The organism is Caballeronia sp. INML2 (assembly GCF_023631365.1).
In the GTDB taxonomy this organism is placed as follows: Bacteria; Pseudomonadota; Gammaproteobacteria; order Burkholderiales; family Burkholderiaceae; genus Caballeronia; species Caballeronia turbans.
The window spans coordinates 1-96,463 of record NZ_JALQDH010000038.1; the positions used below are offsets into that span (position 1 = coordinate 1).

Sequence of the window (96,463 nt, forward strand, 5' to 3'; positions counted from 1 at the left end):
GTGCTCGAAGGCGAAGTGAAGATGGAAAAGAACTACACGCTCGAACAACATGAAATCGATGACGGCTTCGTGCTGACGTGCCAATGTCATCCGGTGAGCGAGCGGGTGGTCGTGAGTTTCGACGAGCGCTAGATCCAGCCGGACGCCATTCGATTCGCGTAAACTAGGACCGTTCACCCAAGCGGTCCCTTCGTCCTTCCGGCATCCCGACACCGATGAACATGATTCACGTCACGAATGGCGATTGCGCGGCCCAAGCCCTCACGGAAGCCTTGCGGCGCGCCGAACGCGCGGAGCGCGTCATCGCGCTGCGCGACGATCTCGCCGTCGGTCCGATCAGGGACATCGACGAATCGCCGCTCACGCGCGCGACGTTCTGGCGTCAGGTTCTGAACAGCGGCATCGACTTCGAGGGCGAACTCGAAGCACAGCAGGCACTATTCGGCCGCCTTGCGCGCGGCGATGAACAGGTCGTCGTGTGGCATGGCCAGAGCGCGGCCGATCAGCTCACCTTGCGACGGGTCGCCTATCACCTGCGCAACGCGCCGCAACGTCTGAACGAAGCAAAGCTCACTCACGATGATCTGACGATTGCGACCGACGCGAGCGATCCCGAACGCGTAGGCCGCGCCGACCGCGCGACGGCCGTCGGGATGTTTTCGCCGAAGCAACTGCTCGCGAAGCTGCCGAGCGCCGCGCCGATTTCCGTGCTGCGCATCAGCCGGCTCGCGCTCGAATGGCAGGAAGCGAAACATGCCAACGCCGACACGCGCCGCCTGCGCGACAACATGCTGATTTCGGGAACGTGGATCGACATCGACGAAGCCTTGCTCGACCTCGCCGGTCCCGAATGGAAACCGGCGCGCGAGATCGCCGGCGCGGCCATGGGACAGCGCTTCGATTTCATGCTCTCCGATTCCGTCGCATTCTGGCGCTGCCGCGAACTCGTCACGGCGGGACGGCTCAAAATCCGCGGCACGCCGTCCGAGATGAGTCAGGCCGAACTGCGCCGCTGAACCTATACCTAAAAGAACGCACCTTTCGAACACATGGCCCGTACCAAAGCGCCCGATCACGAGACGCAACGCGAACAGATCCTCGAACTCGCCGCCGCGAAATTTGCCCAGACGAGCTATCCCAGCACCTCGATGGCCGATCTCGCCGCCGCGAGCGGCACGTCGAAGGCCCGCCTCTATCACTATTACGTGAGCAAGGAAGCGATCCTCTTCGATCTGCTCGACCGCTACACCAAGCGCCTGATGCTGATCATCGCGGAAGTGGAAGGCGCCAGTCAGCGGCGCGGACTGAGTGAGCGCGAGGCTTTCGCCGATCTCGTACGCGCGTTTCTCGCCGAATACGAGACGTCGCACAGCCGGCACGTCGCGCTTCTGAACGATGTGAAGTACCTGGAACAGGCGCAGCGCGAAATCGTCCTCGACCGGCAGCGCGACATCGTGGCGGCCTTCGCGCGACAGCTTGCGCGGGCTTATCCGAAACGCGCGACGAAGGACGACCAGACCGCGCTGACCATGATGGTGTTCGGCATGATCAACTGGACGTTCACGTGGCTCAAACCCGGCGGCAAGCTCGGCTACCGCGAGTTCGCGGAACAGGTGGTCGATATGATCGAAAACGGGCTCAACGGCGACTAATCTTATGTTGCAACACAGCAAGCCCTCCGGTCGGCGAATTGTCGCTTCTGCGCAATATACTCAAGTGATTGATTTTTCACGATTTAGTTCCTTTTCAGTATGTGTTTAGAAGGTGTGGTCTAGGAAGTTTTAAGGGTTTTCCCGTATGCGTTTCTCCGGAATCGGCTAAAATTCGTTTTGCTTTGCAGCATGCTGCATCACGAATGACGGAGAAACGACCATGGAACTGACCATCAACCGCACTGCCGAGCAAATCGTCGCGCACGATCAGCCGCTCAAAGACGCGCGCATGCCGGTTCTCGTCCGGGAGTTGTCCTCGGCAGATCGCGAGCGTCTCCTCACTCACTTTCTCGCTCTCGATGAAGACGACCGTCTCCTGCGCTTCGGCCAGCTCGTGCCGGATCACGTCATCGAGAACTATGTCCGCAATATCAACTTCACGAACGACACGGTGTTCGGCGTGTTCGGTGGCGCGCTCGAATTGATCGGCGTTGGCCATCTGGCGTACCTGCCCGCCGAGGGCGACAAGCGTACAGCCGAGTTCGGCGTGTCGGTGCTCGAAAGCGCACGCGGCCGTGGCATCGGTTCGAAGCTTTTCGAGCGTGCCGCCATGCGCAGCCGCAACACGCACGTGTCGGTGCTCTATATGCACTGCCTGTCGCGTAATTCGACCATGATGCACATCGCGAAAAAGTCGGGCATGAAGATCGAATACGCTTACGGGGAAGCGGATGCTTATCTCTCGCTCGCGCCGGCGGACCAAACCAGCATCGTGGCCGAAATGCTTCAGGAGCAGGCCGCCGTGTTCGACTACGCGATCAAGCGCCAGGCGCATCGCGCGTCGCAGGTTTTCCAGGCGTTCATTCCGGCAAAAGACGCCGCGTAATCAGCTTCGAGAACAGCGCGGGGATGCGCTGCGCGCGGGACCAACAAGGGCGGCACTGACCGCCCTTCGTCTTTTAACGCAGCGGCAGAACCGTCGTTTCCTTGATGCGCTCCAGCGAGAAGCTCGAGCGCACATCGATGACGGACGGATGGTGCAGCAACTCATCCTGCACGAAGCGCGAAAAGTCATCCATGTCGCGCACTTGCACGCGCAATAGAAAGTCCATCTCGCCGGTCATCGCGTCGCAGGCGACGACCTCCGGCCATGAACGCACCGCTTCGCGAAAGAGATCGCCGTGTGTCGGCGCTTTCGGCGTGCCCGCGGCGGCCTGCGTGCCGCCGCGCTTTTCCAGGCGCACGTTGATGTACGCGAGCAGGCCAAGCCCGAGTTTCTTCGCGTCGAGCAAGGCGACATAACCGCGAATCACGCCGATTTCCTCCAGCCGCCGAATGCGCCGCAAACATGGGCTCGGCGACAAATTCACGCGATCCGCGATTTCCTGATTCGACAGCCGTCCATTTTCCTGAAGAATGGCCAGAATTCGGCGGTCAATCGTATCCAATTCAAGCTCAGCCATTTCGTAGCTCCTCGCCGCTGTAAATTGGCAGCATCGTGCGCAATCTTATGAATCGCCGGTTTGTTTCGCAAGTTTTTGCCAGTGCCGCCTGACTAAACTGTCTCCACGTCGCGCACATCGCGCCGCATCTAAGATCAGGAGACATGCATGACCGCAACGACCTGGGAGAATCCCGTCGGCACCGACGGCTTCGAGTTCATCGAATACACCGCACCGGACCCGGTCGCGCTCGGCAAGCTGTTCGAGCAGATGGGCTTCACTGCGATCGCGAAGCATCGTCACAAGGACGTGACGCTCTATCGCCAGGGTGAAATCAACTTCATCGTCAACGCCGAGCCCGATTCGTTCGCGCAGCGCTTCGCGCGCCTGCACGGTCCGTCGATCTGCGCGATCGCGTTCCGCGTCGCCGATGCCGCCAAGGCGTACAAGCGCGCGCTCGACCTCGGCGCATGGGGCTTCGACAATAAAACCGGCCCGATGGAGCTGAACATTCCGGCGATCAAAGGCATCGGCGATTCGCTGATCTACTTCGTCGACCGCTGGCGCGGCAAGAACGGCGCGCAGCCGGGCAGCATCGGCGATATCAGCATTTACGACGTCGATTTCGAGCCGATTCCGGGCGCGGAGCAGAATCCGGTGGGCCACGGACTGACCTATATCGATCACCTGACGCACAACGTGCACCGCGGCCGCATGGTCGAGTGGGCGGAGTTCTACGAGCGGCTCTTCAACTTCCGCGAAGTCCGCTATTTCGATATCGAAGGCAAGGTGACGGCGGTGAAATCGAAGGCGATGACGTCACCGTGCGGCAAGATCCGCATTCCAATCAATGAGGAAGGCTCGGAGAACGCGGGACAAATTCAGGAATATCTCGACGCGTATCGCGGTGAAGGCATTCAGCACATCGCGCTCGGCACCGCTGACATCTACAGCACCGTCGACGGCCTGCGCGGCGCGAGCATCGCGCTGCTCGACACCATCGACACATATTACGAGCTCGTCGATCGCCGGGTGCCGGGTCACGTCGAATCGGTCGCGGAGCTGAAGAAGCGCAAGATTCTGATCGACGGCACCAAGGACGAAATCCTGCTGCAGATTTTCACGGAAAACCAGATCGGGCCGATCTTTTTCGAGATCATCCAGCGCAAGGGCAATCAGGGCTTCGGCGAAGGCAACTTCAAGGCGCTCTTTGAATCGATCGAACTGGATCAGATGCGCCGCGGCGTGCTGAAGGACACGACCGCAGGTTGAACGCACCGCAACGCGGGCATTAAAAAGGGACATGGACCGCGAAGGTCCATGTCCCTTTGTTCATTCAGGCGGCCCGCCCCAGTCAACACGGACCGCGAAGAGCGGGTCAGCCCGCCGTCTCGTCGTCGCTGCTTTCCGATTCACGGCGCTTTTGAGCACCGGCCTGAACCGACTGAACGCGCATTTGCGCGACCTGTGCAACCGACGACGCCCCGAACGGCGAGGCACTATTCGCGCGTGCGCCGCCAATCGGCGCGCTGATGGCGAAAAAGGCCGCCGAAACCATCAAGACATTCTGGATGTGGCGTTGTTTCATCGTTATCTCCTTCTAACTGCATGTGTACGGCTCGCTTTCGGATGCCAAAATGTGCACAGAAAATTGCACGGGAACTCCGGAAGCGACCTTTTAGACAGCGATGAGCGGCAGGGTTCCGCCGATCGGTCGAATTTACAAGCTGTAACAAAACGCTCCCGATGGCGGTCAAATCGTCAAGGATCTGACGCAAAGCCTCGGTAAGTGAGGAATTTTTAACGGGTTTGTACCAGTGCCTGAAAGATCACCGCACCGGCAAACTTGAAGTCCCGGCCTACGCATTCACAAGATGTCACGGCCCGAAACATGCTTTGGTGATCCCAAACCTCGGGTGGAGGAAGACACATAATGAACGCCCCGCTAGATGCAGAACAAAGAGCTTCGCTAGAAGCCGCATTGAAGTCCGTCACGCTAGACGACAAATACACGCTCGAACGCGGCCGCGCCTACATGAGCGGCATCCAGGCCCTGGTGCGCCTGCCGATGCTGCAACAAGAGCGCGACAAGGCCGCCGGTCTCAACACCGCCGGATTCATCTCCGGTTACCGCGGTTCTCCCCTCGGCGGTCTGGACCAGTCGCTCTGGAAGGCGAAGAAGCATCTCGCCGGCCATCAAATCGTGTTTCAGCCGGGCGTGAACGAAGATCTCGCCGCCACCGCCGTGTGGGGCTCGCAGCAAGTGAACCTGTACCCGAGCGCCAAATACGACGGCGTCTTCTCGATGTGGTACGGCAAAGGCCCGGGCGTCGACCGTTCCGGCGATGTCTTCAAGCACGGAAATTCCGCCGGATCGGCGAAGCACGGCGGCGTTCTCGTGCTCGCCGGCGACGATCACGCCGCGAAATCATCGACGCTCGCGCATCAGTCGGAGCACATTTTCAAGGCGTGCGGCCTGCCGGTGCTGTTTCCGTCGAACGTGCAGGAATATCTCGACTTCGGTCTGCACGGCTGGGCGATGTCCCGCTACTCCGGCCTCTGGGTCGCGATGAAATGCGTGACGGATGTCGTGGAGTCGTCGGCATCGGTGGATATCGATCCGCATCGCACGAAGATCGTGCTCCCGACCGATTTCGCGATGCCCGATGGCGGCCTGAACATCCGCTGGCCGGATCCGCCGCTCGTGCAGGAAGCGCGTCTGCTCGACTACAAGTGGTACGCCGCGCTCGCCTACGTGCGCGCGAACAAGCTGGACCGCGTGGAAATCGATTCGCCGCATGCGCGCTTTGGCATCATGACCGGCGGCAAAGCCTATCTCGATGTCCGTCAGGCGCTGACCGATCTCGGCCTCGATGACGCGACGTGCGCGCAAATCGGCATCCGTCTCTACAAGGTCGGCTGCGTATGGCCGCTCGAAGCGCAAGGCGCGCAGGAATTCGCGCGCGGGCTGGAAGAGATTCTGGTCGTCGAGGAAAAGCGCCAGATTCTCGAATACGCGATCAAGGAAGAACTCTATAACTGGCCGGATGCGCAACGTCCGCGCGTGTACGGCAAGTTCGATGAAAAAGACGGCGCAGGCGGCGAATGGTCCGTGCCGATGGGCAACTGGCTCTTGCCCGCGCACTACGAGCTGTCGCCCGCGATCATTGCGAAGGCCATCGCGACGCGCCTCGAAAAATTCGATTTGCCCGCCGACGTGCGCGCGCGCATCGCGACGCGCATCGCCGTGATCGAAGCGAAGGAAAGGTCGCTCGCGCGGCCGCGCGTCGAGGCGGAGCGCAAACCGTGGTTCTGCTCGGGCTGCCCGCACAATACCTCGACGAACGTGCCGGAAGGCTCGCGCGCGATGGCGGGCATCGGCTGCCACTACATGACGGTCTGGATGGACCGCAACACGAGCACCTTCAGCCAGATGGGCGGCGAAGGCGTCGCGTGGGTCGGCCAGTCGCCGTTCTCGAACGACAAGCACGTTTTCGCCAATCTCGGCGACGGCACGTATTTCCATTCGGGCCTGCTCGCGATCCGCGCGGCGATCGCCGCGAAGGTGAACATCACCTACAAGATTCTCTATAACGATGCCGTCGCGATGACCGGCGGCCAGCCCGTAGACGGGGTGCTGACCGTTCCGCAGATCACGCATCAGCTCGCGGCGGAGGGCGCGGCGAAGATCGTCATCGTCACGGATGAGCCGGAAAAGTACACGGCGAGCGTCGGGCTGGCGCCGGGCATCGACGTGCATCATCGCGACAAGCTGGACGATATTCAGCGGCAACTGCGCGAGGTGGCGGGCACGTCGATCCTGATCTACGACCAGACCTGCGCGACCGAGAAGCGCCGCCGCCGCAAGCGCGGCGCGTTCCCCGATCCGGCGAAGCGCGTCGTCATCAACGAAGCGGTGTGCGAAGGCTGCGGCGATTGCTCGGTGAAGTCGAACTGCCTGTCGGTCGAGCCGCTCGATACCGAGTACGGCACGAAGCGCCAGATCAATCAGTCGACGTGCAACAAGGACTACTCGTGTCTGAACGGCTTCTGCCCGAGTTTCGTGACGGTGGAAGGCGGTCAGTTGAAAAAGCCGAAGGCGACGAGCGTCGCGAGCGATGCGATGTCGCCCGTGCCGACGCCCGAGCTTCCGGAGATCGCGCGGCCGTATGGCGTGCTGGTCACGGGCGTCGGCGGGACGGGCGTCGTGACGATCGGCGCGCTGCTCGGCATGGCGGCGCATCTGGAGCAGAAGGGCGTCACCGTGCTCGACGTCACCGGCCTCGCGCAGAAAGGCGGCGCCGTGATGAGCCATGTGCAGATCGCCAACCGTCCGACCGATATCCACGCGACGCGTATCGCGATGGGCGAGGCGGATCTCGTCATCGGTTGCGATGCGATCGTCACCGCCAGCAACGAATGCGGCTCGCGGATGCAGCCCGATCACACGCGTGTCGTCGTGAACAGCGCGCAGACGCCAACCGCCGAGTTCATCAAGAACCCGAACTGGAGTTTTCCGGGCGCGAGCGCGGAGGCGGATATTCGCGCGGCGGCGGGCCAGCATGTCGCGCTCGTCGATGCGAGCCGCTTCGCCGTCGCGCTGATGGGCGATGCGATCTATACGAATCCGTTCGTGCTCGGGTTCGCCTGGCAGAAGGGTTGGGTGCCGTTGCGGCATGAGTCGCTGGCGCGCGCCATCGAGCTGAATGCGGTGCAGATCGAGAAGAATCTCGCGGCATTCGAATGGGGCCGTCGCGCGGCGCACGATCTCGAAGCCGTGCGCCGTCTGGCCGATGCGCAGCACGGCGTACAGGAAGCGCCGGGCAAGGTCATCGCGCTGCATACGCCGAAGGCGCTCGACGCGCTCATCGACAAGCGTCTCGACTATCTCGCGAAGTATCAGAACACGGCTTACGCAGCGCGGTACGGACGGCTGGTTGCCGAAGTGCGCGCGAAGGAAGCGGCGCTGGGTTCGGGCGACGGGCAGTATCCGCTGACCGAGGCCGTCGCGAAGAACCTGCACAAGCTGATGGCGTACAAGGACGAATACGAAGTCGCGCGTCTTTATGCCGATCCGGTGTTCCTCGACAAGGTGAAGAACAGCTTCGAAGGCGACTGGAAGATCAAGATGCATCTCGCGCCGCCGAGTTTTTCGAAGAAGGACGCGCACGGGCATCTGGTGAAGAAGCAGTACGGTCCGTGGATGATGTCGGCGATGCGCGTGCTCGCCAAGCTGAAGTTCCTGCGCGGTACGGCGCTCGATCCGTTCGGACGCACGGAAGAACGGAAGATGGAACGGGCGTTGATCGGCGAGTACGAGGCTCTGGTGCGCGAGTTGATCGGCGGACTGACGGCGCAGAACCTGCAACTCGCCGTCGAACTCGCGAATCTTCCCGATTCCATGCGCGGTTATGGGCACATCAAGGACAACAACGTGAAGGCCGCGAAGATCAAATGGAATGCGTTGCTTGCGCGCTGGCGGAATAACGAAGGCGGGGAAAAGCGGCAGGTGGCCTGATTCTGGTTGGGTCACGCTCGAAGGCGGTTCGCGAGGTCGACCATCGAGCGAACCGCGTCAATAAAAAAACGGCGATCCGGTCACCCGGATCGCCGTTCCTCTTCCCAACGCGATGTCGCGTTACTTCGCTACGCGCGCATTCGCGCTCGCCACCGCCGTCATATTGATGATCCGGCGCACGGTCGCCGCCGGCGTCAGGATATGCACCGGCTTCGAAGCGCCGAGCAGGAACGGCCCGACGGTCACGCCCTCGCCGCTCACCATCTTGAGCAGGTTGTAGGTGATGTTCGCCGCTTCGACGTTCGGCATGATCAGCAGATTCGCCTCACCATGCAGCGTGGTCCCCGGGAACGAAGCCTTGCGCACAGCTTCGGAAAGCGCCGCATCGCCGTGCATTTCGCCGTCGATTTCGAGTTCCGGCGCACGCTCGGCGATCAGCTTGCGCGCGTCCGCCATCCGCTTGCTCGACGCGCTCTGCACGCTGCCGAAGTTCGAATTCGACACCAGCGCGACCTTCGGCTGAATCCCGAACCGTTCGATTTCGCGCGCCGCCAGAATCGTCATGTCGGCGAGCTGCTCGGGCGTCGGCATTTCGTTGACGTACGTGTCGCTGATGAACAGATTGCGCCCTTGCAGCATCAGCAGATTCATCGCCGCGAAGTTGTTCGCACCTTCCGCCTTGCCGAGCACCTGATCGATGAACTTCAGGTGATCCTGATACGTGTCGATGAGACCGCAGATCATCCCGTCCGCGTCGCCGGTGTGAACCAGGATCGCGCCGATCAGCGTGTTGAACTTGCGCAGCGCGGCCTTCGCGCTTTCGGGCGTCACGCCCTGACGCGCGGCGATCTCGTGATACGCCTGCCAGCTCTTCTGATAACGCGGATCGTCTTCCGGATTCACGATCTCGAAATCGACGCCCGGCTTCAGCTTCGAGCCCATCTTCTGCAAACGCATTTCGACGACAGCCGGCCGCCCGATGATGATCGGCTTCGCAATCTTCTCCAGCAGCACGAACTGCGCGGCGCGCAGCACCCGCTCGTCCTCGCCTTCCGCGAACGCGATGCGCGCCGGCGCAGCCTTCGCCGCCGCGAATACCGGACGCATCACCATGCCCGTGCGATACACCGTCGCGCCGAGCGTCTCGCGATACGCGTCCATGTCGTTGATCGGGCGAGTCGCGACGCCGGAATCCATCGCGGCTTGCGCCACGGCCGGCGCGATCTTGATGATCAGGCGCGGATCGAAGGGCTTCGGAATCAGATATTCCGGGCCGAATTCCAGCGAATGGCCTTCGTAGGCCTTCGCGACTTCATCGCCCTGATCGGTTTCTTCCGCGAGTTCGGCGATCGCGCGCACGCACGCGAGCTTCATCTCTTCGGTGATCGTCGTCGCGCCGACGTCCAGCGCGCCGCGGAAGATGAACGGGAAGCACAGCACGTTGTTGACCTGATTCGGATAGTCCGAACGGCCTGTCGCGACGATACAGTCCGGACGCACCCGCTTCGCTTCTTCCGGACGAATTTCCGGCTCGGGATTCGCCAGCGCGAGAATCAGCGGCTTGCCGGCCATCGTCTCGACCATTTCCGCCTTCAGCACGCCCGCGCTCGAGCAGCCGAGGAAGACGTCGCAACCGTGCATCGCATCGGCGAGCGTGCGCGCGTCGGTCGTCGCCTGATAGCGCTCCTTCGATGCATCCAGATTGCCGCGGCCTTCGTAAATTACGCCCTTCGAATCGACCACGAGCGTGTTCGACTTCTTCAGGCCGAGGTGGACGAGCAGGTCAAGACACGCGATCGCCGCCGCGCCCGCGCCGGAGCACACGAGCTTCACTTCGTCCAGCTTCTTGCCGACCACCTTCAGGCCATTGAGAATCGCCGCCGATGCGATGATCGCGGTACCGTGCTGATCGTCATGGAAAACGGGAATCTTCATGCGCTCGCGCAGCTTCTTCTCGATGTAGAAGCATTCGGGCGCCTTGATGTCCTCGAGATTGATGCCGCCCAGCGTGGGCTCGAGCATCGCGATCGCATCGACGAGCTTGTCCGGATCGGTTTCCGCCAACTCGATATCGAATACGTCGATGCCCGCGAACTTCTTGAAGAGACACCCCTTGCCTTCCATCACCGGCTTGGCCGCGAGCGGGCCGATGTTGCCGAGACCCAAAACGGCCGTGCCGTTCGTCACGACGCCGACGAGGTTCGCACGCGACGTGTACTTCTGCGCGTCGAGCGGCTCATCGTAGATCGCCATGCACGCGGCCGCGACGCCCGGCGAATACGCGAGCGACAGGTCGAGCTGGTTGGAAAGCGGCTTGGTCGGTGTAACCGAAATCTTGCCGGGGCGAGGATTCTGGTGATATGCGAGGGCACTTTGCTTCAGTTGTTCGTCCATGATTTGACCTGAGACGTTTGAGAATTATTTGAACAGGGTTCACACCGCCGTCGACCGTGTTGCAATGAATGCGGGAATGTGAATCGATGGACCAAGATTCATGTGCTCGGGGCGTCGGATAGACGCAACGTGCCGCTCGTCGGGATCGAACGAGCAGACGGAGCCTTTGGTTTTTTTTGGGACATTCAGTGTACACCGCGCACTTGAAATGACGCGATGCAACGTTTCAGCGCAGTTTCATCCGGCGACGATGCGCTCAGTCGAGGGCCGCACCGCGTTTTTCGGGAATGAGAAAGAGCGTCGCAACGACGTCGAGCAGATAGATCGACGCGAGGAATGCGAGCGCCACCGCGAACGAATAACGCGCGGCCAGCGCGCCGACCGCGACCGGACCGAGTCCACCCACCGCGCGCCCGATATTGAACAGCACGTTCTGCGCGGTCGCGCGCGCATCGGTCGGATAGATCTCGGAGATCAGCGCGCCGTAGCCGCCGAGCATGCCGTTGACGAACACGCCCATCACCGCGCCGCCGATCAGGAGCGCCGCCGGGCTCGTCAAACTGGAATAGACGAACACCATCGCGACCGCGCCAAACTGGTAGACGAGAAACGCCGGTTTGCGCCCGAAGCGGTCCGCCGCCAGACCGAACAGCCAGATGCCGAACGCCATGCCGAGCACGGTGGACGCGGTCCAGAGGCCGGATTTCGTCAGCGAGTAGCCGAACGTCTTCGACAGATAGCTCGGCAGCCAGATCATCAGCCCGTAATAACCGAAGTTCTGCACCGAGCACAGGATGATCACGCCGAGGCTCGCGCGCGCCGTGCGGGCGTCGTCGAAAAGACGCCTGAGCGGCAACTTGCGGGCGGCGGCGGTTTTCGCAGCCGCGCGGCGCTCGGTGAACAACGCGGGTTCGTCCACGCGTCGCCGCACGAAAAACGAGACGACCGCCGGCAGCAGCCCGACCGCGAACATGCCGCGCCAGCCGATCACGGGCAGCAGCATCGGCGTGATGAGCGCGGCGGCGAGCACGCCCAGTTGCCAGCCGATCCCCACATACGACGACACGCGGGCGCGCAGCCGCGCGGGCCACGCCTCGGCAACGAGCGCCATGCCGATCCCGAACTCGCCGCCCAGGCCGATCCCGGCGATGGTGCGATAGATCAGCAAGTCGCCGTAGCCCTGCGCGAGCGCGCACATGCCGGTGAAGACGGCGAACACGAGAATCGTCCAGGTCAGCATGCGCACGCGGCCGAAGTAGTCGGACAGCATGCCGAACACGACGCCGCCCGCGACGGCCCCGGCGAGCGTCCAGGTGACGAGCGCGCCGGATTGTGCGGGCGTGAGATGCAGGTCGGCGGCGATCGCGGGCAGCATGAAGCCTAGGATCAGCAGATCGAAGCCGTCCATCGCATAGCCGAGCATGGACGCGACGAGCGCCTGCAGCGCGTGGCGGGTTGGCGCGGCGGCGGAATCGTTCGTGGAGGAAACAGATGTCATCGAGGTAAAGAAGGGTATGCGCACGCAGCGCCGCGAGTTTACGCGTGAGCACCGCGCTTTCACAACCCGCAAACAATTCGCCCAGGCACGCCGGCTCAGGTAAAATGCCGGGCTAGCTGTGCCTGGGGCGGCACCAGGCGCTGAAGCGCCGAGTCCCGCCGACACGCGCGCAGGGCATGCGAAAAAGCCCTCCGGAAGGAACGCTCGCTTCGCACCGAACCCATGCGCCAAGGCCCTCGCGGCCGCCTCCCGCTTCTTCAAGCGCCACACAAGTCCAAGGATTCGCCCATGACAGGCTTCGATCGCCAGACGATCTCCGACACCACCGCCAAGATGCTGCTCGAAGTGCAGGCGGTGCACTTCAACGCGGAAAAACCGTACATCTTCACGTCCGGCTGGGCGAGCCCGGTGTATATCGACTGCCGCAAGCTGATCTCCTATCCGCGCGTGCGCCGCGGCCTGATGGAGATGGCCGAAGCGACCATTCTTCGCGATGTCGGCTACGAGCAGATCGACGCCGTCGCCGGCGGCGAGACTGCGGGTATCCCGTTCGCCGCGTGGATCGCCGACCGCCTGATGGTGCCGATGCAATACGTCCGCAAGAAGCCGAAGGGTTTCGGGCGCAACGCGCAGATCGAAGGTTTGCTGACTGAGGGCCAGCGCGTGCTGCTGGTCGAAGACCTGACCACCGACAGCCGCAGCAAGATCAACTTCATCAACGCGCTGCGCACGGCGGGCGCGACGGTGAACCACTGCTTCGTGCTCTTCCACTACAACATCTTCAAGGAGAGCGTGTCGGTGCTGAAAGACATCGACGTCGATCTGCACGCGCTCGCCACCTGGTGGGACGTGTTGCGCGTCGCGAAGGAGCAAGGCTACTTCGAGTCGAAGACGCTCGATGAAGTCGAAAAATTCCTGCACGCACCGGCGGAATGGTCGGCTGCGCACGGCGGCGCGACCGCTGCCCCGCAATAAGCATTGACCCGCACGAAGCAATTAAAATAAAAAAGCCGCTGACGGAAGTCAGCGGCTTTTTTTATTCGGCATTCAAAAATCGCTTACAGCGAATTGGGATTGGGAAGCGATGAATCGTCGAGCGAACCGTCGCCGGAATAGGCGGAGAGATTCATTAAGCCGTTGCTTTGCGCATACTGAAACAATTCGGAATCGCGCTCGATGCCGAGTTTCGCATTGCGGTGTTCTTTGGCGTGCTGATTGTTTTGATACTGCGCCGCAATTGTCCGGCAATTTCCGTAATCGTCATGCCCGAAACGAACAGGCGCACCACTTCCAGCTCGCGCTTGGACAGGATCACGCTACGCCGCTGCTGTCCGTTCGCGCCGAGCCCCATGCTGTCGAGCGCCGCCTTGACGGACGGGCCGAGGTACTCCTGCCCGCGCATGACGTGCTGGATCGCCCAGCCGATGTGGTTCATGTCGTCGGCCTTGTTGATGATCGACATCACGCCCACTTCGCGCAAACGTTTGAGCAAGGCCGGATTTTCGAGCATGGTCAGCACAACGAGTTTCACGCGCGGAAACTGCCGGCCGATATAGCCGAGCAAGGGCATGCCGTCGCCATAAGAGCCGCCGGGCATGGCGAGATCGGTGACGAGGACATCGCATGGCTCCTTTTGGAGCAACTGGACGAGTTCGGTCGACTGACGCGCCTGACCGATGACGTCCACCTCCGGAAACTTGTTGAGGGCCTGTGTCGCGCCAAACAGAATGACCGGATGATCGTCTGCGATGATGACTGTTATTCGCTGGCTCATTTAACTTCTCCTGTATTTCAGTCGATTAGTTGCCGCGCGAATCTGCGTCGAATTACTCATGTCTGCGTTCATTAGAGTTTGAAATCATCGCCGTCAAGGCGCTGCGCACTACGTCGAAACCGGTGGCGCTCCGTGCGCCATCGGTTAAGTCCCAAGGATTTAAGACTTTTATGCTTTGTTGCAATGTTAAACTGCAAGCTAGTACGAAGCGCATCACTGAGACAAAAAACATCGTTGCAGCCAGCGAAACGCTGCTATAACGCGCGACGATACTGACAGGAGTTCAGCCCATGCGCCTCACCGGCCGACGCGTGAGTTCGACTGGCCATGTCGCATCAGTACTCTTCATCGCCTTCGCGGCGGCGGTTTTCGCCCATTCGCACGAGGCCGCGGCCGACCCCGCGTTCACCGTCTCCAGCACAGACCTCGCGCCCGGCAAGACCATCGGGCCGACACTCCTTTTCGATCAGTCCGAATGCAAGGGCGGCAACCGCTCGCCGCAGATTTCCTGGCACGGCGCACCCGCCAACACGCGCAGCTTCGCCGTGACGGTCTTCGATCCCGACGCGCCGGGGCGCGGCTGGTGGCACTGGGCGGTCGCGGGCATTCCGGTTGGCACGGATCACCTGGCGGGCAACGCGAGCGCGTCGGGCGCGCTACGCAAGATGGGGGCCGTCGAGGCGCGCAACGACTGGGACACGGAAGGCTACGGCGGCCCGTGCCCGCCGCCCGGCAAGCCGCATCGTTATATCGTGACCGTCTACGCGCTAGGCAGCGCCGACCTGCGCCTGCGCCAAGGCACGCCCGCCCTCATGTTCGAGCACGAAATCCGCACGATGACGATCGCCAGCGCACAGCTCACCTTTACATACGGCCGTTAGCCTGAAGTAGAGAACCGCGCGCTTACGCCGCTCGGTGAAAATTTGTCTTTGCTAGACTGGCCTGGACCGTCCGCAAGGCACGCGTCCGTATAGGCCGCGGCGCAGGAAGTGACTCGGGGAAACCATGCCGAACATCATCATCGTTTATCACAGCGGCTACGGCCACACGAAGAAAGTTGCGGAAGCGGTGCTCAGCGGCGCAGCCGACGCCGGCGCGAACGTGAAACTGATCGCCGTCGGTGACCTCGACGACGCTGCATGGGCCGAACTCGACGCCGCCGACGCCATCGTCTTCGGCGCGCCGACATACATGGGCGGGCCGTCCGCCGATTTCAAAAAGTTCGCCGACGCGAGTTCGAAGCCCTGGTTCTCGCAGAAATGGAAGGACAAGATCGCGGCCGGATTCACCAACTCGGCGCACATGAACGGCGACAAATTCCTGACCATCTCCTATTTCGTCACGCTAGCGATGCAGCACGGGATGATCTGGATCGGCACGGGCATGATGCCGTCGAACACCAAGGCGGCCACGCGTAACGATCTGAATTTCGTCGGCGGGTTCACGGGGCTCCTCACGCAATCGCCCGCGGATGCCTCGCCGGACGAAGCCCCGCCGCCCGGCGATCTCGAAACCGCGAAAGTCTACGGGGCACGCATCGCCGCGGTGACGGCGCGCTGGGTCGGCAACCGGGCCGGCGACGAAAACCGCGGACATCAACCCGCCGCGGAATCGCACTAAAATGTCGGTTTTGCGGCGAGCGTCCGCACGAACCAGCGAGATCGAGATGACCACGAAAGTATTTGTCGACGGACAGGAAGGCACCACCGGCCTGAAGATTTTCGAATATCTGTCGCAGCGCCGTGACATCGAGGTGTTGCGTATCGAGGAAGCGAAGCGCAAGGACATCGAGGAGCGCCGCCGGCTCATCAACGCGTCGGACGTAACGTTCCTGTGCCTGCCGGATGTTGCATCGCGCGAATCGGTTTCGCTCGTCGACAAGGACAACACGCGCACCGTGATGATCGACGCCAGCACGGCCTTCCGCACGCAGGACGACTGGGCGTACGGCCTGCCCGAGCTCGCGCGTGCGCAGCGCGAGCGTCTGCGCACGTCGAAGCGCATCGCGGTGCCGGGCTGCCACGCGTCGGCGTTCGTGCTGTCGGTGCAGCCGCTCGTGGCGGGCGGTCTCGTCCCCGCCGATTTCGACGCGCATGCCTATTCGATCACCGGCTACAGCGGCGGCGGCAAGAAAATGATCGCGGAGTACGAAGCGGGCGGCAACGAGCGACTCATGAGCCCGCGCCCTTACGCACTGAGCCTGACGCACAAGCATCTGCCGGAAATGTCCGTGCGCACGGGTCTCTCGCGCGCGCCCGTCTTCACGCCGATCGTCGGCGCATTCCTGAAGGGTCTCGCGGTGACGACGTATTTCTCGCCGGACCAGCTCTCGCGCCCCGCCAAGCCGCAGGACGTGCGCGACATGCTGGCCGAGTACTACAACAACGAGCCGTTCGTGCGCGTCATGCCGTTCGACGCCGAAAGCAATCTCGACGCCGGCTTCTTCGACGTGCAAGCCTGCAACGACACCAACCGCGTCGACATTTTCGTGTTCGGCAACGACAAGCGCTTCGTGACGGTCGCGCGGCTGGATAATCTCGGCAAGGGTGCGTCGGGTGCGGCCATCCAGTGCATGAATCTGGCGATCGGCGCGGACGAGGAGACCGGTCTCGCCCGCTGATCCCGCTGTCGCAGCAAAACCCGAAGGCCGATTCGCTCCAATGCGCATCGGCCTTTTTTTCGCCCGCCGACGCGACGCAGCATCCAAACGTACAGACGAAAAAAAGCCCGCCAAAGCTGGCGGGCTGAATCCATATCAGTGGAGACATGGAGGAGACAGGAGTAAATATACCAAGAATATTGGTGCGTCGCAACATTGCGTGTTGCGGCACACCGACGCGCGAACGCACAGCGAATCAGGGCTGCATCATCGACAGGATGAACTGGAGTTGATCGCCGGAAATCGGTTTGACGAGATGCACATCGAACCCGGCGTCGTTCGTCATTTCCCTGTGCTGCGGCTGTCCCCAGCCTGTCAGCGCGACCAACATGATTGCGTGGCCGTTCGGCAATCGGCGCAAGGCGCGCGCCGCCGCGAGTCCGTCGACGAGCGGCATGCCGAGATCGAGAATCACGACTTCGGGATCGAACTGCACCGCGACCTTGACGGCTTGTGCGCCGTTTGCCGCGAGCGCCACTTCGTGGCCCATGCCGGTCAGCAGGTTCGCGAGGCCGGAAAGCGCATCGTCGTCGTCGTCGGCTATGAGAATGCGCTTGCTCACGATGGCCTCACCGGAAACCGTTGATTTCGAGTTTCAATCTGTTCGAACCCGCCTGCGCCGCCGTGATCTCGGTGCGCGCGGTGCGTGCGCCCAGATAGAAATGCTGGCGCGCGGGCGCGTTCTGGTCGTGCGTCGCGTCGGGCAGACACGATGCGATGTCCGCCGCCACACTTTGCAACGCGTCGGCGCTTGAACCGCCGTGCAAGGTCCACGTGCATCGATAGTTCGTCGGCGATGCGGCGCATGTCGCGTCGTCGCCATAGGGCAGCGCTACCGCGCGGCCATCGTTCGCCGAAAGAGATGAAAAATTCGGCGCAGCAGCCACGATGCGTTTGAGCGCATCGCAAGGGCTCGAGGTGTCGTCGGCGCGCGCGGATGTCGTTGCTAATACACCGAAACACAACAAGGCGGCGGCCCAGGCGGAGCGTCGGCCAATCAGATGCACGGGGCGCCTCCTTTCGATCTGTTTTTCCCGACGAGCGCGACTATGCACCCGCCGGCCACGTATGTATGTTCGAAAGCGAATCAAGTACTACAAGCTCAAGCAAGCCGTGCACCCGTTCATGCAGACGTTTGGCGCGTCAGTGCCGCACGAGCGCCATCATCGCGCCGAAGCCGACGAACACACCGCCCGTCAGGCGGTTGAACGCCCGCGCGACGCTCGCGCTCTTCAGCTTTTCGCCGATGCGCGCGCCCAGGCCCGCATACACCGCGTACCAACTCACCTCGATCACGGCGAACGTCGATACGAGAACCGCGAATTGGGGCAAGACCGGCAGGTTTGCGTCGATGAACTGCGGCAGCAACGCCGCCGCGAAGAGAATCGCCTTCGGATTGCTGCTCGCGACGAGAAAGCCGTTGCGAAAGAGCGTGAAGCGTCGGGAGGAATGCGCCGCGCCGCTGTCATCGCGCACGTCGACCGCGCTCGTTTTCGCGCGCCAGCTCTTCACGCCGAGCCAGACGAGATACGCCGCGCCGACGAGGCGCAGCGTATCGAACAGACGCGGCCACGCTTCGAGAAACACGCCCAGCCCTGCCGCCGATACCGACAGCATGATGACGAGCGCCGTGAGACAGCCGGCCATGGTGGCCGTCGAGCGTTTGAGGCCATGACGCGCGCCGTGCGTCATGACGAGCAGCATGTTGGGTCCGGGAATCGCGGAAACGACGAAGACAGTGGCGACGAACAGCCACCAGAGATGCAGGCTCATTGCGGCGTGGCGGAGAAAGGAACGGGACTCGCATTATGCCGTCCGCCCCGCTGATTCCGGCACGAGGCCGCCTGCCACACCGCGAAAATGGAATCAGCGGCCGGCGCGCCGGGCCGCCACCTGACCGAGCACGGCGAAGTCCTTATCGCCGTCGCCGTGCGCGAGTGCGTCGACGAGGTTGTCGCGCACGACGCTCGCCACGGGCAGCGGCACGTTCACGGCATCGCCGGCGGCGATCGCGAGACGCACGTCCTTCAGCCCGAGCCGCGCCTTGAAGAGCGCAGGCTCGTAGCGGCGCTCTGCGATCATCTTGCCGTAGCCCTGATACACCGGCCCCGGGAACAGCGAGTTCGTGATGACGTCGAGCAGCGTCTGCGCTTCGATGCCGTGGCCGCTCACGAGCGCCGCCGCCTCGCCGAAGCTTTCGATCGCCGATGCCAGCATGAAATTCGCGGCGAGCTTGAGCACGTTCGCGTGCTGCGGCTCGCTGCCGACGCGCCAGGTTTTCTGGCCGAGCGCATCGAGCACGGGCTGCACGCGGTCGATGGAATCGCTTGCGCCCGCCGCGAGAATGTTGAGCTTGCCCGCCGCCGCGACGTCCGGCCGCCCGAGCACTGGTGCGGCGACATACGCGACGCCGTGCTGCGCATGCAGCTCGGCCAGTTCGACGGCCAGCGCCGCCGAGATCGTCGCCATATTGACGTGCACGAGGCCCTTCGGCGCGTGCTTGAGCAGACCGCCGTCGACGAGCACCGAGCGCAGCGCGTTGTCGTCGGCGAGCATGGAGAACGCGGCATCGCCGGCGAACGCCTGCTCGGGCGTATCGACCACCGACGCGCCCTGGTCCGCGAGCGCGCGCGTCTTGTCGCGCGAGCGGTTCCAGACGCGCACCGTATGTCCCGCCTTGAGCGCGTTGCTCGCCATCGCGCCGCCCATTTCGCCCAGTCCAATGAATCCGATGTCCATACTCGCGTGCTCCTCGACCTTGTTTGCTCGCCGCGCGCTGGAAGCCGCGCGGCCCGAGCGCCAGTAAAGCATATCGACGCAAAGCGCGCAGAAGCGCGCAATGCGATACTCACTGCATGGTCAAGGCGCGCTTTCACTTCCATCGCGAACTGAACGATTTCCTCGCTCGACCCTTGCGCGGGCACGTGTTCGTGTGCGCGTGCGCGAAGTCTTCATCGACCAAGCACATGATCGAGGCGCTCGGCGTGCCGCACACGGAAGTCGATCTGATCGTGAGGAACGGCCGCCCGGTCGGGTTCGACGCGCAGATCGAAGCCGACGACGTCATCGAGGTCTATCCCGCGCATCATGCGCCCGAAGGCATGGCGAACGGCGCTGCGCTGCTGCGGCCATCGTTGCGCGCGGCGGACCTGCGCTTCATCGCCGATGCGCATCTCGGCGGGCTCGCGCAACTGCTGCGGCTCGCGGGCTTCGATACCCGCTACGACAACAACTTCCCCGACGATGAAATCGAGCAGCTCGCACAGGACGAATCGCGCATCGTGCTCACGCGCGATCGCGAACTGCTCAAGCGCCGCACCGTCTTGCGCGGCTGCTATGTCCGCGCGCTTCAACCCGACGAACAGTTCCGCGAAGTCTCGGAGCGCCTCGACCTAGCGCAGCATGTGCGGGCGTTTCGACTCTGCCTGATGTGCAACGCGCCATTGCGTCCGGCCGTGGCCGGCGAAATCGACGGCCGCGTGCCCGAAGGCGTGCGCGAGCGGCATACGCGCTTCGTCACCTGCGACGTGTGTCGTCGCGTGTTCTGGGAAGGCTCGCACTGGCGGCGCATGCGCGCGCGGATCGACGCGCTGGCGGAAGCGGGCCGCTGAGACGGTCGTCGCGTTCCGTACAATACGGCCCCTGACCTCAATCTTCGCCCTGGAGCATCGCGTGAACAAATTTCAACTGGAACAGACCAAAGCATTCAAACTGGCCAACGACCTGAAGCAAGGCGGCCGCGCACGCGTGGGCAGCGCGGATGCGCAAAAGACCGATCGCCGCGAGCAGCGCAAGCTCGATCAGGCGAAGGGTCTCGTGCCATTCGCGTGCAAGCTCGATGAAAAGCTCGTGACGCAACTGAAGTCGCGCGCCGAAGCGCATGATGGCGGGATGACGGAAGTGCTGGCCGAATTGCTGGTGAAGGCCGGTCTGGAGCGTTAAGTTCCTTGTCCGCTCCGTGCGCTTCGCGGCTCCTGAAGCGCACGATCGCCACGCGTGTCCCTCACACGCTCCCTTCCTTCTCGATCACCAGAATGCGCGCCTCGCCGACGGGTTCGGCGAAATGCTCATCGCCGGCCTGGGCATGAAAGATGTCGCCGGCGCGCAGCGTCAGAACGCGCTCGCCTTCGCCGCCACGCACATGCATCCGCACTTCGCCCTGCATGACGGCGAACACTTCCTCACCGTCGTTCACGTGCCATTTGTATGGCGTGTCCGTCCAGTGCAGGCGGCACGACGTGCCGTTCATCACGCAGATATCGAGCGCGCCCCATGCGCGGTCGGCCGTGAACTTGCCACTTTCGATTACTTTCATTTGATTGCCGCCTAGCGGATGAAATCGCGCGCTTCATCGACATCCGCGTGACGCGTCGCCGGAATGCACGCCACCGCGATCAACGAGAGCACGAGCCCGCCCATCACATAGAAGGTGGGCGCGAGTTGCGAACCGGTGACGCGGATGAGCCACGTCACGATGAACTGGCCGAAGCCGCCGAAGATCATGACCGCGATGTTGTACGCGAGAGAAAGCCCCGTGGAGCGCACGTGCGCAGGAAACAGCTCGGCGATGAGCGCGCCGAACGGCCCATAGTAGCCCGAGAGCGAGATCGACAGCAGCGCCTGCACGATGACGAGCCGCATCAGGCTCGGCTCTGCCGCGAGCCACGCGAAAAGCGGATAGATCACGACGAGCGTGATCGCGAGCGACCACAGCGAAAGACCCTTGCGGCCGATGCGGTCGGACCACGCGCCCGCGACCGGCGACAGCACCGTCAACAGCAGATTGCCGACGATCAACGCCGTGAACGACTGCCCGAACGGCAGCTTCAGTTGCTTGACGGCGAAAGTCGGCAGATAGGCGATCAGCACATACACGCTGACCGTCAGCGCGATCACCGAGCCGAGCCCGCACAGCACTTCGCGGCTATGCGTGCTGAACACTTCCCCGAGCGTGGCGCGGCGCGCGGTCTTCTTCGCGTGCAGGAACGCTTCGGTGTCGGCCATGTTGCGGCGGATATACAAGCCGACCGGCCCGATCACGAGGCCGAGGATGAACGGCACGCGCCATCCCCATGAATCCAGCGCCTCGGGTGAAAGGCCGCGCGAAATCGCCGAGCCGACGATCGCGCCGAGCAGCAGCGAAGCGGCCTGGCTCGCCATCTGGAAGCTGCCGTAGAAGCCGCGCTTCGAGAACGGCGCCGCTTCGATCAGAAGTGCCGTCGAGCTGCCGAACTCGCCGCCTGCGGAAAATCCCTGCAACAGCCGCGCGAACACGATGACGAGCGGCGCGCCGATGCCGATCGCCGAGTACGGCGGCGCGATCGCGAGCAGGAAGATGCCGAGCGTCATGAGCCCGATGACGAGCGTCAGCGCCGCCTTGCGCCCCGCGCGATCTGCATAGAGACCGAGGACGATGCCGCCGACCGGCCGCATCACGAACGCGACGCCGAAGGTCGCGGTGGTCAGAAGAATCGACGAGTAATCGCTGTCGCTCGGAAAGAACAGGCGGGCGATGACGACCGTCATGAAACCGAACACGGTGAAGTCGTACCACTCAAGCGCGTTGCCGATGACCGCGGCCGCCACGGCGCGCGCGTTCAATGGTCTTCCTGGCATGCGATCCCCTAAGGTCATTGGGTGTCGTGCTGGGCGGGCGCCGTCACGCGCGCTGCCCGCCGGACTCGTTGACCGCGCTTTGTTCGAAAGATGCACACGCGCGGCTCTTTTTGCCTTGGCGAGTGTAAAGAGGGTTTTTCTCCCGATCAAGCTAATTGCGAACGAAAGAAAGCGCGCCGGGCCTTCCGGCCGGGCGCGCTTTTCGTGTGACGTCGATCGCGCTTATGCCTTCTTCACATACGCGCTGCACCAGCCCTTGGATGCGACCTGCTTGTTGCTGAACATCGGGCACGGCGCATAGGCGTCCGTCGGCTTGCCCTGATAGAACTGACAGTTGCCGCAGTCCTGGCCGGCGGCGTATTTCGGGTACTTGGCCTTGTCGACCTTGCTCGCGTCTTCCTTGTAGCCGAGTGCCTGCGCGGTGGGATCGCTTTCGGCGACTTTCGGCGCATCGGCGGCGAAGGTGGCCCGGGAGCCGAGCGCGAACGTCGAGGCGACGCCCGCGCTGGTGATGAGAAACGCGCGACGTGATGTCTTCATGGTGACTCGCTCCATGTTGTATTGGGGGATAGCGCCGTTCTTGGCGACGGCGATATCCGAGCATAACAATCTGGAAGCGAGTCGACGACGCCAAATGTTAGAGATAAGGGACGGCGGAAAGTCGCATGTCGCTCTAGCGCGCCATATCCGCCACGCGCTCGGCGATCGCAAGCGAGGCCGTCAATCCCGGCGATTCGATGCCGAACAGGTTCACGAGTCCCGGCACGCCGTGCGCCGACTTGCCCTGAATCACGAAATCCGCCGCGGCCTGACCCGGGCCGGACAGTTTCGGCCGGATGCCCGCGTAGGCGGGCTGCAAGGCGTCGTCGGGCAAACCCGGCCAGTACGCGCGAATCGCGGCGTAGAAGGAATCGGCGCGGCGCGGATCGACATCATAGTTGAGCGCCTGCACCCACTCGACGTCCGGGCCGAACTTTGCCTGCCCGCCGAGATCGATCGTCAGATGCACGCCCAGCCCCGCTTCGTTGGGCATCGGATAGATCAGCCGCGCGAACGGCGCGCGTCCGCTCACGCTGAAGTAATTGCCCTTGGCGAAGTAGAGCGGCGGCACGTGCCGGTCGTCGAGGCCGCGAATGCTCTGCGCGATCGCGTTCGCATGCAGTCCCGCGCTGTTGATCAGATACGACGCCCGGAACCGCGCAGGCGACTCGCCGCCCGTCTGGACGATGAAACAGCCCTCGCGTGCATCGATGGAAGCGACCGGCGTATGAAACACGATGTTCGCGCCGTGGTTCTCCGCCTGCCCCTGCAGCGCGAGCATGTACTGATGACTGTCGACGATACCCGTCAGCGGCGACCACACCGCCTCGACGCATTGCAGTTGCGGCTCCATCTCCGCCGCCTGCGCGCCGCTGATGCGCTCGAGTCCCTTGACGCGGTTCTCGATGCCCTTCTGCTGCAGCGCCGCCAGTTGCGGCACCTGATTGCGCGCGGTGGCGACGAGCAGCTTGCCGCATTGCCGATGCGGCACGCCATGCGCACGGCAGAACTCGTAGAGCATGTCGCGCCCGCGCACGCACAGCTCGGCCTTCAGCGACCCGCGCGGATAGTAGATGCCGGCGTGAATCACCTCGCTGTTGCGCGAACTCGTGCCGATGCCGATGCCCTCGCCCGATTCCAGCACGATGACCTCGCGTCCGCGCATCGCCAGGGCGCGAGCGATCGCGAGTCCGACGACGCCCGCTCCGATTACCACGCATTCGATCCGATCCATGTCTTCTTTCCGCCGCAGATTTATCCCAACTATTTTACGTTCGGGACTATTGCGCGATACACAACAAACGCACATGGACTGCATCGTTTTCCGGTGCAATTCAGAAAAAGGCAAGAATCTGGCCGCCAAATGTCAAAAATGACAGGTTTTGGCGGCCTTTTTGGCAATTCCATAAATGAAGGCCTTTCAGAAACCGATCGCTTTCTTGCGCGAATTGCGGTCGAGCTGGATGTCACGCGCCTCGACGTGATGCCTTTGATCGATGCGCGCGTTGCCGAACGCGTTGAGCATCGCGCGCCGCATGCCGCGCGGCGACGCCTGCGTGAGCGCTTCGAGCGGCGCGTCGCCGAGCGTTTCCGGGAAGCGCGCGCCCCACGCGTGGGCATTGCGGATTTCGGCGTAAATCGACTGCGCGATGCGTCGCGCGCCGTCGCGATCCGGCGGCGCAATCTCGTAGACGTTCATGCGGTTCAAAAGCGGCTCGGGAATCGAGCGCGCGTCGTTGGCCGTGGCGATCCACACGACATTGCCCGCGTTGATCGGCACTTCCGCGAATTCGTCGATGAACGTCTGCGCCGTGTCGTGCTCGAGCAGCGCGTAGAGCGAGCCGAGCGGATCGTATTGCGCGTCGCCGGTGGCCTTGTCGATTTCATCGACGGTGATCACGGGGTTCGCGTAGCTGCCGTTGACGAGCGCGTCGAAAACCTTGCCGGGCTTCGCGTTGCGCCACTGCGACGACGCGCCCGACAGAATCCAGCCCGCCGTGAGCGAGCTCATCGCCACGTAATGAGAGGACGTGCCGAGCAGCCGCGCGAGTTGCTTCGCGAAATGCGTCTTGCCGATGCCCGGCTCGCCGAGCAGCAGCATGGGCATGAGTTCGAGGCGATCGTCGGTTTCGAGGCACAGCGCGATCTGCTTGCGGATATCGGCGAGCGGCTCCTCGAAGTTCGGCAGATCGGCGGCGAGATCGTCGACCGACGGCATGCGGTTCGGCTTCACGCAGAAGCGCAGATTGCCCACCTTCAGCATTTTTTCGTAGATGGCGCGCAACGCGTCGCTCGCGCCTTCGGACAGGTCGTTGAGCGCGGATTCCACGTCGTCGAGACTGTAGACCTTGCTGAACGATGCCACTGCCAGTTCCTGTTTGACCACGGCCGTCGTCATGTCACACCCCGTCATTTTTTATGGTCGACGAGTCCAGTGTATCGGCGCCAAAACCCCGCGCAAGCGAGCAGTCGCACACGTGTGCTGCTAATCAGGACGCCCGTTTTGCTCGATAAAGCCGCGATCGGCGCGCGCTAGTATCATCGTCGGGATCGAACTGCCGGGCGGGTTCGAAATCTGCTCTGCCCTCCATCGTGCATTCGTGTATTTCAGCGGGCAGGCTGAACCCGGCCCGCGCCGCCATGTCACAAGGAAGTCGCCGAGGATCGCCGATCCAGCGGCCGCTCGCCAAAGCGCGCCGCCATCCGAACCGTCCACGCGCAGGAGTCGCTTTCAATGCATAAAACGCTACGCACCGCCTTTCTGAAGACCGCGCTCGTGACGGGCGCCTGTCTCGCCGCGCTCGGCGCGCACGCGCAAACCACGGCGACGCAGCCGGTGACGTGGGAATTGCAGGTCGTGCGCGACGGTCAACAGATCGATTCGTTTTCTGGCACGACGAACGTCGGCCAGGCGCGCACGGATACGCATCACAACAAGGTGCGAAACAACGTAGGCTGCGCGGATCAGCCTGCGGGCGATATCGACCTGCAACGCACGATCACCGTCTCACCGACCCATGCGAGCGCCGACGACGTCACGCTCGCTATCGATGCGCAGGAAACCTTGCAGGACGACAGCACGCGCGTGTCGCCGTCCGGCTGCAAGCTGCCGCCGGTGCCGCGCCAGGTGAGCGGGTCGCATCCGGGCCTCGTGCTCAAGCCGGGCGAATGGGGGCAATGGCAGCTCATCGACAGCAACCCGTCGCTCGCTTATCGGGTGCGCGCGAGCCTGGGTTCATCGACGGCGGCGCAATGACAACCTCGGTGACATAGACTCCAGAAAGCCGCCGCTCAAGATCAAAGAACGCATGCGAAACCCAGAACATCTTCCGCCAGGTCCGTCCGCTCATTCGGCCACGCCGGATTTCACGGCGGTGAGCTGGAATCTGCACAAGGGCCGTTCGCCCCTCGGCTTGCGCGCCTGGACAGCGATGCAGCGGTGGGTTCAGACCACCAACGCCGACGTCTATTTTCTCCAGGAAGCGATGGCGCGGCGCATGCCGCAGCCCGTGCTCGCCAGCGGCTTCGGCAATCCGCTCAATGCGCCGCTCGACGATGTCTGGCATTGCCAGGCGACCGAGATCGCGACTGCGCTCGAGTTGCAGATCGCGCTCGGGCCGAACGTGTTCAAGCCATCGTGGCGGCACGGCAACGCGATTCTTTCGCCGCATCCGCTCGATCTCTCCGGGCGCTGGGACATCTCCGCGCATCGTTTCGAAAAGCGTGGGCTACTGGTCGCGCGCGCGACGTTCGCCGGTCAGGCGATCACGCTGCTGTGCGCGCATCTCGCGCTGACGCGTCAGGCGCGGCTGCGTCAGATGAACTGGATCGCCCACTGGATCGCGAAGGAAGCGCCCGAAGGTCCGCTCATGCTCGCGGGCGATTTCAACGACTGGCGCAACGACTCCGTGCCGCTTTTCGGTGAACTCGGCATGCACGAAGTGGCGACGATGCTCGGCGAATCCGGCCGCACGTTCCCGGCGTTTTCGCCTGCGCTCGCGCTCGACAAAATGTTCGTGCGCGGACTGAAACCGGTCGAATGGCTTGTGCCGACGCAGGACACGGCGTGGCTCTCGGATCACCTGCCGTACATGGCGCGGCTGCGCGTGGAATAAGGGACTTACGCTCGCGGTCCGGCGAGCAGCGCTTCCAGCGCGTCGATGGCGACGGGCTTCGTCAGATGATGATCGAAGCCCGCGTCGAGCGCGCTCTGACGGTCGGCCTCGCTGCCCCAGCCCGTCAGCGCGAGCAGCAACACACTTTTGGTCGCGTCGCGCTTTCTCATTTCGCGCGCGACGTCGAATCCGCTCATGCCCGGCAAGCCGATATCGAGCACGACCACATCGGGTTTGAAATCATCGATCGATGCGAGCGCGCGCGGGCCGTCATGCTCCGTACGCACTTCGTGGCCGAGCGCTTCGAGCAGCATCGACATGGCAAGCGCCGCATCGTCGCTGTCGTCGACGAGCAGAACGCGGCGGCCTTGCGCCGCGCCGCCGCTTGCTTCGGCGGTGGTGTTCATGCATTTCCCCGTGAGTCGTCGCCGCGCGAAACCGGTATTTCCGACCCGCGCCCGACTTTATTGAGATGATTCGGGAAATGTAGCACAGCGTGTCCGCGTTCAAGATAATGAACCCGCAATACGGCGCGCGAAGGCTCTGCTATCGTGAATACTTCATCCGCCGCCGTTCTCGCACCGCCGCCATGTTCGATCTTTTCGACGACATTCCCAAGCCCGACATCGTGTGGCATCCGGATTGGATCGACGCCGACGAAGCCTCCGATCTGATGGGCGCGCTCATCGCGGAAGTCGGCTGGCAGCAGGACACGATGACGACGCCCGGCGGCCGAGTGCCGCTGCCGCGTCTGACCGCGTGGCAAGGCGAGCCGGACGCGGTGTATGTCTATTCGGGCATCCGCAACCTGCCGCAGCCGTGGACGCCCGCGGTCGCGAACCTGCGCGAGCGCGCCGAAACCGCGTGCGGTGCGCGCTTCAACAGCGTGCTGCTGAATCGCTATCGCGGCGGGCTCGACAGCATGGGCTGGCATGCCGACAAGGAACGCGAACTCGGCCCCGAGCCGGTGATCGCATCGGTGAGTCTGGGCGCGACGCGCACGTTCGAGTTCCGTCACGCGCGCACGCACACCACGCACACGCTCGCGCTCACGCACGGCAGCCTGCTCGTGATGCGCGGACGCACGCAGCAGGAATGGGTGCATCGCGTGCCGAAGGAGCCGGGCGCGCGCGGCGAGCGCATCAATCTCACCTTCCGCTGGGTCGATGCGTCGAAGCGCAAATGAAATCGCCTACGGACGTTTGGCGACGAAATCGATCTCGACGAGCGCATCGCGCGCAAGGCCCGTCACGCCGATGCACGTGCGCGCCGGCAGCGGCTTCGGCAGGAAGTACGACCGATACACGGCGTTCATCGCGTCGTAGTCGCGCTTGAACTCGGTCAGGAAGATCCGCACGCTGACCACGTTGTCGAGCGTCAGCCCCACGCCGTTCAGCACGAGAATCAGGTTATCCATCACGCGGCGCGTCTGCGCGGCGACGCCTTCGGGCAGCGGCGCGCCGTCGTCGCTCGGATCGGTCGGCATCTGACCGGTGAGGAACACCCAGCCGTCAGCTTCCGCCGCGTGCGAGAAAGGGCCGACGGGCGTCGGCGCGGCATCGACCATCGTGAATTTGGGCAACTGGCTCACATCCTCTCCTCGTTTTGATTTCGTATCGTCCGAAACCGGCACGTTAGCGCGCCAAAATTGCGCGCGTGTTTCGGCCCGTGCGAAGATGATGCGGCTTACGGTTACCTTCTCACACCCGATGCTTCCCTACCCCGTTCTCGCCGACGCTGTCTTGCGCATGCTGGCCGCGATGCTGATCGGCTGCATCATCGGCATCGACCGCGATCTGCACGGCAAACCGACCGGCATGAAGACGCTCGGGCTCGTGTCGCTCGGCGCGTGCATCGCGACAATGTGCGCGCAAGGTTTCTCGATGACGCCCTCCGACGATGCCGGCGTCTCCCGCGCCGTGCAGGGCATCGTGACCGGCGTCGGCTTTCTCGGCGCGGGCGTGATCCTGCAGAATCCGCGCGAGAACCGCGTGCGCGGGCTGACCACGGCGGCGTCGATCTGGGTGACGGCGGCCGTCGGCATCGTCTGCGGGCTGGGCGTGTGGAGCGTCGCGTTCATCGCGATGATTCTGATGATCGCGCTCATGACGATCGGGCGCGTCGTCGAGAAGCGGCTTCTGCGGCGCTGGATGAACAAGCCGGAAGACGAGCGCGAAAAGTACGGCGAAGTCGAAGAAATTTAAACGAGCGCCCCGGCGACGGGCGCCTTCACGCGATTGCGGCCCGCCATCTTCGCGGCATAGAGCAGGCCGTCGGCGCGCGCCATCATCGACGCGAGCGGCTCGCGGCCGTCCCACATCGCGATGCCCGCGCTGAAGGTGTAATGCAGCACGCCGCCTGGCACCTCGCACGGCGTCGCTTCGACCGTTCTGCGCAGACGCTCGACGAGCGCGGTGACATCCTCGATATGCTCGGCCGTGCAAAAAAGACAAAACTCCTCGCCGCCGATGCGCCCGAATGAATCGCCATTGCGCATGCGCGCCCGCACGATCGACGAAAAATGACGCAGCACTTCGTCACCCGCCGCGTGACCGTAGCGGTCGTTGACGCTCTTGAAGTGATCGATGTCGACGACCGCGACGTACTCGCAACAGCCGTCATGTCCGCCCTGCCCGGCACGCGCGAGACTCTCTGCCGCCGAGGCCAGGAAGGCTTTTCTCGACAGCGCGCCGGTGAGGTCGTCGATGCGCGCGAGGCGTTCGAGCCGTTGCGCGAGCCGGTCGTGCGCCATCATCACGAGGCCGATGCACAGCGACGGCAGCACGAGAATGCCGAGCGCGAGGAACGTGATCTGCATCGGCCCGGGCTGCAGCAGCGCGGTCTGCGCGGGCGGCTTCACGGCGTAGATCGCGCCGCGCACCGTATGGCCGAGCGCGCCGAGCGCGGCGGCGCCCGCGACGAACAGATAGTTGTAGCGCGGCCGCTCTTTCGGACGCTCCAGCAGCACGCGGCCGGCAATCGCGAGATCGCAGGCGGCATGAAACGCCGACACGATCACCACGCGCACGTGCACATCGGGCACGACATAGGTGAAGTACGCGATGCCCGCCATCACGCCGAGCCACATGATCCAGCCCGTCCAGCGCTGCGCGGGACGCATGCGCACATCGAAGAAATCGTTGCAGCCTTCGTAGATGAGCAGGATCGTCGCGGCGAGCAACTGGTTCGCCGCGACGATGCCGAGCCACGCAGGCGCGACGTTCTGCATGGCGAAGAGCACGAGCGAGACGATTGCGATGACGTTCGCCAGAAGCCAGCGCCGCACGCCCGCGATCGCATGCGAGAGCAGCGAAATCAGCACCAGTATCGAGAGAATGCTCGATAGCGCGGTGACGACGAGAATGCTGACGGGACTGAACATCGCTGAAAAAGTGGGCGGGGATATCGCTCGTGCTGAAGGAAGGCGGTGTTTTCGGTGAGAGGATGCGCGGCGAAAAGAAGCACGAGTATCCGACATTGCCCACGCGTTTACGGCACGAACGGGCGCACCTTGAAGGCCGGACGTGCGGCGCGCCGTCGCACCTAGAAAGCAAAAACGCGGCGCAGCCTTGCGGCCCGCCGCGTTCGATCACGCGATTCCCCGCGCCTTACCAACCATGACGCTCGCGCCAGCGCTCCTCGCGACGCATCTCGTGATGCCAGCGGCGCTCGCGCCATTCGTGACGGCGCCATTCGCGCTCGCGCCAGTCATCGCGACGGTAGCCGTCTCCATAGCCGTATCCGTAGTAGCCGACCGGCACCGCGGGCTGCGCGTACACCGGCACGCCCACGCCCACCGCCACATCGACGTGCGCATTCGCCGATGCCGACATTGCAAGGGCCACGATCCCCGCCAGCCCGATAGCCGTTCCGAGAAGTTTCTTCTTCATGTCGCTTTCTCCTTGCACCGAGTGCTCTGTGAGTGAGTGCAGTCTAGGAAGCGATGCCGGATACAGGTGCAACGGGTTTGCCAGAAAGGTAACGTCAGGTAACGGTCAGCAATTGCGAATGTGGTCTAGCGCACGCGCTTGCCGGAAGCGTCGATGACGACTTCGCCGTCCTCCTTCGTGAACGGCCCCTTCTGCGCCTCGGGCAGGATGTCGAGCACCAGTTCCGACGGACGGCACAAGCGCGCACCCTTCGGCGTTTCGACGAATGGCCGGTTGATGAGGATCGGATGCGCGAGCATCGCGTCGAGGAGTTGATCGTCGGTGAGGCTAGGATCGTCGAGGCCGAGCTCGGCATACGGCGTGCCTTTTTCGCGCAGGGCGTCGCGCACCGAAAGACCCGCGCGCGCGATCAGCGCGACGAGCGCGTCGCGGCTCGGCGGATGCGTCAGGTACTCGATCACAGTCGGCTCGATGCCCGCGTTGCGGATCAGTGCAAGCGTGTTGCGGGAGGTTCCGCACTTCGGGTTGTGATAGATGGTGACGGTCATTGTCGCGATGTCCCTGCGTTCGTGAGTGAGCGTGATGGCACGCCTCGCATTCTAAAACCGAAGCCGCGATGACGCGACGGACAGCCTCGCGTCACGCGTGCGCCTGTATCCGGGATGCACACTCGATTGTGCTGTTCATTCAGACATCTGCGGCCTATAACGAAAGGTGCAGCGCGGCATGCGTCTTCTGCGGACCCGCGGGTCCCATTCGCCGGCAAGCGCACCGGCGCTCCGTCTGCATCGCATCGGCGAGATGCCATGCGTGGATCGCACACCAACAAGTTCGGGAAACCGGCCACGGCACAACGCAGCCACGCCGGGAACCGGCGCCGATGTCCGTCCGGCCGGCGCGCCACGCTTTGCACCAGCAGCTCACGTGGCACGCTCCGTGCGGGGCAACGATCCCAATCAGCGAACAGCGTTGCGCGGCTTGCCGCGAGCGCGCCTTCCGATCAAGGAGTCAACATGAAATCACGTGTCGCCATGGCGGTGCTCGCCGCCTCGTTACTCGCCACTGCGGGCCTCGCCTCGGCCCAGCAGACCTACTATCGCACCGCGCAAGTGCCTGGACAGGCCACCGCCGATACCTGGACCGATCCGGGCGCGCCTCAGCAAAGCGCGATGCAGGATCAGCCGGCCGACACGTCCTACGGCGGCTCGCCGATGACGCGCGGCGCGGCGGGCGCCACCACGATGGGCACGATGGACAGCGCCGCATCGAAGCCCTGCACGCGCGGGCCGCAATGCAACATCTTCTTCGGCAACTGAGCGGGCAACGAAGCCGTTTCAACTGCGTTAGCATCCGTGCATGACCCACGCGCGTCCGTTCGAAACGAGCGGGCGCGCCATCCCTTTTTTCACGGAACGGCATCATGCACCGCGACGAATTTCTCGCACTTCTTTCCAGCGAAGGTTTCGACGAAGTCGTCACGGTGACGCGCGAGCCGAACGGCTCACTCGATGTCCACGCACATCCGTTCGAAGCCAAGGCGCTGATTCTCGAAGGCGACGTCACGATCCGCACCGGCGACGTCGCGAACACCTATCGCCCGGGCGATATCTTCCATCTCGCCACGAACATCGAGCACGCGGAGCAGTACGGGCCCGAGGGCGTAACGTATCTCGTCGGGCGCAAGTAACGATGGCCGTCTCCAAAGGCAAGAGCGCACGTATCCGCATCGGCGTCGGCGGATGGACATACGAGCCGTGGCGCGGCACGTTTTATCCCGAAGACCTGGCGCAGAAGCGCGAGCTCGAATACGCGAGCCGCGCGCTCACGAGCATCGAAGTGAACGGCACGTTCTACGGTTCGCAGAAGCCCGCGACGTTCATCAAATGGCGCGACGAAACACCCGATGATTTCGTGTTTTCGCTCAAGGCGCCGCGCTACGCGACGAATCGCCGTGTGCTCGCCGAAGCCGGCGACACGATCGAGCGCTTTTTCGGCAGCGGCGTGCTCGAACTGAAGGACAAGCTCGGTCCGATCAACTGGCAATTCGCGCCGACCAAGAAGTTCGACCCCGAGGATTTCGAGCGCTTTCTCGAACTGCTGCCCGCGAAAGTCGAAGGACGCGCGATTCGGCACGCGATTGAAGTCCGTCACGAGAGCTTCTGCGATCCGGCATTCGTCGCGCTCGCGCGCAAGTATCGCGTCGCGGTGGTGATCGCGGGGGACTCGAAGTATCCGCAGATCGCGGATGTGACCGCACCGTTCGTCTATGCGCGCATCATGGGCACGACGGACAAGCAGGCACAGGGCTATGCGAAAGCGGCGCTCGATCAATGGACCGAGCGCGCGAAAACGTGGGCCGCGGGCGGCTCGCCGGACGACTTGCAGACGTTCGGCAAGGCGGCGGCGCCGAAAGCGGCGTCGCGCGACGTGTTTCTCTACGTCATCAGCGGGTTCAAGGAGCGCAATCCCGCCGCGGCGATCGCGCTCATCGACCGTTTGAAGGAATAGAAGCGCCTCAGCGCACGAGGCAAGGCTTCTTGTTGTCGAACTTCCAGTTCGGGATCAGATACTGCATCGCGACGCCGTCATCGCGCGCGCCGAGGCCGTGCTGCTGATACAGCGCGTGCGCCTTCTCCACTTCGTCCATGTCCAGCTCGACGCCGAGGCCCGGCACTTCGGGCACCTTCACCTTGCCGCCGACGATCTGCAGCGGATCGCGCGTGAGACGCTGGCCGTCCTGCCAGATCCAGTGCGTGTCGATGGCCGTGATCTTGCCCGGCGCGGCAGCGGCGACGTGCGTGAACATCGCCAGCGACACGTCGAAGTGATTGTTCGAGTGCGAGCCCCACGTGAGGCCCCAGTCGTTGCACATCTGCGCGACGCGCACCGAGCCCTGCATCGTCCAGAAGTGCGGGTCGGCGAGCGGAATGTCGACGGATTGCAACTGGATCGCGTGACCCATCTGGCGCCAGTCTGTCGCGATCATGTTGGTCGCGGTAGGCAGGCCGGTCGCGCGGCGGAATTCGGCCATCACTTCGCGGCCCGAATAACCGTTCTCCGCGCCGCACGGATCTTCCGCGTAAGCCAGCACGTCGTGCTTGTCGCGGCACAGGCGGATCGCTTCGGCGAGCGACCATGCGCCGTTCGGATCGAGCGTCACGCGCGCTTCGGGGAAACGCTCCGCGAGCGCGGTGGCCGCTTCCATTTCCGCGTCGCCGGCGAGCACGCCGCCTTTCAGCTTGAAGTCGTTGAATCCGTAACGTGCCTTCGCCGCTTCCGCGAGGCGCACGACCGCTTCGGGCGTCAGCGCAACTTCAGTGCGCAGGCGCTCCCAGTCGTCCTTGCCGTCCGCGCCGGATGCGTACGCCAGATCCGTCTTGTTGCGGTCGCCGATGTAGAACAGATAGCCGAGCATTTCGACTTCATCGCGTTGCTGGCCTTCGCCGAGCAGCGCCGCGACGGGCACCCCGAGATGCTGGCCGAGCAAGTCGAGCAGCGCGGCTTCGAGCGCCGTGACGGCGTGGATCGTCGTGCGCAGGTCGAAGGTTTGCAATCCGCGCCCGCCCGCGTCGCGATCGGCGAACGCCGTGCGCACCCGGTTCAGCACGGCCTGCATGTTGCCGATGGATTGCCCGACGACATACGCGCGCGCATCGTCGATCGTCTTGCGGATGGCCTCGCCGCCCGGCACTTCGCCCACGCCCGTGTTACCCGCGCTGTCCTTCAGGATCACGATATTGCGCGTGAAGAACGGGCCGTGCGCGCCGGAGAGATTCATGAGCATGCTGTCGCGGCCGGCAACCGGCACGACGCGCAATTCGGTGACTGTCGGAGTGGAACTGGCTTTCGTGGACATGAGCGTAATCCTGTGAGTTGAGCGAATGGTTCAGTGCGCGCCGCGATGCACCGCGTGCCCGCCCTGCAGGTGATCCGAGCGGCGATTGCGCGTGAGGAAGGCTGCTGCGGCCGCGACCAGCGACGCGACGCCGAGGCCGTACAGGCCGCCCGAGACCGAACCCGTATGTTGTTGAAGATAGCCGAAGGTCGCGGGAGCGAAGAAACCGCCGAGATTGCCGACCGAGTTGATGAGCGCGATCACGCCGGCCGCGACGCGCGCATCGAGGTAGCCCTGCGGAATCGGCCAGAACAGCGATGCCGCTGCCTTGAAGCCGATCGCCGAGAAGCAGATCGCGACGAACGAGAGCACCGCGTTGCCGGTCGTCGATGCGAACAGGCCGCACGCCGCGATCACGAGCGCCACGGCGAGCCACGCCTGCTGGAAGCGCCAGCGCGCGGAGAGCAGCGCGAAGCAGTACATCGCGACCATCGCGATCATCCACGGCACCGCGTTGAACAGGCCCACCTGAAAATCGGTGAGGCCGCCCATCTTGCGGATGATCGTCGGCAGCCAGAAGGTGGCCGCGTAGATCGTGAGCTGGATCGCGAAGTACAGGAAGCAGAACAGCACGATCTGCGGGTCTTTCAGCAGTTTGATCGCGGACACGTGCGCGCTGCCGCTCGCGGCCTCGCGCTCGGCTTGTTCCGTCGTGATCGCCTGTTGCAGCGCGCGTTGTTCGCTGGCGCTCAGCCAGTGCGCATCGCCGATGCGCGATTTCAGCAGCATCCAGCTTGCGCCGCACAGCAGCACGGAGAAGCCGCCTTCGATCAGGAACATCCACTGCCAGCCGTGCAGGCCGAAACCGCGGATCGACAGCAGACTGCCGGTGATCGGACCCGACAGCACCGATGCGAACGCCGAGCCGCCGAGGAAGATCGCGACCGCCTTGCCGCGCTCCTTCTGCGGCAGCCATTGCGTGAAGTAGTAGACGACGCCCGGAAAGAAGCCGGCTTCCGCGATGCCCAGCAGAAAGCGCAGCACGTAGAACGACGTGTCGTTCCAGACGAACGCCATCGCCGCCGCGACGATGCCCCACGTCCCCATGATCCGCGTGAGCCACGCGCGCGCGCCGTACTTCTGCATCAGCACATTCGACGGCACTTCGAAAAGCGCGTAACCGACGAAGAACAAGCCGCTGCCGAGACCGTACGCGGCCGCGCCGATGCCGAGATCGGCCTGCATGTGGGCGTTCACGAACCCGACGTTCACCCGGTCGATGTAGTTCGCGATGAACATGATGAGAAACAAGGGCAGCACGTGGCGCTTGACCTTGGAACTGGCCGATTCGAGCAAGTCGGCGGAGGCTGTGTTCAAGGGTGTCTCCTTTACTGATCGCGTGGTATGTTGTCTGATGACATTGTATGGCGACAGTGGTATCGCGCCAATCTCGTGTTTACCCTTCTCCCGTGTCGCCTTGTCTGACGGGCGTTTGCGCAACGTATCGCTTGCGACCTCCGGTCTGCCCCAGTTCGAGTTAAGAGGTCCGATGACTATTGGCGACGGTCATCGGACCGCCGCGCGCGGCGACACCGGACAAGTCACGGCGAGCTTTGCCGCGCATGAAAAGCGTCGTGCTTAAGGGAGATGGTGTCGTTGCGCTGGCATTGCGCGAGATCGCGCTCGGCGTTATGCGGCGCGGTTTTGTGCATGGCATCGCGGTTCAGCGAATCGCGGAATTGTTCGCGGCGAGCGGCGTGCATTTCATCGACCAGACGCACGCGATCGCCGCGCTCGTGCGCGTGGTATCGGTGGCGATCGGCGTGGGATTTGTGCTTCGAGGGACGTTGTGTTCCGGCCGCTGTGGACGCCGGATGCGCACGCGGACATCGATCTCGCGTGGAGTGAGGAGCAGACGAATCCCGCGGCGGAGAACGTGCGGCGCTTCGCGATCGAGCATTTCGCGCGAATCGAGAAGCGCGCAGAAGAGGCGCTGAAAACATGCTGCCGGCACGCGGCCGGCCGTGTCGGATTACTTCGCTTTCTGACCGATCTCGTGATTGGCCATGATTTCGAGCGCGCGCACCATGCCCGAGTGATCCCACGCCTTGCCGCCGTGCGCGGCGCACGCGTTGAAGAGCTGCATGCACGTCGACGTGTTCGGCAGTGCGACGCCGAGCGCTTGCGCCGTCGCGAGCGCGAGATTCAAATCCTTCTGATGCAGCTCGATGCGAAAGCCCGGATTGAAGGTGCGCTTGGTCATGCGCTCGCCGTGCACTTCGAGAATGCGCGACGACGCGAAGCCGCCCATCAGCGCGGTGCGGACCTTCTCCGCATCGACGCCCGCCTTCGACGCGAGCAGCAATGCCTCGCCGACCGCCTCGATGGTCGCCGCGACGATCACCTGATTCGCGACCTTGCACACTTGCCCCGCGCCGACTTCGCCGATCAGCGAGATGTTCTTGCCCATCATGTCGAAGAGCGGCTTGACCTTGTCGAACGTGGCCTGCGCGCCGCCGACCATGATCGTGAGCGAAGCGGCCTTCGCGCCGACTTCGCCGCCGGACACGGGCGCGTCGAGATAATCGGCGCCCTTCTCGCGCACTTTCGCCGCGAACTCGCGCGTGGCGATCGGCGAAATCGAGCTCATGTCGACGACGACCTGACCGCTCTTCAGCTTGCTGGCGACGCCGTTCTCGCCGAACAGCACGCGTTCGACGTCCGGCGTATCCGGCACCATGATGAAGATCACGTCCGCCTTCTCGGCGACGGCGGCGGGCGAATCGCATGCCGTGGCGCCCGCGCCCGTCAGGTCCGCGGGCACGCCGCTACGCGTGAATGCCCCGAGCTGAACGCCGTTCTTGAGAAGATTGGCCGCCATGGGATTGCCCATGATGCCCAGTCCGATGAAGCCTGCCTTTTGCATGTATCGCTCCTTGATGTCGATTTCGGTGGCTGCCCGGTCGAGGATAGCGCGTGTCGCGCTTACGCCGGGATGAAGTGTTTTTTGACGGCCTGCGCGGCGTTCCTGAGCAGGCCGAGATCCGCGCACACGGCAACGAGCGTGCAGCCCAGCGCGATATAGCGCTCCGCGTCTTCCTGCACGGGCGCGAGAATGCCGCTCGGCTTGCCTGCCGCGTGCGCGCGCTCGAACACATGTGCGATGACCGCCTGCACGTCCGGATGGTTTGCGTTGCCGATGTGACCATACGACGCCGCAAGATCCGACGGGCCGACGAACAGCGCGTCGACGCCTTCCACTGCGATGATTTCGTCGATTGCTTCGACCGCCGCGCGGCTTTCGATCTGCACCGCGACGCTGATGTTGTCGTTCGCCACCTGGAAGTAGTTCGGAACCGTGCCATAGCGATTGCCGCGATGCCCGACCGACACGCCGCGGATGCCCTGAGGAGGATAACGCGTCGCGGCGACGGCACGCTCGGCCTCGGCGGCGTTGTCGACGAACGGGACCAGGAAATTCACGAAGCCCGCATCGAGCAGCTTCTTGATCGCGACGGGATCGTTCGCCTGCGGGCGCACGACGGGCGCGCTCGCGCTGTCTTTCAGCGCCATCAATTGCGGGATGAGCGTGAGCGCGTCATTCGGCGCGTGCTCCGCGTCGAGCAGCATCCAGTCGAAACCGACCACGCCGACGAGCTCCGTGACGACCGGACTGGCAAGCGACATCCAGCAGCCGATCAGCTTCTTGCGTTCACGCAGCGACGTTCGGAATGAATTGGGCAGCGGTTGATACGGTGACGAAGACGGCATGATGCCTCCCTGTGGCGACGGCGATCGGATTGGAAAGCGGCACGTCCGGGAACGCTTAGTCATCGGACGTCTTAACACAGGGTACAATCATTTTACGGTTGAGCGACAGCGGCGTTAACCCTGATCGCCTTGTATTACAGGCTTCGTCTCACGTGTTCGCCTGCGATATCTTATACGATGTCTTATTTCTAGCCGAGTCGATCGTCATCAAGGGCTAAATTGACGAGAGCGCTCGGCGGCGGGAAGATGCGTTGTCGGACATCCACCCGCACGCCCCGCGCGGCGCTTCGTGCACGTCCGCTTCCAAGCGACGCGAAGACGTCCGACAACGAAACACCATCGCCCTTAGAAAATCACAATCAATCAGCAACGAATACCATGGCCAGCCTCACCGAAAAAGTCGTCGCAAGCCTGTTCGAGGATATCGAACGCGGCGTCCTCCGTCCCGGCGACAAAATCCCGACCGAAGTCGCGCTGATGAAACAGCTGTCGGTGAGCCGATCGGTCGTGCGTGAAGCGGTATCGCGCTTGCAGGCGGCGAATGTGGTCGAAACGCGTCATGGCGTAGGCACGTTCATTCGGGCGCCCGAGGAACGCGAAGCGGTTCGTCTGGCCGATGCGGATTTGTCCAGCCTCCTCGACATCATGGCGATCATCGAATTTCGCATCGATCTGGAAGGCGCGGCCGCCGCGCTCGCCGCCGGCCGTCGCACGGAGGCGCATCTCAAGTTGATTGCCGCCGCGCTCAAACGCTTCGAGGAAGAACTGGCGAGCGGAAGTACGGATGTGCTGCAACACGACGTCGAGTTTCATTTGCAGATCGCTCGGGCGAGCGGCAACCGCTATTTCCATGACGTGCTGAGCCAGATGGGACGCGCCGTCAGTCCGCGCACGAGACTCGGCAAAGCGGAGATCGCGGAGCTGGATCAGATCGAGCGTCTGCGCAACGTGCTCAGCGAGCACAAGGCGATCTATCAGGCGATCCTGCGTCAAGATCCCGACGATGCGCGCGCCGCGATGCGCATGCATTTGAGCAATAGCCGGGAGCGGTTGCGACAGGTGCATGGCGCGAGCTGAAGCTTCGTATCGCGTGCCGTGAACGCTCATGTTTTAAGCGATGCATCCTGGCTGCTTAAGTAAACAGAAGAGTTCGTATGTTTACGTGGTAGTAGTTAACAAGCACCGCGCAATTCAGTGGATAACGTCTGGTGTGCGTTGTGCATCAGGCACTTACCGCGTAAACAACTTCGGTATATCGCGTCCGGTTTTCGCTTGAACCTGGAACAACTTTCGGGCCGTTGCGAGACGCGTCGAGTTGTTCAGAAATCGCAACAGTTAACTCGGTCAACTGCCAACAAGGTTGTCCACAGGTGGAGAAGGGCACGCTCGACCGCAGCCGGTCGCTTTTTCGCGAGATTGCAGGACGGTGCGCCTCTTGTGGCCTTCAGAGGCGGCCATTTAGCGATACACACGATCGCCCGTCGCGCGCAAAAAAAAGAGCGCTGGAAAAGATCCAGCGCCCCTTTGACATCGATAGCGCTTGCGCACTCGCAGATGGGTAGGCTCAGCGGCAGACAAGAGCCTTGTAGCCCAAACCGACGACTAAACCCCCATCACTCCACCGTAACAGACTTAGCCAGATTTCTCGGCTTATCGACATCCGTCCCACGCGCACACGCCGTGTGATACGCGAGCAGCTGCAAGGGCACGACGTGCAGAATCGGCGACAGCGCCCCATAGTGCTCCGGCATGCGGATCACATGGATACCGTCCTCGCTGACGATGCGCGTATCCGCATCCGCGAACACATAGAGCTCACCGCCACGCGCACGTACTTCCTGCATGTTCGACTTCAGCTTTTCGAGCAGCGCGTCGTTCGGTGCGACCGTCACCACCGGCATCGCTTCGGTCACGAGCGCGAGCGGCCCGTGCTTGAGTTCACCCGCCGGATACGCTTCCGCGTGGATGTACGAGATTTCCTTGAGCTTCAACGCGCCTTCGAGCGCGATCGGATAGTGCAGCCCGCGACCGAGGAACAGCGCGTTCTCCTTGCGCGCGAACTCTTCCGACCACGCGATGATCTGCGGTTCCAGCGCGAGCACGCTGTTCAACGCCGCCGGCAAATGCCGCAGTTGCGTGAAATACGCGGCTTCCTGCTTCGCATTCACGTGACCGCGCATCTTCGCGAGCGTCACCGCCAGCACGAACAAGCCGACGAGCTGCGTCGTGAAGGCCTTCGTCGATGCCACGCCGATTTCCGTGCCCGCGTGCGTCAGGAACGCGAACTCGGTCTGGCGCACCATCGCGCTCGTCGCGACGTTGCACACCGCGAGCGTGTGCTTGTGGCCGAGCGCCTGCGCATGCTTGAGCGCGGCGAGCGTATCGGCGGTTTCGCCCGATTGCGAGATCGTGACAACCAGCGCCTTCGGATTCGGCACCGACTCGCGATAGCGATATTCGCTCGCGATCTCGACCTGCGTCGGAATCTTCGCGATCGATTCGAGCCAGTACTTCGCCGTCAGCCCCGAGTAGTAGCTCGTCCCGCACGCGAGAATCAGCAGGCTGTCGACGCCCGCGAACGCGTCGCGCGCGCCTTCGCCGAACAGGCCCGGATCGAACTGATCGGCTTGCGGGATCGTGTCGGTTATCGCGCGCGGCTGCTCGAAGATTTCCTTCTGCATGAAATGGCGATACGGCCCGAGCTCCACCGCGCCGCCGTATGCCGTGACCACACGCACTTCGCGCTCGGCGGGCAGCCCTTCGCGATCGACGATCTTCACGCCGTCGAGGCCGATTTCCACGACATCGCCTTCTTCCAGGAACGCGAAGCGGTCGGTGCTGCCGGCGAGCGCGAGCGCGTCCGACGCGAGGAAGTTCTCGCCCTCGCCCACGCCGACGACGAGCGGCGAACCCTGGCGCGCGCCCACGACCGTATGCGGCTGATTCCTGTGCATCACGGCGATCGCATACGCGCCGTGCAGTTGCTTCACCGCCTCGCGCACGGTCTGGAACAGGTCGCCGCGATACATGCTGTGGATCAGATGCGCGATGACTTCGGTATCGGTCTGCGAGACGAACTCGTAGCCCTTGCCCTTCAGCATCTCGCGCAGCGACTCGTAGTTCTCGATGATGCCGTTGTGCACGAGCGCGACGGTATCGCGCGAGAAGATCGGGTGCGCGTTGTCGGTGACGGGTGCGCCGTGCGTCGCCCAGCGCGTGTGGGCGATGCCGGTCATGCCGCCGAGATTCGAATCGCGCACTTGCGCATCGAGATCGGACACGCGCGCGACGCTGCGCGCGCGGCGCGGCTCGCCGTTGCTCAGAACGGCCACGCCGCACGAGTCGTAGCCGCGATACTCGAGCCGGCGCAGACCTTCGACCAGCACCGAGACAATGTTACGTTGCGCTACCGCGCCGACAATTCCGCACATGGACGTTCATCCTTTGAAACTTGCATTCGAAAGCGCGGTGCACGAAGCGCCGCGCGCGTTGGGCTGAGTCTTCGACAGCCTTACGACTTCTTCTTCACCGGGCGCTTGTAGCCCGTCTTGCTGACCTGCGTCTTCTCGTTGAGCACCAGCTCATCGACGCCGACATCCTTCCACACCGTCGTGCCCGCCGCGATAGTCACGCCGCGGCCCACGCGCACCGGCGCGACGAGTTGCGTATCCGAGCCGACGAACACGTCGTCCTCGATCACCGTGCGATGCTTGTTCGCACCGTCGTAGTTGCACGTGATCGTGCCCGCGCCGATATTCACGCGCGCCCCGATGTCCGAATCGCCGATATAGCTGAGATGGTTCGCCTTCGAGCCGTGGCCGAGCACCGCGTTCTTCACCTCGACGAAGTTGCCGACATGCGCTTCATCGGCGAGCTTCGCGCCCGGACGCAGCCGCGCATACGGCCCGAGCACGACGTTCGCGCCGGTCGTGCCGCCTTCGATATGCGTGTACGCATCGACGCGCGTACCCGCGCCGATCACGGCATCGCGGATCACGCAGTTCGGGCCGATCGTCACGTTGTCGGCGAGCGTCACGCGCCCTTCGAACACGCAATTCACGTCGATCGACACATCCGCGCCGCATTCGAGCGTGCCGCGCACGTCGATGCGCGCCGGGTCCATCAGCGTCACGCCCGCGTCGAGCAGCGCATGCGCCACGTTGCGCTGATGGATGCGCTCCAGTTCCGCGAGCTGAATCTTGCTGTTCACGCCGAGCGTTTCCCATTCGGCGTCCGGCTGCGCGGTGACGACTTCCACGCCCGCGTCGATGGCGCGCTCGACCACGTCCGTCAGATAGAACTCGCCCTGCGCGTTGTTATTTTTCAGCGACGCGAGCCACGTTTCGAGCGTGCGCGTCGGCGTGATCACGATGCCCGTGTTAATTTCCGCGATGCGCCGCTCTTCCTCGCTCGCATCCTTCTGTTCGACGATCTTTTTCACTTTTCCGGCCGCGTCGCGCACGATGCGCCCGTAGCCGGCCGGATCGCTCACACTCACCGTCAGGACGCCGTAGCGCTCGGCGCCCGCCGCATCGATCAGGCGCTTGAGCGTGCTTGCGCGCGTGAGGGGTACGTCGCCGTACAGCACGAGCGTCGGAACCGATGGATCGAGCAGCGGCAGCGCCTGCTGCACCGCGTGTCCCGTGCCGAGTTGCCGGTCCTGCAGCGCAAACTGGACGTCCGGCGCGCCGACGGCTTCGCGAACCTTGTCGGCGCCGTGCCCGACGACGACGACGAGACGTGTCGGCGACAACGTCCGGGCGGTATCGATGACGTGCGCGAGCAAAGGCTTGCCCGCCAATGAATGGAGTACTTTCGGCAGGGCGGAGCGCATGCGCTTGCCCATGCCGGCAGCCAGAATCACGATGTTCATCGCAGGAAGCCTTGCTGGGTATGACGAGCCGCCAATATATCACTCGGCTCTATGGCGCAATGCGGCGAATCCCACGCTGCGCCTTATCGGATAAAGGGTTACAGGTCGTCGAACTGCACAATTGAATCCGTGCCGGACGATCCTGACGGTTCGCTTGCACACGGTTCCTCGTCGAACGCGATATCGCCTTGGGGATCGGCCTCGCCCGTCGCCCGCAGTCCCGCGAACGGAAACAATTTGCTGTCCATCAGATGCGAAGGCACCACGTTCGACAGCGCGTTGAACATATTGTCCACGCGGCCCGGGAAGCGCTTGTCCCATTCGCGCACCAGCGCCTTCATTTCCGCGCGCTTCAGGTTCGGCTGGCTGCCGCACAGGTTGCACGGGATGATCGGGAATTCGCGCAGTTCGGCGTACTTCTCGAGGTCCACTTCCTTCACGTAGGCGAGCGGACGGATCACGACGTTCTTGCCGTCGTCGGATTGCAGCTTGGGCGGCATGCCTTTCAGCTTGCCGCCGTAGAACATGTTGAGCAGCAGCGTCTGCAGGATGTCGTCGCGATGATGACCGAGCGCGATCTTGGTCGCGCCGAGCTCGCCCGCCACGCGATACAGAATGCCGCGACGCAGGCGTGAGCAGAGCGAGCACGTGGTCTTGCCTTCCGGCACGAGACGCTTGACGATGCTGTACGTGTCCTGATTTTCGATGTGAAACGGAATTTCGAGCTTGCTCAGATATTCCGGCAGCACGTGCTCAGGAAAGCCCGGCTGCTTCTGATCGAGATTGACGGCGACGATCTCGAAGTTGATCGGCGCGCGCTCGCGCAGGCGCATCAGGACGTCGAGCATCGCGTAACTGTCCTTGCCTCCGGACAGGCACACCATCACCTTGTCGCCTTCCTCGATCATGTTGAAGTCGCCGATCGCCTCGCCGACCTGACGCGCGATGCGCTTGAACAATTTGTTGTTCTCGTACGCTTCCTTCTGCTGGCGCTTGGTCAGCGCCTCGCGCGTGGGCTTTTGCGCCTCTGCGGCTTCGATCGTGTCACGCGCGTTCATGCTCGTTCCTCTTTGATGCGAAAGACTTCGACGCCCACCGCGTCGCAGTCGGGATAGACGTCGGGCTTTTCCGTCGATACGGCCACTGCGCGCACGTGCGGATGCGCGAGCAAGGCGGCGGCGACGTCGTCGCACAGTGTTTCCTGCAAGTGGATGTGGCCCTGCTTCACGCGCGCGGCGATGGTCGAGCGCATGAAGTCGTAATCGACGACTTCGGACAATTTGTCCGCGACGGGCGTCGACAGCGTAAGCGGCACGTACAGCTCGACGTTGATCACGACACGTTGCTCGCCGCGCTTCTCGAAGTCATGCACACCGATGTTGATGCGCACTTCGTAGTTGCGCAGAAAAAGCCGCCGGCAATCGGTCAGCCGGGGATGCGAAAGTGCGGCAAGCATGTGAGTTCCAATATTCAATAAGCGCGTTTCAAGGCGTGCGCGGGCCGATCATGTACATCACGTCGCGCGGGCTCGGCACGAGATGCTGGCCGCCATCGACGACGAGCGTCGTGCCGGTCACGCCGTGCGCGTTCGCGAGATAGCACGCGGCCTGCGCCACGTCTTCGACCGTCGATGCGCGGTTCAGCGGCGTCACGCGATGCGCCGTCTCGAACGACGCGGGCGTCTGCCCGGTGGAAATGAGCGTCAGGCCCGGCGCGAGGCCGACGACGCGCAGCTTCGGCCCGAGCGCCTGTGCGAGCGCGACGGTGGCGTTTTCGAGCGCCGCCTTCGTCAACGTGTACGACAGGTAATCCGGATTCATGTTGTACAGCTTCTGGTCCAGCACGTTGATGACGACGCCGCGCCTTGCATCGTCATCCGCGGCTTCGGCTGGCGTTGTTTCGTGCAGCATGCGCGCGAGCGTCAGCGGCGCGGCGACATTGATGGCGGTCATCGCGAGCAATTTCGCGTAGCCGAAATCGATGGCCGTATCTTCGTCGAAGCGCGACGCGCAGTTCACGACGCAATTCAGCCCGCCGAACGCCTCGACGCACGCGGGCACGAGTTGCGCGACCTCGGCCTCGACGCCGAGATCCGCCTTCAGCGCGACCGCGCGCCGCCCAAGCGCCTCGATATCCGCTACGGTTTCCCGCGCTTCATGCTCCGAACTGCCGTAATGCACGGCCACATTCCAGCCCTGCCGCGCGAATTCCAGCGCGACACCGCGCCCGATGCGTTTTGCCGCGCCGGTTACGAGCACGACGCGGCAACGTGAAACCGGACCGGAAGACGGTGAGTTAGCGGAAGAAAACGGCGTGGAAGCGCTCATTTACAATACTGGGATGAATCCGAATGCCAGACAAACCGATAGTTTACCTGCTCCGGGCGCCGACGCGCTCGCGCAGTCCGAAGCACTGACAGATCTGCTGCGCGAACGCATCGCCGCGGCGGGCGGCTGGCTGCCTTTCGACCGATACATGGACCTCGCGCTGTACGCGCCCGGTCTCGGCTATTACAGCGGCGGGGCGATGAAATTCGGCCGCCGCGCGGAAGACGGCAGCGATTTCGTCACGGCGCCGGAACTGTCCCCGCTTTTTGCGACGACGCTCGCGCGGCCGGTCGCGCAGGCGTTGCAGCAGACCGGCACGCGGCAATTGATGGAATTCGGCGCGGGCACCGGCAAGCTCGCGGCGGGTTTGCTGAGCGCGCTCGCCGATCTCGACGTGTCGTTCGACAGTTACGCGATCGTCGATCTGTCGGGCGAGTTGCGCGAGCGCCAGCGCGAGACCGTCGAAAAGCAGGCGCCTGCGCTCGCCGCGAAGGTGAAATGGCTCGACGCGCTGCCCGACCGGTTCGAAGGCGTCGTGATCGGCAATGAGGTGCTCGACGCGATGCCGGTGCGCCTCGTGGTGCGCAAGCTCGGTGCGTGGCACGAGCGCGGCGTCGTCGTGCTGAACGATCGCCTGGCCTTCGACGACAGGCCGATCACGCCGGATGCGCAGGTCGAGCTGATCGATGCCGCGATCGACGATGCCAACGACGAGCCTTTCACCGAGTACGTCACCGAAACGCACGAAGCCGCGCTAGCGTTCACGAAGACCGTCTGCACGATGCTCACGCGCGGCGCGGCGTTCTTCATCGACTATGGATTTCCGCGGCGCGAGTTCTACCACGCGCAGCGCGCGACGGGCACGCTGATGTGCCATTACCGGCATCGGGCGCACGCGGACCCGTTTCTGTATCCCGGTTTGCAGGACATCACCGCGCACGTCGAATTTACGGGCATCGCGGAGGCCGGCGTCGAGACGGGCGCCGATCTGCTCGGCTTCACGTCGCAGGCGCGTTTCCTGATGAACGCCGGCATCACCGATGTGCTCGCGGATCTCGATCCCGCCGATGCGAAGCGCTTTCTCCCCGCTGCGAATGCGGTGCAAAAGCTGCTGTCGGAAGCGGAAATGGGCGAGCTTTTCAAGGTGATCGCGTTTTCGCGCGGGATTCCCGGCACGCTCGACGCCTTCGCGACGGGCGATCGTTCTCACACGCTATGAGTGCGCGATCATGATCCGCTGGCTGCTCACGACTTTCATCGCGCTTGCGATTCTCTCGGGCTCGCTGCCGTGGCTGAAGAAGATCGGCATCGGGAGGTTACCGGGAGATTTCACGTTGCGGATTTTCGGACGCGAGTATTCGTTTCCGTTTATGTCGACTTTGTTGTTGTCGATTTTGTTGTCGTTGATTGCGCGGGCGATTTGAGGTTTTTGCCGGATCCCGATCCGGCAAAACAAATGCTACCCGCCCAAAACCCCCTTCACGGCCGCGACCCGCGCATCATGCACGGCATCCTTGATCCTGGAAGGCTCAGCAGCGTACTGCTCGGCCACTGCGCCAGCATCGACCGCCCGCGCCGCGACCAGCGCCTCCCGCAGCCGCTCCGCCTGCGGATAAGCCTGCTGCTCCAGCCCGAGCCTGCCACGCGCATCGGCAAGACACGCCTGTAACGCTTCAGCAAACCGCGCCGGCTTGCGCAACGCATCCGAGCGTTCGAACAGCCTGACGAGCGCCGCCGCGCCCATCTCCATCACGCGATGGATATTGCCGTGCTCACGCGCGACGAGCACCGCCAGATCGCGGCATTCGTTCGGCACGCGCAAGCGCTCGCAAAGCGGCCGCAGCAGATCGACGCTGCGTCCTTCATGGCCGATGTGACGCGGCAAGATGTGCTCCGGCGTCGTCGCCTTGCCGAGGTCATGCGTGAGCGCGGCGAAGCGCACCGGCAATGCGAATCCCTGCGACGCGGCGTAGTCGAGCACCATCATCACGTGCACGCCCGTGTCCACTTCCGGGTGATAATCCGCGCGCTGCGGCACGCCCCACAAGGCATCGACTTCGGGAAGAATCCGCGCGAGCGCGCCGCAACCGCGCAGCACCTCGAACATGCGCGACGGCTTCTTTTCCATCAGCCCGCGCGACACTTCCTGCCACACGCGTTCGGGCACGAGCGCGTCCACTTCGCCCGCCGCGACCATTTTCTTCATCAGTTCGGCCGTTTCGGGCGCAACGTCGAAATCCGCGAAACGCGCCGCGAAGCGCGCAAGCCGCAGAATGCGCACCGGATCTTCGATGAACGCGTCGCCGACATGCCTGAACAGCTTGCTCCGCAGATCGGCCGCGCCGCCGAACGGATCGATGACCGGCCCGGTCAGCTCGCCCGCCGGCGTCACCTCGCGCGCCATCGCGTTGATCGTGAGATCGCGCCGCGCGAGGTCTTCCTCGAGCGTCACATCGGGCGAATAGTAAAACTGGAAGCCGTGATACCCCGCCGCCGTCTTGCGCTCGGTGCGCGCGAGCGCGTATTCCTCCTGCGTCTCGGGATGCAGAAACACCGGAAAGTCCTTCCCGACCGGCCGATACCCTTGCGCCACCATCTGCTCAGGCGTCGCACCCACGACGACATAATCGCGATCCACCACCGGCACGCCCAGCAGTTCGTCGCGGATCGCGCCGCCCACTGCGTAGATGTTCATCGCGCTTCCTCGCGCGCGCCTTCGATCCACGCCGCGACCGCCGGCAGCGCGGTAATGCGCTTCGCATAGTCGAGCGATGTCGCGTTCAGTTCAGGCGCGTAGGTGTTGAAGCGCATGACGACCGGCGCGAACATCGCGTCCGCGATGCCGAACTCGCCGAACAGAAACGGCCCGCCCGACCTGGCGAGACACTCCGCCCAGATCGCCTCGATGCGCGCGATGTTCGCGAGCGCGCCCGGCGTCGCGCCCGTGCCCGGTGCGCGCGTCGTAATTTCCATCGGCATGTTCTGGCGCAGGTCCGCGAAACCCGCGTGCATCTCCGCGCTGATGCTGCGCGCGCGGGCGCGAGCGGCGGCGTCGCGCGGCCACATTGCGTGCTCGGGGTGCATCTCGGCAATCGTTTCGACGATTGCGAGCGATTCCCACACAGGATCGCCCGCATCGGTGACGAGGCACGGCACCTTGCCGGACGGCGAGACCTCGAGAATCTTCGCCTTCGTGTCGGGCCGGCCGAGACGGATCAGCGTTTCGTCGAACGGGATGCCGAAATGTTTGAGCAGCACCCACGGCCGCATCGACCAGGATGAGTTGAACTTGTCACCGATAACGAGTTTCATGCGATCACAAAAAAGAGTTTTAACGATGCGCGGTCGCGCGGAAAGCGTTGAAGCGCGAGCGCGACGAGTTGCCGGTCAGATACAGCGGCGCGATGGTCTCGATGCTCGCCGGCTCGTCGATGCCCAGTTCCGGCGCGAGTGGCCCGCTCGCGATGTTCGGCGTCTTCATGGAATCGAGATTGTCACGCGAGATGATGGGCTGGCCGGGCGCCAGTTCCATGGTCATCGCCTGCAGCCGGCCGAGGCTCTCCGGCAGCTTGATGATGCGCGAATGCTTGCCGATGGTCGCCCCCGCGAAGCGCACGAGTTCCGCCAGCGTGTAGACGGCCGGACCCGCGAGTTCGTAGACGTGGCCGTTGGCGGCGTCGAGATCGAGCACGTTGACCATCGCCTTCGCCACGTCGCCGACGAATACCGGCTGGAACTGCGCATCGGCGCATGCGAGCGGGATCACCGGGAACATGCGCTCCAGGAAGGCGAACTGATTGAGCAGATTGTCTTCGGGGCCGAACACGACGGAACTGCGGAAAATGGTCCAGTCGAGTCCCGATTCACGAATGATCTTTTCGCCATCGCCCTTCGAGCGCAGGTACATGCTCGGGCCTTGGGAGTCGGCGCCAAGCGCGCTCATGTGCAGCAGACGCCGCACGCCCTTCGCCTCGCACGCGGCGGCGATCTTGCGCGGCAGTTCGACGTGCGCCTTCGCGAACTCGGGCCCATACGGGTCGTCGCGATGCCCCTGGAGAATGCCGACGAGATTGATCACCGCATCGCTCTGATCGATGAACGCGGCGAGTTGCACGGGATCGTGCACGTCGGTTTCGATGACGTCGACGGGCAACAGCGTGAGATGCGCGGCGTGGACGCGCCGCCGCGTCGCGATGCGCACGGTCTTGCCGAGATCGACGAGCGCATTGACGAGATGACTGCCGATGAAACCCGAACCGCCGATCAGCGCTACATGTTGGTGTCGCATGGTTCACCTCTTGGGTCGCGGCCTGACGAATGCGGCTTCAGTTCAGAGCGGCGGGCCGAAAATGAAAACGCCCGCGCGTCCTGTGTTCGACGCGCGGGCGTGAGATTTCGCTTCGGGACGGTCAGGGTGCGATGTAGCCCAGACGCGCCTTCAACGACTGCGGACGGCCTTCGAACAGTGCCGCGTAGTAGACGGTGTTCGACAGCACGTTCTTCACGTAATCGCGAGTCTCGGTGAACGGGATCGTTTCAGCAAAAACCGCGCCCTCCACGGGGGCGCGCAAGCCTTGACGCCACTGGCTCGGGCGGCCCGGCCCGGCGTTGTAGCCCGCCGTGGCGAGTACGGCCGAGTTATCGAATTGATTGTAGATCATCGACAGGTAATTCGTGCCGAGCAGGATGTTCGTGTTGATGTCGTTCATCTGCGCGCGCGATACCGGACCGAGACCGATCTTCTTCGCAACGAGTTGCGCCGTGCCGGGCATCAACTGCATGAGGCCGCCCGCGCCGACTTCCGAGCGCGCGTTGATGATGAAGCGCGACTCCTGGCGGATGAGGCCATACGCCCATTCGATGTCGAGGCCGGTGTTCTGCGCGTCGCGTTCGACGATGTCGCGGAACGGCGATAGATAGCGCAGCGTGAAATCGTGTTCGGCTTTCGTTTTGTCCGCAGTGTTGACGGTCCGGTCGAACAGCTCGATGCGCTTCGCGTACTGCGCGGCCGCGATCAGTTGCCGGTCCGTCATGGTGCGCAGCGGCCAATTCCATTCGCGGTTGCCTTCGAGACGCATGTTCAGCGCGTAGAAACGCTGCGACAGCGCGAAGCCCGGCACCGATTGCATCTGCGCGATCTCAGCGTCCGAAACGGTGGTCCGCGGCGGCACGTTGATCTTCTGACCGAGTTCTTCGAGCGCGAGCTGGCCGTAGAAGTTGTACTGATCCGCGATGGTCTGGAATTCCTGATTCGCCGTGGCCGTGTCGCCGGCCTGCTTCACGGCGCGTGCGTGCCAGTAGACCCACGCGGGCTGCGCGCGCAAGGTCGGCGGCATCTGCTCGATAGACCAGCGCACCATGTTCCAGTCGCCCGCGAGCAGCGCACTGCGCGTGCGCCATTCGTACGCCGGATTCGACAATTGCGCGTTCGCCGACAGCCGATACCAATCGGCCGCCGCAGGCATGCGCTTGAGTGCCGCCTGATAGCCGATGGTGCCCCAGCCGACCGCGCGTTCAGCGGGCGTGAGACTCGGCGCGACGGAGGTGAAGGTAGCCGCGGCCATGGCCGGATCGTTGCGGGCCATGCGCGTGATCGCGAGCAGCGTCAGCTGATGCGCCGGCGAATTGGGCATCACGCCGCGCGCGAGATAGAGCGGTGGCTTGTTGACGGCGTCGTCGAGCAGCGAATCCTTCGGCTTCTGCTGGCCGAGCGCCTCGACGATGCTCGAGCCGGTGGACGTGTAGTTCTGTTCGTAGGCGACACGGATCTGCTGCCAGATGTCGTCGCTCGTGAACTGGCCCGACTCCGCGAGCGCACCGATCAGATCGACGCAGCCGTCGCCGTACCATTTCGGCTCGACGAGCAGCGCGCGCGCCGCATCCGCGACGTTTTCGCCGCGCGACTGGCGCGCTTCGAGCGCGTAGCACTTGACCTGCGTGTCGTCATTGAGAACGAAACGGGAATACTGCTGCTCGAAGTTTTTCCAGTCGTGACGGCTGCCGAGCACGACGAGATAGTCGTTGCGCATGCGGTCGGCGATCGCCTGACCGTCGTAGCGCTGCAGGAACGAGAGCACCGGCGCGTCGGGCGCATCGATGCGCGCGTGGCCTTGCGAATCGAAGAGCTGCGGCTTGATCGTGAAGTATTCGATATAGCTCGGCGCAGGATAGTCCGGAATCTGCGCGGCGAGCGTGGCGGCCTTGGCGGCATCGTTCGCGCGCGCGGCATCGCGCAACTGCAGGAAGATGCGATCGTCCGACGTGGGCGAAAGATCGGCATCGGGACGGACGGCGCGAGCCGAACCGCAGGCGACGAGCGTCGCTGCGGCAAGGGCTGCGCCGGCCGCGAGATATACTCGGTTGAGGCGTTTTGACATCTTTATTTCTGGAGCGCGAATGGTCTTGAACCGGGTCCTGAGATCGGAGGAAAGCATAGCACGCAACGTTTGCGATCAACCCAAGAGCGAGCCTAAAACCGCATTGCGCGCAACCCTTCTCGCGACCCGCGAGGCGCAAAGCGAGCAGCCCGTCCAGGCCGCGAAGAACGAGGCGCTCGCGAGCCGCGTCGAAGACGTGCTCGCGCGGCACGCGGCGCGATGCGTCGGCTTCTATTGGCCGGTCGCGGGGGAGTTCGACGCACGCGCTACGCTCACGCGCTGGCTCGCCGCCGACGAGACGCGCAGCGCCGCGCTGCCGGTGGTCGTCAAGCCGCACGCCCCGATGGTCTTCCACGCGTGGCGCGCGCATGCGCCGATGAAGGAAGGCCGCTACCGGATTCCGGTGCCCGCTGAAGAAAAGGTCGTGGTTCCGGAGCTGCTGCTGATTCCATGCGTCGGTTTCGATAAGGATCGATACCGGCTGGGTTATGGCGGCGGCTATTACGACCGCACGCTCGCCGCGTGGCCGAATGGAGCGCGGCCGGTGATGATCGGCATCGCGTACGAATCGGGCAAGTGCGGCAGGCTGCCGCGCGAGGCGCACGACATGCCGCTCGATGCGATCGTTACGGAATCGGCGATCTATTAGAGCGATGCCGCCGCGCGCGCGGCGGTATCGTAGAGGCCGGATGCATTGCGCAACAATTGCGCGGCTTCGCCGATCTGCTCGTTGGTGAGGCCGCTTTCGCGCAGCGTCTCGATGAGGCACGCCTCACGCACTTCGCGATACTTGCCGCACAGCGCGCGTCCCGCCGGCGTCGCGGAAAAGAACACTTCCTTGCCGGATTTCTCGCTCTGCACGTAACCGCGGGCGACGAGTTTCTTCAGTGCATACGTGGCAACGTGCGTGTCCTCGATGTTCAGCACGAAGCAGATGTCGGCGAGCTTCTTCTTGCGGTCGCGATGGCTCACGTGATGCAGCAGCGACACTTCCACGGCCGTCATGTCCTTCGCGCCCGCCGCGGACATGCAGCGCACCATCCAGCGATTGAACGCGTTGCCCGCCATGATGAGGCCGTACTCGAATTCCGACAGTTCCGCGCTGGCTTCGGAGACGAGATGCTCGGACGAGACGATCTTGGTGGGATGACGCGGCATGGCGATGACCGATTTGCAGTGCGTTGGAGTGTAGCGCAACGTCATTTTTACGAGCGACGCGCGCGCCTTCGCGAAAACCTGTATTGATAATTTCTTGATAATTTATTGACAATGTAACATTCTGCGACGACGCGAAGCGCATCGACCAGACCGGTTTCGCGTCCCGCAAAGGCAAATTTGAGGCATGACAAGACCACGTATTCACCCGCTGGGCGACGCCGCGCTCGTGTGCGAAGCCGCGCCGCCCGCCACGCTCGACTGCCAGCGCCGCATCTGGGCGCTGGCGGAGCGCGCGCGCCTCATGCCGCACGTCGTCGAAGTGGTGCCGGGCATGAACAATCTGACGATCGTGTTCGATCCGCTCGAGGCGGACTACGAAGCGCTCGCGGCTCAACTGGAAAGTGGCTGGGACGCCGCCGAGGCGGCCGACATGGACAGCGCTGAAATCGAGATTCCGGTGCGCTACGGCGGCGCCGACGGCCCGGATCTCGCCGCGCTCGCCGAGCATACGGGCCTCTCGGTCGATGAAGTGGTGAAGCGTCATACGCAAGCCGAGTACATCGTGTTCTTTCTCGGGTTCCAGCCGGGCTTCGCCTATCTCGGCGGGCTCGATCCCGCACTCGCGATGCCGCGCCGTGCCGAGCCGCGCCTCGCAGTGCCGGCGGGATCGGTCGGGATCGGCGGAGTGCAGACGGGCATCTATCCGGCGGCATCGCCGGGCGGCTGGCAATTGCTCGGACGCACCGAACTGAAGCTCTTCGATCCCGCCAGAAACCCGCCGACGCTGATGCAGCACGGTGACCGCGTGCGCTTCACGGCACTGGAGGTGCGCGCATGATCGACGTGATTCGGGCAGGCGTGCTCACTTCCGTGCAGGACCTCGGGCGACGCGGCTACCGGCATCTCGGCGTGAGTTCCGGTGGCGCGCTCGATGCGCTCTCGCTGGAAATCGGCAATCGGATCGTCGGGAACAGGCCGGATGCGGCGGGCATCGAGGTGACTTTCGGTCCGACCGTGCTGCGCTTCAAGCACGCGACCCGCGTCGCCATCACCGGAACCGATTTCGGCGCGACGCTGGACGACGAGCCGGTCTATTCGTGGTGGAGCCTGCCGGTGCGCGCGGGCCAGGAACTGACGCTGCGCGCGGCGAAGCGCGGCATGCGCTGTTATGTGTCGATCGCGGGCGGCATCGACGTCCTGCCGATGCTCGGCTCGCGTTCGACGGATCTCGGCGCGTGCTTCGGCGGCCTCGGCGGGCGGGCGCTGCGCGACGGCGACCGTTTGCCGGTTGGCGTGCCGCAGCCGCACAAGGGCATCGCGTTTTCGCCGGACGAACCCCCGTTCGGTGTGAAGGCGCCGGCATGGTGCAAGTTCGTGCTCGTCGACGAACCCGTGCGGCGCGGGCGCCATTCGCCGGGACTCGCGTGGGCGGCGCCGATCCGCGTGCTGCGTGGCCCGGAATACGACAGCTTCAGCGACGCGGCGCAAAAGAGCGTCTGGAACGAGGAATGGACGATCACGCCGAACAGCAACCGCATGGGCTTTCGCCTCGCCGGCACGCCGCTCGAGCGGCGCGAGAAGATCGAACTGCTGTCGCACGCGGTCTTGCCCGGCACGATCCAGGTGCCGCCGAACGGCCAGCCGATCATCTTGATGGGCGACGCGCAGACCACGGGCGGCTATCCGAAAATCGGAGCCGTGATCCGCGCGGATCTGTGGAAGCTCGCGCAAGTGAGGCTGAACGGCGGCGTGCGCTTCATCGAGACGTCGGTGGAAGAGGCGCGCCGCGCGCTCGCCGACGAGCGGCAATACGTGAGCCAGGTGGAAACGGCCATCGCGATGCACGAGGAGCGCATCGCGCGCGCGGGCTCCTGAATCGAAAGCCGCGCGTGAGACGCGGCGCATCACCTTCAACATTCAACGGAACGACTGCACAAACATCATGGAAATCGATCTCAATGCCGATCTCGGCGAAGGTTGCGGCTCCGACGAAGCGCTGCTCGATCTCGTGAGTTCCGCGAACATCGCGTGCGGATGGCACGCGGGCGGCGCCACCGCGATGCGCGATTGCGTGCGCTGGGCCGTCGAAAAGGGCGTGGCCATAGGCGCGCACCCGAGCTTCAACGATCCCGAGAACTTCGGCCGCAAGGAAATGGACCTGCCGCCCGAGGAAATCTACGCGGGCGTGCTGTATCAGCTCGGCGCGCTCTCGGCGATCGCCCAGGCGGAAGGCGGGCGCATCGCGCACGTGAAGCCGCACGGCGCGCTCTATAACCAGGCGGCGAAAAGCACGGAAATCGCCGATGCGATCGTCTCGGCCGTGCATGACTTCGATCCGTCGCTGCTCGTGTTCGGGCTCGCCAACAGCGGGCTCGTCGAAGCGGCGCGGCGAGCGGGGCTGATCGCGATCGAGGAAGTGTTCGCGGATCGCGGCTATCGCGCGGATGGCTCGCTCGTGCCGCGCAAGGAGCCGGGCGCGCTGCTCGACGACGAAAACCTCGTGCTCGACCGGACGCTGGCGATGGTGCGCGAGCAGCGCGTGCGGGCCGTGTCCGGCGAATGGGTGCCGCTCAATGCGCAGACGATCTGCCTGCACGGCGACGGCGCGCACGCACTGGAGTTCGCGCGGCGCATTCGCGGCGCGCTGGCCGATGCGGGCATCGAAGTGCGTGCCGCGCACGCCGACGCGTAGAACGCTTTTCGTAAAAAATTGAACGCCCCGTCGAACCGGGGCGTTTTAGCGAGCGGCCATCGAAGGTAAAAGAGCCGCATGTCGTCGAGCCACGCGCCCGGGTACGAGGCGTGACGTCTATATCGTTTGGAGAACTCATGGCAACCCCAGTCAATCTATGGCCGCTCATCGGCGTGGCCGTCATCATCGCGGGCTTCGTGCTTCGCTTCAATCCAATGCTGATCGTCGCGGCCGCCGCGATCATCACCGGCTTCGCGGCGCACTTTCCTGTCGAGCGCATTCTGACCGCGATCGGCAGCGGCTTTCTGAAGACCCGCAACATTCCGCTCATCATTCTGCTGCCGCTCGCGGTGATCGGCCTGCTCGAACGGCACGGCCTGCGCGAGCGCGCCCAGATGTGGATTTCCAGCATCAAGGCGGCGACGGCCGGCCGTCTGCTGATCGTGTATCTGTTCGTCCGTGAGATCACGGCGGCGGTCGGCCTGACGGGGCTCGGCGGCCACCCCCAGATGGTGCGCCCGCTGCTCGCGCCGATGGCAGAAGGCGCCACCGAAGCACGCTACGGCAAGCTCTCCGACGCGACGCGTCACACGCTGCGCGCCTACTCGGCGGCCACAGACAACGTCGGCCTGTTCTTCGGCGAGGACATCTTCGTCGCGTTCGGCGCGATCGTGCTGATGGTCACGTTCCTGAAGGAAGCGGGCATCGTCGTGGAACCGATGCATGTCGCCGTGTGGGGCATTCCCACGGCGATCTGCGCGTTTCTGATCCACGGCTTCCGGCTGTGGCTGCTCGACCGCAGGCTCGCCCGCGAACTCGATGCGCTCACGCGCAATGCCGCCGGAGAGAAAGCATGACGCTCACGATCAACTATCTCTTCTATCTCGTCGGCATCGTGCTCGTGGTCGTCGCGGGCATGATCCTCACGGACAAGTCGCATCCCCGGCGACTGACCGCGGGCGGGTTCTGGCTGATCTACGCGCTGATCTTTCTCGTCGGCGACTGGATTCCGGTGACGGTGGTCGGCGTGCTCGTCGTGGCGATGGCTCTGATCGCGGGTCTCGGCGGCGTCACGGGCGCAAAACCCAGGATGCTTTCCGAGGAAACGCGCCGCCAGAGCGCCGTGCGGCTCGGCAACAAGCTCTTCGTGCCCGCGCTGACGATTCCGGTGGTCACCGTGATCCTCACGCTCGGCGCGAAATATCTCGTGTTCGGCGGCGTGCCGCTGATCGAGCTGAAGAACGTGACGCTGATCGGCTTCGGCGTCGGGTGCGTGATCGCGCTCGCCATCGCGTGCGTGATGACGCGCGACACCGTCGGCCAGTCGATGCGTGAGACGCGCCGCCTCATCGACGCGCTTTCGTGGGCCGCCGTGCTGCCGCAGATGCTCGGCATGCTCGGCCTCGTGTTCTCGGATGCGGGCGTCGGCAAGGCGGTCGCGCATGTGACGACCGCTTACGTCAACATGGATTACCGGCTCGTCGCGGTGGCGGTGTATGTCGTCGGCATGGCGCTCTTCACGATGGTCATGGGCAACGGCTTCGCCGCCTTCCCGGTGATGACGGGCGGCGTCGGCGTGCCGATTCTCGTCGGCGTGTTCCACGGCAATCCCGCGACGATGGCCGCGATCGGCATGTTCTCCGGCTACTGCGGCACGCTGATGACGCCGATGGCCGCGAACTTCAACATCGTGCCCGCGGCTTTGCTCGAACTCCCCGACAAGAACGCGGTGATCAAGGTGCAGGTGCCGACCGCGCTCACGCTCTTGATCGTCAATATCTTCCTGCTGAACTGGCTGATGTTCATTTGAACGACAGCGGCTTTTCGCCTGCGCGCGCGTGACCGGGAATGGAGCCCGGTCCGCGTACGCGACGGCATCCCTCACCGCCCGCGTCATCCCCTCGCGGCGCCCATCTCTTCGCGGTCTTGGCCATACGTCGGCCAAGCACTGATTCATGCCTTGCGGCACCCATCTCTTCGTTGTCGTGGCCCTGCGTCCGCGCAGTGCTGCAATTGGCAATTCAGACCAGGCCTATATCTGACTGAAGGACGTTAACGGAGACTCTCGCGGCCTCGTGTGCTTAGGATAAATTCCAAGCGCGACATCTCCGTCGATCGTGCCGTCAGCACGCCGCGGCGCTCAGATCGCGCCTTTTTCCAAGCCGACGGAGGACAGCGGTTCGCTATCTGCGCCTCGTCGCGTGAGCGATGGCGAACCGGTTTTCCGTCATCGATTCCGTCGTCATGCGCTTGCCGAGTTACTCCCATCTGCTGGCTTTGCCCGCAGGCCCCGACTTGCTGCTTCGCCTGTGCGAAACGTTCGTCGTTGCAAGCAGCGCGCTCGCGGCTCAACGGATCTATGGCACGGCCGCCGGCTACGACAACGCCGTGGTCGCGTTCACCATCATCTTCGCGTGGGTCGCGTTATCCGGCTTCTACGTGAAGAGCCCGACGCGCAAACCGTCGTTGCCATGCGCGGTTCTTTTGCCTGCGCTTGGATGGATGCTCTGCGAGGTCTGCGCGGTGTGCCTGATCCGGTGGATGCACCCCATGTATGCGCCATCGGGCGCGTGGCTCGCCTGCCTCGGTATCTCGACCAGCGCGGGCGTCGTGCTCTGCCGCGCGATCGACCGGATCGCGGGCGCGCGCCGGGCGCATCGCGTGTCGGTAGCCGTGGTCGGACGCGGCGCGCGTTGCGCGACGCTTGAATGGCTGTTCCGCGTGATTCAGGAGCCGAGACGCATGTGGAAACGCTACCTCGTGACCAATGCAAAGTTCGCTGTCATGCTTGCGAAGGCATATCTGGCGCGTACATAGGGAAACGGATGACCGAACTCCTCACCCCCCCACCACCACAAACCCCCTCTTCCTTAACAACTCCAACACCCCCCTCGGCCCGCCGAGATGCAACGCCCCGATCGCCACAAAAACGGGCCTATCCGGCCCCGCCAGCCCGACCATCCTCGCGACAAACCGCCGGTTCCGCTCATACACCACGCGATTATCGACCTGCGCCGCCAGCGCCGCGTTCCTCGCCAGCTTGCTCGACTTCGCGTCATCCCACGCTTTCAAGGCGTCCGCATCGCCGATGCGCCATAGCCGGTGCAGTTCCTTCACATCCGCGACATTCTCCGCGGGCGTCTGCACCAGATCCTGCGCGAGCATCTCGCGCTGCTGCGCCGACGTGAGACGCGTGAACGTCGAGATCTGCTCATTCAGCGTCTCGAGCCCGACGATCTTCCCGCGCGCACGCAAATACACATTCTGCAACTGCGCCTCGGTGCCGTACTCGCTCTGAAACCCCGCCTTCAACGTATCGTAGGTTTCGATCAGCATCGACGCGAGCCACGGACGGGTGTGCCGCAACTCCTTCAGCGCCTCCGGATTGCCGCGCATGCGCGTTTCGACCTTCTTCCACATCGAGTCCGGCAGGTAATCGATCAGGCACTCGCTGCGGCACATGCCGTAGCGGTTCACGTCGTCCTGAGACAGCAGCAGTTCATCGGGGGAAATTTCTAGCGCCAGCGTGGGCGATGCATCGAGCGCCGCGAGTATCGATTTGCGAAACGGCTGCCCGGGCGGATAGTCGCTCGCGAAACCTACATGGAGCGTGCCGAGCACATAGATGGTCGTCGTGCCCTTGGTCGCGACGTAAAAGGGCATTCGCGGCGGTTGCGCGCGCACCGGGCCACTCGCGGTCGTGCCGTCCGAGCGATCCGCGCGCGGCGGCGGCAGAGGCGGGGCGGGATTGGACGGCGCGGCGGCGGAGCCGGCATCGCCCGCGGCCTGCGGCGTGCGCGATCCCACCACGGCAAAACCCGATGACGAGACCGAAACGCCAGCCGTAAACAGCACGAACGACAGCACGATGGCTGTCGTTTTGGCGAACGCCGCGCACGGAAGGCGCGGCTTGTCGTATGAATCCGGCACGACCCACATCTTAAAACATTCGCGTGTCGCGCCGAACACCTGACCTGCCCGGCGAGATTCAGGCTTCGCCCTCGCCGACCTCCTCGGCGCGATGGCATGACACCTGACGCCCGTCGACCTCGCGCAGCTTCGGCTCTTCCACACGGCATCGCTCGATCGCATACGGGCAACGCTGATGAAACGTGCAGCCCGATGGCGGATTGAGCGGCGACGGCATCTCGCCCTGCAGCTTGATCTTGATGCGCCGGTCTTCCTCGAAGATCGCGGGCGTCGCGGACATCAGCGCGCGCGTGTACGGATGGCGCGGATTCGCGAAGATCGTCTTCTTGTCGCCCACTTCGGCAACACCGCCGAAGTACATGACCATCACATCGTCGGCGATATGCTCCACCACCGACAAGTTATGCGAGATGAACACGTAGCTCGTGCCGAACTGCGCCTGCAGATCCATGAACAGGTTCAGGATCTGCGCCTGAATCGACACATCGAGTGCGGACACGGGTTCATCCGCGACGACGATCTGCGGATCGAGAATCATCGCCCGCGCGATCGCGACGCGCTGACGCTGCCCGCCCGAAAACATGTGCGGATAACGCGTCGCATGCTCGGGCCGCAGGCCGACGGTGCGCATCATTTTCGCGATGCGTTCGGCGCGCTCCGTCGCCGAAAGCGACGTGTTGATGGCAAGCGGCTCGCCGAGCGTCTGCTCGACGGTCTTGCGCGGATTCAACGACGCGAACGGATTCTGAAACACCATCTGCACGCGCTGGCGCAACTCAGCGATCTTCGCCTTGCTCGCGCCCGCGACATCATCGCCGTCGATCAGCAAGCGGCCCGACGTCGGTGTTTCGATCATCGTCAACTGGCGCGCGAGCGTGGACTTGCCGCAGCCCGATTCGCCGACGACCGCGAGCGTGCGGCCGCGCTTCAGTTCGAACGACACGCCGTTGAGCGCCTTGACCGTGCCGTGCTTGAACGCACTGCGCTTCACGTCGTAGTACTTCGTGAGCTGGTCCGCGGCGAGCACGATGTCCTGATTGATTTCCTTCGGTACGGCGTTCATCGCGCGCCTCCTTCCACCACGACATCGATGTTCAACGGCTTGATGCAACGCGCGCGCACGGCCGGATCGTGCTTGTCGAGCTGAAAGAGACCCGGCCGGCCTTTCCAGCAATCGTCGACGACGTACTTGCAGCGCGGCGCGAAGAGACATCCGCTCGGCCGGTCGTCCTTGCCCGGCACCATGCCCGGCAGCGCGGCAAGACGCTCCGCGCCGCGGCTATGTTCGGGAATCGCGGCGAGCAGCGCTTCCGTGTACGGATGATGCGGCTCGCTGAAGATCGTCGGCACATGATTCGTTTCGATGATCTCGCCCGCGTACATCACCGCGACGCGCTGCGCCACTTCGGACACGACCGCCAGATCGTGCGAGATCAGCACGAGCGCCATGCCGCGTTCCTTCTGCAGCTTGACGAGCAGCTCCATGATCTGCGCCTGGATCGTCACGTCGAGCGCGGTGGTCGGCTCGTCGGCGATCAGCAGCTTCGGATTGCACGCGACCGCCATCGCGATCATCACGCGCTGGTTCATGCCGCCCGACATTTGATGCGGAAACGCGTTGATGCGGCTCTTCGCATCCGGAATGCCGACCTGATCGAGCAGCTCGAGTGCGCGCCGGTCGAGCGCATCGCCGCGCAAGCCTTCGTGCAGCTTCAGCACTTCCTTGATCTGATAGCCGACGGTGTAGCTCGGGTTCAGGCTCGTGAGCGCGTCCTGGAACACCATTGCAATGTCCTTGCCGATGATGCTTCGACGCGCGCGCGCCGATGCCTTCAGCAAGTCCTTGCCGTCGAACGTGACCTGATCGGCGGTGACCTTGCCGGGCGCGTCGATGAGGCCCATCAGCGCCATCATCGTGACGCTCTTGCCGGAGCCGGATTCGCCCACGACGCCGACCACTTCGCCCGGCTTCACGCTCAGGTCGATGCGATCGACCGCCTGGGTGCCGCCGAACGTCACCTGCAAATTGCGGATAGTCAGAAGATCGTTCATGTCAGCCCATCCGTTTGAGTTTCGGATCGAGCGCGTCACGCAGACCGTCGCCGAGCAGGTTGATGACGAGCACCGAGACCAGAATCGACAGGCCCGGCATGGTCACGATCCACCATGCGCTCTCGATGTAATCCCGCGCCGATGCCAGCATCGCGCCCCACTCCGCCGCCGGCGGTTGCACGCCGAGGCCGAGGAAGCCGAGCGCGGCGGCATCGAGAATCGCGGACGAAAAACCGAGCGTCGCCTGCACGATGAGCGGCGCGGCGCAGTTCGGCAGCACTTGCGAGAACATCAGCCGCACGGTGCCCGCGCCCGCGACGCGCGATGCCGTCACGTATTCCTTCTGCAATTCACCGAGCGCCGACGCGCGCGTCAGACGCACATAACCCGGCAGCGCGACGATTGCAATTGCGAGCATCGTGTTGACGAGCCCCGGCCCGATGATCGCGACGACGGCGACCGCGAGCAGCAGCGACGGCAACGCGAGCAGCACGTCCATCACGCGCATGATCGGCGTATCGAGCCAGTTGAAGAACGCGGCCATGAGGCCGAGCACGACGCCCGGAATCAGCGCGAGAATCACCGACACGAAGCCGATCCAGAACGACAGCCGCGCGCCGTACATCAAACGCGAGAGGATATCGCGGCCCGCTTCGTCGGTGCCGAGCAGAAACATGCGGTTGCCGCCTTCGAGCCACGCGGGCGGAATTTTCACGTAGTCGCGGTATTGCTCGATCGGGCTATGCGGCGCGATCAGCGGCGCGAACAGCGCAACCAGAACCAGTACAACCACGATCAGGCCCGCGACCACCGCGCCGCGATTGCGCGAGAAGTTCGCCCAGAATTCGCGCGCGGCGACCATGCGGCCGGACGGCGGCGTAAGCGCTCCGGGCGGGAGATTGTTTTGAATGTCAGCCATATCTTGTGTGACCTCAGCGAGTATGGCGAATGCGCGGATTCAACACGCCGTAGAGCAGATCGACGACCAGATTCACGACGATCACGAGTGTCGCGATCATCAGAATGCCGCCTTGCACGACCGGATAGTCGCGACGCGAAATGGCATCGATGAGCCACTTGCCGACGCCCGGCCACGAGAACAGCGTCTCGGTCAGCACCGCGCCCGCGAGCAGAGTGCCGACCTGCAGGCCGATCACGGTCACCACCGGAATGAGCGCATTGCGCAACGCATGCACGACGACCACGCGCAGCGGCGACAAACCCTTCGCGCGCGCGGTGCGGATGTAGTCCTCGCGCAGCACTTCGAGCATCGAGGAACGCGTCATGCGCGCGATGACCGCGAGCGGAATCGTGCCGAGCACGATGGTCGGCAAAATCAGATGCGAGAGCGCCGACGTGAACGCGCCTTCGTCGGTGGAGAAGAGCGCATCGATCAGCATGAAGCCCGTGACGTGCGGAATGTCGTATTCCACCGCGATGCGGCCCGACACCGGTGTCCATCCGAGCTTCGCCGAGAAGAACATGATGAGGATCAAGCCCCACCAGAAAATCGGCATCGAGTAGCCGGTGAGCGCCGTGCCCATCACGCCGTGATCGACGACGGTGCCGCGCTTGAGCGCAGCCGCGACACCTGCCGGCAGTCCGACGACGAGCGCGAAGATCATCGCGCAGATGGAGAGCTCGACCGTCGCGGGAAAGCGCGCGAGAAACTCGCCCATCACGCTCGTATTCGTGATGATGGACATGCCGAGATCGCCTTTCAGCGCATGCCCGACGTAAGTGAGATATTGCAGCGGAAGCGGCTGATCGAGGCCGAGGCGCTTCATGGCTTCGGCATGCATCGCCGGGTCCACGCCGCGCTCGCCCATCATCACTTCGATGGGGTCGCCCGGAATCAGGTGGATGAGCGCGAACGCGAGAATCGTAATGCCGATGAACGTCGGTATCACCATTCCTATGCGTCGCAAAACGAATCGGAACATGATCGCCCTTTTCGGTATTGGAGGGACTAGAAACGTGTCCGGCGGCTTGGATCGTTCTTCGACCCGCGCCGCCGGACCTATTCGATTAGTTATGGTTTAGTGCAAAAAGCGTTCCGCAGCAAAACCTTATTGCATGCCGACGCCGTCGAAACGCACGTAGCCAAGCGGCTCGATCTTCATGTTCGTCACCTTCTTGCTGACAGGCTGATACACGGTCGAGTGCGCGATCGGCGAGAACGGCAGTTGTTGCGCGAAGATCTGCTGCGCATCGGTGTAGGCCTTCGTGCGCGCGGCGACATCGGTCGTCGAACGGCCCTTCACGACGAGATCGTCGAACGGCTTGTAGCACCACTTCGAAAAGTTGCTGCCCTTCACCGCATCGCAGCCGAGCAGCGTGCCGAGCCAGTTGTCGGGATCGCCGTTATCGCCCGTCCAGCCGATCAGGAGCGCATCATGTTCGCCCGCGTGCGCGCGCTTCAGATACTCACCCCACTCGTACGACACGATGTTCGCCTTCACGCCGATCTTCGCCCAGTCGGCCTGGATCATTTCCGCCATCAGGCGCGCGTTCGGGTTGTATGCGCGTTGCACGGGCATCGCCCACAACGTGATCTCGAAGCCGTTCGGGAAGCCCGCTTTCGCAAGCAGTTCCTTCGCCTTCGCGGTGTCGTATGCCTGACCCTTGAGGTTCTTGTCATAGGACCATTGCGTCGGCGGCATCGGCGCCGTGGCCGGCTGGCCCGCACCCTGATACACGGAATCGATGATCGCCTTCTTGTTGATCGCCATGTCGAGTGCGCGGCGCACGTCGGTGTTGCCGAGGTCCTTCTTCGTCACGTTGTACGCGACATAGCCTTCGTTGAAGCCGGCCTGCGACGGCGTATCGACATTCGACGCCGACTTCAGCGCCGCGATGTCGCCCGGACGCGGATAGCTCATCACCTGGCATTCGTTGTTCTTCAGCTTCTGCACGCGCACGGCGGCATCCGGCGTGATCGAGAAGATCAGCTTCGAGATCTGCACCGCATTCGGCTTCCAGTAATCAGGATTGCCGTCGAAGCGGATGGTCGCGTCCTTCGTGTAGCTGCGGAAGATGAACGGTCCGGTGCCGACCGGCTGCTGGTTGATGTCGGCGGCCTTGCCGTCCTTCAGCAGCTTGTCCGTGTACTCGGCGGAGAGGATCGACGCGTATTCCATCGCCATGTTCTGGATGAACGGCGCGCTCACTTCCTTTAGCGTGAACTTCACGGTGTACGGGTCGACCTTCTCGATCTTCGAGATCAGCTTGTCCATGCCGAGGTCCGTGAAGTACGGAAACTGCACGTTGTACGCCTTGCGGAACGGATTGTTCGGATCGAGCATGCGGTTGAACGTGAAGATCACGTCATCCGCGTTGAATTCGCGCGTCGGCTTGAAGTACGACGTCGTCTGGAACTTCACGCCGTGGCGCAGATGGAACGTGTAGGTCAGTCCGTCGGACGACACGTCCCACTTTTCGGCGAGACCCGGCTCGACCTTCGTGCCGCCGCGCTCGAATTCGACGAGGCGGTTGTACACGGTGAACGTGTTCGCGGTGAAGTCGGTGCCGGTCGTGTACTGGGCCGGATCGAAGCCGGCCGGGCTGCCTTCCGAGCAGTACACGAGCGTCTTGTTCGGGATGGCGGCATTCGCGGCGGATGCTGCGAAGAGCGTCGCCGTGGCCACGGCGCCCGCGAGCGCCGAACGGCGGACGGCTCGCAACAGGCTGTTTTTGTTCATGTTTCCTCCAAGTCAGTACCGGCTTCTGGCCGGTGTAGCGCGAGTGTACTTGATCGCACCACCCGTTTTTTCGACGCGTGTGCGCAAAGTCGGGCGCTACCCTAGCACGAACAAAAGTGACATGCGCGCTTGGTTTTCCCCACTAGAGTTTGTCGTCGATGGCGCTTCGATAAGGGTAGGTTATCGGCCATGCGTCGAGGTGATAGAAGGACGACGAAATATTGCGCGCGATGGCGATGATCGGCGCGAAAAGTCGAATAAAGAGGGAGGAAAAGAAAAGAACCGCGCGGCGAGCGCCGCACGGGCGAAACATTGATGCAGGTCAGGCGCTCTTGAAGCCGAGACGCTCGCAGACCGTTTTCGAGGCCCACGCGCCGTTGAGCGTGTAGAAATGCAGGCCCGGCGCGCCGCCATCGAGGAGACGGCGGCACAGGCCCGTCACCACGTCGAGGCCGAATGCGCGAATCGACTCGCGATCGTCGCCGAAGCTTTCGAGCCGGCGCGCGATCCACTTCGGCACTTCCGCGCCGCACATGTCGGAGAAGCGCATCAGTTGCGTGAAGTTCGTGATCGGCATGATGCCCGGCACGATCGGCACGTCGACGCCGAGCTTGCGCGCTTCCTCGACGAACCTGAAGTACGCGTCGGCATTGAAGAAGTACTGCGTGATCGCGGAATTCGCGCCCGCCTTCACCTTGCGCGCGAAGTTTTCCAGATCGGCGCGCGGCGACTTCGACTGCGGATGAAACTCCGGATACGCAGCCACTTCGATGTTGAACCAGTCGCCGTGCTCCTGGCGAATGAACGCCACGAGTTCGGACGCATAGCGCAACTCGCCGACTTCGCCCATGCCCGAGGGCAGATCGCCGCGCAACGCGACGATATGGCGAATGCCGTGCTCACGGTACTGCGTGAGAATCGCGCGCAGATTCTCCCTGGACGATCCGACGCACGAAAGATGCGGCGCGGCCTCGAAGCCTTCCGCGGCCATTTCGAGCACGGTGTCGAGCGTGCCTTGCTGCGTGGAGCCGCCCGCGCCGAAAGTCACGGAGACGAACTTGGGCGAGAGCGTCTTCAGCTCGGCGCGGGAAGCGCGCAGCTTGTCCACGCCTTCCTGCGCCTTCGGCGGAAAAAACTCGAATGAGAGTTCGATCGGTTTCATGATGTTTTAGACGGACGGCAGCGTCCGCGCTCCAGCGTCACCCGAAATTGCGATTCCCGAACACCAGCGCCGACAACAGCCACGACACGATGCTGTACAGAATCGAGCCGAAGAATGCGGACCAGAAGCCCGATACTTCGAAGCCCTTCAACAGCGACGAGCACAGCCAGAAGCACAGCGCATTCACGACGAGTATGAAGAGCCCGAGCGTGACGATCGTCACCGGCAGCGTGAGGATGATGAGCGCGGGTCTGATGATCGCGTTGATGAGCCCCAGCACCACCGCGACGATGAGCGCCGTGCCGAAACTGCGAATGTGTATCGACGGCACCAGGTATGTGATGATCAGGAGCGCGAGCGCGTTGATCAGCCATGTCAGGAGCACGGTCATCGAGGAATCTCCGGTTGATGCGTGTTGGTCGCGCAGGCGGATTCGAACCTTCCGCCCGCGCAACGATTCGCCGCCGCTCGCGATTAGTAGCGGTAGTGGTTGGGCTTGAACGGACCGTTCTTGTCGACGCCGATGTAACCGGCCTGCTCATCCGACAGCACGGTCAGTTCCGCGCCGATGCGGCCGAGGTGCAGGCGCGCCACCTTCTCGTCGAGATGCTTCGGCAGCACATAGACCTTGTTCTCGTACTTCTTGCCTTGCGTGAACAATTCGATCTGCGCGAGCGTCTGGTTCGTGAACGAGTTGGACATCACGAACGACGGATGGCCCGTCGCGCAGCCCAGGTTCACCAGACGACCTTCAGCCAGAATGATGATTTTCTTGCCGTCCGGGAAGACGATGTGATCGACCTGCGGCTTGATGTTGTCCCACGTGTACTGGCGCGTGGATGCGATATCGATTTCCGAATCGAAGTGGCCGATATTGCAGACGATCGCGTTGTTGCGCATCGCCTTCATGTGGTCGTGATTGATGACGTGGTAGTTGCCCGTCGCCGTCACGAAGATGTCCGCGCGGCTCGCGGCGTATTCCATCGTCACGACGCGGTAGCCTTCCATCGCGGCTTGCAGCGCGCAGATCGGATCGATTTCCGTGACCCACACCGTCGCGCCCAGACCGCGCAGCGATTGCGCGCAGCCCTTGCCCACGTCGCCGTAGCCGGCCACGACCGCGATCTTGCCCGCGATCATCACGTCGGTCGCGCGCTTGATGCCGTCGACGAGCGACTCGCGGCAGCCGTAGAGATTGTCGAACTTCGACTTCGTGACCGAATCGTTCACGTTGATGGCCGGGAACGGCAGACGCCCTTCCTTCTCCATCTGATACAGGCGATGCACGCCGGTGGTGGTTTCTTCCGTCACGCCCTGAATGTGCGACAGGCGCGTGGAGTACCACGTCGGATCGTTGTCCAGATGCTTGCCGATGGCCTTGTACAGCGCGACTTCTTCCTCGTTCGTCGGCTTGGCGATGACCGAGCGGTCCTTCTCCGCCTTCGCGCCGAGAATGAGCAGCAGCGTTGCGTCGCCGCCGTCATCGAGAATCATGTTGGCGAACTGACCGTTCGGCCATTCGAAGATGCGATGGGTGAATTCCCAGTACTCGTCGAGCGATTCGCCCTTGAACGCGAACACCGGCGTGCCGCCAGCGGCGATCGCCGCGGCTGCGTGATCCTGCGTCGAAAAGATGTTGCACGAGGCCCAGCGCACGTCCGCGCCCAGCGCCGTGAGCGTTTCGATCAGCACGCCCGTCTGAATCGTCATGTGCAGCGAACCGGCGATGCGCGCGCCCTTCAGCGGCTGCTGCGCCTTGTATTCTTCGCGCGTCTGGATAAGGCCCGGCATCTCCGTTTCGGCGATGTCGAGTTCCTTGCGGCCCCATGCGGCCAGCGACATGTCGGCGACGACGTAATCCTTGGAATTTGAATCGAGAACTGCGGCGTTCATCACGCCCTCCTTTTCTAAAAAGACTAGAAATGTTGACGTGAGCGCCGTTCGAATGCGGTGGCTCAGCGGGCGCCCTGATTGCATGGCGCTTTTTGAACCGTCCGGATTGAATGCTTCCGAGCCTGGCGGGCGAATGTTCAACAATTGCCCGTCGCAACGCTCCTCGGAAGCGAGCGTCGATTGTAGCAAAGTCTCGTGGAAACGAGCCTATTCTGAGGCGCGCGCGAGGGCATTCGCGGCGCCGTTCGCGATCAGAACGGCAAGGACGACAGCAGCGGAGCGAGCAGCACCATCGCGACGCCGGCGATCATCATCGTGAGGCTCGCAACGACGCCCTCTTCACTGCCAAGTTCGCGCGCCTTCGCCGTGCCGACGCCGTGTGCCGCCGCGCCGAACAACGCGCCGCGCGCGAGCCGCGTGCGCAACGGCACGAGCGCGAGCACGATTTCGCCGAACAGCATGCCGCAGACGCCCGTCGCGATCACGAACAGCGCGGTCAAGTCCTTCGGCGCGTGGATCTTGTCGGAGACGGCGAGCGCGAAGGGCGTGGAGACGGAGCGCGTCGCGAGGCTGCGCTGAAGTTCCGGCGACAGATGCAGCAGTTTCGCGAGCATCAGCGATCCACCGACCGCGACCAGAATCCCGACCGTCACGCCGACAGTAAGCGAAATCCAGTGACGCTTGATGAGCGCGCGGTATTCGTAGATCGGCACTGCGAACGCGACGGTCGCCGGACCGAGCAGCCACATGAGCCAGCGCGTGTCGGCGTAATAGACGGAGTACGGAATGCGCGCCATCACGACGACGAGCGCGAGCACGGCCGGCACGGCCAGCAGCGGCGTGAGCCAGGGCCGCCGGAAGCGCGCGTAGAGATGCTTGGCCGCGAAGTACAGCGCGACGGTCAGCACGAAGCAGCCCGCCGCGACGAGCCGCGCGGCGTCGTCGGCGATGAGGGCGGCAAAAAAGTGGTTCATGTCGGCTCGCTCAGGCCCGCGCGGCATGCCGCGCCACGAGCGCGCGGCGCAGCGCGAGGCGGCGTTCGAGACCCGCCGCACGGTCGACCGCGAACGCGACGGCCACCATCACCATCAACGTTCCCCCGACGACGACGAGCGCGAGCCGCCAGCCGTCCTCCATAAAGAGGCCGCCGTACTGAACCGCCGCGACCGCCGCCGGAATGAAGAACAGCAGCATGTCCGAGAGCAGCCAGTCCGCGCCCGCCTTCACCCAGCGCGGGGCGATGCCGCCGCAGAACAGAAGCGCGAGCAGCGCGACCAGGCCGACAACGCCGCCCGGCACCGGCAGCGCCAGCTTGCGCGCGACGAAATCCGCCGCGACCCAGATCGCCGCGAGCGCGGCGGACTGCACCGCGACACGCAGAAAGCGGCCGAAAGCGGATTGCGGATGGGTCATGGGGACAGCGGACATGGCGGACTCTTCGCGTTGAAATTCAATGAACTAGGGTTAACCTGTAGACCGAGTATATGGGCGCACCTTGCATAATAAAAATGAATTAACCTTATCTCGAACATTCCGAACTGGAATTCCGGAGCCGAAGATGGAATTGCGCGCCTTGCGATACTTCATCGAAGTTGTGAAGCAAAAGAGCTTCACGGCCGCCGCTGAACACATGTTCGTGACTCAGCCGACCATCAGCAAAATGGTGAAGGCGCTGGAGGATGAGGTCGGTTCGCCGCTGCTTCTGCGCGAAGGCCGGCAGATGGTGCTGACGGACGCCGGGCAGATCGTGTATCAGCGCGGTGTCGAGGTGCTGGCGGCGCACGCGCGGCTGGAGGCCGAATTGAACGATCTCGGCACATTCGGGCGCGGCACGCTGACAATCGGCATTCCGCCGATGGGCGGCTCGCTTTTCACGCCCGCGATCGCGGCATTCCGGCGTCGCTATCCGAAGGTCGAGTTGAAGTTGTTCGAGCGCGGCTCGAAGGCGATCGAGGCGGCGTTGATCGACGGCGAACTGGAACTGGGCGGCGTATTGCAGCCGGTCGACACCGCGATGTTCGACGTCCTGCCCGTCAGCCGGCAGATTCTGTGGCTCGTCGCGGCCAAGGGTTCGCGCTGGGACGACGCCAGCGAAGTCGCCCTCACCGATCTCGCCGCCGAGCCGTTCGTGTTCTACGGCGAAAGCCTGGCGCTCAACGACGTCGTGCTCAACGCGTGCCGCGAGGCGGGTTTCGCGCCGACAATCGTCGGCCGCAGCGGGCACTGGGATTTCATGGCGGCGCTCGTGCAGGCGGGCATCGGTATCGCGCTGCTGCCCGCGCCGTATTGCCGCCGGCTCGACGCCAACGCGTTCACCTGTCGTCCGGTCGTGGCGCCCGAGATTCACTGGGACATGGCGCTCGGCTGGCGGCGCAACGGTTATCTGTCGCATGCAGCGCGCGCGTGGATCGAAGTCGCGCGTGAAATGCTGCCCGCGAATCTCGATCAGGATTTCATGGCCGATGGATTCCCCCGCGCGCAACGCAACGAAGCGGGAACTCGACCCGCCGAAGCGAAAAACGAAACGCGCCGGCCGCGATGAGCGGACCGGCGCGTTTTTTTTAGCGGCCTCGGGGCGTTTCTGAAATCAGTTCAGTTCCTTGAACTCGATCCGGCGATTTGCCGCGCGGCCCTCGCGCGTCGCGTTGTCCGCGATCGGATGGGCGTCGCCGAAACCTTCCGCCGTCAGTGTGTCTGCCGGCGCGCCGTGCCGGACCAGATAACTGCGCACGGCCTGCGCGCGCTTCGCCGACAGGTGGATGTTTGCCGCCGAATCGCCCGAACTGTCCGTATAGCCGCCGATCTGCAGCTTGACCGGCTTGCCGGCTGCATTGTACGCCTTCAGCGCCTTCGCGGATTCGGCGAGTTCGTCCAACGCGGCGCGCGACAGCGAGTTCGATGCGAAGCCGAAGTGGATCGGATGCAGATTCAGATTCTTCGCGGTGTCTGTGGCGGCGCAACTCGCGGCGGCGTGCGCGTCGGAGGCGGCCAGGGCCTTCGTTGCGGCCGTCGTGTCGGTTGCGCTGATGGTCCAGCCGTCGCCGAAGAACGACTTCAGCTTGCTCAGCCAGCCGAGCTTCGGATCGCCCGCGCGGCCGCTCAGATCGATCTTGTCGCCCGCGATGCGCACTTGCGCGCCCGGCAGCGTCATGACCGGCAGCAGGGCATCGAGCTTGGCGATCCACGCGGCCGGTTTCGTGTCCGGATCGACCGAAATGTTCGCGTGGAATTTGTTAGCGCCGAGCTTCGCCGTGAGCGCGTCGATCAGTTGGCGCTTCTCCTCTTCGTTGTGGACCGTGGCGCTCAAAGTAGGCATGCCGGATGCATCGACGACGAGGGACATCGTCGCGTCCTTGCCCGGCAGCGCGGCGGGCGCCGACGATTGATCGGCGGTTGCGGCTGCCGCCATTGCCGTGTCGGAAGCGCCATTTGCTTCCGAACCCGAGTCAGAAAGCGCGTCCGGCTTCGCTGCGGGCGCGGCGTCCTGTTCCTGCTTTTCCGTGGAGCAGCCGCGGCCGAGCAGAACCGCGAGCAGGGCAAGCGCGGCAGCGAGCGCGATCCACCACCAATTCTTCTTGCGGGCGTTTTCCTTCACGGGTTGCTCGAACGCGGCAGGCGCTTCCGGCGGCTGCGAAAACACCGCCGCCTCTTGCGTCGCCGGATGCTCGAGGTGGGCGGCAACCGCCTTCAGCCGCGACGCGACACCGGCGAGGAACGCGCCGACCGAGCCGAGACCGAGTGCATGGGCGAACGAGTCGGTCATGTTCGCGCGCACGACGGGCAACTGATGGCCGAGGAGCGTCGGAAGCTGGTCAGGGCTGCCGTTGTGCTGCGTGAGATGGCGCTTGAGCACGCCGAAGAGCGTCGCGCCGACCACGCCGATCAGCGTGCGCGTGGCGCTCGCCGCCACGCCGGTATGTTCGGCGACACGCTCGGCGAGCACGTTGATGCTGTCGTGCGAGGCGATCGCCGCGTCGGCCTGCGCGCCGGTATCGACGAGCGTCTTGAAGCCATCGTCCTGCACGGCGAAATGCGGCAGCTCGTCCGCGATCAGCGCGTTCGTGGCCGGCGACATGATCGACGCGAACAGATTGCGCGCGCCCTCGAGCGACGACGCCTTGTTCATCATCGCGCCGATGAGCGCGGGGCCGCACAACGACACGACGCGCCTCGCGGATTCCGGCGCGCAGCCGATGCGCCCGGCGATGTGCTGCAACACGCTTTCTGACAAAGCGCCCTGGACAAGTTGATTGAGGTTGATGCTCATTGAGAATGCTTCCGTGAAAGGCGTTATTGCATCCGCCCGAATAGGCGAGCCGATTATAGGTTCGGGCTCCTGCGCGTCATTGGGGCAGGACTAACAATCGGATTTGTCTCACTGATTTGCGCTTTAGGACTGCGCATCAGAAAGGCGTGCGCGATTCTGAAAAGAACGATGCGTCTACCCGTCCGATCCATGCGCGGCCTATGATTCTTGAATTCGAGATGGCGTTCGCGACAGTGAAACGGCTGTTGCGGACGCCCGACAGTGACGAGTCAGCGCGCCGCCGGTGCGTGCGCGAAGAAGGAGACCGACGATGCCCGATTCCGCCGACCGCCCGTTCGGGCAGACACACGACGTGACGAATCAGGCGCCGCCGCTCGTCGGCTACGACGCGTTCGCCTTCGATCCGGCGCTCGCCGCCGCCGTCGAACGGGAAGGCGCGCAATGGCATGCAGAAGCGCTTTCGCGCGACGGCATGGCGCTGACGCAGCCGGACGTGGTCGCGCTGGCGGATCTCGCCAACCGGCACGAGCCGGAACTCGCGACGCATGATCCGCGCGGCGAGCGCATCGACGCCGTGGAGTTTCATCCGGCCTGGCACGAATTGGTGCGGCGTCTGCGGCACGAGGGACTGCACGCGCTGCCGTTCGAGCCGTCCGCGCGCGCCGGATCGATGGCCGCGCGCTGCGCCGGCTACTATCTGCACGGCCAGCTCGAATCGGGCTCGCTATGCCCGATCACGATGACGTTCGCGAGCATTCCGGTCCTGCGCAACGAGCCCGATCTCTTCGCGCGCATCGCGGGGCCGCTGCTGTCGCGTGAGCACGATCCGCGCGACATTCCGCTCGAAGCCGGCAAGCATTCGATGATGATCGGCATGGGCATGACCGAAAAGCAAGGCGGCTCGGACGTGCGCAGCAACCGCACGCGTGCGCGCGCGCTCGGCGCGCCGGGGCGCGGCGGGGCTTATCGGCTGGTCGGTCACAAATGGTTCTTCTCGGCGCCGCAGTGCGACGCGCATCTCGTGCTCGCGCGCACCGCCGACGAAGGCGCCCTGTCCTGCTTCTACGTGCCGCGCTTCGCACCGGACGGCCGCAAGAATGCGGTCCAGGTCCAGCGCCTGAAGGACAAGCTCGGCAACCGCTCGAACGCGAGCAGCGAAGTCGAGTTCTTCGATGCCTACGGCGTGATGATCGGCGACGAAGGGCGCGGGGTGCCGACCATCATCGAGATGGCGAACTTCACGCGGCTCGATTGCGTGATCGGCAGCGCGGCGCTGATGCGCGCGGCGCTCGTGCAGGCGATCCATCATGCGCGGCATCGCAGTGCGTTCGGCGCGCATCTCGTCGATCAGCCGTTGATGCGCAACGTCCTCGCCGATCTCGCGCTCGAATCCGAGGCGGCCACGGTCCTCTTCATGCGGCTCGCCGGCGCATTCGAGCAGAGTGCCGCGCCCGACGGGGCGCTCGCCGAGCGCGCCTGGCGGCGCATCGTGACGCCCGCCGCGAAATTCTGGGTGTGCAAGCGCGCCCTCGAATTCACCGGTGAAGCGATGGAAGTCTGGGGCGGCAACGGCTATGTCGAAACCGCGCCGATGGCGCGTTTCTATCGTGAGGCGCCGGTCAATTCGATCTGGGAGGGTTCGGGGAACGTGATGTGTCTCGACGTGCTGCGCGCGTTCGAGCGCGAGCAGGACGCCGCGCACGCGCTACTGGACGACTGGAAGACGAGCGCGGGCGCAAATCCGGCGCTGGCGGGCGCGCTGTCGTCGCTGGCCGGCATGCTGACGAGCGATCCGGCAGGGCGGGAGGCGTCGGCGCGGCGCATCGCGCAGCAACTGGCCTTATGCGCGCAGGGCGTGCTGCTCGCGCGGCATGCGCCGCAGGAAGTCGCGGATGCGTTCATCCAAACGCGGCTCGGCGATGCGCGCGGCGAAACCGGCCGCGTGTACGGCACGCTGCCCGCGCGCTTCGATCATGCGGCGATCGTCACGCGGGCGTTCGGGGCATGACGGGAAGGTGTCAACGCACGGCCCTTCCGATCTCGCGCATCGGCTCCTCGTTCTCCAGCCGATACACCCACGACAGCAATTCCGCGACCGCCTGATACAGCGCGGGCGGAATGTGCGCGTCGAGATCGACCTGCATCAGCAGCGACACCATTTCCGGCGACTCGTGCACGTACAGGCCCGCTTCCTTCGCGCGCTGCACGATCATTTCCGCGACCATGCCATAGCCCTTCGCGATGACGCGCGGCGTCGCTTCGCGGTTGCCCGCGTCGTAGGCGAGCGCGGTCGCCTGCCTGCGCGTGTACGGCGGATGATCCTGCCCGCTCATGTTTCGCTCCCCTCACCCGCCTGCGGACGAAACAGATGCTCGAGCGGCGAGCGCACCGGTTTTTTCGCGGCGGCATCGTCGCCGGAAAGCGCGAGATCGGTCGTGCCGTCCATCGAGCGCACGGAAAGCGACGCCAGCGCGATGCCCGCCGCTTCGAGCTGCCGCGCGAACGCGGCGCCGTCGGCGGCGAGACGGCGTGCGCCCGTATCGCCCGCCTTGATGCGCGCGACGAGCTTCTCGCCCGCCAGCACGAGCTCGGCGTCGACGGTGCCGAGCGCGGGCAGCGACAGCGTGATCCGCGTGCGCCACGCGCGCTTGTCGCTGGCGTCGGCGGCATCGTCTGCGGTGCGCGGATCGCGCGGCTCGCGGGCCACCTCCCATTCGAAGCGCGTGCCGGGCCACGCCTCGCCCTGCCAGCGGAACTGCTGGTTCGCGAGCACGTCGAGTTGCTGACGCACGACATTGAGCGTCGCCGGATGGATGCCCGCCGCGACCGACGCCTGAAGCGCCGATTCCTGCTGGCTCGGCTGCGCCGTCTGGGCGTTCGCGCCGCCGGCGGCGTTGCCGTTTTGCGAATTCGAAAGCGCCGACGGCGGCGCATCGCGCACCGACGCCGCGAGCGCGGCGGCTTGCTGCGGCGTCTGCGGCGTCGGGACCGGACGCCCGGGGAAGTCGGGCGTATCGGGCGTGAATTGCGGCGCGCGGGCGTCGTCGAGCCATGCGTCGCTGGCTGGATCGAGCGGCAAGGACATTGACCGCGCATCGGCGCGCGCCTGCGGCTCGTTGGCGAGCGACGCTGCGCTGCGCTGGCCCGCGAGCCATTGCACCAGATGCGATTCGTAGAAGAGCCCGCTTTCGTCCACGGTTTTCGCCAGCGCGGCCGCGAGCGCGGCGGCAGGCAGCGGCGGCAGGTTCTGCGTCGCGGCGCGCGCGGCGGCGACGGCGGCGGCGTTGGAAGAGAACGCGGTATCGAAGAGGCCGGTCGTGAGCGCGGCGAAGGCGCTCGCCGGGCGCGGCGGCGTCGGCCAGAGCGGGGCGTCGCCGGTCAGCGCGGGCGTCGCGCCGCCGAATCGCGAGATCGCGTCGAGCGTGCGCGCGACGCTGGAGAACGCGGTTTGCGCCGATGCCGCCGGCGCCGCCGCGCCGCCAGGCGTGCCGGCGGTCTGGAACATGTCCGTTTGCGTCGTCGTCTGCCCGACGCTCGCACCGGTGACGCCGCTGCCGCTCACGCCGTTCGGCGCGCGAATCGCGGACAGAAGGAGCTCGGTGCGGCTGGCGAGCAACGATGCGATCGCGGTATCGAGTCCAGTCATGCCCACATCCTCATATGCGCCACGGCCGGGCGCGGACCGCGCCTAGCGCAATCCGATCATTTTTTTCAGTACGCGCGCCGGGCTGTTGACCGTGAAAAGCGCCGACAGACGCGCGAGGCTCGGCGACGTCAGATCGCGGATCGCGGCGTCGTCGGCGAGAATCTTCTTCACGAGGTCCAGCTTGCGCGCGCGGGCGCTTTCGTCGAGTTCCGAGGCCGAATCCACTTGCTTCAGTTGCTCGACCAACTCGCGGTAGGTGCCTTGCAGCGCCTTCAGCTCGCTCCATTCGCCGCCGCGCGCGGCCACCAGCATCTGGCCGGAAACCGCGGCAATCGCCTCGTAGTGGGCGAAATATTCTTGTGTCGTCTTCATTCTTTTCAGGCAGTCGACGCGCATCCCGTCAAACGGGCGCGGCGGTCATTTGCGCCACTTCCGGTCCAATTCCCACCCAGGCTTCCTCGAGCGTCGCGAGCAGATTGTCGACCTCGACGAGCATCGCCTCGTTCTGCTTCAGATTCGCCTCGAGCAGCCGGCGCGTCATATACGTGTACAGCGCGTCCAGCCGCTGCGCGATCTCGCCGCCCGCATCCTTGTTGAGCGCCTGCTGCAAACCGCTCTCGACGATGCTGATGGCCTTGCTGATCGCCGCGCCGCGTGCGCCGACATTGTTCTGATGCAGGTGCATGCGGGCCTGCGCGATCGCCTGCCGCGCACCCTGGTACAGCATCACGATCAGCCGGTGCGGGCTCGCTCCCATCACTCCTGTCTGCACGCCCACGCGTGCGTAGGCGTTGGCTCCAGCGTGTCCTGGGGAATACATCTCTCGATTCTCCTTATGCGATGCCGCGGCATTCCGCATTTCAAGCGGAACGCCGTGCCTCTCGTCCTGATCCGTGTGCGCCCGGCCAAGCCGGTGCAGGCAGGCGAACCATCGTTCGCCGTGCCGTTATCGGGGTTATCGGAGAAACGCGGCAAAGCTTTAGGAAGCGAGGCTCCAGAGCCGTCGCAAGAATGAAGGGCAGGATCGCGAGAGGGCGGCCGTCAGACGGAGATCTGCATGATGTCGTTGTAGGCCGACACGAGCTTGTTGCGCACCTGCAACCCGAACTGCAGGCCGACGTTCGCCTTCTGCATGTCCACCATCACGTCGTTGAGCGACACGTTCGGCGCGCCGATCTCGAAGGCGTGCGCCTCGCCGAGCGCCTTCGTCTGGTTGTCGCTGATCTTGTCGATGGACGATTTCAGCGCTTCGGAGAAACTGCCGACGCTTGCCGCGCCCGATGTCCCGCTTTGGCCCGAGACGGCGCCCGACGCGCTGGTGGGACCGGACGTCCCGCCGGCGGCTTGCGACGCCAGCGACTGAATGGCCGAGAGCGCGGCGGAAAGCGGATTGATCGGAAAGTTCATGTTGACTCCGGATGACAGGGAATAGCCGGCGGAACGCGTCCGAAGGCGGGACGGCCCGCGCCGCGCGTGGGCGGTGGCCTCGGGTTCGGCGACGCAATTGCGGAGGTTCGCCGAGTACGAAAAAGATTAGCAGCCGGTGATTTTTCAAAGCGCGGGAAGAACGGGGAAAACCCCGCTCTATTCGCCGAATCGACTTGCAATCTTCTGCGGATAATCCCCATCGTGAAAAGTCCTCCACCGCCGCTTACATGGAAAGCGGGAAGCGGCGGGAGGAGAACCTCAGGATTCGGAGCTTCGACGCTAAATGGATACGCCCAACAACTCACTCATCACGCCCGACGCCAGAATGGGCCTGGCGGGCGCACAACCGGGGGCAGCCGGCACGGCCGCGGCCCCGGGACTCGCGGGCGGTGCCGACTTCGGCGGTTTTGCGCAGCGCGTGCCGATGCTCAACCAGTTCCGCTCGAATCCGCGCGTGCCGCTCATCGTGGCCGTCGCGATTCTGGCGATGGTGGTCGCGGGCCTCGTCATGTGGTCGCGCCAGCCGGACTACCGCGTACTTTTCTCCAATCTCTCCGATCGGGACGGCGGCGCAATCGTTGCCGCGCTCCAGCAAGGCAACATTCCCTATAAGTTGTCCGACGGCGGCGGCGCCATTCTCGTGCCGGCCGAGCAGGTTCACGAAACGCGTCTGCGTCTCGCGAGCCAGGGCTTGCCGAAGAGTGGCTCGGTCGGCTTCGAGTTGATGGACAACCAGAAGTTCGGCATCAGCCAGTTCGCCGAGCAGGTCAACTATCAGCGCGCGCTCGAGGGCGAGCTGGAGCGCACGATCGGCGCGATTTCGTCGGTGAAGTCGGCGCGCGTGCATCTGGCGATCCCGAAGCCGAGCGTGTTCGTGCGCGACAAGGAACTCCCGACCGCGTCCGTGATGGTCAACCTGTATCCGGGCCGCGTGCTCGACGAAGGCCAGGTGGTCGCGATCGCCCACATGGTCGCCTCGGGCGTCGCGGACATGCCGGTCAAGAACGTGAATATCGTCGATCAGGACGGCAACCTGCTGACGAGCCAGAGCGCCGCCAGCGGCCTCGACGCGTCGCAACTCAAATACGTGCAGCAGATCGAGCACAACACGCAAAAGCGCATCGACGCGATCCTCGCGCCGCTCTTCGGCGCCGGCAACGCCCGCTCGCAGGTGAGCGCCGACATCGACTTCTCGAAGCTCGAGCAGACCGCCGAAAGCTACGGCCCGAACGGCAACCCGCAAAGCACCGCGATCCGCAGCCAGCAGTCGAGCGAATCGAGCGAAACGACGGGCAGCGGCGCGTCGGGCGTGCCGGGCGCGCTGTCGAACCAGCCGCCGCAGCCGGCTTCCGCGCCGATCGACGCGGCGGCATCGGGCGCCGTCGGCGCGGCGGCGAAGTCCGCGCCGCAGAACCAGCGCCGCGACACGACGACGAACTACGAGGTCGACCGCACCGTGCGCCATTACGAGCAGGCAACGGGCGGCATCAAGCGCCTGTCGGTGGCGGTCGTCGTGAACTACGACAAGAAGGTCGACGCCAAGGGCAACGTGACGATGACCCCGCTCGCCGCCGACAAGCTCGCGCAGGTCCAGCAACTCGTGAAGGACGCGATGGGCTTCGACGAGAAGCGCGGCGACTCGGTGAACGTCGTGAACAGCGCGTTCTCGGCCGATCTGAACGCGGCGCCGGACGTGCCGTGGTGGCGCACCCCGCAGATGATCGCGTGGGGCATCCAGGCGGCGAAGTACGTGGGCATCGGGATCGTCGGGCTGTTCCTGTACTTCAGCATGGTGAAGCCGGCGATGCGCCGCGCCTTCCCGCCGCCGCCCGAGGCCGCGCCCACGCTCGGCGCACCGGATGAGCTCTCGCTGCTCGACGGTCCGTCGCTCGACGGCGCTCAGAAGCTGGAAGACGAAGACAAGGATGCCGAGGTGAGTCTCCTCGGTCATGAAAGCAAGAAGGCCAAATTCGATCGCAATCTCGACTACGCGCGCATGGTGGCGCGTCAGGACCCGAGAATCGTTGCGACCGTCGTGAAGAACTGGGTGTCCGATGAACGCTGAAGGCCTGAATAAAGCCGCCCTCCTCCTGATGTCGATCGGTGAGGAAGAAGCCGCCGAAGTATTCAAGTATCTCGCGCCGCGCGAGGTGCAGAAGATCGGCGCGACCATGGCGGCGCTGAAAAACGTGACGCGCGAGCAGCTCGACAACGTGCTGACCGAATTCGTCTCGGAAGCCGAGCAGCACACCGCGCTGTCGCTCGATTCGAGCGAGTACATCCGCTCTGTGCTGACGAAGGCGCTCGGCGAGACCAAGGCCGGCGCGCTGATCGACCGTATCCTGCAAGGCAGCGATACGAGCGGCATCGAAGGCCTGAAGTGGATGGACTCGGGCGCGGTCGCGGAACTGATCAAGAACGAGCATCCGCAGATCATCGCGACGATCCTCGTGCATCTGGACCGCGATCAGGCGTCGGAAATCGTGTCGCTCCTGTCTGAACGCCTGCGCAATGACGTGCTGCTTCGCATCGCGACACTCGACGGCATTCAGCCCGCCGCGCTGCGCGAACTCGACGACGTGCTGACGACGCTTCTCTCCGGCAGCGACAACCTGAAGCGCGCGCCGATGGGCGGCATCCGCACGGCGGCCGAGATTCTGAACTTCATGTCGAGCAATCACGAGGAAGGCGTCATCGCGAACGTGCGCGAATACGACGCCGAGCTCGCGCAGAAGATCATCGACCAGATGTTCGTGTTCGAGAACCTGCTCGACCTGGAAGACCGCGCGATCCAGCTTCTGCTGAAGGAAGTGGAATCGGAGACGCTGATCGTGTCGCTCAAGGGCGCGCAGCCGGCGTTGCGCCAGAAGTTTTTGTCGAACATGTCGCAGCGCGCGGCCGAACTGCTTGCCGAAGACCTCGATTCGCGCGGTCCGGTGCGCGTGTCGGAAGTCGAGCAGCAGCAACGCAAGATTTTGCAGATCGTCCGCAATCTCGCGGAAAACGGTCAGATCCAGCTAGGCGGCAAGGCGGAGGATGCATATGTCTGATGCTCGCGCGCAGAAGGCTCCGGTCTCGGCGTATCAGCGCTGGGAGATGGCGTCCTTCGATCCCGTCGAGATCAAGGTCGACAACAGCGCGGCGGAACAGGCCGCGCTCGAAGCGCACCTGCGCCGCGTCGAGGAAGACGCACATCAGCAAGGACTCGCGAAGGGGCATGTCGCGGGCCAGGCGCTCGGCTATCAGGCGGGTTACGAGCAAGGTCAGGCGAAGGGTTTCGAGGACGGCCGCAAGGAAGCGCTCGCGCAGGCCGCGCGTCTCGCCGAGATCGCCGATGCGTTCAGGACGGCGCTGCAAGCCGCCGATGCAGCCATCGCGGAGTCGCTCGCCGAACTCGCCATCGACATCGCGCAGCAGGTCGTGCGTCAGCATCTCGCGCTCGATCCGACCGCGCTCGTCGCGGTGGCGCGCGAAGTGATCGCCGCCGAGCCCGAACTGTCGGGCGCGCCTGTGCTCATCGTGAATCCGGCCGACATGCCGATCGTCGATGCCTATCTGAAGGACGAACTCGAGTCCGCGGGATGGACCGTGCGGCCCGATCCGGACGTCGAGCGCGGCGGCTGCAAGGCCCACGCCGCGACCGGCGAGATCGACGCGACGAATGTGTCGCGATGGGAGCGCGTCGTGGCGGCGCTCGGGAGAAGCAAGCCGTGGTGAACCAACGGATTACCCAAGATGGCTTGAGCGCGCTCGAACAGGAAATCGCGCGCGCGTCGTTCGGCCCGCTCGCCGCCGATGAATCCGTCGGCGACGAATCGGCCGAGGCGCTCGCCGCGCGCACCATCGCCGAGCTGGCCCATATCGCCGGCAATCCGCACATCGATGCGTGGCGCGACAAGCTCGACGCGCTCAGGTCGCGCAATGCGATCGCGAAGCCGCTGCGTCCGTGCGGTCGTCTCACGCGCGCGGCCGGTCTCGTGCTGGAAGCGGTCGGCCTGAAGATGGGCGTCGGCTCCGAATGCATGATCGAGCTGCCGCCGGGCAGTGCGATTCCGACCGCCGAAGCCGAAGTCGTCGGCTTCGCGGGCGACAAGCTCTTTCTGATGCCGACGACCGAAGTGGCTGGCCTCTTGCCCGGCGCGCGCGTCTATCCGCTCGAAAGCGCGCCGATCAACGATCCGATGGCGGGCGCGAAGCGCTTGCCCGTCGGCTGGGAAATGCTCGGCCGCGTCGTCGATGCGTCGGGCCGTCCGCTCGACGGCCTCGGCCCGCTCGGCGCGAAAGTCGATGCGCCGTTGTCCGCGCCGGTCATCAACCCGCTCAATCGCGAGCCGATTCACAAGGTTCTCGATGTCGGCGTGCGCGCGATCAACACGCTGCTGACGGTCGGACGCGGCCAGCGCATGGGCCTCTTCGCCGGTTCGGGCGTCGGCAAGTCGGTGCTGCTCGGGACGATGGCGCGCTACACGAGCGCGGAAGTGATCGTGATCGGGCTGATCGGCGAACGCGGCCGCGAAGTGAAGGAATTCATCGAGCAGATTCTCGGTGAGGACGGTCTCGCGCGCTCGGTCGTCGTCGCGGCGCCGGCGGATGTATCGCCCGTGCTGCGCATGCAGGCCGCCGCGTACACGACCTCGCTCGCCGAATATTTCCGCGATCAGGGCAAGCACGTGCTGATGCTGATGGATTCGCTGACGCGCTACGCGATGGCCCAGCGCGAGATCGCGCTCGCGATCGGCGAGCCGCCCGCGACGAAGGGCTATCCGCCGTCGGTGTTCGCGAAGCTGCCGGCGCTCGTCGAGCGGACCGGCAATGGCCCGGAAGGCGGCGGCTCGATCACCGCGTTCTACACCGTGCTGACCGAAGGCGACGACCAGCAGGACCCGATTGCCGATTCGGCGCGCGCGATCCTCGACGGCCATATCGTGCTGAACCGCTCGCTTGCCGAGGCGGGGCACTATCCGGCCATCGACATCGAACAGTCGATCAGCCGCGCGATGACCGCGCTCATCGACGACAAGCATCTCGAGCGCGTGCGTCTGTTCAAGCAGATGCTGTCGCGCTATCAGCGAAACCGCGACCTGATCAACGTGGGCGCGTATTCGAGCGGGCGCGACCCATTGCTCGACCGCGCGATCGCGATGTATCCGCGCATGGAGTCGTTTTTGCAGCAGGGTTTTCGCGAGCAGGCGCCGTTCGAGCCGAGCATCGCGATGTTGAACCAGATGTTCGAATAGTTTTCGACTAGTATCCGAAGCATTCGTCACAAGAAAGCCAAAGACCATACGGGACCGCCACGCCATGTCCAAGAATCTGCCGATCAACACCCTCATCGGACTTGCCGAAGAGGAACTCGACGCCGCCACCAAGAAGCTCGGCAAGCTCCAGCAGGAACGAAACGAGGTCGAGACGCAGTTGAACTCGCTCGTCACCTATCGCGACGAGTACCACGCGCGGTTCACGGCATCGGCGCAGGAAGGCACCACGGCGCAGACGCTGCGCAACTTCCAGGCGTTCGTCGATACGCTCGATGCGGCGATTGCGCAGCAACGCACGGCGCTACTCATGGCCGATCAGCGCATCGAGGCGGCGAAGCCCGACTGGCGTCTCAAGAAACAGAAGCTCGGCAGCTACGAAGTGCTGGCCGCGCGCGGCGAGGCGATGCTCGCGAAAAAAGCCGCGCGCGTCGAGCAGCGCGAATCCGACGAGCACGCCGCGAAGATACTGCGCATGCGCGCCGAGCGTGCCTGAGCCGTTATCCACTTATTGCATTTGAGAGACTCGCATGTCTTCCGTATCCCTTTCCGGCGCGCTGACGGCCGCCACGTCATCGAGCAAGGTCGCGGCGCAGCGCGCGGCGAGCGCGGGCGCGTCGTTCGGCATGACGCTGCAAAGCATCACCGACCGCGCCAATGCCGACGCGCAGGCGGCGCAGGCGCTCGCCGACTCGTCCTCGGACAAGTCGAGCGTGCACGACGCGCCGAAGCCGGATGACAGCGCGTGCGCTGCTGCGTCGAAGAGCGATGACGCGCCGGATACGCAGGCGGCCGCTAAGTCCGATCAGGCGGACGCGTCGAAAGAGGTATCGAAGAATACGGGCAAGACCGACACGGCGGAGGCTTCGAAGCCCGCGGCGCAGACGCCCGGTTCTGCGCCGGATGCAGCTACGGCTGCGGCGCAGGCCAAAGCGCGCGCAGACGCCGCCAATGCCGACGACAGCGACACCGACACCGCCGCGCTCGCCGATCTGACGGACGCCGCCACCGCCGCGACGGCCACCGCTTCGACCGACGACACCAAATCGACCGGCGAGACGCACAAGAGCGGCGACGCGAAATCGCAGGACGCGCTTCAGGCGGCGCTCGCTTCGCTGAACAACGCGCCGCCGAACGCACAGCCCGCGAACGGTTCGTTGACGACGACGGCGCGCGAAGGCGCGAACAGTGAGGATCAAGGCGGTCTTTTCGCCAGGGGCGGAAAGGGCGCGGGTCTGATCGGGGTGGCGAACAACGCGACTGCGGATGCCAAGGCGACGGACGCGACGGCGCTCGCAGTCGCGACGACGCCCGCGGATGCCGCGACTGCCGCGTACAAGCAAGCCGCCGACGCGGCCGCGCACGCGGTGGCGATGCAGACGGCATCGGGGAATTCGGCGGTGTCGAGTCCGCAAGGCGCGATGGCGTCGGCGACGAGCGCGGCGATTGCGCCGCACGTGGGCGCGTCCGGCTGGGACGATGCGTTCAGCCAGAAGGTCGTGTTCCTGTCGAAGGCGGATCAGCAGAGCGCTGAACTGACGCTCAATCCCAGGGATCTCGGGCCGTTGCAGGTGACGTTGCAGGTGTCCGAGAATCATGCGCACGCGCTGTTCGTGTCGCAGCATGCGCAGGTGCGCGAGGCGGTCGAGGCTGCCATGCCGAAGCTGCGTGAGGCGATGGAGGCGAACGGCATCAGTCTTGGGAGTGCTTCGGTTTCGGATGGGTCGGCGTTTGCGCGGCAGTCGCAGCAGGAGAGCGGTCGTGAGCGCTCTGGCTCGAAGGGGGATGCGATGCGAGGCATCGGCGGGGGGGATGGTTCTTCTGTCGCTTCCAGCGTGGGTTTGAATGTGCGGCGCACGGTTGGGCTTGTTGATACGTTTGCTTGAATTTTTTTCGCTGGATCCCGTTTTCTTGTTGGTTTATTAGCGTTGCCCCTGTGCGGGACGGCAGTCACTTTCTTTGCTGCTGCAAAGAAAGTAACCAAAGAAAGCAGCTCGATACGCCCGCGGTCACACGCAGTTTGGCCATGCTTGCCAGGTGACCGTGGGCTGCCTAAGTGTCGCCCTCATAGGACTAACCCGGCTTGGATCGCGCACGGTCTGTCGCCCCGCGTCGCATAGCCAATTGGTTCAGCACCAAATAGCTCCAGCCCGCTTCGCGGCCGACCGGTCCTCAATTCGGTCTGCCCGTACTCTTTTTGCTAACGGCTCTATCTCGCCGCATTGGTAATTCGTTGGTTTCCCTTGCAGACCCTGCGGCAGCGCGTAGCGCTGTGCCGGCGCTATTTCGTGCTGAACCTGTGTCCTTAGAGGGCTAGCTCGTCAGACCGTGTGCGATCCAAGCCCGGTTGGACCTATGAGGGCGACACTTAGGCAGCCCACGATCGGCTGGCAAGCGTGGCCAAACTGCGTGTGACCGCGGGCATATCGAGCTGCTTTCTTTGGTTACTTTCTTTGCAGCAGCAAAGAAAGTGACTGCCGCCCCGCACAGGGGCAGTGCTAATAAACCAAAAAGAAAACGGGATCCGGCGAAAGCAGAAGCAACGCCAAAACCAAACCGTAAAGGCAAAAGCAATCAGATGGAATAACCCCAAAAGCCCCCTCTGTTCGACCCATCGCTTTACACGCCGATAGCCAACAATTCACCCTATCGAAAGAGGCACGCATTCATGGCTACCACGACCGCAAACCAGCAACCCATCGTTCCCGCAAAGAGCGGCAAGCTCAAAAAGATCCTGATCATCGCCGTTGGCGCGATCGTGCTCCTCGGCGCGGGAGCCGGCGGCGCTTACTTCTTCCTCGGCAAGAATCACGGCCCCGCGAAACCGGCGCCCGAACCGCCGCCCGTGTTCTTCCCGCTCGAATCGCTCACGGTCAACCTTCAGTCCGACGACGGCACCATGCACTATCTGCGCGCCGGCCTCACGCTCAAGCTCAAGGACGAAAAGGTCCAGTTGCTCGTCACCGAGCGCATGCCCGAAGTCCGCAGCCGCGTGCTGCTCCTGCTCTCCGGCAAACGCCCCGACGATCTCGCGACCGTCGACGGCAAGAAACAGCTCGCGGGCGAGTTGCGCGCAGCGGTCGAGACCGCGGCGAGCTCGGCCGAGAAGCCGGTGCGCGTCGAAGAGGTGCTGTTCACCGAATTCGTCGTCCAGTAACGCCGCATCAGCGAGTAAAGAGTCATGGGCCACGAAGAGTTCATGTCGCAAGAGGAGGTCGATGCCCTCCTCAAGGGCGTCACCGGCGAAATCGATCAGGAAGCTGACGAGAAAAAGCCCGCCGGCGTACGTCCCTACAACATCGCGACGCAGGAACGCATCGTCCGCGGCCGGATGCCCGGCCTCGAAATCATCAACGACCGCTTCGCGCGCCTCATGCGCGTGGGCATCTTCAACTTCATGCGGCGTTCAGCGGAAATTTCCGTCGGCCCGGTGAAGGTGCAGAAGTACAGCGAATTCACGCGCAACCTGCCGATCCCGACCAACCTCAACCTGGTCCACGTGAAGCCCTTGCGCGGCACATCGCTGTTCGTGTTCGACCCGAACCTCGTGTTCTTCGTGGTCGATAACCTGTTCGGCGGCGACGGGCGCTTTCACACACGCGTCGAAGGCCGCGAGTTCACGCAGACCGAGCAGCGCATCATCAGCAAGCTGCTGAACCTCGTGTTCGAACACTACGCGACGTCGTGGCGCAGCGTGAAGCCGCTGCAGTTCGAATACATGCGCTCGGAGATGCACACGCAGTTCGCCAACGTGGCGACGCCGAACGAGATCGTCATCGTGACGCAGTTCACGATCGAATTCGGCTCGACGGGCGGCACGCTGCACATCTGCATGCCGTACTCGATGATCGAGCCGATCCGCGACGTGCTCTCCTCGCCGATCCAGGGCGAAGCGCTCGAAGTGGACCGCCGCTGGGTGCGCGTGCTGTCGCAGCAAGTGCAGTCGGCCGAAGTGGAGTTGACGGTGGATCTCGCCGAGATTCGCTCGTCGTTCGAACAGCTTCTCAACATGCGCGCGGGCGACGTGCTGCCGATCGACATTCCGGAACAGGTCGTCGCCAAAGTGGACGGCGTGCCGGTCATGGAATGCGGCTACGGAATTTTCAATGGTCAATATGCGCTGCGCGTGCAAAAGATGATCAGCGCGAGCGACACGATGAAGGAAGGTGGATATGAGTGATCTGATGCAGAACGATGCGCCCGGTGCGCAAGAAAAAGGCGACGAGCTCCTTTTGGACGATTGGGCGAGCGCGCTCGCCGAGCAAAACGGCAACGACGCGCCGGTTGCCGCGAGCGCCGGCGTGTTCCAGCCGCTGTCGAAGGCGGCGGCGCCGTCGACGCGCAACGACATCGACATGATTCTCGACATCCCCGTGCAGATGACGGTGGAGCTCGGGCGCACGAAGATCGCCATCCGTAACCTGCTGCAACTCGCGCAAGGCTCGGTCGTGGAACTCGACGGCCTCGCGGGCGAGCCGATGGACGTGCTCGTGAACGGCTGCCTCATCGCGCAGGGCGAAGTGGTCGTGGTGAACGACAAGTTCGGCATTCGCCTGACCGACATCATCACGCCGTCCGAACGCATCCGGAAGTTGAATCGATGAAACGCCTGGCCGTCGCGCTGCTCTGCTGCACGCCTCTTCTTGCCGTCGCCGCCGACATGAACGCGGTGAACCACGCCGCGCAAATCGCCTCGGGCGTCGGCGCGGGCACCGCGGTGCCGTCGCTGGGTTTCGGCGCGGTGCTGCAGACGCTCGTCGGGCTCGTCGTCGTGATCGGCTTCGTGTTCGGCTGCGCGTGGCTCGCGCGCAAGTTCGGCTTTCAGGGCGGCAAGCGCGGCGGTCTCGTGAAGGTGGTGGGCGGCGCATCGCTCGGCAACAAGGAGCGCATCGCGGTCGTCGAAGTGGGCGATACGTGGCTCGTGCTCGGCGCGGGCCCCGGCAACGTGCGGCTGCTGCACACGATGCCCGCCGGATCGGCGGAAGTGGACGGCGTCAGTATGCCGGCGCCGCCGCCGTCCGGGAGCTTCGGCGCGAGGTTCCGCGATGCCCTCGCCGGCGAAGCGAACAAGCGGCTCCAGAAGTTCGTCAAGTAAGTTCGTTCGTTTGACCGATACATCGGGCGCGATCCGCAAGGATCGAACGCCCGATGTTCGTTTACGGCGAGCGCTTCGCAATAGAACGAGTTGGCGCGGGTTTTCCCCTCTTTTCGCGCCATCGTTCGACATCCGCGTGGCCGACAATTCAGCCTATCGAAACAGGCAGGTTTTCATGGCTATCACGTTCGTCATTTTCCAAAGTCAGCGGTTTCTCGATGCCTTCGCAAGCATCGCGGGCAAGCGTCTCAAGCGGTTCGTCGGCGGGAGCAAGTAATGCAGGTCAGTCGCAACATCGTGCGCGGCGTGAAGATCGCGCTGCCGGTCATCGTCGGTCTGATGCCGTATCTCGCGTTCGCGCAGAGCGCGGCGGGCCTGCCGGCCTTCAACACGAGCCCCGGCCCGAACGGCGGCACGACGTACTCGCTCAGCGTGCAGACGATGCTGCTGCTGACGATGCTCTCGTTCCTCCCCGCGATGGTCCTGATGATGACGAGCTTCACGCGCATCATCATCGTGCTGTCGCTGTTGCGCCAGGCACTCGGCACGACGAGCACGCCGCCGAATCAGGTGCTCGTCGGCCTCGCGCTGTTTCTCTCGTTTTTCGTGATGTCGCCCGTGCTCGATCGCGCCTACACCGACGCGTACAAGCCTTTCTCCGAAGGCCAGATCGCGATGGACCAGGCGATGACGCGCGGCGTCGCGCCGTTCAAGCAGTTCATGCTGAAGCAGACGCGCGAATCGGATCTCGCGCTCTTCGCGCGCATCTCGAAGGCCGCGCCGATGAACGGTCCTGAGGACGTGCCGCTGTCGCTGCTCGTGCCGTCGTTCGTCACGAGCGAACTGAAGACGGGCTTTCAGATCGGCTTCACGATCTTCATTCCGTTTCTCATCATCGACATGGTGGTGGCGAGCGTGCTGATGTCGATGGGCATGATGATGGTTTCGCCAACGACGATCGCGCTTCCGTTCAAGCTGATGCTGTTCGTGCTGGTCGATGGCTGGCAGTTGCTGATCGGCTCGCTCGCGCAAAGTTTCGTATCCTGAGGAGACGCCCATGACACCCGAATCCGTCATGACGATGGCGCATCAGGCGATGTACGTCGCCTTGCTGCTCGCCGCGCCGTTATTGCTGGTCGCGCTCGTCGTCGGTCTGGTCGTGAGCCTGTTCCAGGCGGCGACGCAGATCAACGAGTCGACGCTGTCGTTCATTCCGAAGCTGATCGCGGTGGCGGTGACGCTCGTGATCGCGGGACCCTGGATGCTGTCGACGCTGCTCGACTACATGCGCCACGTTTTCACGATCACGCCCGCGATCACGGGCTGACTTTCGCTCGATGTTCTCCGTCACTTACGCGCAACTGAACGGCTGGCTCACGGCGTTTCTGTGGCCGTTCGTGCGCATTCTCGCGTTGATAGCAACCGCGCCCGTGCTGAGCCACATGGCGATTCCGATGCGCGTGAAGATCGCGCTCGCCGCGTTCATTTCGCTGATCGTCGCGCCGACGCTTCCCGCCATGCCTCAGGCGACGGTGTTTTCCGCGGCGGGCGTCTGGATCATCGTCAACCAGTTTTTGATCGGCGCGGCCATCGGCATGGTGATGCAGATCGCGTTCGCCGCTGTCGATGCGGCCGGCGAGTTCATCGGCCAGCAGATGGGCCTTGGCTTCGCGATGCTTTACGATCCGCGCGCGGGCGGCAATGCGGTGGTGGTTTCGCGTTATCTGAATACGCTCGCGATGCTCGCGTTTCTCGTCTTCGACGGGCATCTGCAGTTGGTGAGCGCGCTTATCACGACGTTTCAGAGCGTGCCGATCGAGGCGAATGTCGTCGCGGCGGCGTCGCATGCGCAAGGCTGGCGTGTGCTGGTGGGTTATGGCGGCAGCGTTTTTTCGACGGGGTTGCTGCTCGCGTTGCCAATCGTGGCGGCGTTGTTGATCGCGAATCTCGCGCTTGGGATTCTTAATCGCGCTGCGCCGCAGATCGGGATTTTTCAGGTGGGGTTTCCTGTGACGATGCTCGTCGGGCTTCTTTTGCTCCAGCTTATGGTGCCCAATCTCATGCCGTTTTTTCAGCGGATTTTCGATGGGGGGATTTTGGAGGCGGGAAGAGTGGCTCGAGGGATGTTCTGATGTCCGGCCTGTCAGCGATACTCGTCGATTTCGATCGTGCGGCGCGTGGAAGGCGCAGAAGTGCAAATAGATAACGAAGGTGCGGTTTCAGGACGCATGGAAAGCTGATGTTCGTTTTGCTAATAAACCAACGCCACACGGCGATCCGGCAAAAAACGGCAAAGCAGTCTACCGGCCATCCGCGCGACGCTTTGCGGCCCATTCAACCAGGCCCGCGCCGATACATGCCACAACCTCGCTCCAGTCAGCATGAGACGGCCGCCTCAACAGCCGCATGGTCGGATACCAAGGACTGTCCTCCCGATAGTAATGCCATCGCCAATCGCCATCCGCCGGCAGCATCAACCAAACGGGCTTGCCCAACGCGCCCGCAACATGCGCCACCGACGTATCGACAGTAACGACAACATCGAGCGCAGCGATCGCACTGGCGGTATCGGCCATGCTAGTCAAGAGCACGCCGACATCGTGAAAATTACCCAACCGCGCCGCATACCCCGCCGCTTCCCGCGCCCCCTCGCCCTTCTGAAGACTAAAGAACTCGGCGCCATCGATCGCGAAAAGATCATCGAGCACGGACAGTGACGGCAGCGAGCGCGCCGCGTCGTTCTCGTGGCTCGGTTCGCCCTTGAAGACCACACCGACCTTCACCGCGCTCTCGTGGACTTGCGGCATGCCGGGCACCCCGAAACACGGCGCGCGCAAATAAGGCACCGATTGCGGCAACGCCTCCAGATCGAGTGGCAGAAACACGGGGATCGCGTGCGGATAGACCCAGTAATCGAACGCCGGAAGCACATCGGCCGCCTTTACATCGATGACCACATCCGCTTCTCCCGATGCCTCGAATAGCGAGACGAGCGGCGTCTGACAAACCACGCCGACGCTTGCCGCGCCCGCGCGCTCGCGAAGAATGCGCGCAAAGCGGAAGAAGAAGACTTCATCGCCGAGCCCGAACTCGCTCCAGATGACGATGCGCTTGCCCGCGAGGGGTTCGCCGTTCCACTTCGCGATGCCCGTCGGCGGCTGCGCTTTCGTGCGTCGCTCCCAGCCGAACTGTTCGGCAAGACTTTCGCGCAGCGCGAATCCCTCGTTGAGCCGCCCGCGCGCGATCGTGTGAAGCGCGAGACGAAGGTGTATCAGGTGGTCGTTCGGCATCCGTTCAACGCAACGCGCGAGCAGCGCATCGACACGCTCGGGCTCGCGCCACCGCAAAAGTTCGGCCTTCGCATAAAGAATCACTTCGACGCGGTACGGATAAGCGGCGATGGCTTCCTCGCACGCGGCGATGCACGCCCGTGCGTTTTCCGCGGCGATCATCGCCATCGCGTAATCGCGTGGACTGGCGATGTCGCGCTTACGCATGATGAGTTCGATCGCGCTTTCGGGCGCCGCGTCGGCGATATCGTCGCGAACGAGGACGAGCCGCTCGCATTGCGCGACATGCGAGACCGACTGCGCGAGGTCGAGGATATCGATCGACTGCGACGATGCTTTCGCCGGCTTGCCGATGGTGAAGCGCCACTTGAGCGCGGAGTCGTCATTTGGGGGCACCGTCACGAGCAAATGGCCGCCGGGCTTGAGCAAATCGAGCCATCGCGACAAGGACTGCGCCGGATTGTCCTGCGCGGCAAGACACACGCTCGCGTGAACGAAGTCGAACGACGCGTCGCTCTGACCCGCCATGTGTGACTCGCCTCCGAGCGACGTATTCCACCAGAGCAAGTTCGTCATCCCGGGAAACAGATGGTGTCGTTCCCTAAGCGGACATCGGTCCGGTCCGATGTCGATGCCACTTCCAGTCAGATAGCGCCGCACGAACACCCACTCGCCCGCGCGGCGCTCGATCGTCCTGTTCACCTCTTCCATCGTTAACGCTCTCTTGTGAACGGCTTGGGAATGCTGGGCACATCGGCGCTTTCATTATGGGCAGAATCGCGCCGTCACGCGCGATGCCCGCGGCAGGTTGCACGCTTCGTGAAATCGCGCGCGGACGTTGCCGGAAGCGAAACGCTGTCAGCGGCCGCAATGTACATTGCACGGCCCGGGCGTTTGTGAAATTTCGGCTGAGATGAGCGTTTGGCGAGCGCGAAGACGCGGTCGCGGAGGCGAAAAAAAAGCATCGTCCGACGCCTCGAACGATGCTTCTCCGATGCGAACCGGGCAATCGGCCCGGCTGCGATCAACTCCCGATGTAATCGAACAACGACATCTTCTGAATCTGCGAAAACGCCATCTGGGCCGCCTGCAACGAGTTCTGCGTCAACTCGTACTGGCTGATCGACGAAACCAGATCGATGCTCGTCAGATTCGCAATATCGCTCGCCGTCTGCGTCTGGCTCGTCTGCATCGAGGTCTGCGTCGACTGCACTTCCTGCTCGCGTCCGCCCACCACCGTCTGCGCCGACAGCACGTTGTTGAACGTATTGTTCACCTTCGTGCCCGCGGTCGTCAGCGCATTCGTCAACGCTGCCTGAGCGCCCGGCGATCCCGTCGGCTGCTTGAGCGCGCTCACGATCGTGTCGAGCGTCGCGAAGATGTCGTTGTTGTCGGTCGCCGCCGGCTGCACGGTGAACGAGTCCTTGTCCGCGGGCGTGCCGTCGATCGTCACCTTCTGGCCGCCGAGCGTGATGTCGGTCTTGCCCGTGTACGCCACGTTCGTCGGCAACGTGTTGTCCGGCGGAACCGACGTGATCGAATAGCTCGTCGTCCCGTCCGTCTGCGAGACGGAGAACGAAATCGTGTACTGGCTCGCATTGCCCGGGTTGCTCGTGTCGCTCACGCTCACCGGGCCGATCGTTCCCGTGCCCGAATTCGTATCGGCGGCACGCGACACCGGATCGCTCTCTATCGGCGATACGCTCTGGAAGATCGACAGACCCGTGTCGCCCACGGGAATCGAACGGCCCTCGCTGATCTGCACGCTGCGCTGGCCCTCGTCGCCGGCATAGCTCGCGCCGGTGCCGGACGAATTGTTCGAGAACGGCGCCGTGCCGCCCTTGAGCCCCGAGAAGATGTAGTTGCCGTTGCTGTCCGTGGTGCTCGCAAGGCTGAAGAGCTGATCGCGCAAGCCCTGGATCGTGTTCGCGATCGCCGTGCGGTCCGAATCGGTGAGCGAACCGTCGCCCGCATGCACGATCTGCGTCTGGACGCTCTGGAGCGCGCTGCTCACGCTGCTCAACGTGGCGTCTTCCTGCTGCAGCGACGACAGCGCCGTCGTCTGGTTCGTGCTGTATTGCGCGAGCGCGCCGCTCTTCAACGTGAGCTGCACCGCCTGCGCCGCGCCGAGCGGATCGTCGGATGCGGTGAGAATGCGCTTGCCCGATGAAATCTGCTGATACATCGAGGCGAGCGTGCTCTGCTGGTCGCTCATCGAAGCGACGTTCAGGTTGAAGTACTGGGAACTGGAAATACGCATCGCGTTTAACCTCAGTTGAACATGCCGAGCAGCGACTGGAACAGCGTCGAGGCGGTCTGGATCACCTTGCTGTTCGCTTGATAAAGCTGCTGATACTGAATAAGGTTGGCCGCCTCTTCGTTCAGGTTCACGCCCTGCACCGATTGCTGCGCCGAAGTCGCTTGAGTCAGCAGCGCGGTCTGCGCCGTGCTCGTCGCCTTGAGCTGATTGGTCGTGTTGCCGATCGTGTTGACGTAGTTCGCGTACGAACTCGTCAGCGTGTCGGTGCCGCCGTTGAGCGATTTCGCCGACACCAGGTTCGCCATGGCGAGCGCGTTGCTGCCGTCGCTCGTGCCGCCCTTGTTCTGCGCGATCTTGAACGCGTCGTTGTCCTTAGGCGTGCCGCTGATGGTCGCGGAAACGCCATTCGCCGAGACCGTCATGCCCTTCGTCGCATCGTAGGGAATGGTCTGGCCGATGGCGTAGCTGGTCCCGTCGACGGTCACCGCCACGTCCGACGTGAAGCCGTTCGCCGTCGCGCTGTAGGTCAGGTTGATGTCCGACGACATCGCGTTCTGCGTCACCGTCGCCGACGAAATCGACGCCGTGCCGGTGTTCGTGCTTGCCGCCGACGTCACCGCGGGCGACGCCGCCGCGATCGCCGCGCCGTTGCTCGTCGTGAGCTTGAAGTTGTCGAGCGCGGCGCGTGTCGGCTGGATCGTGAACGAGTCGCCCTTCTGCACGCCGGTCAGCGAAGACACGTCGATGTTCAGGCCGTTGATTGTCTTCTGCGTTTCCGTGGCCGGATCGATCGAACCGAGCTGCTGTCCTGTCGCCGGGTCCGTCACCGTGTACTTGCTGCCGTCGTAGGTGACGGTGAAATCGTTGGCGGGCGGCTGCGTGCCGTCGACGATCGTCGCGGTCGGCGTGCCAGTCCCCTTGTTGCGCGCGTTGGCGATGATGTTCGGATCGCTGGTCGCGAACAGCTTGCCGCCGGGCTGGCCGCTCAGGTCGAGGCCGAGCGCGTTCTGACCGTTCAGCTGGCTGGCGAAGCTCGTCGCGATGGCGCCGAGTTGCGCCTGCGCCGGGTCGAGCGTCTGCGTGCGGAAGTCGATGAGGCCGCCGATCACGCCGCCGGTGAGCGCCGAGCTATCGACGTATTGCGTGTTTGCGGCTGTCGGCGTGGTGCCGTCGCGGCTCTGGAACGCGACCGCGAGTTCGCTCGGATCGGACGCCGAAGGCACCGCTTGCAGCCCGTATTGCGTATTGCCGACGACGAGCGGCTGCCCGTTGCCGATGAAAACGTTGTAGTTGCCGTCCTGCTGCACGACCTGCACGCCGATCATCGAGCTGAGGTTGGTGACGAGCTGATCGCGCTGATCGAGCAACTGGTTCGGCTGCTGGCCGCCCGCGCTGGCGATGTTGATCTGCTTGTTGAGATCGGCGATCTGTTGCGAGTAGCTGTTGATCTGCGAGACGGCGCTCGTCAGTTGGGTGTTGACGCTCTGACGCAACTGGTCGTATTGCTCGCCGGCCGAGTTGATCTGATCCGCGAGCGTCTGGGCGCTGCTCATCAGCGACTGGCGCGCGGCGGCGCTGCTCGCGGAGTTCGCCACCGACTGCAGGCCGGAAAAGTAATTGGTGATGCCTTGCGCGATGCCTTTGGTCGGATCGCCCACGAGATTGTTCAGTTGCGAGATCAGCGAGTAGTACGTGCTCGCCGCGCTGCTCGACGCTTGCGTGTTGTTCACTTGCGTCGTCAGGTACTGGCTGTACTGACGCGTGACGGTGACGGCCTGCACGCCGTTGCCGAGATAGCCGGAGCCTGTGAACTGGCCGGAAGACTCCTGATACGAAACCTTCTCGAGCGTATAGCCCGGCGTCGCGGCGTTGCTGATGTTCTGTCCCGTGGTCGTGAGGCCCCATTGGGCTGCGTTCAGACCTGAAAGACCAATGCTGAAAATGTTATTGGACATGCGTTGAATCCTGGTGAGGCGGCGTTGGATCGGGCGCTGCCGCAATGGCTGATTTGTTTATCGGCGGATTGCCGGGGAAGTTGAGGGTTTGTTCTTCGTTTGCCGGCGCGTGCGCTTGGCGCGATGGGGCCATTATCGGAGGGGTTTCGCAATGGCTATTGCGCGAAGAGCGAGGGGTTTATGGGTTATTTCTTTGGTTTTGCTTCTGCTTTCGCCGGATCCCGTTTTCTTGTTGGTTTATTAGCACTGCCCCTGTGCGGGGCGGCAGTCACTTTCTTTGCTGCTGCAAAGAAAGCAACTGTATTGAGAGTCAAGTGCTGGGTCACAAGTGATCGTGATGTGGGGGATTCCAGGGGGTGCGATCGCGCATCATGGCGTTGAGCTGAGTAAGGAGCTTG

Annotated in this window: 96 protein-coding genes, 2 pseudogenes and 1 riboswitch; of the genes and pseudogenes, 44 read left to right on the top strand and 54 right to left on the bottom strand. The window is 63.9% G+C overall.

The window, feature by feature from the left end; genetic code table 11:
* The 4 genes and pseudogenes from NCT32_RS12870 to NCT32_RS12885 all read left to right on the top strand — a co-directional run.
* Positions 1 to 132 (top strand): annotated as a pseudogene (locus NCT32_RS12870) (phenylacetic acid degradation protein); the annotation flags it as partial.
* 83 nt (positions 133 to 215) lie between these two features.
* Positions 216 to 1,016, top strand: a complete 801-nt coding sequence (locus tag NCT32_RS12875) for a DUF1835 domain-containing protein (protein ID WP_250477173.1) — start codon at positions 216 to 218, stop codon at positions 1,014 to 1,016.
* Positions 1,017 to 1,049: 33 nt separating this feature from the next.
* Complete coding sequence (locus NCT32_RS12880) at positions 1,050 to 1,652, top strand: TetR/AcrR family transcriptional regulator (RefSeq protein ID WP_061120323.1); 603 nt, start codon at positions 1,050 to 1,052, stop codon at positions 1,650 to 1,652.
* A 289-nt stretch (positions 1,653 to 1,941) separates the two neighbouring features.
* The gene (locus NCT32_RS12885; RefSeq protein WP_250477206.1) at positions 1,942 to 2,538 is read left to right on the top strand and encodes a GNAT family N-acetyltransferase; all 597 of its coding nucleotides are present in this window, start codon (positions 1,942 to 1,944) and stop codon (positions 2,536 to 2,538) included.
* Between the two features lie 73 nt (positions 2,539 to 2,611).
* Here NCT32_RS12885 and NCT32_RS12890 read toward each other — a convergent pair whose 3' ends face one another.
* On the bottom strand, positions 2,612 to 3,115 hold the full coding sequence (locus NCT32_RS12890; protein ID WP_061120321.1) for an Lrp/AsnC family transcriptional regulator: 504 nt from the start codon (positions 3,113 to 3,115) through the stop codon (positions 2,612 to 2,614).
* A 147-nt stretch (positions 3,116 to 3,262) separates the two neighbouring features.
* On the opposite strand from NCT32_RS12890, the gene hppD reads away from it, so the two are divergent.
* Complete coding sequence (gene hppD, locus NCT32_RS12895; RefSeq protein ID WP_250477174.1) at positions 3,263 to 4,366, top strand: 4-hydroxyphenylpyruvate dioxygenase; 1,104 nt, start codon at positions 3,263 to 3,265, stop codon at positions 4,364 to 4,366.
* A gap of 106 nt (positions 4,367 to 4,472) precedes the next feature.
* Here hppD and NCT32_RS12900 read toward each other — a convergent pair whose 3' ends face one another.
* On the bottom strand, positions 4,473 to 4,682 hold the full coding sequence (locus NCT32_RS12900; RefSeq protein ID WP_061120319.1) for a hypothetical protein: 210 nt from the start codon (positions 4,680 to 4,682) through the stop codon (positions 4,473 to 4,475).
* Positions 4,683 to 5,027: 345 nt separating this feature from the next.
* On the opposite strand from NCT32_RS12900, the gene NCT32_RS12905 reads away from it, so the two are divergent.
* A complete protein-coding gene (locus NCT32_RS12905) occupies positions 5,028 to 8,612 on the top strand; it encodes an indolepyruvate ferredoxin oxidoreductase family protein (RefSeq protein ID WP_250490386.1) in 3,585 nt (1,194 codons plus the stop codon).
* A gap of 120 nt (positions 8,613 to 8,732) precedes the next feature.
* Here NCT32_RS12905 and NCT32_RS12910 read toward each other — a convergent pair whose 3' ends face one another.
* Positions 8,733 to 11,006 carry an NADP-dependent malic enzyme gene (locus NCT32_RS12910; RefSeq protein WP_250477176.1) on the bottom strand — a complete coding sequence of 758 codons (2,274 nt, stop codon included), beginning with the start codon at positions 11,004 to 11,006 and terminating at the stop codon, positions 8,733 to 8,735.
* A 256-nt stretch (positions 11,007 to 11,262) separates the two neighbouring features.
* Entirely contained in the window at positions 11,263 to 12,504 is a 1,242-nt protein-coding gene (locus NCT32_RS12915; RefSeq protein ID WP_250477177.1) for an MFS transporter, read from the bottom strand.
* A gap of 288 nt (positions 12,505 to 12,792) precedes the next feature.
* Between NCT32_RS12915 and NCT32_RS12920 the strand changes: the two genes are divergently transcribed.
* Positions 12,793 to 13,479: an orotate phosphoribosyltransferase gene (locus tag NCT32_RS12920; RefSeq protein WP_061120316.1), complete on the top strand. Its 687-nt coding sequence runs from the start codon at positions 12,793 to 12,795 to the stop codon at positions 13,477 to 13,479.
* A gap of 83 nt (positions 13,480 to 13,562) precedes the next feature.
* Here the strand turns inward: NCT32_RS12920 and NCT32_RS12925 are convergent.
* Positions 13,563 to 14,278: pseudogene (locus NCT32_RS12925) on the bottom strand (response regulator).
* A 290-nt stretch (positions 14,279 to 14,568) separates the two neighbouring features.
* Here NCT32_RS12925 and NCT32_RS12930 point away from each other — a divergent pair.
* The 3 genes from NCT32_RS12930 (at position 14,569) to argC (ending at position 16,898) form a co-directional block, all read left to right on the top strand.
* Positions 14,569 to 15,159 carry a YbhB/YbcL family Raf kinase inhibitor-like protein gene (locus NCT32_RS12930; protein WP_061120314.1) on the top strand — a complete coding sequence of 197 codons (591 nt, stop codon included), beginning with the start codon at positions 14,569 to 14,571 and terminating at the stop codon, positions 15,157 to 15,159.
* Between the two features lie 124 nt (positions 15,160 to 15,283).
* Positions 15,284 to 15,898, top strand: coding sequence for a flavodoxin family protein (locus tag NCT32_RS12935; RefSeq protein WP_061120313.1), 615 nt, complete (start codon positions 15,284 to 15,286; stop codon positions 15,896 to 15,898).
* Between the two features lie 46 nt (positions 15,899 to 15,944).
* Complete coding sequence (gene argC / locus NCT32_RS12940; RefSeq protein WP_061120333.1) at positions 15,945 to 16,898, top strand: N-acetyl-gamma-glutamyl-phosphate reductase; 954 nt, start codon at positions 15,945 to 15,947, stop codon at positions 16,896 to 16,898.
* 235 nt (positions 16,899 to 17,133) lie between these two features.
* On the opposite strand, the gene NCT32_RS12945 is transcribed toward argC, so the two are convergent.
* The 4 genes from NCT32_RS12945 to NCT32_RS12960 all read right to left on the bottom strand — a co-directional run bounded on the left by NCT32_RS12945 (position 17,134) and on the right by NCT32_RS12960 (position 19,748).
* Entirely contained in the window at positions 17,134 to 17,499 is a 366-nt protein-coding gene (locus NCT32_RS12945; protein ID WP_250490387.1) for a response regulator, read from the bottom strand.
* A gap of 7 nt (positions 17,500 to 17,506) precedes the next feature.
* Complete coding sequence (locus tag NCT32_RS12950; protein ID WP_409241428.1) at positions 17,507 to 17,944, bottom strand: hypothetical protein; 438 nt, start codon at positions 17,942 to 17,944, stop codon at positions 17,507 to 17,509.
* Between the two features lie 136 nt (positions 17,945 to 18,080).
* Positions 18,081 to 18,710 carry a LysE family translocator gene (locus tag NCT32_RS12955; protein WP_061120310.1) on the bottom strand — a complete coding sequence of 210 codons (630 nt, stop codon included), beginning with the start codon at positions 18,708 to 18,710 and terminating at the stop codon, positions 18,081 to 18,083.
* Positions 18,711 to 18,803: 93 nt separating this feature from the next.
* Positions 18,804 to 19,748, bottom strand: a complete 945-nt coding sequence (locus tag NCT32_RS12960; protein WP_284503697.1) for an NAD(P)-dependent oxidoreductase — start codon at positions 19,746 to 19,748, stop codon at positions 18,804 to 18,806.
* A 44-nt stretch (positions 19,749 to 19,792) separates the two neighbouring features.
* Between NCT32_RS12960 and NCT32_RS12965 the strand changes: the two genes are divergently transcribed.
* Together NCT32_RS12965 and NCT32_RS12970 are read left to right on the top strand one after the other, a co-directional pair.
* Entirely contained in the window at positions 19,793 to 20,548 is a 756-nt protein-coding gene (locus tag NCT32_RS12965) for a Mut7-C ubiquitin/RNAse domain-containing protein (protein WP_250477180.1), read from the top strand.
* Positions 20,549 to 20,609: 61 nt separating this feature from the next.
* Complete coding sequence (locus NCT32_RS12970; RefSeq protein ID WP_061120308.1) at positions 20,610 to 20,879, top strand: hypothetical protein; 270 nt, start codon at positions 20,610 to 20,612, stop codon at positions 20,877 to 20,879.
* Between the two features lie 61 nt (positions 20,880 to 20,940).
* Here the strand turns inward: NCT32_RS12970 and NCT32_RS12975 are convergent, their stop codons facing one another.
* The 5 genes from NCT32_RS12975 to NCT32_RS12995 form a co-directional block, all read right to left on the bottom strand.
* On the bottom strand, positions 20,941 to 21,252 hold the full coding sequence (locus tag NCT32_RS12975) for a cupin domain-containing protein (RefSeq protein ID WP_061120307.1): 312 nt from the start codon (positions 21,250 to 21,252) through the stop codon (positions 20,941 to 20,943).
* Positions 21,253 to 21,263: 11 nt separating this feature from the next.
* Complete coding sequence (locus NCT32_RS12980; protein WP_061120306.1) at positions 21,264 to 22,553, bottom strand: MFS transporter; 1,290 nt, start codon at positions 22,551 to 22,553, stop codon at positions 21,264 to 21,266.
* 222 nt (positions 22,554 to 22,775) lie between these two features.
* Entirely contained in the window at positions 22,776 to 23,093 is a 318-nt protein-coding gene (locus tag NCT32_RS12985) for a high-potential iron-sulfur protein (RefSeq protein ID WP_061120331.1), read from the bottom strand.
* 133 nt (positions 23,094 to 23,226) lie between these two features.
* Entirely contained in the window at positions 23,227 to 24,327 is a 1,101-nt protein-coding gene (locus NCT32_RS12990; protein WP_250477181.1) for an NAD(P)/FAD-dependent oxidoreductase, read from the bottom strand.
* Between the two features lie 186 nt (positions 24,328 to 24,513).
* Positions 24,514 to 25,491 carry an AAA family ATPase gene (locus NCT32_RS12995; RefSeq protein ID WP_061120304.1) on the bottom strand — a complete coding sequence of 326 codons (978 nt, stop codon included), beginning with the start codon at positions 25,489 to 25,491 and terminating at the stop codon, positions 24,514 to 24,516.
* Between the two features lie 336 nt (positions 25,492 to 25,827).
* Between NCT32_RS12995 and NCT32_RS13000 the strand changes: the two genes are divergently transcribed.
* Both NCT32_RS13000 and NCT32_RS13005 read left to right on the top strand, forming a co-directional pair.
* A complete protein-coding gene (locus NCT32_RS13000) occupies positions 25,828 to 26,349 on the top strand; it encodes a hypothetical protein (RefSeq protein ID WP_061120303.1) in 522 nt (173 codons plus the stop codon).
* Positions 26,350 to 26,401: 52 nt separating this feature from the next.
* Positions 26,402 to 27,208 (top strand): endonuclease/exonuclease/phosphatase family protein, encoded by an 807-nt coding sequence (locus tag NCT32_RS13005; protein ID WP_061120302.1) that lies wholly within the window; start codon positions 26,402 to 26,404, stop codon positions 27,206 to 27,208.
* Positions 27,209 to 27,213: 5 nt separating this feature from the next.
* On the opposite strand, the gene NCT32_RS13010 is transcribed toward NCT32_RS13005, so the two are convergent.
* Positions 27,214 to 27,615 carry a response regulator gene (locus NCT32_RS13010; RefSeq protein WP_061120301.1) on the bottom strand — a complete coding sequence of 134 codons (402 nt, stop codon included), beginning with the start codon at positions 27,613 to 27,615 and terminating at the stop codon, positions 27,214 to 27,216.
* Between the two features lie 182 nt (positions 27,616 to 27,797).
* Here NCT32_RS13010 and NCT32_RS13015 point away from each other — a divergent pair, with 182 nt between their 5' ends.
* Positions 27,798 to 28,394 carry an alpha-ketoglutarate-dependent dioxygenase AlkB gene (locus tag NCT32_RS13015; protein ID WP_061120330.1) on the top strand — a complete coding sequence of 199 codons (597 nt, stop codon included), beginning with the start codon at positions 27,798 to 27,800 and terminating at the stop codon, positions 28,392 to 28,394.
* A gap of 6 nt (positions 28,395 to 28,400) precedes the next feature.
* Here NCT32_RS13015 and NCT32_RS13020 read toward each other — a convergent pair whose 3' ends face one another.
* Positions 28,401 to 28,799 (bottom strand): RidA family protein, encoded by a 399-nt coding sequence (locus tag NCT32_RS13020; RefSeq protein WP_061120300.1) that lies wholly within the window; start codon positions 28,797 to 28,799, stop codon positions 28,401 to 28,403.
* 118 nt (positions 28,800 to 28,917) lie between these two features.
* Here NCT32_RS13020 and NCT32_RS13025 point away from each other — a divergent pair, with 118 nt between their 5' ends.
* Positions 28,918 to 29,412 (top strand): MgtC/SapB family protein, encoded by a 495-nt coding sequence (locus NCT32_RS13025; protein WP_061120299.1) that lies wholly within the window; start codon positions 28,918 to 28,920, stop codon positions 29,410 to 29,412.
* Here the strand turns inward: NCT32_RS13025 and NCT32_RS13030 are convergent.
* The 3 genes from NCT32_RS13030 to arsC form a co-directional block, all read right to left on the bottom strand.
* Positions 29,409 to 30,590, bottom strand: coding sequence for a GGDEF domain-containing protein (locus NCT32_RS13030; RefSeq protein WP_250477182.1), 1,182 nt, complete (start codon positions 30,588 to 30,590; stop codon positions 29,409 to 29,411). The two genes, NCT32_RS13025 and NCT32_RS13030, sit on opposite strands and share 4 nt — an antisense overlap.
* Before the next feature lie 226 nt (positions 30,591 to 30,816).
* Positions 30,817 to 31,098: a hypothetical protein gene (locus tag NCT32_RS13035; protein ID WP_061120329.1), complete on the bottom strand. Its 282-nt coding sequence runs from the start codon at positions 31,096 to 31,098 to the stop codon at positions 30,817 to 30,819.
* Between the two features lie 125 nt (positions 31,099 to 31,223).
* Complete coding sequence (gene arsC, locus NCT32_RS13040) at positions 31,224 to 31,646, bottom strand: arsenate reductase (glutaredoxin) (protein ID WP_061120297.1); 423 nt, start codon at positions 31,644 to 31,646, stop codon at positions 31,224 to 31,226.
* Between the two features lie 465 nt (positions 31,647 to 32,111).
* Here arsC and NCT32_RS13045 point away from each other — a divergent pair, with 465 nt between their 5' ends.
* The 3 genes from NCT32_RS13045 to NCT32_RS13055 all read left to right on the top strand — a co-directional run bounded on the left by NCT32_RS13045 (position 32,112) and on the right by NCT32_RS13055 (position 33,606).
* Positions 32,112 to 32,414, top strand: a complete 303-nt coding sequence (locus tag NCT32_RS13045) for a hypothetical protein (protein WP_143756388.1) — start codon at positions 32,112 to 32,114, stop codon at positions 32,412 to 32,414.
* Between the two features lie 104 nt (positions 32,415 to 32,518).
* Entirely contained in the window at positions 32,519 to 32,785 is a 267-nt protein-coding gene (locus NCT32_RS13050) for a cupin domain-containing protein (RefSeq protein ID WP_061120295.1), read from the top strand.
* Between the two features lie 2 nt (positions 32,786 to 32,787).
* Complete coding sequence (locus tag NCT32_RS13055) at positions 32,788 to 33,606, top strand: DUF72 domain-containing protein (protein ID WP_250477183.1); 819 nt, start codon at positions 32,788 to 32,790, stop codon at positions 33,604 to 33,606.
* Positions 33,607 to 33,613: 7 nt separating this feature from the next.
* On the opposite strand, the gene gudD is transcribed toward NCT32_RS13055, so the two are convergent.
* The 4 genes from gudD to garL all read right to left on the bottom strand — a co-directional run bounded on the left by gudD (position 33,614) and on the right by garL (position 38,704).
* The gene (gudD, locus tag NCT32_RS13060) at positions 33,614 to 34,954 is read right to left on the bottom strand and encodes a glucarate dehydratase (RefSeq protein ID WP_250477184.1); all 1,341 of its coding nucleotides are present in this window, start codon (positions 34,952 to 34,954) and stop codon (positions 33,614 to 33,616) included.
* Between the two features lie 30 nt (positions 34,955 to 34,984).
* Entirely contained in the window at positions 34,985 to 36,232 is a 1,248-nt protein-coding gene (locus NCT32_RS13065) for an MFS transporter (RefSeq protein ID WP_250490398.1), read from the bottom strand.
* Positions 36,233 to 36,965: 733 nt separating this feature from the next.
* The gene (locus tag NCT32_RS13070; protein WP_409241429.1) at positions 36,966 to 37,874 is read right to left on the bottom strand and encodes a 2-hydroxy-3-oxopropionate reductase; all 909 of its coding nucleotides are present in this window, start codon (positions 37,872 to 37,874) and stop codon (positions 36,966 to 36,968) included.
* 44 nt (positions 37,875 to 37,918) lie between these two features.
* Positions 37,919 to 38,704 (bottom strand): 2-dehydro-3-deoxyglucarate aldolase, encoded by a 786-nt coding sequence (garL, locus tag NCT32_RS13075; protein WP_061120289.1) that lies wholly within the window; start codon positions 38,702 to 38,704, stop codon positions 37,919 to 37,921.
* 378 nt (positions 38,705 to 39,082) lie between these two features.
* Between garL and NCT32_RS13080 the strand changes: the two genes are divergently transcribed.
* The gene (locus tag NCT32_RS13080) at positions 39,083 to 39,781 is read left to right on the top strand and encodes a FadR/GntR family transcriptional regulator (protein ID WP_061120288.1); all 699 of its coding nucleotides are present in this window, start codon (positions 39,083 to 39,085) and stop codon (positions 39,779 to 39,781) included.
* 536 nt (positions 39,782 to 40,317) lie between these two features.
* On the opposite strand, the gene glmS is transcribed toward NCT32_RS13080, so the two are convergent.
* The 5 genes from glmS to NCT32_RS13105 all read right to left on the bottom strand — a co-directional run bounded on the left by glmS (position 40,318) and on the right by NCT32_RS13105 (position 45,904).
* Complete coding sequence (glmS, locus tag NCT32_RS13085; RefSeq protein ID WP_061120287.1) at positions 40,318 to 42,135, bottom strand: glutamine--fructose-6-phosphate transaminase (isomerizing); 1,818 nt, start codon at positions 42,133 to 42,135, stop codon at positions 40,318 to 40,320.
* A gap of 80 nt (positions 42,136 to 42,215) precedes the next feature.
* Positions 42,216 to 43,577 carry a bifunctional UDP-N-acetylglucosamine diphosphorylase/glucosamine-1-phosphate N-acetyltransferase GlmU gene (gene glmU / locus NCT32_RS13090; RefSeq protein WP_061120286.1) on the bottom strand — a complete coding sequence of 454 codons (1,362 nt, stop codon included), beginning with the start codon at positions 43,575 to 43,577 and terminating at the stop codon, positions 42,216 to 42,218.
* Positions 43,578 to 43,675: 98 nt separating this feature from the next.
* Positions 43,676 to 44,635, bottom strand: coding sequence for a tRNA 2-thiocytidine(32) synthetase TtcA (gene ttcA / locus NCT32_RS13095; RefSeq protein ID WP_250477186.1), 960 nt, complete (start codon positions 44,633 to 44,635; stop codon positions 43,676 to 43,678).
* Entirely contained in the window at positions 44,632 to 45,033 is a 402-nt protein-coding gene (locus NCT32_RS13100; protein ID WP_061120284.1) for a dihydroneopterin aldolase, read from the bottom strand. The genes ttcA and NCT32_RS13100 overlap by 4 nt, the downstream gene beginning before the upstream one ends.
* Before the next feature lie 28 nt (positions 45,034 to 45,061).
* On the bottom strand, positions 45,062 to 45,904 hold the full coding sequence (locus NCT32_RS13105; protein WP_061120283.1) for an SDR family oxidoreductase: 843 nt from the start codon (positions 45,902 to 45,904) through the stop codon (positions 45,062 to 45,064).
* 13 nt (positions 45,905 to 45,917) lie between these two features.
* Here NCT32_RS13105 and NCT32_RS13110 point away from each other — a divergent pair, with 13 nt between their 5' ends.
* Both NCT32_RS13110 and NCT32_RS13115 read left to right on the top strand, forming a co-directional pair.
* The gene (locus tag NCT32_RS13110; protein ID WP_250477187.1) at positions 45,918 to 47,123 is read left to right on the top strand and encodes a class I SAM-dependent methyltransferase; all 1,206 of its coding nucleotides are present in this window, start codon (positions 45,918 to 45,920) and stop codon (positions 47,121 to 47,123) included.
* Between the two features lie 10 nt (positions 47,124 to 47,133).
* Positions 47,134 to 47,328, top strand: a complete 195-nt coding sequence (locus tag NCT32_RS13115) for a DUF2905 domain-containing protein (RefSeq protein ID WP_061120281.1) — start codon at positions 47,134 to 47,136, stop codon at positions 47,326 to 47,328.
* A 35-nt stretch (positions 47,329 to 47,363) separates the two neighbouring features.
* Here NCT32_RS13115 and NCT32_RS13120 read toward each other — a convergent pair whose 3' ends face one another.
* From NCT32_RS13120 to NCT32_RS13135, 4 genes are all read right to left on the bottom strand, one after another.
* Complete coding sequence (locus NCT32_RS13120) at positions 47,364 to 48,599, bottom strand: multifunctional CCA addition/repair protein (RefSeq protein ID WP_250490388.1); 1,236 nt, start codon at positions 48,597 to 48,599, stop codon at positions 47,364 to 47,366.
* Positions 48,596 to 49,216, bottom strand: a complete 621-nt coding sequence (locus tag NCT32_RS13125; protein ID WP_061120279.1) for a glutathione S-transferase family protein — start codon at positions 49,214 to 49,216, stop codon at positions 48,596 to 48,598. Before NCT32_RS13125 ends, NCT32_RS13120 begins: the two co-directional genes overlap by 4 nt.
* A gap of 19 nt (positions 49,217 to 49,235) precedes the next feature.
* Positions 49,236 to 50,192, bottom strand: coding sequence for a complex I NDUFA9 subunit family protein (locus tag NCT32_RS13130; RefSeq protein WP_061120278.1), 957 nt, complete (start codon positions 50,190 to 50,192; stop codon positions 49,236 to 49,238).
* 121 nt (positions 50,193 to 50,313) lie between these two features.
* Positions 50,314 to 52,281: a lytic transglycosylase domain-containing protein gene (locus NCT32_RS13135; RefSeq protein WP_061120277.1), complete on the bottom strand. Its 1,968-nt coding sequence runs from the start codon at positions 52,279 to 52,281 to the stop codon at positions 50,314 to 50,316.
* Positions 52,282 to 52,300: 19 nt separating this feature from the next.
* Here NCT32_RS13135 and NCT32_RS13140 point away from each other — a divergent pair, with 19 nt between their 5' ends.
* On the top strand, positions 52,301 to 52,930 hold the full coding sequence (locus NCT32_RS13140; protein ID WP_061120276.1) for a 5-formyltetrahydrofolate cyclo-ligase: 630 nt from the start codon (positions 52,301 to 52,303) through the stop codon (positions 52,928 to 52,930).
* Here the strand turns inward: NCT32_RS13140 and NCT32_RS13145 are convergent.
* Positions 52,927 to 53,439 carry a winged helix DNA-binding protein gene (locus NCT32_RS13145; protein ID WP_061120328.1) on the bottom strand — a complete coding sequence of 171 codons (513 nt, stop codon included), beginning with the start codon at positions 53,437 to 53,439 and terminating at the stop codon, positions 52,927 to 52,929. The genes NCT32_RS13140 and NCT32_RS13145 overlap by 4 nt on opposite strands.
* Positions 53,440 to 53,623: 184 nt before the next feature.
* On the opposite strand from NCT32_RS13145, the gene pxpB reads away from it, so the two are divergent.
* The 6 genes from pxpB to NCT32_RS37255 all read left to right on the top strand — a co-directional run bounded on the left by pxpB (position 53,624) and on the right by NCT32_RS37255 (position 58,948).
* Positions 53,624 to 54,277: a 5-oxoprolinase subunit PxpB gene (gene pxpB, locus NCT32_RS13150; protein WP_061120275.1), complete on the top strand. Its 654-nt coding sequence runs from the start codon at positions 53,624 to 53,626 to the stop codon at positions 54,275 to 54,277.
* Positions 54,274 to 55,314 (top strand): biotin-dependent carboxyltransferase family protein, encoded by a 1,041-nt coding sequence (locus NCT32_RS13155; RefSeq protein WP_061120274.1) that lies wholly within the window; start codon positions 54,274 to 54,276, stop codon positions 55,312 to 55,314. The genes pxpB and NCT32_RS13155 overlap by 4 nt, the downstream gene beginning before the upstream one ends.
* Before the next feature lie 67 nt (positions 55,315 to 55,381).
* On the top strand, positions 55,382 to 56,131 hold the full coding sequence (pxpA, locus tag NCT32_RS13160; RefSeq protein WP_061120273.1) for a 5-oxoprolinase subunit PxpA: 750 nt from the start codon (positions 55,382 to 55,384) through the stop codon (positions 56,129 to 56,131).
* 137 nt (positions 56,132 to 56,268) lie between these two features.
* Positions 56,269 to 56,988, top strand: a complete 720-nt coding sequence (locus NCT32_RS13165) for a DUF969 domain-containing protein (protein ID WP_061120272.1) — start codon at positions 56,269 to 56,271, stop codon at positions 56,986 to 56,988.
* Positions 56,985 to 57,941: a DUF979 domain-containing protein gene (locus tag NCT32_RS13170; protein WP_250477188.1), complete on the top strand. Its 957-nt coding sequence runs from the start codon at positions 56,985 to 56,987 to the stop codon at positions 57,939 to 57,941. Before NCT32_RS13165 ends, NCT32_RS13170 begins: the two co-directional genes overlap by 4 nt.
* Before the next feature lie 398 nt (positions 57,942 to 58,339).
* A complete protein-coding gene (locus NCT32_RS37255; protein WP_284503698.1) occupies positions 58,340 to 58,948 on the top strand; it encodes a hypothetical protein in 609 nt (202 codons plus the stop codon).
* A 21-nt stretch (positions 58,949 to 58,969) separates the two neighbouring features.
* Here the strand turns inward: NCT32_RS37255 and NCT32_RS13180 are convergent, their stop codons facing one another.
* The 11 genes from NCT32_RS13180 to NCT32_RS13230 form a co-directional block, all read right to left on the bottom strand.
* A complete protein-coding gene (locus tag NCT32_RS13180) occupies positions 58,970 to 60,070 on the bottom strand; it encodes a TraB/GumN family protein (RefSeq protein ID WP_061120269.1) in 1,101 nt (366 codons plus the stop codon).
* A 49-nt stretch (positions 60,071 to 60,119) separates the two neighbouring features.
* Entirely contained in the window at positions 60,120 to 61,124 is a 1,005-nt protein-coding gene (locus NCT32_RS13185) for a peptide ABC transporter ATP-binding protein (RefSeq protein ID WP_061120268.1), read from the bottom strand.
* Positions 61,121 to 62,113, bottom strand: coding sequence for an ABC transporter ATP-binding protein (locus NCT32_RS13190; protein WP_250490389.1), 993 nt, complete (start codon positions 62,111 to 62,113; stop codon positions 61,121 to 61,123). Before NCT32_RS13190 ends, NCT32_RS13185 begins: the two co-directional genes overlap by 4 nt.
* A 1-nt stretch (position 62,114) precedes the next feature.
* On the bottom strand, positions 62,115 to 63,032 hold the full coding sequence (locus NCT32_RS13195; RefSeq protein WP_061120266.1) for an ABC transporter permease subunit: 918 nt from the start codon (positions 63,030 to 63,032) through the stop codon (positions 62,115 to 62,117).
* 13 nt (positions 63,033 to 63,045) lie between these two features.
* Positions 63,046 to 64,056 (bottom strand): ABC transporter permease subunit, encoded by a 1,011-nt coding sequence (locus tag NCT32_RS13200; protein WP_061120265.1) that lies wholly within the window; start codon positions 64,054 to 64,056, stop codon positions 63,046 to 63,048.
* Between the two features lie 126 nt (positions 64,057 to 64,182).
* Entirely contained in the window at positions 64,183 to 65,814 is a 1,632-nt protein-coding gene (locus NCT32_RS13205; RefSeq protein WP_061120264.1) for an ABC transporter substrate-binding protein, read from the bottom strand.
* A 322-nt stretch (positions 65,815 to 66,136) separates the two neighbouring features.
* Complete coding sequence (gene metF / locus NCT32_RS13210; RefSeq protein ID WP_250477192.1) at positions 66,137 to 66,976, bottom strand: methylenetetrahydrofolate reductase [NAD(P)H]; 840 nt, start codon at positions 66,974 to 66,976, stop codon at positions 66,137 to 66,139.
* A gap of 37 nt (positions 66,977 to 67,013) precedes the next feature.
* Positions 67,014 to 67,367, bottom strand: a complete 354-nt coding sequence (locus NCT32_RS13215; RefSeq protein WP_061120262.1) for a phage holin family protein — start codon at positions 67,365 to 67,367, stop codon at positions 67,014 to 67,016.
* A gap of 83 nt (positions 67,368 to 67,450) precedes the next feature.
* Entirely contained in the window at positions 67,451 to 68,869 is a 1,419-nt protein-coding gene (ahcY, locus tag NCT32_RS13220) for an adenosylhomocysteinase (protein ID WP_061120261.1), read from the bottom strand.
* Positions 68,870 to 68,901: 32 nt separating this feature from the next.
* Positions 68,902 to 69,040: riboswitch (S-adenosyl-L-homocysteine riboswitch) on the bottom strand.
* An 80-nt stretch (positions 69,041 to 69,120) separates the two neighbouring features.
* Positions 69,121 to 69,843: an LrgB family protein gene (locus NCT32_RS13225; RefSeq protein WP_250477193.1), complete on the bottom strand. Its 723-nt coding sequence runs from the start codon at positions 69,841 to 69,843 to the stop codon at positions 69,121 to 69,123.
* Between the two features lie 10 nt (positions 69,844 to 69,853).
* On the bottom strand, positions 69,854 to 70,297 hold the full coding sequence (locus tag NCT32_RS13230) for a CidA/LrgA family protein (protein ID WP_061120260.1): 444 nt from the start codon (positions 70,295 to 70,297) through the stop codon (positions 69,854 to 69,856).
* 130 nt (positions 70,298 to 70,427) lie between these two features.
* On the opposite strand from NCT32_RS13230, the gene NCT32_RS13235 reads away from it, so the two are divergent.
* Positions 70,428 to 71,411 (top strand): LysR family transcriptional regulator, encoded by a 984-nt coding sequence (locus NCT32_RS13235; RefSeq protein ID WP_061120259.1) that lies wholly within the window; start codon positions 70,428 to 70,430, stop codon positions 71,409 to 71,411.
* A 45-nt stretch (positions 71,412 to 71,456) separates the two neighbouring features.
* Here the strand turns inward: NCT32_RS13235 and NCT32_RS13240 are convergent, their stop codons facing one another.
* Positions 71,457 to 73,136: an OmpA family protein gene (locus NCT32_RS13240; protein ID WP_250477194.1), complete on the bottom strand. Its 1,680-nt coding sequence runs from the start codon at positions 73,134 to 73,136 to the stop codon at positions 71,457 to 71,459.
* A 310-nt stretch (positions 73,137 to 73,446) separates the two neighbouring features.
* Between NCT32_RS13240 and NCT32_RS13245 the strand changes: the two genes are divergently transcribed.
* On the top strand, positions 73,447 to 75,144 hold the full coding sequence (locus tag NCT32_RS13245; protein ID WP_250490390.1) for an isovaleryl-CoA dehydrogenase: 1,698 nt from the start codon (positions 73,447 to 73,449) through the stop codon (positions 75,142 to 75,144).
* Between the two features lie 10 nt (positions 75,145 to 75,154).
* Here NCT32_RS13245 and NCT32_RS13250 read toward each other — a convergent pair whose 3' ends face one another.
* From NCT32_RS13250 to fliE, 5 genes are all read right to left on the bottom strand, one after another.
* The gene (locus NCT32_RS13250; protein WP_061120256.1) at positions 75,155 to 75,469 is read right to left on the bottom strand and encodes an EscU/YscU/HrcU family type III secretion system export apparatus switch protein; all 315 of its coding nucleotides are present in this window, start codon (positions 75,467 to 75,469) and stop codon (positions 75,155 to 75,157) included.
* Positions 75,466 to 76,782: a flagellar hook-length control protein FliK gene (locus tag NCT32_RS13255; RefSeq protein WP_250490391.1), complete on the bottom strand. Its 1,317-nt coding sequence runs from the start codon at positions 76,780 to 76,782 to the stop codon at positions 75,466 to 75,468. Before NCT32_RS13255 ends, NCT32_RS13250 begins: the two co-directional genes overlap by 4 nt.
* A 42-nt stretch (positions 76,783 to 76,824) precedes the next feature.
* The gene (locus NCT32_RS13260; protein WP_061120326.1) at positions 76,825 to 77,154 is read right to left on the bottom strand and encodes a flagellar protein FliT; all 330 of its coding nucleotides are present in this window, start codon (positions 77,152 to 77,154) and stop codon (positions 76,825 to 76,827) included.
* 28 nt (positions 77,155 to 77,182) lie between these two features.
* Positions 77,183 to 77,602, bottom strand: a complete 420-nt coding sequence (gene fliS, locus NCT32_RS13265; RefSeq protein WP_250477197.1) for a flagellar export chaperone FliS — start codon at positions 77,600 to 77,602, stop codon at positions 77,183 to 77,185.
* A gap of 221 nt (positions 77,603 to 77,823) precedes the next feature.
* A complete protein-coding gene (gene fliE, locus NCT32_RS13270; RefSeq protein ID WP_250477198.1) occupies positions 77,824 to 78,189 on the bottom strand; it encodes a flagellar hook-basal body complex protein FliE in 366 nt (121 codons plus the stop codon).
* A gap of 304 nt (positions 78,190 to 78,493) precedes the next feature.
* On the opposite strand from fliE, the gene fliF reads away from it, so the two are divergent.
* From fliF to fliR, 13 genes are all read left to right on the top strand, one after another.
* Complete coding sequence (gene fliF / locus NCT32_RS13275; RefSeq protein WP_061120252.1) at positions 78,494 to 80,275, top strand: flagellar basal-body MS-ring/collar protein FliF; 1,782 nt, start codon at positions 78,494 to 78,496, stop codon at positions 80,273 to 80,275.
* Positions 80,265 to 81,260, top strand: coding sequence for a flagellar motor switch protein FliG (gene fliG / locus NCT32_RS13280; protein ID WP_061120251.1), 996 nt, complete (start codon positions 80,265 to 80,267; stop codon positions 81,258 to 81,260). Before fliF ends, fliG begins: the two co-directional genes overlap by 11 nt.
* Complete coding sequence (gene fliH, locus NCT32_RS13285) at positions 81,253 to 81,927, top strand: flagellar assembly protein FliH (RefSeq protein WP_061120250.1); 675 nt, start codon at positions 81,253 to 81,255, stop codon at positions 81,925 to 81,927. The genes fliG and fliH overlap by 8 nt, the downstream gene beginning before the upstream one ends.
* Entirely contained in the window at positions 81,882 to 83,447 is a 1,566-nt protein-coding gene (fliI, locus tag NCT32_RS13290; protein WP_284503699.1) for a flagellar protein export ATPase FliI, read from the top strand. Before fliH ends, fliI begins: the two co-directional genes overlap by 46 nt.
* Before the next feature lie 64 nt (positions 83,448 to 83,511).
* Complete coding sequence (gene fliJ / locus NCT32_RS13295; protein ID WP_061120249.1) at positions 83,512 to 83,961, top strand: flagellar export protein FliJ; 450 nt, start codon at positions 83,512 to 83,514, stop codon at positions 83,959 to 83,961.
* 34 nt (positions 83,962 to 83,995) lie between these two features.
* Complete coding sequence (locus tag NCT32_RS13300) at positions 83,996 to 85,351, top strand: flagellar hook-length control protein FliK (protein WP_250490392.1); 1,356 nt, start codon at positions 83,996 to 83,998, stop codon at positions 85,349 to 85,351.
* A gap of 782 nt (positions 85,352 to 86,133) precedes the next feature.
* Positions 86,134 to 86,622, top strand: a complete 489-nt coding sequence (gene fliL / locus NCT32_RS13305) for a flagellar basal body-associated protein FliL (protein WP_061120247.1) — start codon at positions 86,134 to 86,136, stop codon at positions 86,620 to 86,622.
* Positions 86,623 to 86,646: 24 nt separating this feature from the next.
* A complete protein-coding gene (gene fliM, locus NCT32_RS13310) occupies positions 86,647 to 87,645 on the top strand; it encodes a flagellar motor switch protein FliM (RefSeq protein ID WP_061120246.1) in 999 nt (332 codons plus the stop codon).
* Positions 87,646 to 87,649: 4 nt separating this feature from the next.
* Entirely contained in the window at positions 87,650 to 88,069 is a 420-nt protein-coding gene (gene fliN / locus NCT32_RS13315) for a flagellar motor switch protein FliN (protein ID WP_371881045.1), read from the top strand.
* Positions 88,066 to 88,560, top strand: coding sequence for a flagellar biosynthetic protein FliO (gene fliO, locus NCT32_RS13320; RefSeq protein ID WP_250490393.1), 495 nt, complete (start codon positions 88,066 to 88,068; stop codon positions 88,558 to 88,560). Before fliN ends, fliO begins: the two co-directional genes overlap by 4 nt.
* 276 nt (positions 88,561 to 88,836) lie before the next feature.
* Complete coding sequence (gene fliP, locus NCT32_RS13325) at positions 88,837 to 89,607, top strand: flagellar type III secretion system pore protein FliP (protein ID WP_250477201.1); 771 nt, start codon at positions 88,837 to 88,839, stop codon at positions 89,605 to 89,607.
* Between the two features lie 10 nt (positions 89,608 to 89,617).
* A complete protein-coding gene (gene fliQ, locus NCT32_RS13330) occupies positions 89,618 to 89,887 on the top strand; it encodes a flagellar biosynthesis protein FliQ (RefSeq protein ID WP_008352562.1) in 270 nt (89 codons plus the stop codon).
* A gap of 10 nt (positions 89,888 to 89,897) precedes the next feature.
* Positions 89,898 to 90,692 (top strand): flagellar biosynthetic protein FliR, encoded by a 795-nt coding sequence (gene fliR, locus NCT32_RS13335; protein WP_250477202.1) that lies wholly within the window; start codon positions 89,898 to 89,900, stop codon positions 90,690 to 90,692.
* Positions 90,693 to 90,860: 168 nt separating this feature from the next.
* On the opposite strand, the gene NCT32_RS13340 is transcribed toward fliR, so the two are convergent.
* From NCT32_RS13340 to NCT32_RS13355, 4 genes are all read right to left on the bottom strand, one after another.
* Positions 90,861 to 92,561, bottom strand: coding sequence for a class I SAM-dependent methyltransferase (locus NCT32_RS13340; RefSeq protein ID WP_250490394.1), 1,701 nt, complete (start codon positions 92,559 to 92,561; stop codon positions 90,861 to 90,863).
* Between the two features lie 313 nt (positions 92,562 to 92,874).
* On the bottom strand, positions 92,875 to 94,110 hold the full coding sequence (gene flgL / locus NCT32_RS13345; protein WP_250490395.1) for a flagellar hook-associated protein FlgL: 1,236 nt from the start codon (positions 94,108 to 94,110) through the stop codon (positions 92,875 to 92,877).
* 11 nt (positions 94,111 to 94,121) lie between these two features.
* Positions 94,122 to 96,065 (bottom strand): flagellar hook-associated protein FlgK, encoded by a 1,944-nt coding sequence (gene flgK / locus NCT32_RS13350; protein WP_250490396.1) that lies wholly within the window; start codon positions 96,063 to 96,065, stop codon positions 94,122 to 94,124.
* Positions 96,066 to 96,250: 185 nt separating this feature from the next.
* The coding region (locus NCT32_RS13355) for a hypothetical protein (protein WP_250490397.1) at positions 96,251 to 96,463 on the bottom strand (213 nt) is incomplete at its 5' end.

Coding starts and splice junctions, on each gene's coding strand:
- NCT32_RS12875 (WP_250477173.1), top strand. CDS start 216: ATGAACATGATTCACGTCACGAATGGCGATTGCGCGGCCCAAGCCCTC.
- NCT32_RS12880 (WP_061120323.1), top strand. CDS start 1,050: ATGGCCCGTACCAAAGCGCCCGATCACGAGACGCAACGCGAACAGATC.
- NCT32_RS12885 (WP_250477206.1), top strand. CDS start 1,942: ATGCCGGTTCTCGTCCGGGAGTTGTCCTCGGCAGATCGCGAGCGTCTC.
- NCT32_RS12890 (WP_061120321.1), bottom strand. CDS start 3,115: ATGGCTGAGCTTGAATTGGATACGATTGACCGCCGAATTCTGGCCATT.
- hppD (WP_250477174.1), top strand. CDS start 3,263: ATGACCGCAACGACCTGGGAGAATCCCGTCGGCACCGACGGCTTCGAG.
- NCT32_RS12900 (WP_061120319.1), bottom strand. CDS start 4,682: ATGAAACAACGCCACATCCAGAATGTCTTGATGGTTTCGGCGGCCTTT.
- NCT32_RS12905 (WP_250490386.1), top strand. CDS start 5,028: ATGAACGCCCCGCTAGATGCAGAACAAAGAGCTTCGCTAGAAGCCGCA.
- NCT32_RS12910 (WP_250477176.1), bottom strand. CDS start 11,006: ATGGACGAACAACTGAAGCAAAGTGCCCTCGCATATCACCAGAATCCT.
- NCT32_RS12915 (WP_250477177.1), bottom strand. CDS start 12,504: ATGACATCTGTTTCCTCCACGAACGATTCCGCCGCCGCGCCAACCCGC.
- NCT32_RS12920 (WP_061120316.1), top strand. CDS start 12,793: ATGACAGGCTTCGATCGCCAGACGATCTCCGACACCACCGCCAAGATG.
- NCT32_RS12930 (WP_061120314.1), top strand. CDS start 14,569: ATGCGCCTCACCGGCCGACGCGTGAGTTCGACTGGCCATGTCGCATCA.
- NCT32_RS12935 (WP_061120313.1), top strand. CDS start 15,284: ATGCCGAACATCATCATCGTTTATCACAGCGGCTACGGCCACACGAAG.
- argC (WP_061120333.1), top strand. CDS start 15,945: ATGACCACGAAAGTATTTGTCGACGGACAGGAAGGCACCACCGGCCTG.
- NCT32_RS12955 (WP_061120310.1), bottom strand. CDS start 18,710: ATGAGCCTGCATCTCTGGTGGCTGTTCGTCGCCACTGTCTTCGTCGTT.
- NCT32_RS12960 (WP_284503697.1), bottom strand. CDS start 19,748: ATGCTTTACTGGCGCTCGGGCCGCGCGGCTTCCAGCGCGCGGCGAGCA.
- NCT32_RS12965 (WP_250477180.1), top strand. CDS start 19,793: ATGGTCAAGGCGCGCTTTCACTTCCATCGCGAACTGAACGATTTCCTC.
- NCT32_RS12975 (WP_061120307.1), bottom strand. CDS start 21,252: ATGAAAGTAATCGAAAGTGGCAAGTTCACGGCCGACCGCGCATGGGGC.
- NCT32_RS12980 (WP_061120306.1), bottom strand. CDS start 22,553: ATGCCAGGAAGACCATTGAACGCGCGCGCCGTGGCGGCCGCGGTCATC.
- NCT32_RS12985 (WP_061120331.1), bottom strand. CDS start 23,093: ATGAAGACATCACGTCGCGCGTTTCTCATCACCAGCGCGGGCGTCGCC.
- NCT32_RS12990 (WP_250477181.1), bottom strand. CDS start 24,327: ATGGATCGGATCGAATGCGTGGTAATCGGAGCGGGCGTCGTCGGACTC.
- NCT32_RS12995 (WP_061120304.1), bottom strand. CDS start 25,491: ATGACGACGGCCGTGGTCAAACAGGAACTGGCAGTGGCATCGTTCAGC.
- NCT32_RS13000 (WP_061120303.1), top strand. CDS start 25,828: ATGCATAAAACGCTACGCACCGCCTTTCTGAAGACCGCGCTCGTGACG.
- NCT32_RS13005 (WP_061120302.1), top strand. CDS start 26,402: ATGCGAAACCCAGAACATCTTCCGCCAGGTCCGTCCGCTCATTCGGCC.
- NCT32_RS13010 (WP_061120301.1), bottom strand. CDS start 27,615: ATGAACACCACCGCCGAAGCAAGCGGCGGCGCGGCGCAAGGCCGCCGC.
- NCT32_RS13015 (WP_061120330.1), top strand. CDS start 27,798: ATGTTCGATCTTTTCGACGACATTCCCAAGCCCGACATCGTGTGGCAT.
- NCT32_RS13025 (WP_061120299.1), top strand. CDS start 28,918: ATGCTTCCCTACCCCGTTCTCGCCGACGCTGTCTTGCGCATGCTGGCC.
- NCT32_RS13030 (WP_250477182.1), bottom strand. CDS start 30,590: ATGTTCAGTCCCGTCAGCATTCTCGTCGTCACCGCGCTATCGAGCATT.
- NCT32_RS13035 (WP_061120329.1), bottom strand. CDS start 31,098: ATGAAGAAGAAACTTCTCGGAACGGCTATCGGGCTGGCGGGGATCGTG.
- arsC (WP_061120297.1), bottom strand. CDS start 31,646: ATGACCGTCACCATCTATCACAACCCGAAGTGCGGAACCTCCCGCAAC.
- NCT32_RS13045 (WP_143756388.1), top strand. CDS start 32,112: ATGAAATCACGTGTCGCCATGGCGGTGCTCGCCGCCTCGTTACTCGCC.
- NCT32_RS13050 (WP_061120295.1), top strand. CDS start 32,519: ATGCACCGCGACGAATTTCTCGCACTTCTTTCCAGCGAAGGTTTCGAC.
- NCT32_RS13055 (WP_250477183.1), top strand. CDS start 32,788: ATGGCCGTCTCCAAAGGCAAGAGCGCACGTATCCGCATCGGCGTCGGC.
- gudD (WP_250477184.1), bottom strand. CDS start 34,954: ATGTCCACGAAAGCCAGTTCCACTCCGACAGTCACCGAATTGCGCGTC.
- NCT32_RS13065 (WP_250490398.1), bottom strand. CDS start 36,232: ATGTTCATCGCGAACTACATCGACCGGGTGAACGTCGGGTTCGTGAAC.
- garL (WP_061120289.1), bottom strand. CDS start 38,704: ATGCCGTCTTCGTCACCGTATCAACCGCTGCCCAATTCATTCCGAACG.
- NCT32_RS13080 (WP_061120288.1), top strand. CDS start 39,083: ATGGCCAGCCTCACCGAAAAAGTCGTCGCAAGCCTGTTCGAGGATATC.
- glmS (WP_061120287.1), bottom strand. CDS start 42,135: ATGTGCGGAATTGTCGGCGCGGTAGCGCAACGTAACATTGTCTCGGTG.
- glmU (WP_061120286.1), bottom strand. CDS start 43,577: ATGAACATCGTGATTCTGGCTGCCGGCATGGGCAAGCGCATGCGCTCC.
- ttcA (WP_250477186.1), bottom strand. CDS start 44,635: ATGAACGCGCGTGACACGATCGAAGCCGCAGAGGCGCAAAAGCCCACG.
- NCT32_RS13100 (WP_061120284.1), bottom strand. CDS start 45,033: ATGCTTGCCGCACTTTCGCATCCCCGGCTGACCGATTGCCGGCGGCTT.
- NCT32_RS13105 (WP_061120283.1), bottom strand. CDS start 45,904: ATGAGCGCTTCCACGCCGTTTTCTTCCGCTAACTCACCGTCTTCCGGT.
- NCT32_RS13110 (WP_250477187.1), top strand. CDS start 45,918: ATGAATCCGAATGCCAGACAAACCGATAGTTTACCTGCTCCGGGCGCC.
- NCT32_RS13115 (WP_061120281.1), top strand. CDS start 47,134: ATGATCCGCTGGCTGCTCACGACTTTCATCGCGCTTGCGATTCTCTCG.
- NCT32_RS13120 (WP_250490388.1), bottom strand. CDS start 48,599: ATGAACATCTACGCAGTGGGCGGCGCGATCCGCGACGAACTGCTGGGC.
- NCT32_RS13125 (WP_061120279.1), bottom strand. CDS start 49,216: ATGAAACTCGTTATCGGTGACAAGTTCAACTCATCCTGGTCGATGCGG.
- NCT32_RS13130 (WP_061120278.1), bottom strand. CDS start 50,192: ATGCGACACCAACATGTAGCGCTGATCGGCGGTTCGGGTTTCATCGGC.
- NCT32_RS13135 (WP_061120277.1), bottom strand. CDS start 52,281: ATGTCAAAACGCCTCAACCGAGTATATCTCGCGGCCGGCGCAGCCCTT.
- NCT32_RS13140 (WP_061120276.1), top strand. CDS start 52,301: ATGGTCTTGAACCGGGTCCTGAGATCGGAGGAAAGCATAGCACGCAAC.
- NCT32_RS13145 (WP_061120328.1), bottom strand. CDS start 53,439: ATGCCGCGTCATCCCACCAAGATCGTCTCGTCCGAGCATCTCGTCTCC.
- pxpB (WP_061120275.1), top strand. CDS start 53,624: ATGACAAGACCACGTATTCACCCGCTGGGCGACGCCGCGCTCGTGTGC.
- NCT32_RS13155 (WP_061120274.1), top strand. CDS start 54,274: ATGATCGACGTGATTCGGGCAGGCGTGCTCACTTCCGTGCAGGACCTC.
- pxpA (WP_061120273.1), top strand. CDS start 55,382: ATGGAAATCGATCTCAATGCCGATCTCGGCGAAGGTTGCGGCTCCGAC.
- NCT32_RS13165 (WP_061120272.1), top strand. CDS start 56,269: ATGGCAACCCCAGTCAATCTATGGCCGCTCATCGGCGTGGCCGTCATC.
- NCT32_RS13170 (WP_250477188.1), top strand. CDS start 56,985: ATGACGCTCACGATCAACTATCTCTTCTATCTCGTCGGCATCGTGCTC.
- NCT32_RS37255 (WP_284503698.1), top strand. CDS start 58,340: ATGGCGAACCGGTTTTCCGTCATCGATTCCGTCGTCATGCGCTTGCCG.
- NCT32_RS13180 (WP_061120269.1), bottom strand. CDS start 60,070: ATGTGGGTCGTGCCGGATTCATACGACAAGCCGCGCCTTCCGTGCGCG.
- NCT32_RS13185 (WP_061120268.1), bottom strand. CDS start 61,124: ATGAACGCCGTACCGAAGGAAATCAATCAGGACATCGTGCTCGCCGCG.
- NCT32_RS13190 (WP_250490389.1), bottom strand. CDS start 62,113: ATGAACGATCTTCTGACTATCCGCAATTTGCAGGTGACGTTCGGCGGC.
- NCT32_RS13195 (WP_061120266.1), bottom strand. CDS start 63,032: ATGGCTGACATTCAAAACAATCTCCCGCCCGGAGCGCTTACGCCGCCG.
- NCT32_RS13200 (WP_061120265.1), bottom strand. CDS start 64,056: ATGTTCCGATTCGTTTTGCGACGCATAGGAATGGTGATACCGACGTTC.
- NCT32_RS13205 (WP_061120264.1), bottom strand. CDS start 65,814: ATGAACAAAAACAGCCTGTTGCGAGCCGTCCGCCGTTCGGCGCTCGCG.
- metF (WP_250477192.1), bottom strand. CDS start 66,976: ATGAAACCGATCGAACTCTCATTCGAGTTTTTTCCGCCGAAGGCGCAG.
- NCT32_RS13215 (WP_061120262.1), bottom strand. CDS start 67,367: ATGACCGTGCTCCTGACATGGCTGATCAACGCGCTCGCGCTCCTGATC.
- ahcY (WP_061120261.1), bottom strand. CDS start 68,869: ATGAACGCCGCAGTTCTCGATTCAAATTCCAAGGATTACGTCGTCGCC.
- NCT32_RS13225 (WP_250477193.1), bottom strand. CDS start 69,843: ATGAACCACTTTTTTGCCGCCCTCATCGCCGACGACGCCGCGCGGCTC.
- NCT32_RS13230 (WP_061120260.1), bottom strand. CDS start 70,297: ATGTCCGCTGTCCCCATGACCCATCCGCAATCCGCTTTCGGCCGCTTT.
- NCT32_RS13235 (WP_061120259.1), top strand. CDS start 70,428: ATGGAATTGCGCGCCTTGCGATACTTCATCGAAGTTGTGAAGCAAAAG.
- NCT32_RS13240 (WP_250477194.1), bottom strand. CDS start 73,136: ATGAGCATCAACCTCAATCAACTTGTCCAGGGCGCTTTGTCAGAAAGC.
- NCT32_RS13245 (WP_250490390.1), top strand. CDS start 73,447: ATGCCCGATTCCGCCGACCGCCCGTTCGGGCAGACACACGACGTGACG.
- NCT32_RS13250 (WP_061120256.1), bottom strand. CDS start 75,469: ATGAGCGGGCAGGATCATCCGCCGTACACGCGCAGGCAGGCGACCGCG.
- NCT32_RS13255 (WP_250490391.1), bottom strand. CDS start 76,782: ATGACTGGACTCGATACCGCGATCGCATCGTTGCTCGCCAGCCGCACC.
- NCT32_RS13260 (WP_061120326.1), bottom strand. CDS start 77,154: ATGAAGACGACACAAGAATATTTCGCCCACTACGAGGCGATTGCCGCG.
- fliS (WP_250477197.1), bottom strand. CDS start 77,602: ATGTATTCCCCAGGACACGCTGGAGCCAACGCCTACGCACGCGTGGGC.
- fliE (WP_250477198.1), bottom strand. CDS start 78,189: ATGAACTTTCCGATCAATCCGCTTTCCGCCGCGCTCTCGGCCATTCAG.
- fliF (WP_061120252.1), top strand. CDS start 78,494: ATGGATACGCCCAACAACTCACTCATCACGCCCGACGCCAGAATGGGC.
- fliG (WP_061120251.1), top strand. CDS start 80,265: ATGAACGCTGAAGGCCTGAATAAAGCCGCCCTCCTCCTGATGTCGATC.
- fliH (WP_061120250.1), top strand. CDS start 81,253: ATGTCTGATGCTCGCGCGCAGAAGGCTCCGGTCTCGGCGTATCAGCGC.
- fliI (WP_284503699.1), top strand. CDS start 81,882: ATGGGAGCGCGTCGTGGCGGCGCTCGGGAGAAGCAAGCCGTGGTGAAC.
- fliJ (WP_061120249.1), top strand. CDS start 83,512: ATGTCCAAGAATCTGCCGATCAACACCCTCATCGGACTTGCCGAAGAG.
- NCT32_RS13300 (WP_250490392.1), top strand. CDS start 83,996: ATGTCTTCCGTATCCCTTTCCGGCGCGCTGACGGCCGCCACGTCATCG.
- fliL (WP_061120247.1), top strand. CDS start 86,134: ATGGCTACCACGACCGCAAACCAGCAACCCATCGTTCCCGCAAAGAGC.
- fliM (WP_061120246.1), top strand. CDS start 86,647: ATGGGCCACGAAGAGTTCATGTCGCAAGAGGAGGTCGATGCCCTCCTC.
- fliN (WP_371881045.1), top strand. CDS start 87,650: ATGCAGAACGATGCGCCCGGTGCGCAAGAAAAAGGCGACGAGCTCCTT.
- fliO (WP_250490393.1), top strand. CDS start 88,066: ATGAAACGCCTGGCCGTCGCGCTGCTCTGCTGCACGCCTCTTCTTGCC.
- fliP (WP_250477201.1), top strand. CDS start 88,837: ATGCAGGTCAGTCGCAACATCGTGCGCGGCGTGAAGATCGCGCTGCCG.
- fliQ (WP_008352562.1), top strand. CDS start 89,618: ATGACACCCGAATCCGTCATGACGATGGCGCATCAGGCGATGTACGTC.
- fliR (WP_250477202.1), top strand. CDS start 89,898: ATGTTCTCCGTCACTTACGCGCAACTGAACGGCTGGCTCACGGCGTTT.
- NCT32_RS13340 (WP_250490394.1), bottom strand. CDS start 92,561: ATGGAAGAGGTGAACAGGACGATCGAGCGCCGCGCGGGCGAGTGGGTG.
- flgL (WP_250490395.1), bottom strand. CDS start 94,110: ATGCGTATTTCCAGTTCCCAGTACTTCAACCTGAACGTCGCTTCGATG.
- flgK (WP_250490396.1), bottom strand. CDS start 96,065: ATGTCCAATAACATTTTCAGCATTGGTCTTTCAGGTCTGAACGCAGCC.